We start from the raw sequence: 115,343 nt of genomic DNA on the forward strand, positions 1-115,343 counted from the left end.
ACCTCCCGCTGCACGCTGCCCATGGAGAGGATCGCCTCTTATGCGGTTACGGCTTCACCGACACCTTCACGACGGCATCCTTGCGGTTGCCGGCCTTATCCGTGGCCGTATACGTAATCGTGTAGACTCGCTCGCCGTAACGCTCTGCGCGGAGCTGGAATTCGGTATCGTTCGTGCCGTAAGCGGCGCCCTGGATGTCCTTCGGCAGGTCATCCGCGGCCAGTCCCGCATCCGCTTCGCTGCTCGTGATCGACTTCAGCACGATGGAGGCGAGGCCCGAACCCGAATCCGTGCCCTTGGCGGTCACACGGATCGGCACCATGCGGTGGTTCGGCGGCCAGAGCTTCGGCGTATTGACACTGAGCGTCAGCGCCGGCGCCGTCTTGTCGATCACGCGGACCGTCGCGGTGGCCGAGCCCTGGTTGCCCGCCGCATCCACGAAGGTGAAGGTGAACGAACCGTTGGCCTCAAAGGTATAGCTGAGGGACCCGTTATTGTTCGTGACGGTCACCGGCTCGCTCGGCACGATCGTGGCCGTCACCGGCCCGTTCGTCGGACCGTAAGCGCTGTAGGTGACCGTGGCCGTAGGCGGCACGGTGTCCACCGGCTTTTCCACCGTGAAATGAACCTGGTACGTACCGGCGGTTCCGTCCTGGGCGGTCACCTTCACGGAAGCCGTTCCCGGAAGAGCCGCAGCCTGTTCGATCTGCACCGCGGAGCCTGCCGCGTAGACAGATGCGGTAACGGTCGGCGCGGCCGTGGTTCCCGCCGGCAGGAGCACTTCATACGCCGTGACCTCCGGACGGAAGCCCGCTACGGGAACCCCATCCGCCTGCAAGGAAGCAAGCTGGGTGCTGCCGCCGAGCAGCGGAGTGCGCTTCAGCGGATTCCAGCCGTCCGTGCCGGGAAGCGTGACTTCCGGCAGCAGGGCAGCCGCTTCCTCTGCGGTCAGCTGCTTCGACCAGCGGTAACGGTCCTGCGGCCTCGCCCCCGGGCCGTAGCTGGCGTATTCGTTATAGCTCGCCGTCAGCTCGTTGGCGGTATTGCCCCAGTTGTCCCAGCCGGTCGGCCGGATATGGTCATCCATATACGTGTTGACATAGCTGACCTTGGCATAAGGTCTCCAAGGGCGGCCGAGTGCGACGGTGCCGGTGAGTCCGGGCTCTGCCGTCAGCCGGCTGTTCAGGAACAGGTAGCCCTTGCCGCCTTGGGGTGTGGAGGCTGCCGTTACGTAGCCGCCGGCCAGGCTGTGGATCACGCAGTTCTCGAAGACGAGAGCGGCGGAGCCGAAAATGTAGTCGACGGTGCCTTCAATATGACTGTCGACGAACACCTGACGGCCGTCATTCGCGTAGAACGTATCCTGGAAGGCCGTCAGCTTGACGCCCCGGAAGAACATCCGGTCACCCTTGGTCAAGAGCGCTACCGCCTGGCCGGCGAACTGGCCGGCATCGTTGGCGACCGTCAGGTTCTCTGCGGTGAAGTCATTCGCCGATACCGTGAACGAGGCGCTGCCGGTGGTGCCGAGCTCGCGGCCGCCCGCATCCAGCGTCTTCGCGCTGTCGCCGTAGATCAGCACGGTGCCTTCCCGGCTCTGGCCGATCATGCGGACCTTCACTTTGGTGGAAGGCATATTCAGCTTCTCGCGGTATACGCCGTCCTTGATCTTGATGACCGTCGTGACCGGGCTGTTGTCCGGCACGGCGTTAATCGCCTCCTGCACCTTGGCGTACATGCCGCTGCCGTCCGCCGCCACCGTCAGTACGGCAGCCGGCGTTTCCTGTACGGGGGCGGTCGAACCGCTCTCCCCTGCGGCATTAACGGCGCTGACCAGGTAGTAGTAGGTCTTCCCGTTCACCAATCCGGCATCCTTATAGGTCGTGCCGGGCACCTGCGATGCGATCGTTACGAATCCGCCGTCCGGGCGTTCGCTCCGCTTGACGGTATAAGCGTCGGCACCCGCCGCAGCCTTCCAGAAGAGCACGGCTTCCCCGCTGCCCGGCTCCGCCCGCAGTCCCTGCGGCACGGCCGGCACGCCCTCAGCCCCAGCCGGACGCACGGCGGCCGGTGCGGAGGCAAGCCCGTGTACCGCATCGTTGCGTGCCGTCACGGTGTAGTAATACGGCACGCCTTGCGGCAGCCCTTCCTCCAGGTACGTGAGACCGGCCGTATCCGCCAGAGCCGTATAAGGCCCTTCCGGCGATGCGGCGCGCTTCACTTCATAGGAGGACGCGCCCTCCACCGCATTCCAGCTCAGCGTGACGCTGCCCGCGCCGGCGGTTCCCGTCACGGCAGGCGTTCCGAGCGCCGCCGCCGGCAGTACGGTGACGGCCGGAGCGTCCGGCCCTTCCCCGCCCACACTGGAGGCCGACACGGTGTAATAGTAGGTTCTGCCGTTGACGAGGCCCCCGTCACGGAAGGCCGTGCCGGTTACCTTGGCCGCCGCCACGGTGAACGGACCTGCTGCATTCTCGGCACGTTTGACGCTGTAGTAAGAGGCGCCTTCCGCAGGCTGCCATGTGAGGTCCGCCTGCGTGCTGCGGGCCTGGGCCGTCAGCCCTGCCGGAGCCTGCGGCTTCACGGCAGCCTCGGACGGCGTCACCGCCACCTGCCCGGACGGTCCGCTCTCGCCGGTCGGCCCGGTGGCCGTCACGACATAGTAGTATGTCGTCCCGTTCGCAAGCCCTTCATCGATATACTGCGTGGCCGTTACCCCGGATGCCACAGCCGTATAAGGGCCTCCGCTGACGGTGGACCGCTTCACCGTATAGGATGCGGCTCCTGCCGCTGCCGTCCAGTTCAGCTGGACTTTGCCGTATCCCGGCACGGCCGTGAGGCCCTGCGGGGTGGCGATCGGCTCCACGTACACTTTGAGGTTATCGTAATACAGCGTACCCTTGCCTGTTCCAGGCGTCTTCGCCAGAATCCGGCCGATGCCCGCGCCGGCCATGTCGGCCTGGAAATCTACGCCGAGGGCTGCCGGAGCGCCGTCAATATAGATATCCGCCTTCTTCCCGGGCACGTCCGCGACAATCTTCAGATTGTACCAGCGGTTGTTCACCGGCGGCTCGCTGATCTTGTAGTCGGCGCCGCTCTTCTTGTAGACGAATGTATTGGCCGATTCGGCGACCGGCTGGGTCGGCTTCCGCAGCTCGATCGACAGCGGCGTCTTCGTTCCCGCTTCGTCCTGCAGCTGCAGCAGCACCGAGGTGCCCGGCCACGCGGCGGATGTCAGATCCGTCTCGATCACTACGGCACCGGTCTGTGGTGCGAACTTGCGGATGAACTGCGTATTGCCCACTCCATTGTCGTACACGACCATCGCCACCGAAGAGGCGTTGCCTGTCGTGCCCGCCGGCACAGGCACAGCGCCTACCTTATGGTCGGCATCCTGCGGATCCGGGGTAATCGTGTAGCCCGCCGGCAGCGTTCCTTCCGCCAGCCCTTCGTAGCTGTCGTTCACCAGGTGGATCGTACCCGTGGCTCCGGTCGGCTCCGCGCTGGCCTCCGCCGAGTTGAAGCTCTCACCCTGCGCATTGACTGCGGTCACCACATAATAATACTTCAGACCCGCGCTCAGCCCCGTGTCCGTGTAGCCCGGCTGCGTCAGCCCCTGCGTCACGACGGTGTAAGGGCCGCCGGGCAGCTCGCTGCGCTTCACCGTGTAACTCTGTGCCATGCTGACCGGATTCCAGTTCAAGGTCACCTGCTTATCGCCTGCAGCGGCCTGCACCCCTTGGGGTGCGGTCGGGTAATCCGCCGGCAACGCGCGCACGGCTGCTCCGGAGAAGACCGACGTATTGTACTTCTGGACATCGTCGTCGGCATCGGCGGCGTCCGCCGCGAGACCGAAGTAAGCCGTCTCGCCCATCGGAATCGAGGCCGTGCCCGTTACCGTCCAGTTCACCCCGTCCTTCGACACGAGGGTTGTGAACTGGCTGCCGAGACGGACCGCCTTCACCCAATACGGCACCGAGATGAAGTCTTCCGGCTCGGTCTTTGCCGCCTGGGCTCCGGCCGTTGTACGGGTGAGGGTCACGGCTTTGCGGCCCATTTTGACATACGGAATGTACAGAGCCGCCATGCGGGAGCCCGCAGTCAGGTCCTCGCGGATCATCACGCCCGCTTCCGCCCCGTCGTCTGTTGCCGTTACGCTCTCCACCCGGGCGACGATCTCCCCGTTGCCTGTAAGCGGCTGATAAGCGAAGTGGACTGCGTCCGCCGTTCCGCCCATGAGTCCGGCGGCTTTGACCGTCACGTCCGCCGGTGTGGCTCCAAGCTGCGTATGCCCGGCTATGCCCGGCGTACCGATGTCCTTCGCCTCCCATGGAGCGGTGCCCCCGCTCGTGTTGGCATGTACGGTGACACGATCCGACTGCACCGCAGTGCCCGTGTTATCCACTGCTCTGACGGACAGAGAGTGGGTCCCGTCCTTCACGCCCGGCCATGCCAGCGAATACGGGGCGGAGGTATCTTCGCCCAGCAGCACATCGCCGAGGTAGAACTGCACCTTGGCTACCGTGCCGTCCGGATCGGAAGCCTCGGCCTGCACCGTGATATCCGACCCCGCCTCCACGATCGTATTATGGGCCGGCGCTGTGATCGAAGCGGCCGGGCTAGCCGAGCCGTTCCCTGCCAGGGAGTTCAGGTAGACCTCCAGGTTCGTATACCCTTCGGCATTCACCAGATTACCGTCCGCACTCTCTGCCGGATTCAGCCCGTGCTGCGCTTCCCAGCTGTCCGGCATGCCGTCATGGTCACCGTCCGCAAGAGGGGACACCGCCTGCTCGAATTCCAAATAGCCGCCGACTTCCTTCTGGGAATTGATGTGCTCTCCCGTCCGGTTCCTCACGTCGCTGATGACTCTCGCGTCGATCGCATCGCGGCGCGGCAGTACGGCGCCGGCGCCGGCCAGCACGCTGGCATAAGCCTCTTCGGCGGTCTGCGGCTGCACCGGCTCGAGCATGGCTACCGGCTCGGCAAGCTTGGCGTCGGGGCTGGCCAGTGAGCCTACACCCTTCCAGTTGTCCGCGGTGACTTCGGGATTGCCGTCCATGTAGTTCCCGCCGATGTACATGCGGGAGTCCGCGGCCACACCGACGAAGATCATGCTGCGCGCATTCTTATACGTGCTCGGCCCGTATTTGAAATAGTTGTTGCGGAGGTTGAAGCTTCCCTTCTCCCCGCCGTAAGCGGAGAAAAAGCCCCAGTTATAGATGACGTTGTTGTACGCGTCCGTCTTGTCCTCCACCGAAGTTGCCGCGAACCGCGGGTTCCGGGAGACGTTGTGGGCGACAAGGTTGTGGTGGAACGTCGTATTGCGTCCGCCCCAGATCCCTCCGTAGCCGTGCCTTCCTTTGAAGTGGGTGGTCATCAGCATGCTCTCGGACATGATCGACCACTGCACCGTCGTATTCTCATTCTCGTACATGCTCATCACTTCATCGACGGACCAGGAGAACGAGCAGTGGTCGATGATAATGTTCTTGTGATACCGGCCTCCGAATGCGTCATCCTCGCTCATCACCCGGTCCCCGAGCCGGAAGCGCAGATAGCGGATCACGAGGTTGTCCCCGTCGATCGAGGTCGTATAATCCGCGACCGTGATCCCTTCGCCCGGTGCCGTCTGGCCGGCAATCGTCAGATTCGACCCGGTGATTTTCAGCGGGGACTGCAGATGAATCGTGCCGCCCACCTTGAAGATAATCGTCCGGTTGCTGCCGGCTACCGCGTCCCGCAGCGAGCCCGGTCCCGAATCGGCGAGCGTCGTCACCTCATAGACGCTGCCTCCCCGGCCGCCGGTCGTATACTTGCCTCCGCCTTCCGCTCCCGGAAAGGCGGGCACGCCAGCTCCCGCCGTTTCGGCCGATGCCGCCCCGGGCAGCAGGCTTCCCAGCATGGCCATAATGAGTACCGATGCCACTGTCTTTTTCACAACCTTGCCTCCCTTTGCACTCTCGTATTGAACTGCCGCTCTGTTCTGTTCTGACTGCCTAAGTCCCTTCGAACTTGTCCCTTCCAACTTGTCCCTTCTTTCCCTGCCGGCCCCGGTACGCCCGTACTCGCGCCATGCTCAAGACCGGCGGATCTGTCATCCCTCCTCGCGCCTCCTTCCATCCGGCAGCAGTGAAGGGAACGGCCGGAGAGATCGTCTCCCATCGCCGTTCCCCTCGGCCTCTCCATTATGGGCGGCAGCCTTGTGGCAGGCTATGCATCCTGGATAACCTCTTGGCTGCAGCCGGGGCCCCGGCGCGGTGCAGCAGGGATTGCACGCCCTTTCGCAGCAGCCCCGCAGCGCTTCAAGTTGCCTCCGGCACAATGGTTATTTGGGGCACACCCTTCCCCGCGCACAAAAAAAAGAAGCTGCCGCCCCAAGAGAGCGAAGCTTCATTCCGAATCAACATTCACGAGTCAACATTCCCGAGTCAACATTCCCGAGTCAACATTCCCGAGTCCAAAACCCCAATCAAAAACCGATCAATAGCCGACTTCTACTGATGCAATCACGACATAAGCCAGATCATTGACATCGTCCTTCTCGGGGAGGACCACCCCGGTGCCGGTCAGCATCCCGCCGTCCGTGACCTCAAAGGTGACCTGGCCATAAGGCAGCTCGGCCCGGACCGTTTCGAGGTCAAGCTTCTCCTTGTCGGCGGGGACCGCCAGCCTCACGTTCACCTTCATGTTGTGCAGGGAGCCCCCCGGCAGCACCGAACGAAGCCCCGGCATCGAGTTGTGATGGATCGCGTTCTGCACCGCCCGCACGGCTGCTTTCGTTACGTTCTGGCCGTGAAGATCGATGCCCATACCGATTTCGATAAACATGATTTTGTCCATAGTTCCATCTCCTATACGTTCATTAGTATGTATCATGCGCTAGTGTGCCGGCCCCTTGAGATTGATCAGCACAACGCCCGCGATGATGAGCAGGATGCCGCCCGCCGTCGGCAGCGAGATCGATTCCTTCCAGATGAGCACTCCGATCGCCGCGGTCAGGGCCGTGCCGACTCCCGACCAGATCGCGTAAGCGACGCTGAGCGGAATCGACTGCAGGGACAGCGACAAAGAGTAGAAGGCGATCCCAAAGCCCATAAGAACTCCCAACGACGGCCAAAGCTTCGTAAAGCCGGCCGAGGCTTTGAGCATGGAGGTCCCGAAGAGCTCCGTGACGATGGCCAGCGCCAAAAAGAGATAAGCTTTCATCCGTATACCTGCCTCCCGGGTGCTGTATATCTTCACTGTATCACATGGGGCCGTCCCGATTCCATCCGTTCTGCGGCGGTCTGTCCCAACCCTCGGAATAAAAAAGACTCCCTTCGGAGTCTTGGGCCGCGATCCCGCTGCCTCAGTCTTTCTTCGCAGGAATCACGCTCTTCAGCCTGCCTTCCAGATAAGCCTGGTTAGCCAGCATCCTCGGGTCCTCCGGCAGGTAAGCCAGCGCCTGCTTGTTATGCTCGTAAGCCCTGGCGTATTCCCCCAGCCGGTCATAGCATACGCACAGCTGCAGATGCGGCAGCCAGGTCCAGCATGCTTCGTTCAGGATGGCCCAGCGGCTCGCGGGCCGCTCCAGCTGCGCCGCCGTCCCGTACCAGAACACCGCGGCATCCAGCCGCCCGCCTTCCAGGAAGTGATACCCGAGCCGGCAGCACATCTCCGCCCTGGGCGCGCCGTACCGGAACGATCGGAGAGCGCTGTCCGCGAACCGGTCCGGCTGCCGCAGCTCATGGTAGCAGTCCGCCAGCTTGCCGCACGCCTGAATACAGTCCTCTTCCCAGCCGAGGCCTTCGGACAGGAAGAGCTCATACTGCTCCGCCGCCTTCTCCCACCGCCCGTGATCCTTCAGCTCATTCGCGTAGTAATACCGGTCGCGCGGAGTAAAGGGCTGATCTGACGCCAGCTTCCTCTCATAGATGGAGAGATTGCGTCCCGAACGGCCCGGGCGTTCGACCGGCTGGTGGCGTACCGCAATGCCGCTGTGCAGAATGTTCCCCGACACTTCCAGGTATTCATGCACGCAGCCGATCCAACGGAACTGCCGGGCGCGCTTCACGAGCCGGTTCCGCCGCAGGCTCTGAACGGCATTCCCCTGCTCGTCGAAGCTGAGCAGATACGGCATGGTCACCGAATCAACGGAGAGATCCAGCCGCTGCTTCAGCTCCCGCAGCGCCTCCGCATCCTCCGGGGCCATAACGTCATCGGCATCTAGCCAGAGGATGTAGTCGCAGGAGGCATGCCGGAACGATTCGTTGCGGGCGGCGGCAAAATCATCGATCCACGGAAAGTGAATCATCTTATCCGTGTAGGCACCGATAATCTCCAGCGTGGCGTCCGTCGAACCCGTATCTACGATCACGATCTCGTCGACCGCGCTGCGGACCGAATCCAGGCACCTGGCGATGGTCGCTTGTTCGTTGCGGACTATCATACACACACTGATCGTAATCATCGAATTCAACCTCCGCCTCATCAGATGATCTAACCTCCGAAGCATTCAGCGCGCGTCCCTGCAGCAAGAAGCTTCGGACGAAAGAATCCATGGAATCTACTTAACCTGCTGCCCCCCAGGAAACCGTGGAATGACCCACTTCTCTCTGGACCATATTTCTTTGGACCATATTCCACTTTTTACCACAGCCCACCTGCAGCAGTATATGCTGTGGATTGGGAAAAAGGCTGGATATCCGCCCTGCCGGACACTGCCCTATTTGTCATGATAGCTGTTCCTGGGTGCCTGTACCTCTGACAACCGCCCCTTTCCTCCGAATAGCGTCATTCGCCCCGTCGCAACCCGCAGCAGCGGAGTATGATGTGCTGTACCCCAATTTCCGGAGGTGTTCAGGTTGTTCAGATGCAAAAAAGTCAAAGTGGTTTGCACCATCAAGAAAGGGTGCCACAAGCCGAGCAAGAAGAAAAAGCCTACTCACTGCCCAAGAAAAGTCATCAAGAAGAAACCGCGCAAAGTTCTCGTCTGCCCCCGCCCCAAAATCCGAGTCGACGCACCTGATGTCACCGTAGCCGCACCCCAGCCCGTTGTTATTCCCGCCCCCGTCGTTAATGTGGAAACGCCGCAGCCGGTCGTCATTCCGGCGCCGGTCGTCAACGTGACCGAAGCCGAGGATGTCTGCGTAACGGAGCTTCGCGCCGAACTCAGCCGGTTCATTGGAAGCGTCATAGAAGTCATCGACGCCGGAGGTGCAGGAGCAGGCGGGAATCCTCCGAACCGGATCGGTACACTGGAGGGTGTCGGCTTAGGCACCATTGTTATCCGCCCAACAACAGGCAACCCGACAGGTCAAGTCGTGTATTACTCAATCTGTGAAATCATCGGGTTCCGGCCTGCTGTGACCGTACCAGCGCCGGCGCCGATCGGTTAAGGGGGAATCGACTCATGGCAGAATATGTAGTGATGCGTTGCGATTTCGTGCCTTTGAACGGAATCATCGTCGTTACCGCCTACAGCGGATCGGTTGGCGCTCCCAGCATCGCCCTGGGAACAGACGCAGCCGTTGCCCTCCAGATCCTTGATAACAGCGGCTTCGAGATTGAGGATGCAACATCGGATGCAAATGGCTACTCCTACACCCTGTATACGGGAGACCAAGTAACCCCGCCGCCTTACCTGGTGGATAGGATCGGCGAATCGGTGACGATCGAAACGGATGCCGGCACGATCACCGGGGTTCTGCAGCTGGTAGGTACGGATGTCATCCAGGTGCTTGAACCGACGGGGGACATTCTGCTGATTCCAATCCCGAGCATCAATGCAGTCTACTAAGGAGGGTTGACGAAATGACTTTCTCAGAGCTTCTTGCCGGATACTTGGGCCGGACGATTGAAGTGTTCCAGCAGAACCAGTTCTTTACAGGCGTTCTTGTGCAGGTGGAGGCTTCCTTCTTTGTCATCAGCCAAAGCGACGGCACTTACAATACGCCGCCGGTGAATATCACGATCCTCAACGCCAACGTGGAATTCGTGCGTATTCTCGCCTAGGCTGTTGGAACCCTTCGGGCGGCCTATGATTCCTCCCGGCCGCCCCCGGGTCTCGCCTCCAGCCAGCGCTGATAGTCCGTCTCCCTCTGCCGCGTGACGCTGTCCTTGCGGATGCGCCGGTGGTAGAGCGGCTCCGGTACATAATGAAACGGGTAAGTCCGGCCCAAGGCCAGCAGCATCTCCATATCCTCGTACAGCCGGCCGCCGAAGAGGCCTCCTTCGGACCAGCCGCCGAGCTCCCGCAGCGCCGCCGTCCGGTAGATCCGCGGGGCGACCGGCTGCCCTTTGCGCACATAGGCCTCTATATCAAGCCCCGGGCCATACCGCCGGATGCCCTTCAGCAGAGGCTCCCTGCCCGGGACCTGCTGCCATTCATAATGATCTCCGTAGATCAGTGCGGCATGGGGCGATACCCCCTTCTCCGCTTGGGACAAGCCCGCCAGACAATCCGGAGCGAGCCAGTCATCCGCATCAAGCTCCACGATCCACCGCCCGCGGACATGGGCGAGCGCCGTATTCAGGGCCCGCGCTTTGCCGTAATTGCGGTCGTGCCGGAAGATACGCACCCGGGGAGCGGCCAGCAGGTCCCCCATATACTGCTCCGGGGGCACCGGTGAACCGTCATCGACCAGGATCAGCTCCCAATCCGGACGGGTCTGCGCCAACACGCTGCGGACCGCCCAGGGTACCAGGTCTTCATCGCGGTACAGGCAGAGTACGACCGAGCAGAGCGGTGCGTCCCCTTCTTCCGTGCCCCCCGCAAGTGCTCCCGGCTCCGTCTTCTTCCTCCCTTCGGGTCCCTGCACGGTACCTTCGAGCAGCGGGCCAAGGAGATCCCGGATGTCCCCCAGCCGGCGGGAACTCCGGCGCATACCCGTGAACGGCGAGATGGCCGCGGCCTTCGCCCATGGCCGTATCCGGGCAAGCGAACGGTATGCGGATTCCAGCACGAGCGAATCGAACGGCAGGCGGGCATAGGTCTCGAAGCCTCCTGCCGCGCGGACCGCTTCCGTGCTCCACAGGAACGGATAGGGTGCGAGCCGGCCGCGGCAGCCCCCGTACGCGTCCCGGATCGCCACGATGCCGGCCGTTTCGGATGGAAGAAGCCCCCATTCGCAAGCCTCCTGCAGCCAGTAGAGCGGATTGAGCCGCATGCCCGCCTCGACTACCGCAAAATAGGGAAGGCTGTAATCCCGCATCAGGGCGTTCATGCGCTCCGCAAAAGGCGGTCTTACGATGCGGATGTCGAAGGGCGCCGCTGCCGGAAGGCTCTGCAAGGTCAGCTTCGAAGCGGCTGTTTCCGGCTGCTCCAGAACGATCATGAGCATACGCCCCCCCTTCCCTTCCAATGTACTTCCACTTTATGCGGAGAAACGAATAAACGTGAGCCCGGCGGAATAGTTTTAGCATTCGAGATGTTCGAGCAAGGAGTGGTTCCCGTGCTGTTCGTATACCCTCCCACCATCGACTGGGGCTGGATGAAGCAGCGCCCGCAGCAGATCATGAGCGGGCTGGCCGCGAGAGGACATACCGTGTATTTCTGCAACAAGACACGCAGAGAGGCGGCCGTGGAGACGCTCGCCCCCGGTCTGCACCTGGTGCATGATCATGATGCCTGGCTGCAGGGTCAGTGGCCGGCGATCCGGGACCGCTCGGCTGAGCCGTCCGTGGTCTGGGTGACGCTTCCCGGGCTCGCTCCCACGATTCACAGGTACGGCGCGTCTCTCACCGTCTACGACTGCGTCGACGAATTCCCCGAGTGGCTCCGGGACGAGCACCCGCTGGCTGAGATGGCCGATGTTATCTTCTGCACCGCCGAGCGAATCCGGCAGCGCCTGAGGCGGCGGTATCCCGGGCGCCGGACGGAGCTTGTCCGCAATGCCTATGACACGGCTATGGGCCTGCACAGCCGGCCGTCTGCTCCTCTTGCCAAACCTCCGGATCTGCCCAATCATCCTGGACCCTGGATCGGCTATATCGGGGCGTGGGCCCCCTGGGTCGACGAAGCCCTCTTACGCCGCCTGGCCCGCAGCCTGCCCGAGGCGGACATCCTGATTGTGGGTCCGGAGTTCGGCCGCAAATATGCCCGCGACCCTAAGCTCCACTTCCTCGGATTGAAGCCTCACGCGGAGCTTCCTCTCTATATGGATTGGTGCAGTCTGTTCCTGATCCCCTTCCGGCCCAACGGCGTAACGCTGGCCACCAACCCGGTGAAGGCCTACGAATATTTGGCCACAGGAAAACCCGTGATTGCGACCGACCTTCCCGAATGCCGCCGAATGGCGCCCTTCGTGGATTGTGCCGGCAATCACGGGGAGTTCCTGCGCCTCACGGCCTCCCGTCTGCAGGATGCCGGAGACCGCGCAGCCCGTACCGCTTATGCGCTGCAGCATACATGGGCGCACCGCGCCAGCGAAGTGGAAGAGGTGCTTGCGGGAATCGCCGCCCGCCGCTAGGAGAGCGTGCTCTCGATGGAATCTTTGAGCTTCCCCAGCTGGAGCCCGGCGAGCTCCTCCGTCTGCCGGATCAGCGGAGCAGCCGCTGCCAGCCGCTGCTTTCCGCCCGCGAGGAAGTCGTCGAGCTTCCCCAGCAGCTGATCCTGCGGCAGGGTGTAGTCATGAACGAACTCCTCCAGTCCGAAGCTCTCCATCAGGCTGCGGACCTTGCTCATCTGGGTCAGGCAGAAGACAGGGACCCCGCTGCGGATGGCCGCCAGGGACGGATGAAGCTTGAAGGAGATAAGGCAGTCCAGCGAGCCGATGTAGCTGTATGTCACCTCCAGGTCATACTGCGGCCGGGGCACGACCACGACAGCGTTCGGGTGCTTCTTCAGAATGTCCTCCTTCAGCTCCGAGCACAGGGACGTATCGGCGAACGGATTATTGGACTGGTTCACGACCGGGATGAACACCAGATCGTACCCCTTGCCGATCAAGCGATCCGCGATGGCCATCAGCTTGTCTTTCGGGAACGAGTCGTAGGTAAAAATGCAAAGACCGGCTGTGGGGCGGGCGGAGAAGCGGCCCATCGGATAGCCCGGCGGTTCATAGCCGAACGCCACGTCGGGAACGACCTCCACGGCAGCGTTCAGGGACAGTCGGCGGGCAATGTCCGCCGACCGCTGGTCCCGCAGTGCCATGAGGTGGGCCTTGGCCGTCCGGACCCGGTACTGCTCCACTTCCTCTTTGGGCCAAGTGGATTCCGGATAGTAGTCGACGATACCGACACCATAGATCCAGGTCGGTTTGTTCTCCAGCTGCGGAGGGAAATAGAACGAATTGAAGGCGTAGGGGGTGATGAGGTCCCCCCCGCCGATGATGACCGCATCAACACGCTTCACGTCCACCTGGGCGACCCAAGGGAATACGCAGTGGCCCTTCAGCGTCTGGGCGAACGTCTTCAGGAACAGCTCGTCGCCGAAGTTTCCCATGCCGAGATAACCGCATACGCATATATTCATGACAGGACTCCTCCTTCGGAAGTGGGGACAAAGCAGGTCAACCGCGGGCGGCTGAGCCGGGTAACGACATACTGCGGACTCGACAATTCGAACGTTATGGACCGGCTCAGCTTCGCGTACGGCGTCACATCGAACGAGAACGTTTCCTGCAGACGGTCGTTCGCCTGCACGGATGCGGCGGGAGTAAATGCCGGCAGCCGATCGAAGCTGAGTGACGCGGCGGACCAGGACGCTCCGCTGACCCCGAGGTTCAGTACAATCCCGTCCTCCGCCCGGCAGGTGCCGTCCATCTCCAGGTACACCTTCTCGGCGGCGGCCGGGATAATGCTCGGATCGAGCTTCACCACGAACCGGTATTCGCCCGCCGGCATGTTGCCCACCCAGGGAGGCTCGCTGTGGAACACGGTCTGGGCATAATAGGAGTTCACGGTCTGGTGGGCCAGCGGGATCTCCTGCACGAAGGGCGGAGAGGCCGTTGGCAGCGGTGCGGAAGAAGCATGGAATGCAGGATACCACTGGGTGAGATGCTGCTGGATGGTCAGGTACCGGTTGCGCCAGCTGAAGGCCTGGGCGTAAAGGGAGCGCTGCTCCTGACGGCGTCCGGGCGAGGCGAGCTGGGCCTGGACCTGACGGACGAACTCGTCGGGATCGCCCGCGATCGACACATGCGGCACCATCTTGCGGACCTCGGGCAGATCGGTGGAGACGACGGGCTTGCCGGCGGCCAGGTATTCGTATACTTTGATCGGATTCGTGCTCTGCGTGATACGGTTGACATGAAACGGGATGATGCAGACATCCAGATGCGGGACAATCTCCGGCAGTTTGCTGTAATCCTGGTAGCCCATGAAATGGACGTTCGCCGGATAATACAGCGAATCTTCCCGAAGTCTCGGCCCGACGATGATCACCTGGGCTTCAGGAATCCTCTCTCCCAGCGCCTGGATGATCCGCTCATCCACCCAGGGTGCCCAGGCTCCGATATATCCGATCTTCGGGCCTCTCGAAGGCGGAATCCCGGGCAGCGGCACGCTCCGGTTCAGGAACATCGTCTTGCGGAAGAAATCCCAGTCACAGCCGTTCGGCACCTGGATCACCGGCTTCGAAGAGGCCAGAGCCGTCATCTTGGCTTCGAGTCCGTCCGCCGTACAGACGACGGCATCCGCCGTATGAATATACTGCCGCTCATCGGATTCCCAATCCGGAAAGTCATCCACGCAGTCGTAGATCACAAAGTCGGCGCCGTAATCGGAACGGCCGCGGGGAAGCTGCCTGCTCCAGGAGGTCCAATATACCGTCCCCTGCGCAGGCCTCATCTTCGGCCACAGCTCCTTGAGAAAATACTCCGCATGATGAACGAGATATAAATTCGGAGCAATCGGTTCGTACACCGGCTGCCCGGCGGCTCCTGTTTTATTAAAATAAAATACGGTATGTCCATGCTGTGCAAACTGGTCCATGAGGTGCTGGGGGCGCTGCTTCATCCAGGACCAATCGATTGTAGGCGGGTACAGGATGACTCCCATTGGCTTTCACTCCTCCTTACTTACCATCCTCTCTTAATAAATGTAAGCACGGCTTGTACTGTGATAGTACAATAGCAGTTCTGGGAACATTTAGTGATACGCGGAGCAGTATGGGGAAGAGAGGGGGGACACAGCAAGAAAAAGACCCCTTTCGGGGCCTTTTCAACGGTGAATGGATTTGTTGGTGCTTTTGGGAACAGATGAGAGTTCGGTTCTTTTACCTAGAAAACACTATGGCAGTTATTGCTGCGCTAACGTCTCTGCGGCACATCCCCTCACTTCATTACAGATTCCGTCTGGCCACCTTGTCAAGCGTTGAATCATTCAACGGATCGACACCTCGCTTTTCACCGTTGCTAATATAATGTCCGGAAGCTTCAACGGCTATACACCGGGTCAAGAAAACTATCGAAAGGGCTGTGCCGGACAGCCGTATGCATGGATAACCTCCCCCTTTTGGGAAATTCTAAAAGGCAAAGGAGGCTTCCAGACATGATGACAAGCGAGCAGCAAGAAATCCTGACTGAGCTGTCGAACCGTGCGTCTTCCCTGACCAATGACTGGTCGATGTATTGGAAGACCTACTCTCACCCGGGTACGTGGCAGTTCTGGGCTTACCTGCTAACCTTTGCAGTTCCCATGGTGGCTCTGGTGATTCGGATCGACCGGAAGCTTGCCTTCCGGCTCGGCTTCTACGGCTTGACCGTCCATCTCCTCTCCACCTATGTCGATACATATGCAACGACCCATCGCATGTGGCAGTATCCCTACCGGATTATACCGGCCATTCCGTTCAGCGTCGGGTTGGATGTTTCCCTGATTCCCGTTGTGTATATGCTGTTCTACCAGTGGACCCTGAAGCGCCGCAAAAATTACTATCTCTGGCTCCTTGTTGTGTCCGCCGCCTTCACGTATGGACTGAAGCCGCTGCTGGTGCTGGTAGGCCTGTTCCGCTTCTATGAAGGCACCTACTTCCAGCTGTTCCTTCTATATTTCGGGGGCGGTTTGGTTGCCAAGTGGTTAACGGATCTGTTCAAGTATGCCCAATCCCGGAGCCTGGACCGTGCGGATAACTCCGCTTGATCAGTCCGGCGCGGTCAAGGATAGCCTATATCGCCAAAAACAACCACTCCAGGCGCATGCCGGGAGTGGTTGTTTCCGTACGGCGGCCGCCTACGGTGTCGTGTAGATGCTCGGCTTGGCCGGCGTGCTCATGCCCGTGCCAAGGTAGTAGCTGGTGTGCGGCGGCTGGTTATACCCTACATTCTGCCAGGCTACGCCGAGGCGGTAGACCGGATCATGCATCAGGGTATGCAGCTTCGTCGTGGTCACCGCGTTCGTCGTATAGATCCGCAGGGCGGTGCTGTCCGACGTGCGCCAGATGACCTCCTCCCTCCAGTCGCCGATCAGGTCCGCCTGCAGGGAAGGATTGCCCTTGGTTGAATTGTTGGAGCTGGTGCCGGTCGCCGTCAGCAGTCGCGTCAGGGAGCCTGCGTTGTAATCCCACTTGTCGATCTTGCCGGTTCCTCCGGTGTGGTCGAGCAGCTCGCGGGAGAGATCGCCGTCCCACCAGATTGCAAAGTTGATCGAACCCGGCGCCGAGCTGCTGATCTGCGTGCCCGTGACCGTATGAAGGCCTACACCCGAAGCCCAGAGCTCCGCTCCCTTGTAGCGGGGATCAATATCGGCCGCCATGCCGCGGCCGGTATCCGCTCCGGTGTTCTTGCCCCACAGGACCGCTCCGGTCTTCGCGTCGTGAATCTCCGCCCCGTAGGCTGCGCTTGTGCTTTCATGCACCTGGAATACCTCCAGGCCGGCGCGGTCCGGGTTCAGGTCGCTGAGGTGCATCGCATCGCCGTGTCCGAGTCCCGTGACATACAGCTTCGCTCCGTTGTCATCAATGCCCAGCGATCCGTAAGCGATTTCATCTTTGCCGTCGCCATCGACATCCGCGATGCTCAGGTTATGGTTGCCCTGGCCGGCTGTCGCCGATCCGTTTGTCGAGCTGTTGCTGTCGAAGGTCCACTTGCGGGTCAGACTGCCGCTGCGCCAGTCGAAGGCGACGACCACCGTGCGGGTATAATAGCCCCGGGCCATGATAATGCTCGGCCTTACGCCGTCCAGATAAGCCACGCCGGCGAGGAAGCGGTCGACGCGGTTGCCGTAGCTGTCGCCCCAGCTTGATACGGTGCCCCGCGGCGGCACATAGTCAATGGTGGAGAGCGCCGCTCCGTTCGTTCCCGAGAAGACCGTGAGGTATTCGGGCCCGTCCAGGATATATCCGCTGGAGTTGCGGTAATCCGCCGTGGAGCTGCCGATCGTCACCCCGGCGCCGTCCTTCGTGCCGTCGGCGGTTTTGCAGACAACCTCGGCCTTCCCGTCTCCGTCAAAATCGTACACAAGGAACTGGGTGTAGTGCGCGCCCGCCCGGATATTTTTTCCGAGATCGATCCGCCATTTCCGCGTACCATCCAGCTCATAGGCATCGAGGTACACATTGCCGGTATATCCGCTCTGCGAATTGTCCTTGGAATTCGACGGGTCCCACTTCAGCACGATCTCGTAATCTCCGTCGCCGTCCAGGTCCCCTACGCTCGCGTCATTTGCGCTGTAAGTGTAAGCCACCCCGTCCGGTGTCGTCCCGCCGGCCGGCTTCTGGATCGGCACATCGAGATAACCGGAACCCCACACGCCCGCCGCCGGGGAGGCCGTCTGCTCCGTGCCGTTCACGACCGCCTTCACCGTATAGGTGGAGGATGTGGTGCCCCCGGGATCCTGGTAATTGGTGCTGTTCGTGATCGGCGTCGAATTCACCTTGGTTCCGTTCCGGTAGAGATTGAAGGACACGGTGCTGTCCTCCGTTCCCAGCAGGCGCCATGAAACGAACACACCGCTCGACATGGGGACGGCGACGACGCCGCGGTTCAGCTTCTCCGCCTGGCGGGCGGCCGCATGCGCCTCCGGCTGGGGAAGAGCCGGCGACACGGCCAGTGTGGCTGCAAAGAGGAGCGCTGCCGTAGAACGCAGCAGAAAACGCTTTCTTTTATCCATAAGGTTTGATTCCTCCGTTTACTTATCGATTAGTGGGCGAGCTCATCTTCCTCCGGCTGTGTCTGCCGGATGGCTCCTTTCATACCTGCGGTTGAAAAGCCGTGTCCTTGGATTCCCATAACTGCCCGAACTTCTTTCTTCCTAATCCCGATCCTCCGTTCTTTACTTCGCCGCCCACGTGCTTGATGAGCAGCCTGTGGATCATTCCACCTTTGGTAGTAAACGCTTACTTTTCGGTTTGTCACCTCACCTGCCCTTCTTCTCGTTGTCCAGGTTCGCTGTGAATGGGTCCCTGGTGTTTACATCCTAGACAATATTTGCAAGAAAAAAAACAAGAAAAATCAGTGATCCGTGTTCAAAAATCAGACAAATATAAACGTTTTAATTGAAAAGGGGACTTGGCGGAAGGGTTCCCCCTATCTCGTCAAGAAAGTAGAAGGGAAAGCAAAATAGTCGAACTCAAGGAGGCTCCCCATGGCTTGGCTGCATATTGAGTATTACTCCGAAACCCTCCGCATGCCGGTTCCCATGGAGGTGCTGCTGCCCCAGCACGGCGGTCCGCGCGGCACAGCTTCTCCCGGACCTTACGCTGCGCTCTATCTGCTGCACGGCCGGACCGATAACCAGACCGCCTGGCTGCGGCGCACCAGTGTGGAGCGGTATGTCGAGGGACTGCCCCTGGCGGTCGTGATGCCGGCGGCGCATCTCAGCTGGTACACGGACATGGCCTGCGGCCGCGATTATTTCCAGTTCATCACCCGGGAACTGCCTGCGATCTGCGAGCGGAACTTTCCTCTGGCCGCCGAACGGGAGCAGCGGTTCATCGCCGGTCTGTCCATGGGCGGATACGGTGCCCTGAAGGCCGGGCTGCTCGCCCCGGACCGATTCGGAGCTGCCGCCTCCTTCTCCGGCGCGCTGGATGCGGCCCAGGCCTTTGACCGCCTCGAGCCGAGGCAGGCAGCCGATATCTTCGGCAGCCGGGATACCGTGGAAGGCAGCGTGAACGACCTCTTCGCTGCAGCGGAGAAGCTGGCCCGCTCCGGGGAGCGCGTCCCGGATCTGTACCAGTGGTGCGGGACGGAGGACTTCCTGTACGACGCGAATGTGCGCTTCCGGGAGCACGCCGCGAAGCTCGGGCTGCCCTTGACTTACGAGGAAGGCCCCGGCGGGCACGAGTGGAAGTACTGGGACCGGTGCGTCGAGCGGCTGCTGCAGCGCCTGCCGCTGACAGCCTGCAGCACGCCCAAGGAGGAGGAATAGCCCATGCGGATCGAAACGAACATCCACTCGGAGATCCTGGCGTTGGACACCACCGTCAGCGTCATCCTCCCCCAGGAGAAACAGCCGTATTCGGGGGACGGCAAGCTGAAAGTTCTCTGGCTGCTTCACGGCGGCTCCGGCGACCATACCGCCTGGCTGCGGATGAGTGCGGCAGAGCGTTACGCGAACGAATACGGGATCGCGCTGGTCACCCCCGGCGGCCTGCAATCCTGCTTCACGGACATGGAGCACGGCGGCCGGTTCCACAGCTACCTGACGGAGGAGCTGCCTCCCCTGCTCCGCCACCTGTTCCCGCGCCTGTCGGCCGCCCGCGAAGACAACTATATCTCCGGCTACTCCAACGGCGGCTACGGCTGTCTGAAGGCCGGACTCGCTCGGCCCGATCTGTATGGAGCGATCGGCGCCTTCTCGGCCGGCGACAAGTCCGACGTTTCGTTCGTGAATGACGGCTCTCTCCGCTCGCGCGACCGGATCCAGCTGTTCGGCGAAGGGAGCCTGAAGGGCACGGACAACGACCTTCAGCATCTCGGGCGCAGGGCGCTTGCCGGCGGCTCCCCGCTGCCCAGGGTCTATCACGCCTGCGGCCATCTCGACCCGTGGCTCGATCTGAACCTGATCGTGCGGGATTTCTTCGAAGGGCTCGAAGGCAATCCTTACAATTACCGGTACCATCAGCCGGAAGGGATGGCCCACACGTGGGACTTCTGGGACCTGGAGCTGCTGCGGTTCTTCGACTATCTCGGTCTGGAGAAGGAGCCCGGCCGCTATGTTTCGGGGATGTAGAAGCCGGTTCGACGGATTCAGCATAGCCGGCTTGACCCATCTATATCGCAAAAGGAGCTTGCCGAGACGGCAGGCTCCTTTTGCTTTAAGCGCCCTATTTCTCCTGTTCTTGCAGTATCCTATGAAAAAACTTCTTCAGGTCCTTTTGGGAGAATTGATACTTGGATGTTAACTCCAAGCTGCCAAAGGCTCCTGAAGTACCGCCATACGGATCCTGATAGCATACCCAGATTTCGCCATGAGACCTTACCTGTATGGTGATTCGAAGGGGACAAAGCCGATCTGAGCCGCGGAACTCGCTTTCAAAGTGTTTCACACTGTTGATCCACTTAATAATCTGCTCCCGATCCTCGGGGGATGCCTCCCGATCCTCCATCGCATCTCCCGTTATCTTCATACCCGAAACATCTCCTGGTGAAATAGGAAGGTATGGAATCTCTTTTATTTTATTGTCAGATTCCTTGCAGCCGAGCAGCAGAAAGAAGCATGCCAATACGACCAACTTTTTCATCCAGAGACTGGCTCCCTCTCCCGATATGGGGTTCGATGGTTTTAGCTCTTATCCAGCGCAACCGATATCATCTTCGTCCTCCTCCCTCACTCATCTCATCAAAAAAGAGGAACCGCCCCGCGCGGCTCCCCTGCATCTTCCGTTTATTCGAACAGCTTCCAATCGGAATCGGTATAATTCCCCATGTACCACAGCGATACACCCTTGAGTCCGTAATACTTCGCGAGCCATAGCTTCTTCTCAATACTCTCGGTATCTTCGTAGTACATCTCATGGCTGCCCCGCTCGTCCTGAAAAGCCATCCGCTTCAGGAAATAAGGATAGCTCATGGACTGCGAGACTCCCGGCGCGCCCAGACGCTTCTCGACTTCCGCGATCTCCGGATTGAAGGAGTCGGTCCCCCCGTCCGGAGCGGTCACCCATTGGTTGGCCTGCTTGGAGATCCCGAGCACCAGCTTCTCCTTCGGGACGAGGGCCAGCGCCCGTTTCACCGAATCATTGACGAGCGGCAGCGGTGCCGAAGGCAGACGGCTCTCGTCGTGGGTGAAGTTATACGCCATGAGAATGACCGTATCCGCCAGGCCGCCGATTTCCTTGAGATCATAGCCCTTATAGTAATAGTCCGGCTGTACGGCAACGGTCAGCTTATAGTCAGGAATGCTCTTTTTCACACGGTGGAGAAACTGTACGTAATCCGCTGCGCTGGCCGGCTCCAGCAGCCCCTCCAAATCCATGCAGACCCCGCTGAACCCATACTTCTTATCCGTAAGAACAGCCTTCAGGGAGTCGATAAAAGCATTCTGAGCCCCTTCGTCCTTCAGGAAGTCCTTCAGGTTCTTGTCCCCGTAATACACCATGAGTTCTTTGCCGGCCTTGGCCGAACCGGCTGCGCCAAGCGCCTCTTCCCACCCGGACGGGATGCGGTATTCGGTCTTCTCCGTGTTCAGCCGGGCTGTTCCGGGGGAAGGATACTCCAGATGCGACCACCCGAAGGTGACTTGGCTCAGCAGCGGGATGCGTCCGATCGCAGGATAGGAGCGGATCGCATAGAAGCCCGTATGCTCCAGCTTCGCTCCGGCCGTCTCTGCGTCGATCAGTCTATAGAAGATCGCGGCGGCCTCTTTGCGGGTCAGCGGCTGCTGCGGATGGAAGCCGGTCTCGTCGCCTTCCATAATCCCGCGGTTCACCGCGTAATAGGCATACGGACGAAGCCCTTCGCCGATCGTGTCCCCGTCGGCATACTTCCGCCGCTCCCTCTCCTCCTGCCAGCCTTGGCTCATCCAGCGCTCCCGCGCCTCTTGCGGCTGGGCGTCCAGCAGGGCCCGGCCGGCCACAGCCGCCACCTCTCCCCGCGTGATCGTCCGCTGGGGATCCAGGGCACGCCGGGAATCGAGCAGCACATCGATCCATTTCCGTTCATAAGCCGCGGCGATGTAAGGGTAGGACCATCTCGATGGCTCCACATCCGCCGGAGCATCTCCTGAGGGCACAGCCGGATCAAGACTCTTCGACTGCACGAGCAGCTTCAGGAAGGCTTCCCGGGTCAGCATGCCGTCCGGCTGGAATGTGGCATCGGGATACCCGTCGATCAGGCCGATGGCAGAGAGCGAATAGACCTCCTCCTGGAACCAGTCCCCGTTCGATACGTCAGTGAACGGCTTTAAGGACACGTCATACGCCAGGGCGCTGCCTGTCGCAGCCAGCAGGAGCAGGGCTGCGGCCGGAATCGTTTTTTGAATCAAGGACAACAATGTCATCTCTCTCCCCTCAATATCTGTCTTCATTGACGTAATCCAGGGGAAATAGTTGCAGGGCAGGATGGGCTCATCCTCCAGCTCCCTGTTGATCGTACCCTTCTGCGCTGGTATACTTCGGGAAATAGCTGAGTTCGGAGACCGGTCTCCGGGATCAGCTGAACGCTGTCATGGAAGGAACCATCATGAACCTGAATCGACTCTTGCCCTGGGTCCCTCTCCTGACCCTCCTCTCGCTTGTCACCGCAGCCTGCCTGCTGCTCAGCAGCCGATTGGGCGAAGCGTATGACTTTCTCCGCTGGGATGTGACGCTCGCCTGGATTCCCGTGCCGATGGCCCTTCTGTTCATGCTGCTGGATGGACTGAAGGCCCGCTGGGTCCGCCGGCTGCTGAGAGCCCTTGTAGCCGCAGTCTGGCTCGCCTTCTTCCCCAACTCGGCTTACCTGGTCACGGAGCTGCTGCATGCTTTCCGCTTCTTCGAGATGCAGCCCGGCTTCTGGACCGGGATCGACTATTGGTACCGCGTCATGCCCATCTTCGGTGTGGCTTGTCTAGGGCTCGCGCTCTCCGCCAGCTCCCTGTATCTGCTGCACAGGTGGACCTCAGCCAGGCTTGGTGCCCTCACCGGGTGGTTCTTCGCAGCGGCCGCTTTGGCCCTCGCCAGCTTCGGCGTCTATATCGGGCGTATTCTGCGGTGGAACTCCTGGGATCTCGCCGCCCGCCCGCAGATGATCGTCACCGAGCTGGCTGCGCTGTACCAGGACACTTCCAGGTGGAGTCATGCCGTCAGCTTCGTGGAACTGTTTTTCGCCGTCCTCTTCCTCAGTTACGGCATCTTTTATACGGCCATCGTGCTTGGGGCCAAGGGCAGTCCAGCGCCGGCGTCACTCCAGTAGACAGGCAAGCCAAAAAGAGTCCGCCCATCGATCGGCGGACTCTTTCCTATGTGTTTCTCCTGCTTCCAATCCCGGTTGGCTCTTTGCGCGCTGATCGTACCTCTTATCGCTCGGACAACATTTTCCTTACACTGACGATCTAAACACACAGACATAGAATGTCGATGGCCGTCTCCAGCTCGGTAAGTGACGGATAGGTCGGAGCAATCCGTATGTTGCGGTTCCTCGGGTCTTTGCCGTAAGGAAAGGTCGCACCGGCCTTCGTCAAGGTCACGCCGGCTTCCGCCGCCATACGGACCACCTCATCGGCACAGCCGTCCAGGGTGTTCAGACTGATGAAGTAGCCTCCGTTCGGCTTATGCCACGAAGCGATCTGCTTGTCAGCCAGCTCTTCCTCAAGCTTACGCAGCACCAGGTCGAATTTGGGTTTGATAATGGCTGCGTGCCGCTCCATATGAGTCTTCAAATGATCCATGTCCCGTAGAAAACGCACGTGTCTATGCTGGTTGATCTTATCGGGCCCGATCGTCTGGACAGCGAGCTGCCGCCGGATCAAGCCGAGATTGTTCTCGCTGGATGCCAATACGGCCACTCCGGCACCGGGAAAGGTAATCTTGGAGGTGGAGCAGAACAGGAACACACGGTCCGGATTGCCTGCGGCCCTGCAAGCGGCAAGGATGTTCTTGAGCACATTCGGTTCCGGGGTCAGGTGATGGACGGTATACGCATCATCCCAAAAAATCCGAAAATCGGCCGCTGCCGTCTTCATCTGGGAGAGCCGGTCAACGACTGCATCCGAATAGGTGATGCCGTCAGGGTTGCTGTACTTGGGAACGCACCATATGCCCTTGATGGAATCATCTTCCCTTACGAGCCGTTCCACCTGATCCATATCCGGTCCGCTCGGCAGCATGTCAACCACGATCATCTCGATCTGGAGAAGTTCACATATGGCAAAATGCCGGTCGTACCCCGGGCTGGGGCATAGAAATTTCACCTTGGGCAGCCTGCCCCACGGCCGTTCGCTGCCGTATACGCCATGAAGCATCGCTCTCGTGAGCGCATCGTGCATCATCGTGAGGCTTGAATTCCCGCCGATGAGGATTTCCTTCGATTCTACCCCAAGCATCCGGGCGAACAAAGATTGGGCTTCCGGAATCCCGTCGATTCCCCCGTAATTGAGACAATCCGAGCCATCCGCCGCCCTGAGCGGGTCGTCCGCCGCCACAATGCCGAGCATTTCCCGGGAAAGCTCCAGCTGCTCCGGGCAGGGCTTGCCTCTCGACATATCCAAAGCCATCTTCTGGCTCCGGCAGGCCTCATATCGCTGCGTCAGCCTGCGGTGATGGTCCCTCAGTTCTTCAGACTCCCAATGAACGAATGCCGGTTGACTCTCCATCGCCCTGTCTCCCATCGCTTCATAAAGTAAACAAGAGGCTCCGATTCATGCCGGCAGCCTCCTGTTGTTTGTCCTGTGTTATGCTTCTATTTACTTACTTCGCCTGAATGTAGCCTTCCGCCTTCAGCAGCTCGGCGATCAGCACCGCGCCGCCCGCAGCGCCGCGCAGCGTATTGTGCGACAGCCCGACGAACTTGTAATCGTACACCGTGTCTTCCCGCAGACGTCCTACCGAAACGCCCATGCCGCCGTAGATGTCGCGGTCGAGCTTGGTTTGCGGTCTGTTGTCTTCCTCAAAATACGTGATGAACTGCTCCGGCGCGCTTGGCAGACCGAGCTCTTGCGGACGGCCCTTGAAGGTACGCCAGCGGTCGAGAATCTCATCCTTGGCAGGCTTCTTCTCGAAGGATGCGAATACGGTCGCCATGTGTCCGTCCGTTACCGGGACGCGGATACACTGCGTGGTAATCTAGAGGCGCGCTCGCTTTCACGATCTCGCCGCCCTGGATGCTTCCCCAGATGCGCAGCGGCTCCTGCTCGCTCTTTTCTTCCTCGCCGCCGATGTACGGGATCACGTTATCCAGCATGTCGGGCCAGTCCGTGAAGTTCTTGCCTGCACCGGAGATCGCCTGATAGGTCGAGGCCACCACAACCTTAGGCTGGTAATCGAGCAGCGCGTTGAGTGCCGGCACATAGCTCTGGATGGAGCAGTTCGGCTTTACGGCAATGAAGCCGGTCGAGGTGCCGAGACGCTTGCGCTGGGCCTCAATGATCTCGATATGGCCCGGGTTCACTTCAGGAATGACCATCGGGATGTCCGGGGTCCAGCGGTGCGCCGAGTTGTTGGAGATGACCGGGGTGCCCGTCTTCGCGTAGGCCTCTTCGAGCGCCTGAATCTCCGCTTTCTTCATGTCCACGGCGCAGAAAATGAAATCGACACCGGACGCTACCTCTTCCACTTTGGAAGCATCTTGAACCACGATGGACTTCACTTCCTCCGGGATCGGACCGTCCATCTTCCACCGGCCCTGCACGGACTCCTCATAGGTTTTGCCTGCCGAGCCTGCGCTCGCCGCGATCGCTGTTACCTCAAACCAAGGATGCTGGTCCAGCAGCTGCATAAACCGCTGACCGACCATACCTGTGCCACCGACAATACCGACTTTCAACTTTGCGCTCATGAACTTCCATTCCTTTCCGGGTCACTTGGATTGTGTATTTAAGTATTGGGAATGAAGGGAATCGATCTCCTTCATACAAACCTATTCAACCTGTCTGATTTCGTTACCCCAAGGATCAGGGTCAGCTGCACTTCCGCCGCATAATAAAAAAATCCCACCCCCAAGACGTCAATAGTCTCAGGGACGAGATTCGGATCCTCGTGGTACCACCCCAGATTCGCCGATATGTCACCATATCAGCCTCTTCGAGTACGGCTAAGGGCCTAACGCTGCCCTGCGTATACTCTAGCTCTGTAACAGGAGCTCCTGTCACACCATCCCCTCCGAAGGTTCCGGCGTGCTGCTCTGAGTCTTTTTTCGATACATCCCTCTTTGCTCCTTTTCAGCGGACGGAGCTCTCTGTAAAAGATTAAGATCTACCTACTCTTCTCTTCATCGCATTTGAATCGGATATCAATGCATTTCAATGTTGCGATTATCTTATCAAATAACGGGCATAACGTAAACAACAAATTTTTTGAAATTTCGATTTTTGAAATTTCGATACTGGTTCCGGCCCGCGGCGGCTTGTGCTACAATCGGGGACAGACATATCTTCGCAGGAGAGACGATCATGACCGAACGCACCGGGTTCAAATATACGATCGGGGACACCGCGTTTGCGATCCAGCAGCTGCAGCAGACCGGCGTAACCTCCATGCCCCGCCCTCATTCACACGAATTCTATGAGCTCTATTACCTCTTCCATGGGGAGCGGGTCTACTTCATCGGCGGCAAGGTCTATACGGCCCGCAAGGGAGATCTGATGGTGGTCGTACCGAACGACCTGCACTCCACCGCTTCCTCCGCCGTAGCCGAGTTCGAACGGATGCTCGTTCACTTCTCCCCAAGCTTCCTCGGGGAGGAGGGACCCGGCCTGATGGAGCTTCCTCCGTTCCGGGAATCGACGCTGCTCAGCATTCCCATGAAGGAACAGCCGGAGCTCGAGCACCTGCTTCTGCAGCTGCACACTGAATGCCGCGAACAGCAGCCGCTGTACGAAGCGTGCGTGCGGCACCTGCTCGGCGAGCTTCTTGTGCGCATTCACCGCAGGGGGCTGATCGAGCAGGAGCCCCCCGAGAGCGTCCATCCGATGCACCAGAAGGTGACGGAGATCGCCTCGTACATCCACGGACACTATCAGGAGGACCTGACGCTCGGCGGCGTGGCGAAGCAGTTCTTCATCTCCCCGGCCTACCTGAGCCGCGTGTTCCTGAAGCTGACGGGCTTTCATTTCAGCGAATATATCCGCGTTGTCCGGGTCCGTGAAGCCCAGAAGCTGCTGCGGACCACGCGTGAGAAGGTGCAGTCGATCTCCGAGCAGGTAGGCTTCGAGCATATCTCCCACTTCAACAAAACGTTCAAGCGCATCGCCGGCCTCTCCCCCCTGCAGTACCGCGACCAGCACAGGTAGGGACTCCTTTTTAAACGTACTTGGGATGCACCAACGAAGAAGAAGCAGCTTGCCGCGGCAGGTCTGCTTCTTTTTGCATTACGCCAGGTTAAGAGAAGAGGTATTCCCTGAGGTCCGCGGAAAAATCTCTTATGACTTAAACACCCCCTGGTGCCGGCCGCGGTAATGAGAATACAATTTAGATAACCATCGAATTCAATACTCATCCCAACCGTACCATCATAAAAAGGAGTGGATCCCGTGGCTGCGGAGTTGTATCTTGTCCGACATGCGAAGAAAGAAAAGGGGATCGGAGACGCGGCGATCTCCTCCGAAGGCATGCGGCAAGCTCAAGCGACGGCACGCCATTTTCGTGGCCTCCCGATCACCCAAATCCTGTGCAGCCCTCTGCAGAGGGCTAAGATGACAGCCGCCATCATAGCCAAGGGGACAGGGACCGTTCTCACGGAAGATCACCGCCTGCGGGAGCGCGCCAACTGGGGAGACATTCCCGGGCAGACGTTCGAGGACTTCGTGGAGATGTGGGACCGGTGCACCCTGGACCGGGACTTCTCCCCGCCGGCGGGTGACTCCGCCAGACAGGCAGGAGAGCGGCTGGCTTCCTGCCTGCTGGATCTCTCCGCCAGTCATCCGCAGGGCCCCCTCCTCGTAGTGACTCACGGCGGCCTGATCACCGACTTCCTGGTTCAGGTCATTCCGGAGGCGGAATTGAACAAGCTGCATCCCCGCTTCATAGCGGAGCAAAGCCGGTTGGTCGCCGAGTGTTCCATCACCACAGTGCGCTGCGAAGACGGCCGGTTCAGCTTGGTGGACTTTGCCGCTGTGGAGCATCTGCTGTAACCAACCCCAAACAAGGCCGCCGTAAACAATACGGCGGCCTTCTGTTCGCTCCTTCCCCCTCTTACGCATAGCGGTTGATGAAGGAGGTCACCATATCATGCTTCAGCTCTTCGAGCGGAAACCCGTTCGGGTAAGAGGAATACATCAGCATGATCCCATGCAGCATGGTCGAGAACTGAAGCGACTCCAGTTCGGGCCGGGCCGCGTTCAGATTACGGAAAATCTCCGCCTGCACCTCGGCTTGGCGGGCCATCTCGTCCTTCAGTGTCTGACTATAGGCAGACACGACCTCGTCCGCTTCCGGATGGGTCTGCAGATGGAGATAAAAGCGGTACACATGAGGCTGCCGCTCCACGCTGCGAAGCGCATGCTCTGCAATATAGAGCAGCTGTTCCTTGGGGGAGGCCTGCCTTACCGCTTCTTCCATGACCTGCACGATCTCCTCTTTGCGGGTGTGAACCAGCTCCGCCAGCAGGTCGGTTTTGCCCTTAAAATAATTGTACAGCAGGCCTTTGGAGATGCCGGCTTTCTTGGCGACATCGTCAATCGATGCCTTATGAAAGCCTTTTTCGATAAAAACTTCGATCGCTGCGGCACGAATTTTCTCTTTCGCCATCCCGCGGATCCGTTCATTTTCTTGGGGCGTTCTTGGCATACGCGGTCACCTTTTGGATACGATTGTCCATTTATCATATGCGAGCAGACAGCCGGCGTCAAATTTTATTGACTGAATGTTCGTTCAATGGTAAATTGGGGTAGAAACAGCGAAGTACGATGACGTAACAGCAAGCCAAGTCCACAAGGAGGCTGCAGAGATGCAAATGCAAATGCAGACACAGGTAAAGCAAGTTGAGTTGAACGGACTTCTCTTTCAATACCGGGAGACGGGGAAGATCTCCTCACCGCCGATCATCGCTCTTCATGCGATGGGTATGACGGCTGAAACCTGGGATGAAGCCGCGGCCGTCTTAGGGGAAACGCACCGGGTGCTGGCCCTGAACCAGCGCGGGCACGGCGGAAGTGCCAGAACGGGAAGCTACACCTTTGAGCTGATGTGTGAAGACATGCTCGCCTTTGCGGACCGCATGGGGCTGGAACGGTTCATACTGCTCGGGCATTCCATGGGCGGCACCGTATCCTACCTCTTCTCGCAAACCTATCCGTCGAGAGTGGAACGCCTCCTTGTGGAGGATACGCCCCCTCCCTTCGCGGGCAAAAGGTTCGACATTCCCCCGGAGCCGTCCGAACCTCTGCCCTTCGACTGGGCCGTGGTGCCTTCGATCATCGGGCAGCTGAATGAGCCGGATCCGCAGTGGTGGGCCCGTCTGCCCGCCATCCAGGCCCCGACGCTGATCATCGGAGGCGGAGTCAGCAGCCCCATTCCGCAAGACAAGCTGAAGGAGGTTTCCGGCCTCATTCCTATTTGTAAGCTGGTGACGGTCGACGGCGGCGGACACCATGTGCATTCCACCCGACTGCCGGCGTTTTTGGCCGCCGTTCAATCGTTTTTGAAGGATGAACCCGTCTGACTCTCCACACAACAAACAAGCCCCGGTCGGCCGCCATCTGGCTGCTGAACCGGGGCTGTTGTTTTAGCCGCGAATCGAATTCTTGTCTTCCACTTCCACCGCGATCTTAACGCCGCGGAGCTCTTCCGGAAGCCGAATGCCTCCGTATGCGATCTCCTTCGAACCGCGACCCGAGACCTGCAGCATATCGCTGCCCTCCGGCGCACTGCCGCCGAGCCCCTCGATCTTCACGTGCTGCGCATGGCGCAGGGAGACGACCGGCCCCTGCTCCACATGCAGCGTTACGTCCTTCAGCGTCAGGTTCTGCGCATTCGTGCAGACCCCCCCCCGCTTCGCTGAAGCGGTGAAGTTCTCGACGACCAGCCCGTCGAGCGGCATCTCCGGCAGCCCGTTGATGAGCAGGGCCGTCTCGGCGCCTGCACACTGGACATCGCGGATCGTGATCCCGCGGAAGATCGGTGTCTCCACTGAGACGGGAACGATGTTCTCGCCCGCTACCCCCGAGCCTTCCTTGCCTTCGTAGAACAGGTGGAAGGAGATCGCCTCGCCGACAATGCTGTTCATGCGGATGCGCTCGATCTCAATGTCCTCCACCAGACCGCCGCGGCCGCGGGTGCTCTTGAAGCGCAGCCCGATGTCCGTGCCCATGAACGTGCAGTCCTCGACGCGCAGCCTGCGTACGCCGCCGGACATCTCGCTGCCGATGACGAAGCCGCCGTGTCCGTGGTAAACCCGGCAGTTCCGGATGAGAATATCCTCGCACGGGATGCCGAGCGCCCGGCCGGCCTCATCCTTGCCGCTCTTGATGCAGATCGCATCGTCGCCGACATCGAACGAGCAGTCTTCGACCAGCCCGTAACGGCACGAGTCGAGATCCAGGCCGTCCCCGTTCTGGCCGTACCACGGGTTGCGCACGGTGACTCCGCGCAGCGTCACATGCTCGCACGCCCACGGATGCAGGTTCCAGGCCGGGGAGTTCTGGAAGGTTGCTCCCTCGAGCAGCACGTACTTGCAGCGGCGCAGGCTGAGCAGGTTCGGGCGCAGGTAATCCCGCGCGGCTTCATAATCCTTCGGATCCGTGCTGCCTTCCCGCTTCAGCTGTGCGACCTTCGCCGGCCCGTTCATTGCGGCTTCGGAGGGCCACCACATACCGGCGTCCTCATCCACTACCCCTCCGGAGGCGATGAGCTTCGCCCAGTGCTTCTCGGTCATCTTCCAGTCCTTGACCGGACGCCAGGCATCGCCTCCCCCGTCAAAGACGCCGGCTCCCGTGATGGCCACGTGCTCCAGCCCTTCGCCGTCCAGCGGCGACTGGCAGCGGATCGACGGCTGCCCTTCATACTGCGAGAAGATCATCGGATAATCCTCGAAGCGGCGGGAGAAAAGCACCAGCGCTCCGGCCTGCGCATGCAGGTCGAGACGGCTGGCCAGGGACAGCGGGCCGGTCAGCCAGACGCCGGCCGGAATAACTACCCGTCCGCCGCCGGCCTGAGAGCAGGCGGCGATGGCCTTATGGAAAGCTTCCGTATTGTCGGTTACGCCGTCTCCCACCGCGCCATAGTCGGTTACGGAGAAGGAACGATCCGGAATGGAAGGCTGGCCGACTTCGGACAGGGTCCACGAAGACCCCGAGACGATCGGTTCTATCGATGACATAAAAGGATGCACCTACTTTTCTGAAGTGGAATGGCATACTGCCGGTTTGTGTCCCATTATAGGTCATGGAACCGCTCGGTTTCTCCCCCCGCCCTTGTCCGTTTTGCCCGAAATTGAATCTTCTTGCTCTACCCCTCCCGGAGGAATCTTCCCATAGGCTCCCTGATCCCCGGCTTCTTATGCATTCTTCTGCTCTTCCGGCACGAAGGCTGCCGTCGATCCCCGTACGAGCAGCTCCGGCTGGAGCACGAAGCGCTGCTTGGCCCCGCCATCGCCGAGCTCCTGCAGCAGCGCGTCGACGACGAGCCGGCCCATCTCCTCCATCGGCTGGGCGATGGTGGTCATCGGCGGATCGCACACCTCCGAGAGAATCGTATTGTCGAAGCTGACGATCGAGATGTCCCGCGGCACCGCGAGTCCCCGGGCTTTGGCGGCGCGCAGCGCCCCGGTGGCGGACATATCGTTGCAGCAGAACAGGGCGGTCGGACGCGCCTCCAGCTCGAGCAGCTCGGCTGCGGCCCGCCCGCCGTCCTGAATCTGGTCATCGTCGCCGAAGATGCGGATGCCGCACGGCGAAAGCGCTTGACCGGAGCGCTCCACCGTCTCGCAGAAGCCGCGGATCCGCTCGCGGTTATGCTTCTCCGAGATGACCCCGAACCGGCGGTGGCCGAGCTCCAGCAGGTGCCGGGCGGCCAGCACGCCGCCGAGATAGTCGTCGATGACGACCTTATGCACGTCCGCCGACGGCAGATCTCTGGCGATCATGGCCACCGGGACCGACCGGGACGACAGCCGCTCGAGCAGCGACGCATCCGATATCCCCGTGCCGATGATGATGCCGTCCACGCTTTTCTGCTCGAGCAGGCTGATGTAGCGTTCGACCCGCTCGTCCTTGTTGTCCGTAGAGCAAATGATGACACTGTAGCCGAGCTGCTGCCCCCGCTCCTCCACCGCTCGGGCGATCTCGCCGAAGAACGGGTTCGAAATATCCGGAACGAGCAGTCCGAGTGTATAGGTTCTCTTGCCCGTCAGGGCCGAGGCGATCATGCTGGGCTGGTACTGCAGCCGTTCGACGATCTCCAGAATCTCTTCCCGCTTCTTGGGGCTGATCTTGCCCTTGCCCCGGATCGCATTGGAGACGGTTGCAATGGAGACGCCCGCTTCTCTGGCTACATCGTAGATGGTCGCTTTCATCCCATCCCTCCTTTTTATCCTATCCAGCATACCATATTTTGGGCCCCGAACGGGATAGGAAACCGCTTAAAAAGGGGGCATTGTGGTAAAGAATGACGGCTTGGCTTTCCTCTGCAAGAACCGCGTGTGGAGGACCGTGTCGGGTATGGGTGGTAACGAGCCGGATGCGGTGATGACTTCGATGGTGTAGAAAAACAGCAGAAGCACCGGCTTCAAGGGCCGGCGCATGATGTCTGCCCATTCAACGGGGCAAGGCCATCCCATAGGGAGGGTACGCGGTTATTAAAAACATTACGGGATCGAGCCTTGGCGAGATATAACAGCAACGAGCAGCGTTTTACTTTCTGGTCATTCAAAAAGTCTTCCGTCAAATGCATACCCACGATGCAGCAGATAGACTCGGGCAGAGCACCCATCGTAAGCCAAGGGTATCTCTGCCCGAAGAGGCGGGATCTGAACCAAGCCCCGGATGCATATACGGACTGCCCTCCCAGCCGTTATTTGAAATAGCGGAACTCCAGTGCCTTATCCGGTTATTTCCCGTTATTTCCCGGAGAATAACGGAACTCCAGTGCCTTATTGACCTCGGCTGCGTCCCAAAGCTGCCCCTGTCATCGAAATAGCGAACCTCAGTTCCGCTAACGTCCAAACCGCCCGCCCAATGAAGCATTTAGCGAACCTCAGTTCCGCTAAACTTGGATCGTCCATACCGGAGACCGGACTTTTAGCGGCAAGGTGTAAATAGGACAGACTCACCGTCCCGGTAGAACGCATGTCGGCACTTCACAAACCATGTCCCAGTCCAGCATTCCTCCGATTCCCCACGACTCTTATGGCTCAACGCCCCAGACCCTTGTGCCGTCCCGGTAGAGCGTCACCTTGCTCCAATCCGCGTACGAGGTCTTCCCCGGATCGTACGAGTAATCTCCAGACTCCTGGAAGCTCGACCAGTCGCTCTTGTGAATGCGGGTCTGGATCTCGCCCGTCTGGCCGCCGGCCGGGATGCTGCCGCCCGTGAAGCTCACCTCCAGGTATGTGTCCGCTCCGGCGCCCGAGGCGCTGCCGAACGTCCCCTTGACGTTCGGGCTGCCGACCTGCGCCCAGTCCACCGCGAAGCTCAGCGGCTGGATCCCGTCCTTCGTGAAGTAGTAGCGGAGCTTCACTCCGCTCAGATCCACAGGAGAAGCACCCGTATTGCGGATGTTAAAATGCGGCTTGATCGCGTTATCCCCCGCGTTCGTGTCGGCGGCGCGGTACTGCAGGACCAGGCTGCCCGGTACCGGCGTGCCGCCGCCTCCCTGGCCGGCTGCCGGCTGCACGCTCACCTGGGCCGAGACCGGACCGGTGCCCGCCGCGTTCTTCGCGCTGACGACATAATAGTAGGTCGTCCCGTTAGCCAGGCCCGTGTCCGTGTACGAGGTCCCCGTCAACTCGGCGACCGTGGTGTACGGACCGCCGCTGACCGCCGCCCGCTTCACGATATAGCCCGTCGCTCCGTTGACGGCATTCCAGCTCAGGGCGGCCTGCCCGCTGCCGGGGGCGGCCTTCAGTCCCGCAGGGGCGGCCGGCACGCTCACCAGGCTCTCGCGAAGCTTGCTCCGCACGAACTGGCCGGAGGCGCTGAGCTGCGAAGCCGGCCACCCGCCGGAGGGATTCGCTCCCGGCAGCAGCGCGGCGGAAGTCTCCTCCTTGTCGGCCAGTGACCAGTTCGCCCAGGAGATGCCTCGGCTGTTCATGAAGTCGATCCACTCCTGCGCCTCACGGAGGAACGGTCCGCCGTCCCCCGAAGCGTCGCTCGCCCCCCACTCGGTGACGAATACCGCCGCTCCCTTGCTCCGCGCATAGTCGATCTTGTCGCGCAGCCACTGGCCGTGCGTACCCGCGTAGAAATGGGCCGCATACATGATGTTGCCGTACGGCAGCGGGCTGTCCGCCGCCTGGTTCACATCCTGACTCCAGTTCGGCGTGCCGACGATTATGATATTGTCCGGGTCGATCGCCCGGATCGCCTGGGTGAGCTCCTGCGCGTAAGGCTTGATCTGGCCCGCCCAGGTCACGTTCCCGTTCGGCTCGTTGCACAGCTCATAGATGACATTCGGATACTGCCCGTACAGCGCGGCCATCTCCTGGAAGAACGCTCTGGCCTGCGTCTTGTAGGTGTTCGGGTCCCCGTCGGTCAGGATGTGCCAGTCGATGATGACATACAGCCCGAGGTCAATGGCAGCCTGCACTGCCTCCTTCACCTTCTCCTTCACCGAAGGGTCGGTGATATACCCCTTCTCCGCCGTGTACATCGCCACCCGGAACAGGTTGGAGTTCCAGTCTTCCTTGAGCCACTTGAGGCTGCCCGGGTTCACGAGATCCCCGTACCAGTGGATGCCGTGGGAGCTCATCCCCCTCAGTTGGACGCGCTGCCCGCTCTCGCCCAGCAGGTCGGCCCCCTGCACCTTCAGCTGGCCGTAAGGAACGGCCGCAGCCGCCTGGCTGTATGCTGCACCGAACGGCAGCATCAGGCCGAGGACCGCAACCGCGGTACTGAGCCATGCCCCCCATAAGCGGAATGGTTTCATGTGCTTTTTTCCCCTCTCCATGTTATGATGGCGTCTTCCCCTATCCCCATACAGCAAAGGAACCCGCCCCGGAAGGCGGATCCCCCGCAATACATCTGCTAACCTCAGAGGGTCTTCCCCCTAAGGCTCGATCCCCCAAACCAGCTTGCCGCCCTGGTACAGCGTGACTTTGTCCCAGTTCGCATACGCGGTCTTCGTCCCATCGAAGGAGTAGTCGCCCGTCTCGTTGAAATTCGACCAGTCGGTCTTCGCCATCCGCAGCTGGATGTCACCGGTCTGGCCGCCGGCCGGGATCGAACCCGCCGCCGCCGTGAAGCTGATCTCCACATACGTATCGGCTCCGGTCCCGGAGGCGCTGCCGAAGACGCGCTGCACGTTGGCACCGCCCACCTGCGCCCAGTCCACCCAGGAATCCAGACCCGCACTTCCGTCCTTCGTGAAGTAGTAGCGGATCTTAAGGTCGCTCAGGTTCACCGCCGCCGTCCCGTTGTTCTTGATGTTAAAATGAGGCGAGATCGCATTGTCGGCCGCATTCGTGTTGCCTGCACGGTACTGGACGGCGAGACTGCCGGCCGGCGGTGTCACGGAGCCCTCTGGAACTGCGGACACGGGAGCCGAATTCGCGCTCTCGCCGGCACTGTTCACCGCGCTGACCACGTAATAGTACGCCGTGCCGTTCGTCAGGCCCGTATTCGTGTAGCTCGTGGCCGCCAGGCCCGTCGCTACCGTCGTGTAAGGACCGCCGCTGACGGTCGCACGCTTCACCGTGTAGCTCGTCGCTCCTGCAGAAGCGCTCCACGTCAGCGTCACCTGCGCATTGCCCGCGGCGGCCGTCAGGCCGGCCGGTGCGGCAGGAACGCTCACGCCGCTGCTTGGCACGGCGCTCACCTGCACCGACGCCGCACTTTCGCCGGCAGCGTTCGAAGCCGTGACGATATAGTAGTAGACCGTACCGTTCGTCAGGCCCGTGTTCGTGAAGCTGGTGGCCGTCAGGCCTGCAGCTACCGTAGTGTAAGGTCCGCCGCTGACGGACGCACGCTTCACGGTATAGCTCGCGGCTCCCGCCGAAGCATCCCACGTCAGCGTGACCTGCGCGTTGCCTGCAGCTGCCTTCACGCCTGCCGGTGCAGCCGGTACCGCCGGTGTGCCGCCGCCCGAACCCGGGATCGCCGGATAGGCGTTCTGCACGAGCATCACGAACTGGTCATGGAACCAGTGGCCGGCCAGCGGCGCATCCGGCATCGCGCCGGTCAATACGCCGTCCGCGTTCGTGTAGGTCGGATCGCAGTTCGGGTCGGCGAGCTTGCCTTCGTCATTCGGGATGAACTTGCTCGCCCCGTCCGATTCGCCCGGCGGTTTGACCCAGACCAGCGCATCGATATGGGATGCGGCGTAGCCGGCCGGAGCGTTCTGCGGCGGCAGACCGATGCCGGCGCCGTTGTTATTGCACCACAGTCCGCGGTGAGCGCGGCGGTCGATCCGGCCGGAGTTCACATACGTGTCGATATCCGAACCGCTAGCTCCCGCCGGACGGTTCACGCCGCCCCAGCCGTTGCGGCCCGTGTCCACCAGGAACCCGAGCGTCGAAGGCCAGCCGGCGGCCGTGAAGTCCGCATAGAGGGCAGCCGTGAAATCCGTTTCGTCGAAATTCGGATTCCACTCATAGTACTTCGATGAGCGGATCGGCTGTCCGTTGATCGACAGGTTCGGATTCGTCAGATACGGCTCGACGAGCGGCGTCGTATTGGCCGTATTGGTGATAAAGCCGTCTACGCTCGCAAGGCCGGCCGTTGTCCCTTTGACCGCGTTGGTGTACAGCGTAACCGCGCCCCGGCGGTTATCGTCCCATCCGAGCCAGCCGGAGTGGCCGATGTCCAGGTAGTTGTAGACGTTCGGGATCGCATGCAGCTTGTTCAGGGCATATTGGAAGCCGGCAATATATATGCCGCTGGAGTTAGCCGCCGCACACTTGGGATCGCTCAGATTCGTGACCAGGTTCGGCAGGCCGTCCGGCTCAATCACGGTGACAATCCGGATATCCCGGTACTTCGGATTGGCGAAGATGCTCGCAATCGCATCGATATACTCCGTCTTGTAGCGCTGCAGACCCTCCTGGGTCAGCGGCAGCTCGCCGTTCGACGCCAGAGCGTGGCAGTCGCGTCCCGGCAGGTCGTAGATGACGAACGTTGCCGTGATCGGCGCGGTGCCCTTCTTCTGCGCCAGCGCCGCGTCGAGATGGCCCTCGAGACTCCGGCGTCCGCCGTTCGACGCCCCGCCGCCGATCGCCGCGATCCGGTCCAGCCATACCGCCGTCGGATAGCTCTTGAGCGTCTCCATCTTGGCCTGCAGTGCGGGGTCCGAGACCTTGGCGATCGACGTGTCGATCTGCGCCGCATAATCCGGGTTGACATAAGCCGTCGCCCCCGCAAAAGGATTGTCCACATGCGCTTCCGCCGCATAGGACGTTGCCGCACCTGCCGGCAGCAGTCCCCCCAGCAGCGCCGCCGCAGCGAGCACCAAGGACATTTTCCGCCATACGCTGTTCCTCAAATCATTCACCCATCCTCTCGTATGAAAACTGAATTGGATTCCACCTGCTTCGGTTATACCCGCGTTCCTCTCCGCATTTCATCTCAAGAACCGCTGTTTCGGCCGCCGGTGTGGATCTTCCGTTCTCCACCGTCTTCGTCTGCTCCACCGCCTCCTTCTCCTGTGCCCTGCTGCGCAGCCGCCTTGAGCCCTCTCCCGGACAGGTAACGCTTTCCTCCCCGCCTTGCAGGAGCCGGCAGGCAGGTCACCAGGTTCAACCCCGGTCGGTCCAGTTCCCTTCCGGGAGGGAGCCGCATCGAGGGGCCTTCTTGCTTTTTCAGTATAGTGGGGAATTCTGGTAAAAACTAACACTCCCGTAGCCTGATGAATAGCATTCTTGTGCGCACTTGGGGGAGGCCCCTTGGGTAAAAGCATGCCAGGCAGCCGGCCCGCAAGCCGGACTCGGATGCCGCCATGTCCTTGATCCGCCGACCTCCCGCTGTCTGCGCTATCCGTCCTCGGTCACAAGCAAAAGCTTTGCCGGGCACAGCAAAGAGGCCTGCCGTGAATCACGGCGGCCTCATTCCTCATTCTATGGGCAAATCAAGCCGGGGTTTGGCACTCCTGCGACTCCGTGGTGATCATCCACTGGACGCCGAATTTGTCCTCGAGCTGTCCGAACAGCGCCCCCCAGAACGCCGGCTCAAGCGGCTGGCTTACCGTCCCGCCCTCCGACAGCTTCTCGAACGCCTCGCGGGCTTCGGCTTCCGTCGCGAAGGTCAGGCACTGGGAGACCGCATTCCCGGAGCTGACCGGTCCGTATTCCGCATCAGCCAGGCAGAAGTTCACCCCCGCCGCAACCATGCTCAGGTGGATGACCTTATCCTTCGTTCCCTCCGCCGCTTCCGGCAGCTGCCCGTTCGTCATGACGGCCTGAATCTCGCCGCCCAGCGCCTGTACATAGAAATCCGCCTGCGCCCTTGCATCCTCCGAGAAAAAATACGTGTTATGCTTCGCCATGTTCATCCATCCTTTTCAGCCCTTGGCCCTTGTTTGCCTTTACTGTACCATGCTGCCGGTGTCCGGATTTCTTATGAATTGCGGTCCTTCCCCGCGTACATAATCTACTAACTTATGGTAGACTAGAGGGCAGTAATCGTACCTGTAATGAGAGCAGCATCAGTATTGTCATTCATGCCGGAGGTGCACGATGGAAACCACTTACAAGCAGTATGTAATCAGTGACGATCCGTCCAAAATTCAGGTGGAGACGGTGGTCGAATTCCTGGCGGGCAGCTATTGGGCGAACCTCAGGCAGCCGGAGCGGATCCGCGCTTCGATCCGCAGTTCAGTCTGCTACGGCGTGTACGACGGGGACCGGATGGTCGGCTTCGCCCGTGTCGTCACCGACGGCGCTACAGTCTACTATGTATGCGACGTCTTCGTCCTCGAAGCGTACCGGGGTCAAGGGATCTCCAAGAAGCTCGTGGAGCTCATCACGAATGCGCCGGAGTTCGAATGGATGACCGGGATTCTGGGAACCAGGGATGCGCACGGCCTGTATGAGCAGTTCGGCTTCCAGCGGGACGCCCAGGCCTATATGAAGCGCCTGCCGAAGGCCCGGCGGGGAGAAGGAGAGTAACCGCCGCAAGGTGACGAATAAGTACGGAAGAGGTATACGGTATGTTCAAAAAAATCGTCCTGACCTTTGCCGGCCTCGCCCTGTTCCTGGTGGTTGTCTTCGTGGTCTGGCTGCAGTATGGGACCCGGTATAATCAAATCGAGGTCTGGCAGGCGAACTGGGCTTTCGAGACGCCTCCGGAGCAGCGGACGACCACCGTGTTCGAGCATGTCGGCCGGGACCCGGATCAGTACGTCATTGTCGAGTACAGCGCAGAGGCTGTGGAAGAGCTCCGGGGACGCAATACATGGCATTCCGCCGGAGTCCCGGGTGCCGTACAGGCCCATGTCGCTTCCTTCCAATCCCTGATGAAGGAGCTGCATTCCCAGGAGTCGCAGGTGCTGGAGGAACAGTTCCGGAACCATCCGGTCCCCTCCCACGAACGCCTGCTGTATTTGACCCGGACCAAGGAGGATGGAAGCCGGATGCTGGCGGTGCTGGACGCAGAGAATCGCAGGCTTTATGTCATGGAAGTTTTTTTCTGAAGGACGACCCCGTTCACAAAATACTCCAGCGTCTCCAGCTCCTCCTCGGTCAGCCCTCTTCCCTTCCGCTTCTCGTACGCCTCCCGCATCCGGGCTGAATCCCCCGCGAACTCGTCCGTGAGCTGAGCCATCGTCCGGAGGAGCGCCGCCTCCTCCCGGAACTCCGCCTTCGACACCGGCTTCCAGTGGGACAGGACGTACGTCTCGGCATCGAAGGTCTCCAGGACTTCGAGCAGTGCGAGCGTCTTCCCCGGCGTATAGTTCCGTTTGGCGGAGAAGATGTCGGCATAGATGCAGTCGCCTAGGAACAGGATCCTCTCCTCGGGGATGTACACAACCACCGAATCCCCGGCATGGTCCCCGCCCACATGCTGCAGCACACAGGTTATTCCGCCAAGGTCCAGCTCCATCCGGTTCTCGAAGGTCATCACCGGCAGCGCAATCCGGATGTCCCGGTGGAGAGGGAACTCTTTCTTGATGGCGGAGGCACAGAACTCAATCTCCGTCCCTTCCTCCACCCGCCGGTCCAGCGCCTCATCGCTCCAGGAGAAGGGCACGAGCTTCTCCATGGCCTCCCTCGTCCCGCTGGACGCGATCGACACGGCATGCTGATGCAGCCATTCCAGGCCAAAAATATGATCCCAATGCCAATGGGTCAGCACCGCGAGATCCGGCGCCCCGATTCCCCGCTCCTCCAGCTCTTCGAGGAAATACCGGGCATGGGCTTCCGAGTTGCCCGCATCGATCATGAGCCTCCGCTCCCGCCCCACGACCATGCCGAGAATCGGCCGGTCCGTCTCGGACACGGGGGTTTGGTACCAGAATCGTTCGCCTACTTTTTCTATCGTTTGCATGGTGGTGCCTCCTTGTGGGGTCGTATTTATTTTTTCTTTAATCACGGATCTCCCATGTAACCTTGAAGCTCCCGCTGCCTCCTCCTCTGGCTTTAGCCACGATTCGATAGACGCCATCCTCCTCTGCTCTAATGGCGGTTTTATGATCAGTGGTTGTCTGCAGCACAGCATACCCGCCGTTTGGCTTCAGGGCATGATGACCCGTGGACGAACCTCCTTTTACATTCCATAAAAAACTGAAGACCAGCGTTTGTCCTTTGCGCAGCTCTACCGGAATCTCCCGGGCACCGTTAAACAAATCAAAAGCTGCCTCATAAGTTGAATTTGAAAAGGTTTCCTTCCATCCAATTTTCAGATCGTTCACAATCGTCATGGAGAGGAAAAGAACTCCGGGGATTACAATGCCCATCAAATAAGAGGTCCGTGGATGTTTGGACGCCAGTCTGCTGCCTGCCCAGAAGATCAACGCCGTAATCGCCCCCAGGGTACCGGTAACGAGCAGGGTGCCGAACAACTCCCCAGCGGATAGCGCAGCCCCTTTGCTGAGATAACCGGCGGCCGGAAAGTAACAATAACCGAAAAAAGCATAGAGCAGCCCCTCTTTAAGGGGTCGATAGGAAGGAAGGTATCGTACGAACATATCGATGATGATAGAACATGCAGCGCCGTAAAGATAAAGGATTCCCCATAAGTTTATTTCCTCCATCAGGCGAAAAGATAGATACCCTCCGCCCATGAGCAGGAATAAAGCCCAGAGACACAGCATGGCAAATCCAGCTGAAGCCATCTTCTGAAGCAAATACCGGAATACGGAACGGATAATTGTAACCTCCTTCGGAAAGCCCCCTCATTATACCTGCTTTCCATAAGAAAAACAGCCCGCCCCTTGGCAGACTGTTCTCCATCTTCCCTTACAGCAGGCCCGATGCCCGCAGCTCCTTCACCGGATAGAACACCGGCCGCTCGTTCGGCGTCCGGTTCGGTGCGTGGATCGTCAGCATCCACTCGCCCCCGAAGGCGCGGAACAGCATGCCGTGTCCGCCGTCCTCCTCGAGCAGCCGATCCGCGTCGTGAACCCAAGGGCCCTCTATGCGGCCCGACGCCGAACGGGCCAAGCCGATCGCATAGCCCTTGTCCCCGATGCTCGACCACAGCATGACGAGCTCACCGGACTCCGTGCGGTGCAGGAACGGCCCGTCCGTCACATAGTCCGTCTCCTCCCGGGCATGCCGCGTCCACGCAGCCTCCGAAGCGCAGAACAGCAGCAGGGGCTCGCCCTCGGTGCCCCGCAGATCACGTGTCAGGCGCACCGCATACATCTCGCCGTCATGCACCTGCAGCCACTCCCGGCAGAAGATCATCCAGGGAGCCCCTTCTTCATCGAGGTACAGCGTGCCGTCAAGACACTCCCATCCCGCAGGAGTTAGAGGCCCTCCGATCAGCGGCACGAACGGCCCGAGCGGCGAGTCGGCCGCCAGAATCTGCGTGCCCCGGCAGCGGTCCTCCGCCTTGAACGAAGCGAACATATAATAGCGGCCCTCGTAGAGATGCACCTCCGGCGCCCAGAAGTGGCGGTCCGCCCAGAAGCCCAGCTCCGGCCGGAAGGCAGGGAACGGCCTTCCCACGACTCCAGATCCCGGCTGCGGAACACGTCGAACCCGACGCCGGGGCCCTGCCATACATTTTCATCGGTGGTTCCGTAGAGGTAATACAGCCCCTCGTTCTGCACAGGCACCACGAACGGATCGCGAATCCGAATTTCATCCCTGCGAAGCATGGTTTCATCCTCCTGACATCTGTGCGGCATTGGGCGGCTGATCCGTCCGCCCCAATCTAACCCGACTATAACGAAGAGGCCGAGATTCGTCCATCCACAGAGCCGACTTCCTTGTTCAAAAAACGGTGTTTCCCATCCGCACGTGATTGACAGGGATTGCCTGTACCGCGTATCGTGGAACCCGGAAGCAGAACCTGAACCCTTACCAGAATAGAACCAGAGTTAGAACCACCATTAGAATCAGAACCATGACCAGACCATACGAATGACTATAACCTCTTGACCGAAAAAGGAGATGTGTACGCACAATGATCGTCCGACTCGCTCTAACCGACCCGGAAACCGCCTCGAATCTGCTGAAGGTGCAGACCCCGTCCTATCTCGTCGAAGCCGAGCTGATCGGGTTCCACGGCATTCCTGCTCTGAATGACACCGTAGAGTCCCTGGCCCAATCCGGGGAGACGTTCTACGGATACTTCGCCGGCGGGGAGCTTGCCGGAGCGGCAGCCTACGAGCTCGATGGAGGCACGATGGAGATTACGCGGCTGGTCGTGCATCCGATGTTTTTTCGCAGGGGCATTGGAGGCTCCCTCATCCGGTTTCTGCTCGAATTGAATCTTGGGGTGAAAGGATACCGGGTGAGCACCGGGGCGAAGAACGGGCCGGCCAAGCGGCTTTATACGAACTGCGGGTTCAAGGAGGCCGGGGAGCTGGAGGTCGCCCCGGAGGTGTTCCTTACGCTTCTGGAACGGGGGGTTGCAGGCCAGTAAAAAGACCTCCCGCATGCCGTCGCAGGAGGCCTTCTATAGTTACCGGGGACGGATCAGCCCGCCGGCCACATTTGGCCGTGATAGGCCATGTCCCAGAACATGTACTCATAGCGGGTCGTGTTCAGGAAAATCTCCTCGAGCCTCGCCAGTTCCGCTTCGGAGCGCCCTTCCGCCAGCTCGTCGAGCAGGCCGATGCACCACTGGGCCAGCGCCTCGAACTCCTCCGAGCTGTACATGCGGATCCACTCGCCGTAATCCTCGTGGTCGGCCGCACCCGGAATCCGGCTCAGCTCCTTGCCGATCTCCCAGTAGCTCCACATGCAGGGCAGCAGGGCGGCGACGAGCTCCGCAAGCGATCCGTTCTGCGCCGCATGAAGCATGTAGTGCGAATAGGCCAGCGTGATCGGCGACGGCTCCGCCGTCTCGAGCTCCTCCTCCGAGATGCCGAAGCGGGCCGCATAAGCACGGTGCAGCGCCATCTCCTCATGCAGCGTCGAATGCAGCAGGGCGGCGAACTTTTCCATCGTCGCCAGGTCATTCGCCTTCACCGCCCCCAGGGCGAAAAGCTTCGCGTAATCGATCAGATACAGGTAATCCTGGATCATGTAGAAGCGGAATTTGTCCCGGTCCAGCGTCCCTGCGCCCATCTCGCGGACGAAAGGATGCGAGTGATTTTGCCGCCAGACTCCCTCAAGCTTGCCAAGCAGCCTCTGCGTGAATGTCATCGTTAACCCTCTCCTTGACTCGTAGTATCGATGGTTACTCCTTGGGCGTATGGCCCCATTCGTAGATAAAACGCAGCATCACCTTCGTATAATCGACGAGCTGCCTGACGGATACGCTCTCGTTCACCGCGTGGGCGTTCTGCAGATCCCCCGGGCCGTAGATCGCGGCCGGTATGCCGGCATCGGCGAACCAGCCGCCGTCGGTCACGGTAGGCGACACATCCACCACAGCCGGTACGCCGAGCGCCCCCTCGTGCGAGCGCTGCAGCAGCCGGACGGCCTCATGGTCCGGATCGACCTCCAGGGACGGGAACACCTCGCCCCGGTCCTCGATCATCGAAGTGCCGCCCCAGCGGAACTCCAGCGGATTCTCGCGCAGCCACGGGTCCGCCGCAGCCACCCGCTGCAAGTGCTCCTCGATCTCCCGGGCAACCCCTTCATACGTTTCGTCCGGGTAGAAATGCACCGTGATCCACAGCCGGCACTCGTCGGCAATGAACGCTGCATGGCGGCCTCCTTCGATCACCGCCGGATTGATCGTGTTCGTGCCCGGCTCGAAGCCCGGATAGCTCTTCATAACGGCCCAGTGCCGCTCCAGTTCCTGGAGACCTGCGATGACCTTCATCATCTTCTCAATGGCACTGGCGCCGTGGAGTCCTCCGCCTGCATGGATCATCCGCTTGCGCGTAGCGTCGTGGTGGGTGCGGGCGCTGCGGACCGTCACCCAGCCGGTGATCACGCCGCCCTGGCCCTGGATGTGCAGGTCGCTGGTATCGACCACCACGGCGAAGTCCGCCGTGTATCCGCGCCGGCAGCACTGCAGCGTGCCCGCTTCGCCGACCTCCTCGCCGATCACCGACTGGAAGGTGACGTCGCCCGGCAGCCGGATCCCCGCCTCATGCAGCAGCCCGATGGCGAACAAGGCGCCGGCCAGCCCGCCTTTCATATCCGAGGCGCCCCGGCCGATCAGGCGGCCGTCCCGCACCGCCGGCGCGAACGGGTCCTGGTCCCAGGGCTCGTCCTCACTCACCTCCGCCACGTCGATATGTCCGTTGACGATGAGGCTCCGGAAGCGGTCCGGTTCGGTTCCCTTGAGCACCCCCACGACATTGGGATCGCCGGGATACACGTCCCAGCGGTCGACGGAGAATCCCCGTTCCTCCAGATAGGAGGCGACGAAGGCCTGAGCCTCCTCCGTATTGCGTGCCGGCGGAGCCGGCGTGCGGAAGGCAATCAGCTTCGAGGCCAGCGCCAGAAGCTCGTCCTGCCGCTGCTCCACCAGGCCGGTTAATCGCTCGAGCGTTTCGCTCAGGGCAGATTGGAGGCCCGATGCCGGAGATGTCTCCCCGCCCGGCAGCCCCTGAACCGTATGCTTCGGTGTGTTCTTCACTTCCCAGCTTCCCCCTCATGTACAGGTTGGGCAGCGCCTTGCCTGAACCATGACGCAGAGCTTGAACCATGTGCAGGATGGAAAAGCAAAAAACCGCTCTCCCGAAGGAAAGCGGTTCATACATCCATGGACACAGGTGCGTGCGGCGGACGGCAGACCACTTCCCTTCGCTGGCATTACCCAGATCAGGTTCAAGGGTTAAGACCTGCGTCTCTCTCAGCCTTGGCGGCACCCCTAGTGTTCCTATCAATATTCCATTACAAACTCTTTTCTTCCGTCATGGTAGCATACCCTACGCCCAGCCGGCAACCGCAAGAAGTCCCAGAACAAGGACTCCGGAAGCGGCCAGCAGCAGAATGTCCCCCCGGTCCCACCGGATCGGCTCCCTGCGTCGTACGGAAGGCCCCTCGATCCGGCAGCCTCTGGCCTCCAGCGCGAGCGCCAGATCCTCCGCATGCTTCATCATGGAGAGCAGCAGCGGGATCAGAAAAGGCGGCACGTCCCGCAGGCGGATCTGGCCGGGCTTCACCCGCGCGCGTCCCCGGGAGCGGACGATCAGCGACATCCGGCCCATCTCCTGCAGCAGCTGGGGGATCATCCGCAGTAGCAGAGCGGCGTACAGGCTGACCGTGCCGACAGGAATGCCGGCACGGGACAAGAGGCCAAATACCTGCTCGAGCCCTTGGCGCAGCCCGCGCTGCCCCGTCACCCGCACGAAGACAAAGCCGAGCATCATCACCAGCGCCAGATTCGTGAGCTGGCGGAACGTGACGGAGGCCTGCGCGGCTGAGAACACGCCCGCAGCCCCGCTCTCCGCCGCCCCCCACTGCATGCCCGCCAGCAGGCAGGAGAAGAACAGGAAGAGCAGGTACGGCCGCAGCGGCTTCAGCACAGCTCCGGACGGTACGCGGAAGCGCACCAGGCAGAAGAGCAGCAGCAGGGCTCCGGCTCCGAGGCCGGCCCAAGTGCCCTGGATCAGCATGCCTGCGGACAGCAGCAGATAGACGATCCACTTCGCCACCGGGTGGCGGTGGAGAATCCAGGGATGCACCGGGTCCGGGGGCTCCGCATCCGTCAGCGCCTCGTCGGCACCGTCTCCCCGCCCTGGAGGGAGGGGAACGGCTGCGGCCTGGGCGGGTGTGCCGTCCTGCCGAGCGGTAGCTGCGCTGTGCTCGTCAGCCCCGGGCGCAGGAGGCGCCAGCGGGAGGACGGAGCCGCCGCTTACCGCGGCTGGCTCCCGCGGGTGTGCCGGTGCTGCGGCGGCGCAGTCATGTCCGAGGCCAAGCGTCTCGGCCACAGCCGCTTCCGGGCGGCCCGGCCTTGCGGCGGAAGGCTCGGCCGGGCCGCCGGGCGCTGCGGCGGCAATCGGGCTGGACGCAGCCGCGCCAGGCGCCTCGGCCCCCACCGCCACGGCCGCCTCCAGGCTGCGCCGGAGCGCCGCCGCGGCCGCCGCCGGGTCCGCCGGCAGCACACCGGCGCTGCAGCCCCGGACTGCCAAAGCAGCGGCGAGCCGCACCGAGGCCGGCAGCCCGACCCCTGCCGCCAGCAGCGGCGCCGGGTCGGCGCACCACGCCTCCGGCGGCCGGTCGCCCGCGACGGCCCCGTCGCGGATGACGATCACGCGGTCGGCGACGGGGAAGAAGGTGTCGAGATCGTGGGAAGCGATCACGACACCGCCACCTCCCCGCTTGTGGGCCAGCACCGCGTCCAGCAGCGGCGGAATGCCGCCGGGATCGATGCCTGCGGTCGGCTCATCGAGCAGCAGCCAAGGCGGCTTGACGGCCAGCGTAACCGCGAGCGCCGCCCGGCGTTTCTGCCCCTCGGAGAGCGTCAGCACCGCCTCCTCGAGTAGAGCCTCGGGCAGCCCCGCAGCCCGCATGCCCTCTTCCGTTCGCCGCCGGATTTCCTCCTTGGACAAACGGAGCGGCCGCAGAGAATACGCGAACTCCCTGCGGAGGGTCTGCGCGAACATCTGCCTCTCGGGATATTGGAAGGAGATACCCATCAGCCCGGGAGCTTCCCTGTGCAGCTTCTCCCCTTCCCACAGCGGGATCTCCCCGTACCGGATCGTCCCCGACGTCAACGGAGCCAAGCCGGCCAGGGCCAGCAGAAGCGTGCTTTTCCCCGCCCCGGTTCTGCCGATAACAAGCGTAATTTCTCCGGGCCGCAGATCGGCATCCGTGGGGCGCAGCAGCGGCCGGCGTGAAGCATCCCCCTCCGGATACACGGCGGCTCCGCGCAGCGAGAGGGTCAGCATGGAGCCACCGCCTCCGCCAGTTCCTCCACCGTCAGCGGCAGACGCTGAAGCGGCAGGCCGAGGCGCTGCAGCTCCTGAGCGACCCGCACGGCATACGGCGGCTCGAAGCCGAGGCTCTCGCACGGTGTGCCGCCCGCAGCCGACCGTTCATAGAAAAAAGCGCCCGGCGTGCCGCAGAACACCAGCCGGCCTCCATCCACGGCGGCCACACGGTCTGCATAGGACAGCTCATCGAGCAGCTGCGTGACCCAGACCACGGTCGTCCCTTCCCGGTGCTTGCGCCGTGCCGTCTCCAGCAGCGCCTCCCGCGAAAGGGGGTCGAGCATCGAGGTCGCTTCGTCGAACAGCAGCAGCGGGGGCCGCAGAGCCAGACAGCCGGCAGCCGCCACCAGCTGCTTCTGCCCGCCGGAGAGCGAATCGACGCGGCGGCGGGCCAGTGGAAGAAGACCGGTATCCTGCAGCGCTTCCTCCGTGCGGGCATCCATTTCGGCGTCGCTCAATCCCATATACTCGAGGCCGAAGCGTACTTCTTCGTAGACCGTCTCGCCGAGCAGGTGGGTATCCGGATTCTGAAACACAAGCGGAATGGTGCTTCCCGCAAGCTCCGGAGCGGCGTCCGTATCGCGAAACCGTACCGTGCCCGAAGTGGGCTTATACAGTCCCGCCATCGTCCGCACCAGGGTGCTCTTCCCGCTGCCGTTCGTTCCGGCAATGGCGAGCCATTCCCCCTGCCTGACGGACAGGTTGATATCTTCAAGCAGCAGCCGGTTTCCATCGGCCGTAGGTAAGGTATATGTAAGGTTCTCCATCCGGAGCAGCACAAATGGGTCTGAGATCATAAGAAAAAACTCTTTTCCGGGTAAGATTCGTGTGATAGAATGCTCATTAATTACATATTGTTAACCAACATTCCATAATCCAAGGTTAACAAAACAAAGGGGAAAGATCAATGAAAACATCCTTGTCCATCCGGGGTCTCGTCTTCAGTACACTGTTCGGCGCGCTGTTTGTCGCGTCCAGCTTTTTCAACATTCATCTCGGCTTCTCCCCGGTGCCTATCACCTTCCAGAACCTGGTCGTGATGCTCGCCGGCCTCATCCTGGGTCCCGTCTACGGCTTCATCAGCATCGGCCTCGTGGTCCTGCTGACGGCGGCCGGACTTCCGCTGATGCACGGCAACGGCGGACTGACGCTCCTTCTCGGCAAGACGGGCGGCTTCATCTGGGCCTACCCGTTCGCTGCGCTGCTGATCGGCTGGGTGAGCGAGCGCGTTCAGGGACGCGGCGTCTGGGCATTTGTCCGCCTGTTCCTCGCAGCCGAGGTGTTCGGTTCCCTGATGCTCTACGTGACGGGCGTGCCTTGGCTCGCGCATGTGGCGAACCTTCCGATGCAGAAGGCCATGGTAGCCGCCTGCTACCCGTTCCTGCCCGGCGATACCGTCAAGGCGGTGCTGGCCGCACTGATCGCCCTGCAGATCCGGCAGGTATTCCCGGTCTCGCGGCTCCGGTAGCGTATCGACGGCACAGGCCCAGTCGCAGATTCCCTATTGTCGAAAAAAGCCATCCGGGAACGTCCGGATGGCTTTCGTTTTTAGCGCTTCTTTTGTAGGCACCGGCAGAAGCGGTGCATTGGCACAGCAGCCCCGGCAAGCACGGCAGCTTCGGCGGCCCCGGATCATTCGGACTTAGCCAGCCCTGCCTTGGACTGCCCCTTTTCCTCTGCGATGCTCCAGCCTTTCTTCCCCCCGCCGGCCGCCGCCTATTCCAGGCCCGGCCCTTCCCCGGGCTGCAGATTCAGCACAAAAGCTTCGTTCCGGTCACACGCCAGCACGCCGTCTTTTACATGGAGCCTCGCCGCTTGGATGGAGGATCTTCGGCTGTCATAGGCCTCCTCCGGCGTGCCGTCTTTTCTTCCCGGGTGGGTGAAATAGAAGATATACGCTTCCTCATTCTGTACGACCACATCGGCATGGAGGCCCATCGTTCCATCGTCTTCCCTTGTGCCTCCCTCGCCGAGGATAAGGCCGCTGCGTTCCCAGTTCTCCAGATCATCCGATCGATAGACACCTTGACCTCTCCATTCGTCGATCATCATCCAATACCAGCCTTTGAAACGGAACACGTTCGGTCCTTCATGCGCCCGGTGGGTCAGCACCGGCCCCACGACCTGCCACTGGAACAAATCCGGGCTGTCCGCCGCATACGTGTGGGAATGATGGGCCTCGTCCTTGTACCACATCCGGAACCGGCCGTCCGGCATACGGTAGATGCACGCGTCGATCACCCGGTCGCTCGAGAGCTCCAGCTGCGAGCGGAAGGTCCACTGCAGCAGGTCCGGCGAAGTATAGTGCAGCAGATGCCTCGGGTGGCCCGCCCACTCCTCCGGTACCCCTCGGATGTAGCTGACATACATGTGATACAGCCCGTCATGCCAGACGATCTCCGGCGCCCAAAACGTATGGCGCCCCCATTCGATATCCAGTCCGCTCAGCGTTCCCCGGTACACCCAGCTCTGTCCCCCGTCCGAGGAAGAGGCGACGCCGAGATCCGTTCCGTGCACCCACGCAACTCCGCGTCCCGGGGCTGTGGCCCTGCGGTTGGTATAGATCATCCACCATTCCTTGGCCTGGCGGTTCCATATCAATACGGGATCGGCAGCCCCGTCATAGACCGGATCCCGAAACAGCGGTGCTTTCATGGCGATGTAACCTCCTTGAATATGAGTTCCATGGAATCCAGTGCCTCCGCTGCGGTGTCCCCACAAGCTCCGTCCTGCACTGATTCTGTTCGTGTCCCCATCTTACCGCAGCCGTCCAGCCGCCGGAACCTAAAAATCAGACGCCTTTGTTCAAAACTCCGACATTAGCAGGAACGCAGCCGGAGATAGAGCAAGATTGGGGTTAGATTCGGTGATACCTCTATGGAGACGAGATCTGCCTTAAACCGCTAGAGGCTGAACAGCTGCCAGTAAGCCGCCCATGCGGCGAAAAGCACCACGCCTCCCAAAAGCAGCCCGTTGCACATACGCGTACCCGTCCCGCTCCCTTTACGCAAGCTGAAGGCATAGACCGCCGCCGCCCCGCAGGTAATCACGGCCAGCAGCTGCAGGAGCAGCCACACCAGCGGCCGGTCGCCCACGATCGGAGCCACATGTTTGGCTCCGCTGCTCATGAGCCAGCCGAAGTAGACGGTGAACCCCAGCACCGTCAGCAGTCCTGAGCCTGCCGCCAGCCCGCCGGTGCCGAACCGGGGCCCTGTACCGCGGGAAGCCGCCCCCTCCCGGCGAAGGCGTCTTGACCGCCGCAGGAAGGCCATCCAGCAGCCAAGGAACAAGACAACCAGCACCAGCATCGTGCCAAGCTGTGCCCACGCCGTTTGATACCAGGCGATGGTATGCAGTCCCGGCTTGGAAAGATGCCCCTGCTGCGGCACATCGCCGGCGGTCTGCGGTCCACTGGCCTGGCCGGAGGTGACATGCTTGACCCAGGAGGTCATGGTATCCGCATATCCGGCCGGAAATTCTTCCGTCTGCTGAACCCCGTCAGGGGCCGAGCGCAGATTATGACCGGCCCGATCGAAGAAGCGGTAGGAGGCGGATTCGGACTTCTTTTCCAGCGCCTGCTTCAGAAGACGGTAGCTTTCGAGCGGCGGTTCAATGCGGTCCTGCCTGCCCCAGATCGCGAGCACCGGCTGCTTCACTCCCTCGAAGGCCGGCAGGGGGTTATAGTCCGCTTCGGCGAACATGCCGGCGGAGACGGCCAGCCGGAGCGCGCGGTCGGAGAGGGCCTCCACGACGCCCGGACTGCTCACCCCCTGGCCCTGCAGCCGGTTGACGAGCTGCCAGGACTGCTGCCGGACCGGCGCAACGCCCGAGGCGCCTACGGTGATGAGGAAATCCGCCCGGTCCGAGCGTGATGCGGTCAGGGACGCAACCCACGCCCCCTCGCTGATCCCCCAGAGCCCGATGTGCTCCGGATTCAGTCTTGGATGTGTACGCAGCGCCTCCACGGCCGCCCCCGCATCCGCAGCAAGCAGATCATAGGAGCGTCCTCCGCTGCGGGATGAGGCGAAGCCGTCCTTGCGCTTATCGTAGATGAGAGCGGCAATACCCGCCCTTGCAAAAAGCTCCGCCTCTCCGCGGTACTTCTCCCTGTTCACCGAATTGGAGCCGTGTACCAGCACAACCGCCGGATGCGGCCCCGGCGTATCCGGCAGGAGCAGCGTACCGTTCAGCGTGAGGCCTTCGCTTGTGAACTGCACCGCCGCCTCCGTCCACTCCGATGGCTGTTCCGCTGCCTGCACACCGGGGAGCATCCAGACCAGTAGCATGACGGCCGCCATTATGCTTAGCATCGCCTTTTTGACGACGGATGAGATGCCGCTCCCCCTTGCGTGTGCCTGCGCTTTTTGCGCTGGATCCCTATAGATTGCCAATGTGTTCCCTTCCTCTCTGCACCGGGAAAGTTCCCGCTTCTTTCCTTCAGCATACAGGCAAGGAAGGCAGAGGGTAACGAACCTGCGGAGGGGAGACCCCCTGGACCCAAGTCGCGTGCGGCGCTGGACTTGGTTTTCGAGGAATCGATTCACCATGGACAGGGACAGATCATATGAAAGAGCCGTCATCTGATGAAAATCATCACTACATCAACCGGAAAGCCCTCATCGGCCTCATATGTGATGAATTCGATCAGATAACGCAGCACAACGCCTCCATCCAGGCATTTCACGCTTTTTTATGATGTTTTATATCAAAAACTCCGGGTTTCTGTTCATGTCCGCTGCTTATGCGATGATTTTCATCAGATACTCGGGTTCCAAGTAACTTGATCCTTACGGCAAACCTGCGGCAGCCTTTATCCGTTCAGCATATATAGCCCGTTTAAAAAAACACAAAACACCCTGCCCGACGCCATCTCCAGCGTACAAACAGGGTGCTTCGTTTTGGTCCAACCGCTCCACCCCGGCGCCTCGACGCCGGCTCCGCAGGAGTCCGTGTCTACCCGTCCGTCAAAAAAGCCTCCATATGCTCCAGGTGCAGCCGCATCTGCTGAACGGCGCGGTCCTGATCGCACGAAGCCACCGCCTCGTAGATCGCAGTATGCTCCTCCAGCAGCTGCCGCGAAATGCCTTCGCTGCTGCTGCGTTCCTGCACAGCCGGGCCGGCCGCCGGCTCCCGGCGCGTGCCCGCAATCGCCGCATGAAGCGGCATCGCGATCGACTCGAACACGCGCAGCAGCACCGGATTCTGTCCGGCGCGGGCCAGCGCCATGTGAAAGCGCAGGTCCGCCTCGTCCGCATCCGCGCCGCCGGCCGCCGCATGCTCCATGTCCGCCAGCGCCTCGCGCAGCCGCTCGAGGTCCGCGTCCGTCCGCTTCGCGGCGGCAAGCGCGGCGTTGGACACCTCGAGCATGCTGCGGGCCTCGAGCATATGCGCCAGCGCGCTTCGGTCCAGGGGCAGCGCAGCCGGGGAAAGCCCCTGCGTGCCTGACGCATCCGCCGCCGCCGCAGCTCCCGCCTCGCCCCTGCCGATCACCCGGCAGGCGCCGCCCTGGCGGATCTCGATCAGCCCCATCGCCTTCAGGGCGCTGAGCGCCTCACGGGTCACGGAGCGGGAGACGCCGAAGCGCTCGGACATCTCCTTTGTGGACGGCAGCCGGTCGCCGGCCTTCAGCCGTCCCTGCAGAATCTGCGCCTTGAGCTGCTCGGTCACTTCTTCGTAATGGCTGCGCCTCGGCACAGGCGTAACTGGAGTTCCGTTCATGCGCCCAGTCCTCCTCTAGCCGACGAGCAGGGCGTAGACGATCCCCGGTCCATGAACGCCGATCGTCAGGTCATTCTCGATATCCGCCGAGCGGCTCGGACCGGAGATAAAATGAATCCCCGCCGGCAGCGCTTCGCGCCCCGCCGCGTCGAAATTCACGAGAATCTCGCCCAGCCTCGTTTTCAGCCGCTCCACCGGGATGATCACGAACAGCACGGTGGGCAGCAGGCTGACGGAGCGGCCTTTTTGCTCCGCCGAAAGCACCGTAACCGAGCCCGTATAGGCCGCCGCATAGTCCGCCATCACCACGCCGAAGTCCGCTTCCGCCGCACGGGCCTTCCAGTTCTCCTCGGCATCCGTGTTCCAGACGGATACCTGCGCCTGCGGCAGGGCCGCCTCCAGGCCAAGCCCATCCAGCTCCGGCTGGTTCTGCCGGACGACATACCTCGCTCCGGTCTCGGCCGCTTTGTCCGAAATGAAGCGCGTCACGTCCTCCATGCCGGACAGCCGCTCGACATGCCCGCCGACGCCCCGGAAGTTCGCCGTGAACCGCTCGATCCGCTCTTCCTCCGGCCACTCGAACTCCCGCCAGAAATCCGGCGCCCCGATGACGGGGCGGACCGGCTTCTGCGTCACCTGCGGGCGCCCCAGCTTCTGGGCAATGCCCCCGATGAACCGCTTCTGCTTCGCCTTCGATTCCTCTTCCATCCGCTGCAGCCACTGTGCATGCGTCTCAGCCATGTCCGTGTCCTCCCTTGCCGCGCTGCTTCACGATCGCTTCCATCCGGCTCTTCACGGCCGGGTCCATCTCCTGCAGACCGCTGCGGATCTCCGCCTCCAGGGTGCCCCACTGCTCACGGAACGACTGCTTCGGCAGCGTCGGCGTGACGCGGTAGGTGTTCCAGCCCTTGAGCGGGCCGATCTTGATGCGGATCCCCCCGTCGCGGGCGACGAGCTTCTGGCCCAGCTTGCCGAGCTTCAGCGCGGTCTTCATCCGCAGCGAATCCCCGGCCAGGGCGGCGAAGCCCTTCATCCCGATCGTCTCCATCCGGTTGTCGTGGCCGGCCTCCACCTTGCGGCGGCGCAGGGAGACGAGCATGTCGTGCAGCGGGATCTTGACCGGGCAGGCCTCGTAGCAGGCTCCGCACAAGCTTGAGGCGTTGGCGATGTCGTCCCACTCCGCGACGTTCTTCTTCAGCGCCGGCGTGAGCACCGCACCGATCGGTCCGCTGTATGTGCCGCCGTAGGCATGGCCGCCGATATGGCGGTACACCGGGCAGGCGTTGAGGCAGGCCCCGCAGCGGATGCAGTTCAGCAGCTCCTGGAACTCGGGGTCCCCGAGCTGGAGGGAGCGGCCATTGTCGACGATGATGATGTGCATCTCTTCCGGTCCGTCCGCATCCTTGCTGCGGCGCGGGCCCGTGATGCCCGACATGTAGACCGTCAGTTTCTGTCCCGTCGCCGAGCGCGGGAGCAGCGTCGCCATGACTTCGAGGTCCGTCCACGAAGGAATGATGCGCTCCATCCCCATCAGCGTGATCTGTGTTTTCGGCACCGTGGACACCATCCGCGCGTTCCCTTCATTTTCGAAGAGCACCATGGACCCGGTCTCCGCGATCGCAAAGTTACAGCCCGTCATGCCGATGTCGGCTTCAAGGAACTTCTCACGCAGCTTCTTGCGCACGAACCCGGCCAAGATCGACGTATCCGGCGGCAGCGTCTCACCCGCTTCCTTCGAGAGGAGCTCCGCGATCTGGTGCCTGTTCTTGTGGATCGCGGGGATGATGATATGCGACGGCGTCTCGCCGGCGAGCTGGATGATGTACTCCCCGAGGTCCGTTTCGACGGCTTCCACGCCGATCCCTTCAAGCGCGTGATTCAGGTGCAGCTCCTCGGTAACCATCGATTTCGACTTCACGACCGACTTCGCCGATTTGTTCTCGGCGATCTGCAGCGCAATCTTGACGGCTTCCTCCCCCGTATCCGCAAAATGCACATGCACCCCGTTCGCCCGCGCATTGTCCGCGAACAGGTTCAGGTAATAATCCAAGTGCGCGATCGTATGCAGACGGATCTGCCGCCCGCGCTCCCGCCACTCGTCCCAGTTGCCGTGGTCCGCAGAAGCGTTCTTTTTGCCCAGTCTCAGCCGCTCCGTCGTGAACTTGACCGCCTTGCGCAGAAATTCATCGTTGAGCGCAAGCTCCGCTCTCTCCTTAACCGTTCCGTTCGCCTTGGCTGCACTCATGCGCCCTTCACCCCTTCATACAGCAGCTCCGCCAGGTGCATCACCCGCACGGGTTCTCCCCGGTACCGCAGGTTACCGGCAATGTTCATCAGGCAGGCCATGTCGAGCCCCACCAGCACTTCCGCTTCCGTTTCCTTGATGTGGTCCACCTTCTCGGTCACCATCGCGCCGGAGATGTCCGCCATCTTCACCGCGAACGTCCCGCCGAACCCGCAGCAGTCCTCGGCAAAAGGCAGCGGAACGAACTCCAGCCCCTTCACGTGCTCGAGCAGCACAAGCGGCTCCTCCTTCACGCCGAGCAGACGGCTGCCGTGACAGGACGGATGGTAGGTCACCTTGCGCGGGAAGTTCGCGCCGAGATCCTTCACGCCGAGCACCTGCACGAGGAACTGGGTGAACTCGTAGGTTTTCTGCTGCAGCTTCTCCGCCTTCTCGAGCAGCACCGGATCGTCCTTGAAGAGCTGCGAATAGTGGTGGATCATGTACGTGCAGGAACCCGAGGGCGCGATCACAAAATCGCTGTCCTCGAACGCCGCCAGGATCGTCTTGGCGGATGCGCGGGCCTCGTCCCAGTAGCCGCTGTTATAGGCAGGCTGTCCGCAGCAGGTCTGCACGGTCGGGAACTCCAGGCTGACGCCGTAACGGGCCAGCAGACGGACCATCGCCTCCCCCACGGGAGGGAATAAGGCATCGCTCAAGCATGTGATAAACAAGGAAACTTTCATCTTGCACCTCTCGCGCTTTAAGGATTTTGGAATAGGAGAACCTGTGTACAAAAGGGGGGCTGAGCCAATGCAGCCTATAGTTATCAGGTTATCAGATAAGTTGAATAAAAAACAGAGCCAATTGCAAAAAAAGTTCGGCTCTTCTCTGGGAAGAAGCCTTTCCTGGAGGAAGAAAAGGGAGAGCGGATCCGGCTTAGCGCGGTCCTTTCGGGTTGCGGTACGCTCCCTGAACGGTTTTCCCGTCTTACGGGACGCATAACGTTCATGGTCGGCGCGTGAGTTCCCCGTTAACGCGGATGTTCCTCCTTAACGCGGTCCCTTCCGCCGCCCTGCGCCTCAAGAACACGGTTGTTCCGTCTTCCGCCCACTACCCGCAGCCCGTCACAGCAGCTCTCGTCTTCGTCCCGCTTCCTCTACGCCTAGGTGAACCGGCTTCACGGCCAGCCACGGTCAGCGCCCAGGGGCCGATCTACACCCTTTTATCCTTCCGCTCCAGGAAAAGCTTCTTCCCAGCCCGCATCCCTGCCTATACGATCGTCACCGGCAGCCCCTTCTCCCGCAGCTGCGCCACCGCATCCTCGCCTAATCGGCGGTCGGTGATCATCGCGTGCACGCCGCTGAGCTCGGCCACCTGCGTGAACGCGCGGACGCCGAACTTGCTCGCATCGGCGAGGAGGATCACCTCGTCGGCGATGTCGATCATCCGCTGCTTCACGCGGGCCTGCAGCTCGTTCGACTCGGAGATGCCCCGCTCGAGATGCACTCCCTTGCAGGAGAGAAAGAGCTTGTCGACGTGATACGCCTCGAGGGACCGCTCGGCCAGCGGGCCGACATAGGACAGCGAGCGCTTGGCCAGCTGCCCCCCGGTGCAGATCACTTCGACCTTCTCTTTGGAGCTGAGCTCCGTGGCGACCCGGATCGAATTGGTCAGGACCGTCAGCGGAATGTCGGGCAGGTAAGAGGCCATATACCAGGCGGTCGTGCTGGCGTCGAGCAGAACGCGGTCATGGGGCTGGATCCGCAGCACGGCCTCCTGGGCGATGCGCCGCTTCTCTTCGGCGTGCATCACTTCCCGCTCGGCATAAGGAATCTCTCCCTGCTGCTCCTTGACGGAGACGGCGCCTCCGTGGGAGCGCCTCAGCCGCCCGGCCGCTTCGAGCCGGTCCAGATCACGGCGGATCGTCTCCTCCGTCACCTGGCACAGCTCGCTGAGCTCGGAGACCCGGATGCTTCCTCTTTCGTTGACCAACGCCACTATTTTCTCGTACCTCTCAGCCACCAGCATAAGCCGCCCTCTTTTCCTGTCCATATTGCAAACCTGCGTCAGTCCTCAGTCCGCCAGCCCGGCCAGTCTGCGGAAAGTGCCGTATGCCTCTTCCCACGCTTCGCCATCCTGCGGTTCGTACACCGTGACCGGGAACGAGTCGCGGATCACCCGGCGGGCTTCCCAGATGTCCGAGAACTCGCCGCGGGCGATCCACTGCACCGCCAGATTGCCGATCGCGCTGCCTTCCGCAGGGCCGGCCCAGACGGGCCTCTTGATCGCATTCGCGGACCACTGGCACAGCAGCGCATTCTGAATGCCGCCGCCGACCATGTGAAGCCCGCCGAACTGCTGCGCCGACAACGTCTCGGTCAGCTCCAGCACATAACGGTATTTTAACGCCAGACTCTCCAAAATACAACGAACAACCTCGCCCGGCCCCTCCGGTGCACGCTGTCCCGTCCGGGCGCAGTACTCGCGGATGCGCGGCGTCATGTCGCCGGGATGGAGGAACAAGCCGTCATCCGGATCGATGAACGCTCCGAAGGCCGGCGCCTCTCCGGCCAGCTTCACGAGCTCGGGGAAGGAGTATTCTCTGCCCGCCCGGTCCCACTCACGCTTCGTCTCCTGCAGAATCCACAGGCCCATGATGTTCTTGAGCAGCCGGTACGTCCGCCCCACGCCGCCTTCGTTGGTGAAGTTGTACTTCTGCGACAGCTCGTTAATAACCGGACGGTCCACTTCGGTGCCCATCAGCGACCAGGTGCCGCAGCTCAGATAGGCAAAAGACCGCTCCGTCGCCGGCACCGCCGCCACCGCCGAGCCCGTATCGTGCTCCGCCACCGCGATGACGGGAATGCGCGGAAGGCCCAGCGTCTCGCTCACCGAGGAGCGGAGCTGCCCGGCACTTGCCCCCGGATCGGCAATGGGGCCGAACCACGAAGACGGGATCCCGATGCCTACCAGCAGATCCGCATCCCATCCGCCGGTCAGCGGGTTGTAGAACTGGGTTGTCGTGGCGTTGGAGAACTCGTTCAGCGCCTCGCCCGTCAGGAAGTAGCGGAGCAGGTCGGGAATCATCAGGAAGCGCTCGGCGCTTGCGAGAAGCGGGGAGTCCGCTTCCTTCAGGGCCGCCAGCTGGTACAGCGTGTTGAACGGCAGGAACTGGATGCCGGTCTTCCCGAAGATCGTCTGCTCACCAAGCCGTGCAGCCACCCGTTCCATCACACCGTCGGTGTGATGATCCCGGTAATGGTACGGGTTACCGAGCAGCTCGCCATTACGGTCCAGCAGACCGAAGTCTACCGCCCAGGAGTCGATCCCGATGCTCTCCGGCGTCTCGCCCCGGTGCTTCGCTTTCAGCAGGCCCTGCTGAATCTCGTGGTACAGACGGAGAATATCCCACTGCAGCCGGGAGCAGGTGGCTACCGGGTCGTTGCCGAAGCGGTGGATCTCCTCTACCTCGATCTTCCCGCCGGTGAGGCGGCCGAGCAGCGCTCTGCCGCTGCTCGCCCCAAGGTCAAATGCGAGAATGCTCACCAGCTCGCACCGCCCTTGCCTCTCACCAGGATGTCCTTGCCGTAGGAGCTGCTCAGGTACGCTTTCATCGGATCGACGGGCAGCCCCTGCTCTTCCCGCAGCGCATGCAGCAGCGGAGTCACGTCGAATTCGAACGCGCGGCGTACCGCATCTTCCGCACCCAGCACGTCGCCGCGCAGCTGCGCCTCTTCCACTTCCGCGTGGTTGATGAGCAGCGCCTTGGCATACTGCGTCTGCACGTTGAGGACGGAGCGGAGCATCGCCGGGATTTTCTGCTCGATGTTGTGCGACTGGTCGATCATGTACGCGATGTTGTCCACGGTGCTGCGGATCTTCGCATCGTCGTCGTTCGCCGCGCTGAGGATCTGATAGAAGATCAGGAACAGCTCGTACGGGTTGACGGAGCCGACCACAAGATCGTCATCCGCATACTTGCGGGAGTTGAAGTGGAAGCCGCCGAGACGGTTCTCGTCGATCAGGTAAGCGACGATGTGCTCGATGTTCGCGCCCGGCAGATGGTGGCCGGTATCCACGAGCACTTCCGCCTGCGGTCCGAGCTTCAGCGCATAGTTGTACGCCATGCCCCAGTCTGCGATATCTGTGTGGTAGAATGCCGGCTCGAAGCACTTGTACTCGATCAGCATGCGCATCTCCGGCGTCATCGCCTTGTACATCTCGTTCAGCGCTTCAAACATCCATGCTTTGCGCTTGCGGATATCGCCCTGGCCCGGGTAGTTCGTGCCGTCGGCGAACCACAGGCTGAGGTCGCGCGAGCCGGTTTCCTTGGCAATATCCACGCACTCCAGCAGGTGGTCCGTCGCCTTGCGGCGCACGGCCGGGTCAGCATTCGTCACGCTGCCGAGCATATAGTCGTCCTCTTGGAACAGGTTCGGGTTCACGGCGCCGATCTTCAGCCCCAGGCTCTCGGCGTGGTTGCGGAGCTTGCCGTAGTCCTCGACCTTATCCCACGGGATATGGATCGCCACGGACGGACAGAGACCGGTCAGCCCATGCACCTGCGCGGCATCCTCGAACTTCTCGAACGGGTTGCGCGGCACGCCTTCCTTCTGGAACACCTTGAAGCGTGTGCCCGAATCCCCGTAGCCCCAGGACGGCGTCTCAATGTGGAGCGCTTTCAAACGGCTTTTGACTTCCTCCAGGTTAATGCCCCTGGCTTGCTGCTGCTCTTCAAATAATGCGTAGGCGCGGTCGGACACGTTCAACACCCTTTCTTCATCTCGTATGCGGTAGCCCTTTATTGGCAGGTTATCTTTCGGTTTCGGTTCTAAACATCGGACATTGACGCCAATAGAGGAACAGAGATGCGCTATGGTCCTCAGTTGGACCGCCTCCTTGAAAATAACGGAACTCAGATGCGTTATCTTAACCGAATACCGGCAAAACAGACCGTTTGCAGGGCGATAAGATACCTGAGTTCCGCTATCTCGCGGGAAGCGATAAAAAATCATCTTATAAGGAACTGTAGTTCCGCTATTTCGATTTCACAGGGCAAGTACGGCTTAACCTTCGATGTTCCGGGGCCAATCGAGTCGCCTGATTTGGCCCCGCCCCGCTTCTTAACGAACCGGATAAGCCATCGTGGACATCAGCGCATTCTCGGCCTGCGTCGAGTCGAGACGGCTGTACTGCACGATTACCGGCACGTCGCTCACGACTTCGATCGCATAAGGAACGCCCGCCGGAATCGACACGCCATCCTTGAGCAGCGAGCTCGTGCGGATATGTCTCGTTCTCCGGCCCGGAACCACAACCAGAATATCGGTCAGCGGGTCACGGTCTTCAAAAAAGTCGTAAAGCGGAGCAGCGCTTCCTCCGAGCCGGTGTTGAGCACGCACACGGATTCGTGGCTCGTGAGCTCGCCCGAGCTCTTCTCCGGAATGTAGGTGTCCGGGATCACCCAATGCTTCTCGCCTTTGGCCTGATAAAACATACGGTTCACCACTCCTAAGCTTAGCGGGTAAAGGCAGCCGGAACGCCGCCGTCGATCGTCAGCATGCAGCCCGTCGTCTTCTCGGACTTCGAGGAGGCGAAGAACGCGATGCCTTCAGCGATATCGCTCGGATAGATGTTCACGAGCAGCGTCGTGCGCTTGCGGTAGTACTCTTCAAGCTGATCCGGCTCGATGCCGTAAGCCGCAGCACGCTCGTTGCGCCACGAACCGTTCCAGATCGCGGAGCCCTGCAGGATCGCATCCGGCAGCACCGTGTTCACGCGGATGCCGAACTCGCCGCCTTCGGCCGCGATGCAGCGGGCCAGGTGCGCTTCGAGCGCTTTTGCCGCGCTGTAAGCCGTTGCGTTCTTGCCGGCATAGACGGAGTTCTTCGAACCGATGAACACCATGTTGCCGCCGATCGCCTGTTCTTTCATCTGCTTGAACGCTTCGCGCGCCACGAGGAAGTAGCCTGTGCCGAGCACGTTCATGTTCAGGTTCCATTCCTTGAGGCTCGTTTGGTCGAACGGGCTCGAGGTCGCCAGACCCGCGTTGTTGACAAGGATGTCCACGCCGCCGTAGGCCAGAGCCGTCTCGGCGAAGGCCGCCGCCACCTGCTCTTCGCTCGTTACGTCCATTTTAACCGCAATAGCCCGGTTCTCGCCAAACTTCTCGTTGATCTCGGCCGCCACATTCTGTGCGCCTTCGAGGTTGAGGTCCGCGAGCACCACGTGAGCGCCTTCGGAAACGAGTCTGCGCGCGGTTGCGCTGCCGATGCCGCCGGCGCCGCCCGTGATCAGGGCCACCTTGCGGGAGAACTCGGCTTCCGCCGGAGCCAGCGTCAGCTTGTAAAGCTCAAGCGGCCAGTACTCGACGTTGTAGGATTCGTTCTCGCTCAGGGAGACGAATTCGCCCAGCGCCGTGGCGCCGCGCATAACGGCAATCGCACGGTGGTACAGCGCGCCGCTGACCTGGGACATCGCCCAGCTCTTGCCGGTGTTGATCATACCCACGCCAGGGATGAGGATGACGCGCGGCGCCGCTTCGAACATCACGTCGCCTTCGTTCTTGTTGCGCTCGAAGTACGCTTTGTATTCTTCCTTGTAGCGGGCGATCCCTTCCTGCAGCTTCGCCTTCAGACCGTCAACGTCCTCCGCGTTCGGCTCCCAGTCGATGAGCAGCGGCACGACCTTCGTGTGCACAAGGTGGTCCGGGCAAGCGGCGCCGACCTGGGACAGCTTCGGAGCGTTCTCGCTGGAAGCGAACTGCAGTACATCCGCCTCGTCGTCGAAGGAGAGGATCATTTTCTTCACGTCGCTGACCGCACCGCGGATCGCAGGCATCACTTGAGCGGCGATGCTGCGGCGCACTTCCGGTGCGAGCACTTCGTACTTCGCGCCGCCGAACAGCTTGGCTTCGTCCACGCGGGCGTCGATGAAGCTTTCCGCTTCATTAATAATCTGTATCGTCTTAGCGTAGCACTCTTCGGAGGTTTCGCCCCATGTCACCAGACCGTGCTTCTCCATGAGGACCAGCTCGGCCTTCGGATTCGCGAGCACGCCTTCGGCGATCATCTTCGAGAGCGTGAAGCCGGGACGCACATAAGGAACCCAGACGAAACGCTCGCCGAAAATTTCCTTGGCGATCTCTTTGCCGTTATCCGCGCAGCACAGCGCGATGATTGCATCCGGGTGCGTGTGGTCGACGTGCTTGAAAGGCAGGAACGCGTGGAGCAGCGTCTCGATGGACATGCGCGGGTGCTTCGAGTCGATCATGCAGTGGGTCAGGTACGCGACCATCTCCTCGTCGGTCATCTCCGGCTTCTCGAACAGCGGACGGATATCCTCCATGCGCAGGCCGGTGAAGTTGCCGGCTTTCATCGTCGCGAGGTCGGAGCCGCTGCCCTTCACGAACATCACTTCGACGTCACGGCCGCGGAAATCCTTCACGGTTGTCTTCGCGGACGTGTTGCCTCCGCCCCAGTTACACACGCGGCGGTCCGCTCCGATAATGTTCGAGCGGTATACGAGCTCGTCGAGTCCGCCCTGCAGCTGCGATGCTTTCGTCTGATCCCACAAACTTTGTACCATGGTTTGGTTTCCCTCCGAATTTACGCTTGAATGGTTTTGTTTTTGCTTGTTTCGATCTTATCACCTTTATTTGTTTTTGTATAGTATAAAATCAAAAATAAACGGGCATACTTATTCCCTTTATCGGGAACAAAAGAAAGACCGGACTTCTGAAACGGTCCAGGGCTATCCGCCAAAGCCAAGCGTTCATCATTGACCCGGAGAAGGAGGCACGGCTGCAGAAGCTGTCGCGGTGGTTTATTTCCCAGAATAGACCCGGGGAACACTGGTATCAGCCGACGGCCATTGTCCCAGCGCATGTCACTTGAACCCTCCACTTGATACCTCCACTTAAAACTTCCTTGGTTATAAAAAAAAGACAGCCTTCATCTGAAGACGCTATCTATGCTGTCTGTACTATCTATGCTGTCTATGCTGTCTATGCTGTCTCTGCTGGCTCTGCTATCTATGCTGTCTGTACTATCTATGCTGTCTCTTCTGTACTCCAGCCGCCATCATGAAATCCATCCGCCAGTCCCGGGACCGCTCGCACTTCACGATTATGCGGATCGCTCCCGAGCTCCTGCGCCGCGATCATCGACTTGCCGCTGTATTCAATTCAGCCACCTCCAGCCGTTCGAACACATCAGGCGCCGGCTTCCGTCACTCTTACAATCCAAAAGCCTTCTCAAGCTCCCCGATCCGTTCTTCGTCCATATGCACTACAGCTCCCAGGCTCTGCGCCGCGATCATCGACCTGGCGCTGTATTCCGCCACCTCCAGCCGGTCGAACGCGCTCAGCAGGCTGTCTCCCGTTACAATGACAAAGTTATTGCGCACGATGGCGATCGGCGTATCCTTGGTGAAGACGGCCGCAGCCGTCTCCGGATCGTCATACACGGCGTGGAACGGAAGCTTCGGCATCCGGCGGAGCAGCAGATAGCTCTCGGGGATGGTCCGGGAATCGAAGTCCGCATCCGTGACGGCAAAAGCCATAATGCTCGGCGGATGGGCGATCAGCACGGAATTCACATGCGGGTGCGCCTCATAAATATGGCGGTGGAGCAGGTGCGAGCGGCTTGGTTTTTTGCCGGCCTCCGCCCTCCCGCCTTCGATCCGCACGAGGTCCTGGGGCTCGAGGTACTTGCGGTCCATCCCATGGGGCGTGATCAGAAAAGCATCCCCGCCGATCCGCTCCGAGTACGTTCCCTGCGTGCTGGTGAACAGCCGCTGGTCATAGGAGCGCCGGATGAGCCGGCACATCATCTCCCTCGCCTCCCGCTCCCGCGTCGGGTATCCGGCTGCGGTGAACGGCTCCAGCGGGAGCTCCCGGCAGGCCCGCGCCTTGGCGATGTCTTCTGCGGCCAGCCGGACCGGCGTTCCGATGCGGCTCGCCTCGATCTCCAGCCGCGCGCAGAATTCCAGTGTTTCGAACCGCTGGAATGCCTCGAACAGATCGCCGCCGCCGGCAACAACGCCGTGATTCTCCAGCATTACCGTGTCGATCCCCCGTGCGAAAACTTCCGCGATCCGTTCGCCGAGCTCGGCGCTGCCCGGAACCGCGTAAGCCGCCATGCCCACCTCTCCGCAGATCTCGTGCTCATCCGGGAGCAGCCTGGTGTCCGGGATGCGGCGCACGATGCTGAAGGCCACCAGCGCGGGCGGGTGCGCATGCACCACGGCCCGCAGGTCCGGCCGGTCCCGGTAGATCCGCTGGTGGAACGGGAATTCGCTGGACGGCCTGTGGGCGCCGACAACCTGTCCGTCCGGCTTCACGCAGACGATATCCTGGCGGGTCAGCGCGCCTTTGTCCACGCCCGCCGGAGTGATCCAGATGTCTCCGTTGTCGTCCCGGATGGAGAGATTGCCGCCGGAGGTCGTTGTCATCCCGTACCCGTAGATGCGCTCCATGAAGAGGACGATCTGGTCCGCAGGAGGAAGAAGTCCGAATTTCATTGTGGGTCACCCTTTCCGAATCTTTGTTTATGATTGTTTCTGTTTGTCTTCTTTTACTTTATCACACGCCCGGAAGGAAAGTATTGATCTGGATCACACCGATGCATTCTTTTCCAGCCGTCTGCCGCCCCTATTTAGTTGCTATACACATAATTGCTGTGGTAACATTATAAAAGTTATTTTGTGGAGATGCTTTGGAACAGGAAGGGGTAAGCCGGCCTTTACCGTGAACCGCCTCTTCTATTCACTTCCAACCTGCTGCGGCACGGCTGCAGCTGATCCATGCCCATTATGCTTTTATCCATCAGGAGGATTGCCCCTCATGCGCATTGACGATTCCATCGGCTTCATGATCAGCACGATCGGCCGCAAGCTGAACCAGAGCCTGACGCTCCGCTTCCAGACGTACGACATCACCTCGGAGCAGTGGTCCGTGCTCAACACGCTGACGCTCGGCGACGGGGTGAACCAGCGGGAGCTGTCCCAGCGGACGGAGAAGGACCCGACGAACGTGACCCGCATCCTCGATCAGCTCGAGCGCAAGGGATGGATCCGCCGGGCCCCCCACCCTGAAGACCGCCGGGCGTATCTGCTCTACGTCACCGAGAGCGGGCGCGAGCTCAACCGCATTCTCGCTCCGATGGAAGCGGAGCTGATCGCCTCCGTGCTCGCCTCCGTCGACCCGGAGTCCGAGCGCGTGCTGCGGGAGGCCCTGCTCTCCATCAACGATCATATCCAATAACCAAAGAAAGAAGAGATGGACCCATGCCCCACCAGACCTTACCCGATCAGCAGACACCGGTGCCGCTGTGGACGCGGGATTTTCTCGCGATCTGCTTCAGCTCTTTCTTCGTATTCATGACCTTCTATATGCTGGCTGTGACTCTGCCGGGCTATGTGCTCGATGAGCTTCACGGCAGCAAGGGCCAGATCGGGCTTGTGACGACCGTGTTCGTCATCGCCGCCGTCGTCTTCCGCCCGCTCACCGGCAAATGGCTCGATGAGGGCAGCCGCCGAAAGCTGCTGCTCACCGCGCTCGTACTCTATATGATCTGCAGTGCGCTGTACCTGACCGTCCACAGCCTGACCGCCCTGCTCGCACTCCGCGTGCTGCACGGCGTCTCCTTCGGGATCGCGGCTACAGCCACGTCGGCGATCGCGGTTGACCGGGTGCCCGCGGCACGCAAGGGCGAGGGCGTCGGCTACTTCAGCCTGTTCATGAGCCTTGCCATGGTCGTCGGCCCTTACCTCGGGCTGATGTTCACCGGCTCCTTCAGCTACACGGTGCTGTTCGCCGCCTGCGCGGTCCTGGCCCTGCTGGCGCTCGTCTGCGGCAGCACCGTACGCATCCCGCCGCACGTACCGAAGCCGGTCACCGGCCACCCTTGGCACTGGACGCGCTTCATCGAGCCGGCCGCGATTCCGATCTCCCTGGCGGGCAGCGTGCTCGCTTTCTCGTACGGGGCGATCTCGACCTTCATCTCCGTCTTCGCCAAGGAGATCGGACAGGGAGCCATCGCTTCCTACTTCTTCATCGTGTTCGCGGCGATGATCCTGATCTCGCGGCCGTTCACGGGCCGGATCTTCGACCGCCGCGGCGAGCACGTGCTCGTCTATCCCGGGCTCGTCCTGTTCGTGGTCGGCATGCTCCTGCTGAGCCAGGCACACACCGCCGCCTTCTTCCTCTTCACCGGGGCGGTGATCGGCCTCGGCTTCGGCGCCCTGCTGCCGAGCTTCCAGGCCATCGCGCTGAAGGCGGCCCCCGCCCACCGCAGCGGCCTGGCGACGGGAACCTACTTCGTCCTGTTCGACACCGGGTACGGCCTCGGTTCCTATATCCTCGGCATCGTCGCCGCGGGGACAAGCTACGGCACGATGTACCTGGTCGGCGCGGTCATCACCGCCTTCACCGTGGTGCTGTATTACCTGCTCCATCACCGCAAGCAGAACCGGGCGGCGGCAGGCCGGCAGGCGGCCTGAGCCGGGACTGTGCCTTACCTGGCGAAGCCCGGTGGCAGACATCCGACGACGCGATATCAATCCTAATAAGTTAAAAAAGACACGGCAGCCAACGGGGAAATCAAGCTCCTATTGCTGCTGTGTCTTTTTTTCTACCACTCCCTACTCAATTCGCGATAAACGGAGTCATCCCAACATGCGACGGATCCGTTACCTGGTCAACCAGAAAGGAGGCGATCGCCCCATTGGTGATCCGGTACCCCGGCATCGAGGTGTGGCTCACCTTGATCTTCCCTGCAGCGGCTCCCTCCGAGACAAAGGGCAGGCGCACCAGCGTCCACTTCGCCTCACTGCCGGCAATCACCCCGTATTCCTTTTCTTTCGCCGCAATCATCTCCGGGTACATCATCCGGAAAACCCCGGCCGCCGTCCGATTGAACAGGCCTCTGCGGTCATGTGGGAGAACCAGCGAACCTCCGGTCACCCCTATGTATCTCGGGATCCCGCCCTCTTTCATCAAAGCGAGAATCTCCCGCGTAACCTCGCTGTACAGCTGCTCTCCCTTGGGAGACTGCCCGTAGGCATTGATCACGGCATGGCGGCCGGCGAGCAGCATCCGGAGCGACTTCCGGTCCCTCGCATCGCCCCCAATCACTTCCATCCCCCCGGCCGCTTCCGCTCCCGGGCTCCGTCTCAGCAGGCGGACCCCGTATCCTTTTTGTACAGCCGTGGCAGCAATGTGTCGGCCCACCCGGCCTGTTCCACCGATCAGTGCAATCGTTTTGATATCGATCCTTACCTTCCCTATTTAGATATTCCATTTACGTTCAGTCGCAGGGACAGGTTTCCAATTCACACGGAGCCGGCCCTCTCCATGCCGCCCCTCTCTGCCGCACAAGGTACAAGGTCACGAAACCGCTACTCAAAAAGTCACGCCTGTGGAAGCCTGCACCCAGGGAATATTTTACAATGGGGACCATGAGACCTGCGTAACGCATCTCCATCCGAGCACCGGAAAGGAGGGCCGGCCTCTTCCGTTTTCCCACTCTATTCCCAGGAGGAATGCATGACATGACGAAGAAAAACACCGGGCTCTACCAGCGCCTCGGCAAACTGCTTCTCGCCTCATCCCTCTCCCTGCCACTGTTCTCCGTACTTGCCGTGACCTCCCCTGCCAACCTCGCCTATGCAGCCGAAGATACGACGAACAAAACCCGTTTTCTCACCTTGTACAACCAGATCAAGGATCCGGCGAACGGATACTTCTCACCGGAGGGCATCCCGTACCACGCGGTCGAGACGCTGCTCAGCGAGGCTCCGGACCACGGCCACATGACGACTTCCGAGGCATACAGCTACTGGCTGTGGCTGGAAGCGCTCTACGGACACCATACGGGCAACTGGACCCGGCTAGAGCAGGCATGGGACAACATGGAGCAATACATCATCCCGAACGCCTCCGAACAGCCTACGATGAGCGGCTATAACCCGGCCAGCCCCGCCACCTATGCGCCGGAGCACCGGCAGCCGGACCAGTATCCTTCGCAGCTCGGCAGCTCCGTAACCGCCGGCAAGGACCCGCTGGACGCCGAGCTCAAGGCGACCTACGGCAGCAACCAGACCTACCTCATGCACTGGCTTGTTGACGTCGACAACTGGTACGGCTTCGGCAATTCGCTGAACCCATCGCATACCGCGACCTACATCAATACGTTCCAGCGCGGCGAGCAGGAGTCCGTCTGGGAAGCGATCCCGCACCCGTCCCAGGAGACGTTCCAGTTCGGCAAGCCGGGCGAAGGCTTCGCCACCCTGTTCGTGAAGGACAGCGGCGCGCCTGCGAAGCAGTGGAGATACACCGACGCCACCGACGCGGATGCCCGTGTCGTGCAGGTCATGTACTGGGCGAAGAGCCTGGGCTACAGCAACCCGGTCTACATCGAAAAAGCCAAGAAAATGGGCGACTACCTCCGCTACGGGATGTACGACAAGTATTTCCAGCAGATCGGCAGTGCCGCGGACGGCACGCCGTCTCCCGGGACGGGCAAGGACTCCTCGCATTACCTCATGGCCTGGTACACGGCATGGGGCGGCGGGATCGGCTCGAACTGGGCGTGGCGGATCGGCGCGTCGCATAACCACCAGGCGTACCAGAACCCGATGGCCGCTTACGCCCTGTCCGAGGGCGGGCTCGCTCCCAAATCGCCGACCGCCAAGCAGGACTGGGAAACCTCGCTGAAGCGCCAGCTCGAATTCTACACGTGGCTGCAGTCCAGTGAAGGCGGGATCGGCGGCGGCGCCACCAACAGCAAGGGCGGCACGTATGCGCCTTACCCTGCCGGCGTCAGCACGTTCTACGGCATGGCTTATGAGGATGCGCCGGTCTATCACGATCCGCCGTCGAACACGTGGTTCGGCTTCCAGGCTTGGCCGGTGGAACGCATCGCGGAATACTACTACGCCATGGCTGCCAAGGGCGACACGGCCTCCGAGAACTTCAAGATGGCCAAACGCGTGATGGATCAATGGGTCAAATGGGCCCTCGCCTATACGTTCGTCGACAAGAAGCCGGTAACCGACGCCGACGGCTACTTCCTGAACAGCAGCGGCCAGAAAAGTTCTCGGCGGCGCCAATCCGCAGGTCGCCACCACGCCGGCCCCCGGCCAGTTCTACATTCTCGGCGGACAGGAATGGACCGGCCAGCCGGACTCCTGGAAGGGCTTCAGCAGCTTCACCGGCAACCCGAACTACCACGTGATCGCCAAAGGCACCTCCCAGGACACCGGCGTGCTCGGCTCCTACATCAAGCTGCTCACCTTCTATGCGGCGGGAACGCAGGCGGAGAACAACGGCACCTTGTCCGCCGCGGGTGCCCAGGCGAAGACCACGGCAGAGCAGCTCCTGAATGTCGCCTGGAACCACAACGACGGCATCGGCATCGCCGTTCCCGAGAAGCGCGGCGACTATTCCCGCTACTTCACGAAGGAGATCTACTTCCCGTCCGGCTGGAGCGGCACGTACGGCCAGGGCAATGCCCTGCCGGGCACCGGGGCGGTACCGTCCGATCCGGCCAAGGGAGGCAATGGCGTCTACCTCTCCTACTCCGAGCTGCGGCCGAAGATCAAGCAGGATCCGAAGTGGCCGTATCTCGAGAACCTGTACAAGAGCTCGTACGATCCCGTTACCAAAAAGTGGACCAACGGCGAGCCTACCTTCACCTACCACCGCTTCTGGGCGCAGGTGGATATGGCTACGGCTTACGCCGAGTACAGCCGCCTGTTCGGAAGCGGCAGCACGACGCCGTCGGTGCCGGGCGCGCCGGCTGGACTCACTGCGGCCGCCGGCGATGCCAAGGCCACGCTGACGTGGAGCGCCTCCGCCGGCGGCAGCGTCCTACAACGTGAAGCGCGCGACGACCGCCGGCGGACCGTACACGACGGTCTCCACGGGCGTAACGGCGGACTGGCTTCACGGATACGGCGGTGACCAACGGCACGACGTACTACTATGTGCTGAGCGCCGTCAACGCGGCGGGCGAGAGCGCAAACTCCGCGCAGGTCAGCGCCAAGCCGCAGGCTCCGGCCGGCACGGGCGCCGTGGCGCTGCAGTACCGGGCAGGCGACACGAACCCGGCGGATAACCAGTTCAAGCCGCATTTTAACCTGGTGAACAAGGGATCGGCCGCCGTGCCGCTGAGCTCCCTCACGATCCGCTACTGGTATACCGCGGACAGCGACCAGGCGCTGAACTTCAATGTGGACTACGCCGTGGTCGGCAGCTCCAATGTGACGGGCAAATTCGTCAAGCTGCCTGCCGCCCGCAGCGGCGCCGACAGCTACCTCGAAGTCGGCTTCGGCACCGGCGCCGGCTCCCTTGCTGCCGGCGGCAGCAGCGGCGAGATCCAAACGCGCATCAACCGCGCGAACTGGTCGAACCTGAGCGAGAGCAACGACTACTCGTTCGACCCGACGAAGACGGCCTTCGCCGACTGGAGCAAGGTCACCGTCTACAAGGACGGCGTGCTGATCTGGGGCGTCGAGCCGTAAGAGGCACGCTGCGGGGACCGCGCTGCTGGACTCGCGGAGCAGAGCCTGCTTGGCTGACTGCCGATGGATGTGCTCCTCGCGTCCGATACTCCGGCCCTACGCCTCTCCACCGTATTGCGAGACACGTCTTATTAGGAAATTCACCTAAAGTAACGCGCCTCACATCCCAAACACCGGAACCCTGCGCTCATGCGGGTTTCCGGTGTTTTCACCATATCGGTGTGTGAGTGCCTGGCACTCCGCGAACGCCAAGCGGACTGTTCCGCCCGGGAACAGCCCGCAGGATATTTCATCCGTCCAAGTTCTAAGGATGGACTGGCTCGGGACGAATTTCTCAAATAAAGGAACTCAGATGCCTTATTCGATTATCTCCCATGGTTTCCCGAGACATAGCGGAACTCAGGTATCTTATTTTCCCTGAAGACCAGGAAAGTTCATGCCTGCAATGGAAATAGCGAATCTCCGTTCCGCTATTTACAATCTTCCCCTCACAAGGAGGCACATAGCGCATCGTAGTTCCGTTATATGTCGCCCGACTCACAAGCGCTGCTCCTCTACTGCCGGCCAAGCCGTTAAGCACTCCCTCCAACTCCGTTCCTGCCTCCTCACATTCCTCATCTGCCTGCTTTCTTCATTTCCTGCCCTCACTCCCAACCCGGCCTCCGCTCCATACTGCCGGGGGATTCCTTTTTTCTAAGCCACTTCCTTTCCCTCTGACCTTCATCGACTCTTCGTATCCGAACCCTCATGTCCGGAGCCACCTGCCTAAAGCCGGGCCTCATCCCTCCTCGTCTTCCGGTAGTCCTGCGGTGTCTGGCCTGTCGCCTTCTTGAACAGCTTCGTAAAATGGGAAAAATTGCTGTACCCGACCGTCTGCGCGATGTCGCTCACCCGCAGCGTCGATTCGGCCAGCAGCCGCTTCGCCTTGTCCATCCGGCGCTCGAGAATGTAGCCGGTCAGGGAAAAACCCGTCGTCCGCTTGAAGAGCCGGGAGAGGTAGGACGGATGAAAATGCACGTAAGCGGCCAGCTCCTCCCGCGTCAGCTCCTCGGCGAGGTGGTCGTCAATGAACCGGCGAACCTTCTCGACGACCGGTCCTTCGATCTTTTTGGCCGCCTGCAGCCCGCTCATCCCTTCCGTAACGACGCGGACCGCCCAGGCCCGCAGGTCGCCGAGCGTCCGCGTGGCCGCGAGCATGTCGTGGAGCACCGGTGCCGCGTACACCTCATGAACGGACAAGCCGTTCTTGTGCAGCGTATGGTAGATCATCTGCAGGAAGGCGTGATAAAAAGCGCCTAGAGACTCCGGGGTCAGCGGCTGGGCTTCAAAGGCCGAGAACTGCTCCTCCAGTGCCCGCATAACCTCTTCGCACTGGCCCGATTCGAACAGCACGGACAGCTCCGTATACCAGGAGAGCGGCACGAGCACGGTCGGGGGCTGAGGAACGAGCGCTTCCACGAAAGCCACCGCAGGCGGTCGCGCCGCCTGGCTGCGCACGCTTCCCGTCAGCCGGGCATGCGCATCCGGAAGGTCGCGGATGGGTGCAGGCGTGCCGATGTAACAGGACAGCCTGCAGTAGAAGTATTCCGAGCAGGCGAGAATGTACCGCTCACACCGGGCGGCCAGTTCCTCCTTGTCGGCATAGGCTCCGCTCCCGTCGTAGACCAGGACGATATTGCTGCCGGACGGGTTCTGCAGCACGGTGCCTTCCCAGCTCCCCAGGATGAGCTCCGCAGCGGCATTGCGCAGCGCGTACTTCATGATCTCCTCATCCGAGGCGGACAGGGGGCGTTTCCACTGCTCAATGTTCAGCAGGATGGGCAGAATGCCGCCGGGCCGCTCCAGCGCAAGCCCATACGTTGACAGGATCTCCTGCAGCCGTTCGGAGGTCGGGAACTCGCGCCGCTTGAGCAGATCATACCAGAACCGCTCGACGAGCAGCCCCTTGCGCGACTCCCAGAGGTTCCGGTATTTCTCCGCGACCGCTTCCCTGTCCACGGACTCGCAGCGCATTCGGATCTTGTCCAGCTCCCGCGCCACCGCCTCGCGCAGCTTCTCGTGACCCACCGGCTTCAGCAGGTAATCGGCACAGCCGAGCTGCAGGGCCGCCTGGGCATACGAGAACTCCGCATGGCCGGTCAAAAAGATCGTCTGGGTATGAGGTGACGACCGGTTCACCCAGCGCAGCAGCTCCAGACCGTTGTCGCCGGGCATCTCGATATCGCAGATGATGAGGTCGATACCGGTTTCCTGAAGCACCTCCTTCGCTTCCTGAACCCCATACGCCCGGAAGATTCCCCCGATCTCAAGATCCGCTGCCCGGATGGTACGGATGATCCCGGCTACAGCATACTGTTCGTCATCGACCACCAGCAAGTTATACAATCACCCAGCCTCCCTTCGTGACTAAGCTCTTTTGAGATCCTTTGGACACCCGGATGAACCGCTTACAATTCTCTCGCCCCCCCTCCTTCATAGATCAATTATACCTTTTATGGCAAATAAAGGGTTACCATAAAGATTATAGATTGTACCTCAAAAATTAAATCCGACTCCCGTCACAGGTTTCCTGGCTTTGATGGCATGGTCAACCCATATTGGTAAGCGTTTACATATTTTATTATAAGGGATTGCAATTGGAAAAATACCCCAAAAGTTAGTGGTCGTATCATATCATAATTACAGCACAAAGCAGACCCCCATCATCTGGGAAGTCTGCTTCAGCCTTTATAAACATGATGATTTCGCCTCAAGGGAGCTGCTGCAGGACCGCCAACGCCTCACGCCCTGCACGGCCGCCGGCTCGCCCAAGCCCGCCAAACGCCAGCAACTGCAGGCCGCTCCCCGCTTCACACCCGCGGGCGGCATTCACCGCGGTCGCCTCGCCCAAGGCAGCACGTCCGCGCCCACAATCGGCGCGCCGGTTTCCCGCTCCTGCGGCACGCCCCGTGCGCCACCTTCTACCCCGCCTCGGCTACCGCCTGCTGCCAGCGGGTGCCCGCCGGATTCGGGCAGTCGTTGGCCCTGAGCTTCGCCCGCACCTGCACGAAGCAGCCGCATACCTTGCACGTCATGCTGCTCTCGATGAGCTGCGGGCAGGTGCCGCATGCGGCCAGCCGCCGTTCATATACGTCGTCCGGCACCGCAGCCTCGGAGCGGAACACGGGTGCGGCGAGCACCCGTGCGATCCCCTCCTGCGTCACCTTGTACGCATCCGAGCAGCTGCGGCAGCCTTTTGGCGTACTCACAGCCCTTCCTCCCTCAGCTCGAGCACCACCAGGGACATCGGAGGCAGCACGGCCGTCAGGCCGCCTTCGTTTTTCTCAGCCCCATGGTAGGCCTGCGGTGCGACTTTGTCCGGCTCATCGAACGAATTGTGGTCCTGCATGCCGGAGGAAGCGAGCACGGTCCCGCTGACGGCATAGCCGCCGGCCAGCCCGCGAAGATCGAGCTCGACCTTCGCTTCCGAGCCCGGGTCGAGATTGCAGAGCGAGATATGAATCCGGCCCTGCGCATCCCTCGAAGCGGACACCGACACCTGCTCCAGCGCCTCACCGCCCTGCGCATACGAAGCGAACGTGCCGTGGGTCTCCAGCCTCTCCGCTCCCTGGTGAACCTTGTACATATCGAACACATGGTAGGTAGGTGTCAGCACCATCTTGGCGCCCTCGGTCAGGATCACCGATTGCAGCACGTTAACCGTCTGGGCGATGTTCGCCATCTGGACGCGGTCATTGTGGTTATGGAACAGATGCAGGTTCAGCCCCGCCACCAGCGCATCGCGCATCGTATTCTGCTGGTAGAGGAAGCCGGGGTTCGTGCCCGGCTCGACGTCGAACCAGGTGCCCCATTCGTCGACGATGAGCGCCACGCGCTTGTCCGGATCGTGGCGGTCCATGATCGCCTTGTGCTTCGTGAGCAGCTCGTCCATATGCAGCGTTTTCTTCATGGTGACGAACCAGTCTTCTGCCGTAAACTCCGTCGCAGAGCCTTTTTCCTTCCAGGTGCCCGGTACCGTATAGTAATGCAGGGAGATGGCGTCCATGTACCGGCCCGCCTCCCGCATCACGACCTCCATCCAGTTGTAGTCATCCGAGTTCGGACCGCAGGCGATCTTGTAGATCTTGTTCTCCCCGTAATTGCGCACGTAGGTCTGGTACTGCCGGTACAGATCCGCATAATATTCCGGACGCATGTTCCCGCCGCAGCCCCAGTTCTCGTTCCCCACGCCAAAATATTTCAGCGCCCAAGGCTCCTCCCGCCCGTTCTCCTTACGCAGCTTCGACATCGGGGAAACGCCCTCGAAGGTCATGTACTCGACCCACTCGGACATCTCCTGGACCGTGCCGCTTCCCACATTGCCCGAGATGTACGGCTCGCAGCCGAGCGTCTCGCAGAGCAAGAGGAATTCGTGCGTGCCGAAGTGGTTGTTCTCGACCACGCCGCCCCAGTGGGTGTTGATCATCTCCTTGCGCTGTTCGCGCGGACCGATGCCGTCCTTCCAGTGGTACTCGTCGGCAAAGCAGCCGCCCGGCCAGCGGAGCACGGGGATGTTCAGTTTTCGAAGCGCTTCCACGACGTCATTGCGGATGCCTTTCGTATTCGGTATGGGCGAGTCTTCGCCTACCCAGAATCCCTCATAGATGCAGCGTCCGAGATGCTCTGCAAAATGCCCGTAAATGTTGGGGTTAATGGTCCCTCTGCCGATGTCCGTCTGGATGATGACCCGATTGGCTGAAGCGCTCACAAGGTTTCCTCCTGTCCCTGGCGGGAATTAGATTAATGTAATTATTAAGTCATTCACATTTTCATTAACATATTATCAAGCCCGCTCGGCAGTGTCAATAAGGAATACAGGAACCCTTTTCCACCCGAATCATGATATAATCGAGCCAGGCTTTACTCCGTTTTGAGCAATATGATGAACAGAAGAGGTGACTCCCGTTGGCTTACGATTTTGACCGACTTATTGACCGCCGCAACACCCGCTCTTACAAATGGGACCAAGGTGCCAAGCTGTTCGGCGATCCGGATATTCTCCCGCTGTGGGTAGCGGACATGGATTTCCTTGCCCCGCCCGCGGTCCGCGAAGTGCTTGAGAAGCGTGCCGCGCTCGGCGTCTACGGGTATGCCGTCCGGACGGAGAGCTATCTTGCAAGCATCGTGAACTGGTACCGCCGGCGTCACGGCTGGACGGTCGAGCCCGGATGGATCACGGATTCCCCAAGCATCGTGACATCCCTGAGCCTGGCCGTCGAGCTGTTCACCGAGCCCGGCGGCGAGGTCGTCCTGCAGTCGCCGGTTTATTATCCGTTCTATGACGTCATCCTGGGCAACGGCCGCAAGGTCGCCAAGAACCCGCTCGTCATCCGGAACAACCGCTTCGAGATGGACTACGAGCATCTCGAGTCCCTGTTCCAGGGGGGAGCCAAGCTCCTGCTGCTGTGCTCCCCGCATAATCCCGGCGGGCGTGTCTGGGAGCGCGAGGAGCTGCTGCGCCTTGGCGAGCTGTGCCTGAGATACGGCGTGACCGTGGTTTCCGACGAGATCCACTGCGACCTGGCCCTCTCCGGTCACAAGCATATCCCATTCGCCTCCCTCTCGCCCGAGCTTGCGGACATTACGATGACTTGTCTGGCGGCAACGAAGACGTTCAACCTGCCGGGCCTGCACACATCCTACGTCGTAACCTCGAACGCGTCCCTGCGCCGCCGGCTCGAGCACCGCATCAAGACGCTGAGCATCCACATGGCGAGCCATTTCGCCCAGGACGCGGTGGAAGCGGCCTACAACGAAGGCGAGCCGTGGCTCGACGAGATGCTCGCCTATGTCGAGGGCAACCTCGATTACGCGATCGGCTTCCTGGCCGAGCACCTGCCGGAAGTGAAGCCGCTGCGCCCGGATGGCACGTACCTGCTGTGGGTCGACTGCCGCGGGCTGAACCTGGACATCAAGGGCCTCAAGGACCTGATGTTCAACCGGGCCAAGGTGGCCTTCAGCGAAGGTTCGGTGTTCGGCACCGAAGGCGAAGGCTGGCTGCGCATCAACCTGGCCTGCCCGCGCTCCATCCTCGAAGAGGCGCTGCAGCGCTTCTGCGGAGCGGCCGTACCGCAGTAAGCTGAACTGCCGCCATATACGACAACAAGCCGTAAGAAAAGCAGAATCTTTCTGCTTTCTTACGGCTTGTTTGTGCTTGGCCAAGCGGCCTTGTGCGCCTGAGCCCTGCCCTGTCGGACGGCAGGCCGGTCTCTGTTCAGGCAGGCACGGCACGTGCATGGGTATGGCGGCGGGAATCCATGGGCCTTCCGCACGCCGCCCGTACCAAGGGCCGCGGTGTCCAAACTGCTTCCGGCTGCCCTAACCGCCCGGCGAGCCTATCTCCCGCCTCAGCCCGCGGCTCCCGCCTTCAGATACCCGGCAAGCGGGCTGCCTGAGGCGGCCAGCGCTTCCGCCACCAGCCCCGCGACCTTCTGCGCGCCGAGCTCATTGAAGTGCGTATCGTCCCGCTCCCCTTCGGGATAGTTCGGATGCTCGCCCGGTTCCAGCCAGACGAACCAAGCCTTGGACGCCTCCGCGCCCAGCTTCCGGTACGCCTCCTGCGTCCGGCTGCACAGATCGAGCAGCGGCACCTCCAGCTTCTCCGCCAGCCGCTGTACCGCAGCAGGGTAGTCCCCGTGGGACGGGACGAGCTCTCCCACCTCATTGAACTTCCGCCGCTCCACAGAAGTGAGCAGCAGCGGGTGCGCCCCTTTGCTCCGCGCCATCTCGATGTACCGGGTCAGATGCTCCTCGTACGTGGAGCCGGGGTCCGTATGGCGTTTCTCGTCCGGCTTCTCGTCGTTATGCCCGAACTGGACCAGGAGGTAATCCCCCTCCCCGATCGAAGAAGCGATCCGGTCGAAATGCCCTTCGGCAATGAAGCTCTTCGAGCTGCGCCCGTTGCGCGCCCGGTTGCTGACCCGCACCTCCTCCGCCAGGTAAGATGCGATCCACTCGCCCCAGCCCGACATCGGCCGCTTGTCCTCCGGATAATTCGCGGCGGTCGAATCGCCGGCTATGTATACCGTGACGCGTCTATCTTCTCTCATCTGTTGCCTGCTCCCCTCATAACCCGGCGTATGCCGGTCTTTAGCTGTGTTTCTATTTTTGATTCCCTAGACTCTTTTCATTGTAGTACAAATATCAGAAAATTAATTTGATCTTTCTGCTCTTTTTCGTTCATTCTTTCATTTATTTGTCGTCTATCCCGAGCGCCATCCAAGGAGGCCGTCCCCGTGAACGATGTCTACTCTCAGAAGTACACCCTGGAGAACGAAGCGTTCGCCATCCAATACATGAACTACAGGGGGTATTTCAAAATGCCCCGCGACCACCTGCACTCCTATTACGAAATTTTTTATCTGCTCGAAGGCGAGCGGGTTTATTTTATTAACGACACGGTCTATACGGCGCAAAAAGGCGATCTCGTCATCGTCAATCCGTACGACCTGCATCATACGTCATCCTCCGACGTGCCGGGCTTTGAGCGGATGCTGATCAATTTTACACCGGAGTTCGCGCTTCCGCTGTTCGCCGGCTCCCCTCTGGAGCTCCTCCCCTTCGCCCAGGGCTCGAAGCTGCTGCGTCTCCCGCTGAAAGAGCAGGCTGCCGCCGAGGGGCTGATCCGGCAGATGTATTCGGAATGCGCCGAAGCCCATCCCGGCTATGAGACCTGCGTCAAAGCCGCGCTGGCGCAGCTGCTCGTCCGCATCTACCGGGAATTCCTGCGGGAGAGCCGCAGCCCGGCGCCGACCGAATATACACATCCTATGCATGAGAAGATCTCGGAAATCGCCGCCTACCTCACCCGTCACTATGCAGAGGAGCTCACCTTGGAGGGCGTCGCCGCGCAGTTCTTCATCAGCCCGTCCTACCTGAGCCGGGTATTCAAAAAAATCACCGGCTATCACTTCCGCGAGTACCTCCTGCAGATCCGGGTCAAGGAGGCGCAGCGCCGGCTCAGGGAAACGCGCGACAAAACGATTTCCATAGCAGAGCAGACGGGCTTCCGGCATATTTCCCACTTCAATACGACCTTCAAAAAAATACGTCGGCCTGCCTCCCCTGCAGTACCGCAAGCAGCAGCAAGAGCTGCACCAGAAGAGACTTCCCTAAGGCGGCAGCCGGTTTTCATCCAGTCTGCAGGGCCATAAAAAAACGGAGCGGGACACCAAAGTGACCCTGCTCCGCTTTTTTTAACTTGACAGATAAACAGAATAAAGATACATAATAATTTATTATTATACAAATTCATTCATTCAGGAGGCTGCACGCATGTCCCTTCTTATCCGCTGCGCCGAACCGCAGGATCTCCTCCCGCTGTCCGGGCTGATGCACGATTATATCGTCGGTTTCTACGGCAATCCCTGGCCTGGGGACGATCGGATTCATAACCTGATCCGCTCCCTGCTGGAGCGGCAGGCCGGCGTTCAGTTCGTGGCCGAAAGAGAGGACGCCCTCATTGGCTTTGCCACCCTGTATTTTACATACAGTACGATGAAGGCGAACCCGATTACCATCATGAACGATTTCTTCCTGCTGGAGCCCTACCGGGGAACCGAGGCGGAAACCCGGCTGTTCACCCACTGCCGCAGCTTCTCGCTCGACAACGGATTCTCTTACATGTCCTGGATCACAGGTACGGGCAACGAACGGGCCCAGCGTTTCTTCGATGAAGCCGGGGCCTTGCGGGGCAGCTGGGTGAACTACTCCATTATCTGAACGGCCAGGACACCGCCGCCGCATGCTTAACAGGATTGGCCCGGCTGTACCCTGCGGTAGCTTGCCGAGAGGAACGCCAGATACTTCTTGAGCACCCCTCCGCTGACATACCCGATCCACCCGGTTACGACGCCTCCGATCAGGGTGGCCGCCATGCTGTACTCCGCGGGAATGGCAAGCCCCGGCCCCAGGTTCAGCGGAATCCAGGGAACACCGAAGGTGCGGAGCAGGCCCGCTGCAAAAATGAGGATGGAACTGATCCCAAAGCCGTACGCCAGGGCAGCCAGGAACGGAACGACAATCGCCGTGAGCAGGCCCGTTGTGCAGCAGAACCCGATGAGACGCAGGACGCCCTTGAAGGATCGGGCCCCTCTTTTCGACTCCCTGGCCTGCCCCCGGTATTCCTCGGCTATGACCTTCGGATCTCCAAGCCGGATGAGGGCGGCTTGCTCTGTCAGCCCGCTTCGTACCGCGTGGTCAATCTGTCTATCCGCCTTCCGTACCGCCTCCGAGCGCTCGCCCTCCGGCAGGCCGCTCAGATGCAGGGAGATTAATGATAAGAATTGTTTTCTTTCCGGACTCATGGCCTTTCACCTCTGTTACAATATCCAACTCTTTTCCACTCCCCTATCATACTATAGAAAGAAAACCAAATAAAGGAAACCTGCCCCTCCCCTAGCTTTACTCATTCACGATTGCGAACAACTTTAACTTGCAACTTATATTTAATTTTACTATATTTGTAATTTAATCTAAGACTATTTATACTTAATGTATCGTCCTTACTTCATCAGCCGCGCTAACCAAGGAGGGATTGTCCTTGTCCGATTCCGGTCAGACCTCCGGAACTCCCCCGGAAGAGCCCATGTCGTTCAAAGAGAAGACGCTGGCCGTTTCTGCCTTCGCCCTGTTTCTTGTCTTTGTGCTGATCTTTGTGCTTGCCGCCGTATTCTTCCTGTTTACCGGTACGTTTCATCTTCTCGGCATTGAGTATGATTCCTGGCGGTCGGTCTTCGTTTTTATCGGTGCAGGCTTTGTGGCGGATCTCGCGCTGGGGTTTCTCCTCCTGTTTCCCAAGGTGCTCTGTACCCTGTATTTCGCGAGGAGCCCGCGGTGGCAGCTGTTCCTTTTCCTCCTGCTGCTCCAATTCACCTTTGATCTCATCTCCGTGCATTATATCGACGAGTGGATGGATGGAGTGTCGATCGGCAGCGGAGCGGAAGCCGCCTTTGTTCTGATCATGCTGGCCCTAGACAAGCTGCTCCCGGACAGGAAGAAGGAGAAGTGGGCTCAGGGGCCTCCCCAGGGCATGAGCTGACAGCCGGAAGGCAGCAGGAGAGCGCCCGCGCCCTTTTCCAGGATGCGGCTGAAACGTCTCTCCCTCGCGGCACGTAGAGTCGTGTATCAACGAAGCGAGGTGTTCATGATGTATCTGCTTGCCATTCTGCTGCCGCCCGTCGCCGTCCTTCTCTCCGGCAAACCGTTCCAAGCGTTCCTGAATCTCATTCTTACGCTCTGTTTTTGGCTGCCGGGCGCGATTCATGCCTGTATGGTCGTTCACGAGAAAAAGCAGGACCGCCGCATGGAGCGCCTGCAGCGGGGCTTATATAAGTAAGGGGGCCCCACGCCCGATTGACCCGAACAAGAAAAGGCCGGCTGCAGCGCAGTCCGGCCCTTTCTTGTTCCTCCCGCTTACCCGTCCGCTTCTCCATACAGCTCCACTGCATCCTCCGGCAGCGCTCTGACATAGTGGAGATGGGCCGTCACCCTTCGGTCATCCTCCTCCGGATAGGCATAGCCGAAATGCGAAGCCACGTCCTGCGCCGTCTCCCGGAACAGCCCGCCCATCGCGAACAGCGCCTCCCAGATCCGTTCGTAATCCCCGTCCGCGTAGGTCCCGACATAGGCCTCCCACAGCTTCGGCGCGAGATGCTTCTCGAGATGCTTGCCGGCCTTGCCGGTTGCAGCCGTGAATCCGCTGTGGATACCGACATGCCACTCCAGCATGCGCACGAGCATGCTCCGGACCGGCCCTTCCATCATCGTCTTGGCGTAAGGAAGCTCGCGGCGCCAGAGTCCTTTGGCGACGTACGTGCTTACCCACCAGAATTCATTGCAGCAGGCGGCGAAGGACTGCGGGGCCGGCGGCTGCGTCAGATAATCCCGGTCACTGGGCGGCGGATACGGTTCCAAGGTCCCGGCCTTATCGAGCAGCAGAACGCTCAGGCTGTCCCCCGGCAGCTTGTCCCTCCGCTCATAAGGGATCAAAGTCAGGTCGATCCGGTTCCCGTCGGCGAACTGCATCAGAAACGCAAAACGGCTGTATTCCCCTGTCACATCGGGCTCCGTCTCCATCTCGTCGGGTGTCTGCATGATCATCATCCCGCCAAAGCGCCGGATCCATGACCGGTCCCGGACGAACGGGCCGACCTGCCTGACGAAGAACACAATGTCATAATCCTGAAAAGGATCGCGGCGTGCCTTCGGATTAACCCGTGAGCCGTTCATGATCACGGCCCGGATGCCCTCCTCCTCGTTCGCGAAGCTGAGGATGGTGTCCATCATTTCCCGTTCGCTGCGCATGTTCAGGCCCCCTCATCTTATTCGGTTGGTTCGGTTCAATCGTATGCTGCCTGGCCGATATACTCGAGCTCGCCTGCCGCCGTCCCGCTTCGCAAGTGCTCCGCATCATACGCCAGGTTGTACACGAGGATTACTGTATTGAACGAGCGGCTCAAGGGCCCGATCTCCTCCATGAAAGCCGGAATGATCTCCTCGTCGTAAGAATGCCCTTGAAGCAGGCTCTCCCAATCGGCAGCCGGCGTTTCCTTGAAATTCAGCTCGATGAAGTCCGGATCGTACCGGAACGCAAAGTCTCGCTCAAACGGGGAAGGCACATAGTCCCCGTCTTCCGTATAGCTTCCTTCGACATAGGCCTTCGCCGCCTCCTCCGAGCTCCATGAGCCCAGCCAGAGGGAAACGCGGCTCCCGTCCGTCAGGTCCTTGTCCATGCTCTTCGTCCTCCTTTGTCCACTGAGATGCCATCACGGGTCCACTCCCGCCGAACCCACATCCTGGATCTCCCTGGGGGCTTCAGCGGCAAACGCACCGTCCTTCCACCTCCGGATGACCTCCATATAGGCCCCCCTCGTCTGATCATAATAAATGTTCCGGAAGGCCAGCTTCCCCGTCCTGCGGTACCGGATCGATTCCCGGTGGTCCGCCGAGTAAATCTCCTTCGCCAATACCTGGAAGCCCTCCGGGCCAATGGTCAGCAGCACATAGAAATTCCCATTGCTCCCGCCCCATTGGCCGACCGTGAAGTCGGGCCGCCCGTCGTCATTGTAATCGTCAAAGAGCAGCCGGAACGGCTCCCCCTTGCGGAAGATCATCTCCCCGCCGCCAAAAGCCCCGTTCAGAGGAAACCGGCTGAGCTCCCGGCCATCGGATGTCTCCGCCACCGCCTCGAAGGTGCCGTGAAGGTGCGTCCCCTCGAAGGCGCCCGGGTTCGGGTCTGTCCGCTCCTCGCCTTCCGTCATCCGGATGCGGACCGTGTCCGTCCGGCCGTCCCCATCCGCATCCGCCTTCCCTTCGCCGACGACCGTGCCGGCGGCAATCCCGGGAGCTGCGGGTTCTAGCAGCGGAAGGGCTTCATGTCCGGCAGCTGCGGGCTCCGACGAAAGGGCCTCTTGGCCTGGAACAGCAGTCTCCGGCGGCACGGCCTCTTGGCTCGGGCCAGCAGGTTCCGACGGACCGGCTTCCCCTCCCGTCTCCCGGGTCGGGCGGCCCCCGGCGGTGTCGAGGACCACCGTCTGCCCCTCCGCAATCTGCGTGATTACCAACCCCGGCTTGGAGGCGGGTCCCCCGTCATGTTCCGGGGAATGGGCCTCCGTCCCCAGGGCCGGTGAAGCGGAGCCTGGGGTCGGGGCAAGCTCCTCACGAGCGCTCCCCAGCAGGGAGAGCCCGGCCGCAGCGGCAATGCCCCCGACTAGCACGATAATCCAGGTTCGATGCACGGTGTTCTCTCCATTCCAGTCAGAAGTGCTTACCGAGTCAGACGGCGCCATACAGTAAAAAGTTGCTGATTGTCCCCGAAGCATTCTTTGCACACCGGGCTGGGCTGTCACGAAATGCCCTCAGCTGCCGAAACAACCCGGAAGCCGAAGCTGCCGGGCTGTGAGTCCCTGCCATATGGATTACGTGTCCGCGCGGGGTACCCTCGTGCCCCCTCGCTCAGTTCAGCTTGCGGACCGGCTCCCCGGCCAAAAACGCTCGGATATCCTCCACGGCATCCCCGTAGAAGGTGCGGTAGTTCCGCTCGGTCACATATCCGAGATGCGGGGTGGTCAGCACATTCGGCAGCGTCCGGAACACGTCGTCCGCCGGGAGCGGCTCCCGGTCGTACACGTCAACCCCCGCGCCGGCAATCCAGCCCTCCTGCAGCGCTTCGACCAGGGCCTCCCGGTCGACGATCGGTGCGCGGGAGGTATTGATGAGATAAGCGGTGGGCCGCATCCGCTTCAGCTCCTCCCTGCCGAGCAGCCCTCGCGAACGGTCGCCGAGCACGAGGTGGACCGAGACGAAGTCGCTGCTCTCGAGCAGCTCTTCCTTCGAGGCGGCAAGCTGCACGCCGACCTCTGCGGCCCGCTCCGCCGTGAGGTTCGGGCTCCAGGCTGCGACCTCCATGCCGAAGGCCAGGCCGACGCGGGCCACGCGGGAACCCACGGTGCCAAGGCCCAGCAGGCCGAGCCGCTTGCCGTACAGGTCGATGCCGAGCGTGCTCTGCCAGGGCCCGTTCGACCGCAGGGCCTGATGCTCCGGCACCAGGCGGCGGGCCAGCCCGAGGATGAGCGCCCAGGTCAGCTCCGGCGTCGGCTCCGGGTTGCCCCGGGTTCCGCAGACGGCGACCCCTTGCCCAGCCGCGGCCGCCAGATCGACCGAGGCGTTGCGCATGCCCGTCGTCACGAGCAGCTTCAGCCGGGGCAGCCGCCCGAGAAGCGAAGCGCGAAACGGCGTCCGTTCCCGCATGATCACGATAATCTCGAAGCGCTCAAGGGCGGCCGCGAGCTTGTCCTCATCGTCCTCGTGTTCATGGAAGAATTCCACCTCCACCCGGTCCTCCAGGGAAGACCAGTCCGCAAGCGAGGCTGCAGCCCGCTGGTAATCATCCAATACAGCGCAGCGAAGTTTCATAGTGAGGCACCCTCCCCATCAGATCCAATGCATGCCATTACCAACCCTTACCTGTGAAGGGTTCGCCGGATGGCCGGCTTTTTCCTTCCGTGCATGGAATAGAGGGCTCTTTCTGTTTCCTTGGCAGGTTCACAACCTTGTAATCCGGCAAGCTCAGCTTCCTCCCGCTCCGTGTTCGTTCCCATGCAGGCTGCAGGATCAACCGATTCCGGCGGCCTGCCTAAATAGCGGAACGGAGATATCTTATTTCGATTTTTCCTGCCCTGCTCAGGGGAATAACGGAACTCAGGTATCTTATAGTTACCGATTGTACTGCAAAATCCTGATTTCGCCTGAAATAGCGAACCTCAGTTCCGCTATCTCCTGAATAGGTCCTTCGAGCGGCAGAATAGCGAACCTCAGTTCCGCTATTCGCTTCCCTCACCCATCGGCACGCGAACACCAAACAAGCCCGCCTTTCCCTCCAAAGGAAAAGCGGGCTTGTTCTATACACACAGGGCCGCGTCCTTACGTGCCGAACTGCGCCTGATGCAGCCGGCTGTACATGCCGCCGGCGGCGACGAGCTCCTGGTGCGCGCCCTCTTCGGCGACGCCGTCCTCCGTAACGACGATGATCCGGTCGGCGTTCTTGATCGTCGCGAGCCGGTGGGCGATGACGAGCGTGGTGCGGCCGGCCGACAGCTCGGCGAGCGACTGCTGGATCGCCAGCTCCGTAGCCGTGTCGAGCGCGGAAGTCGCCTCGTCGAGGATGAGGATCGGCGGGTTCTTGAGGAACATGCGCGCGATGGCCAGGCGCTGTTTCTGCCCGCCGGAGAGCTTCACGCCGCGCTCGCCGATCTGCGTCTGCATGCCGTCCGGCTGCTTGCGGATGAACTCCTCGAGCTGGGCCCGACGCGCGGCTTCCCAGATCTCTTCGTCGCCGGCGTCCAGCTTGCCGTAGGCGATGTTCTGGCGGATCGTGCCCTCGAAGAGGTACACCTCCTGCTGCACGATGCCGATCTGGCTGCGCAGCGACTGCAGGGTCATGCGGCGGATATCCATGCCGTCGATGGTGATGCTGCCCTCGCTGCACTCGTAGAAGCGCGGCAGCAGGGAGCAGATCGTCGTCTTGCCCGCGCCAGAAGGACCGACGAACGCGACCGTTTCCCCGGCCCGGATGGACAGGTTCAGTCCCTTGAGGATCTGCTTGCTTCCGTCATAGCCGAAGGACACCGAGCGGAAAACGATGTCCCCGTTCAGCGGACCGGCAGCCACCGCATCCGGCGCGTCGGCCACATCCGGCTCGGTGTCGAGGATGGCGCAGTAGCGTTTGAACCCGGCAATGCCCTTCGGGTAGCTCTCAATGACGGCATTGATCTTCTCGATCGGCCGGAAGAATACGTTCGAGAGCAGCAGGAACCCTACGAATTCCCCGTAGGACAGCTCCCCCCGGATGACGAACCAGGTGCCGGCGATCATGACGAACACGGAGACGAGCCGCATCATCATATAGGTGATCGACATGCTCTTGGCCATGAGCTTGTAGGCCAGGAGCTTCGTCAGCCGGTACTGCTGGTTGTTGACCTTGAAGAGCTCCTTCTCGTACTCTTCGTTCGCGAACGCCTGAACGACGCGGATGCCGCCTATATTGTTCTCGACGCGCGTGTTGAATTCACCCACATCGCCGAACAGCCGCTCGTAGGTACGCGTCATCCGCGAGCTGAAGTGAAGGGCGAACCAGGCCATCAGCGGAATGATCACGAACGTCAGCACGGCCAGCTTCCAGTTGATCGTCAGCATAAGACCGAAGGCGCCGAGAAGCGTCATCACCGCAATGAAAATATCCTCCGGACCATGGTGCGCAATCTCCCCGATCTCATTCAGGTCATTCGTGATCCGCGTCATGAGATGCCCGGTCTTATTGTTATCGAAGAAGCGGAATGAGAGCTTCTGGATATGATCGAAGAGCTTTCGGCGCATATCCGTCTCAATGTTGATCCCGAGCATATGGCCCCAATAGGTGACCACATACTGCAGCGCGGTATTCAGGACATAGATGAAGAGCAGTGCGGCGCACGCCCACAGGATGAGCGGCCAGTTCTGGCCCGGCAGCAGCTTGTCCACGAACTGGTTGACGGCCAGCGGAAAGCCCAGCTCAAGCAGGCCCGCCACGACCGCGCAGCCGAAATCGAGCAGGAACAGCCCCCGGTAAGGCCGGTAGTAGGAGAAAAAACGGCGAAGCAAGGCATATCCCTCTTTTCCACGTGTGTTGTATGCACTTCCCATCTTCCTTCATCCTACCTTCTCGAGGCGCTATTTGGCAATGCGCCCCTTGCCCGCGGCGGGCGGATTTTTCTATTTTAATGAAAAAAGGTACACGAAAAAACGGGCCCCCGCCGATCCGGAAAGCCCGCTGGCTTTTCTATACTTGTTTTCTGCACACCGTCAACCGTCAAACCGAATACAGCCGGTCCCTTCCGTCCCGCTTCGCCTTGTAGAGCTGCTCATCCGCCGCCGCATACAGCTCCCCGGGTTCGGCGTACGCTCCGGAGTAAGCGGCAAGCCCGGCCGAGACCGTCAGCTTCAGGGGACCCTTCTCGTGCCCTTCGAGGAACACATGCGCCCGGACCAGCTCATGGAACCGTTTGGAGGCTTCGAGCGCCTGCTCCCTGTTGACATTGGCGAACATGACCGAAAATTCCTCACCGCCGTTGCGCGTGATAATCTCCGTACCCCTGAAGTTGTCCCGGAGCAGGCCCGCATATTCGACCAGCACCTGGTCTCCGGCCGGATGACCGAGCGTATCGTTGATCTTTTTAAAAAATCGATATCCGTCACGAGCAGGCTCAGCCCGATCTTCCCCCGCTGCGCGGCACTGAAGAGCTTCGGGAACACTTCCTGGAAGAAGCGGACGTTGGAGATGCCCGTCAGACCGTCCGTCAGCGCGTAACGCTCGAGCTGCTTCTGGGTAACATGGGCCTGGTGCATATAGGAGACAAAATAATAGATCAGAGCCCCGCAGCCCAGCTCGATCGCCATCCGGTACACCGCAAAGGAAGTAGAAGCGGAATTCGGCGTCAGGAAATGCAGCAGTACATAAAAAACAAAATTCAAGAGCAGCCAGATCTGCCAGCGCCGCCACTTCAGGAAGCGGAAGGCCAGCACCACCACAGCCACGGTCACCCAGATGAAGACCAGGAACCCCGGCATGAAAGGACGCCCTTCCGGATCGATAAGCCGGACCGCCAGCCCGATCAGGTCCGGAAAGCAGCCCGCAATGAATGCGGCGATGCCTCCGCCGAAGACGGCCGCCGTAATGAAGGTCGCGCCGCCAATGATGATCGGCTCCCGGTATCCTTCGATAAAGATAGGAAAGCTGCGGTATAAAAACTGGGCCAGCCCGAAGCCGACGCCCAGGATGATATGCCGGACGGTCTCCGAACGGACGTACACTTTATACCGGAAATACAGCTGAAAAAAGACGAACATCGTCAAAAAGTTCATGGATAGATTCAAAAACACGTCCTGCGGCATTCCTCGGTCACCACCAGTAGAAGCATCTATGTTGTACAGCATTATTCGACATTTTTCAACAAAATCCTCCCGCTTTTTCTCCCCTTCTCATCTTTTTACTTTCCTTAGCTTGCCCAGCCCCCCAAAAATTTCAAACCTTTCCCTTAAAATAATCCACTAACCGGAACGGGACGGGGGTCAGTCCATAAATTCCGCAACAAACCCGAATGATTTTATATACAAATCTAAAAGAAAGCGTTTTATAATTGGATGATGTTAAAGTAAACCACTTACTGAAGGAGGCTGCGTATGAAAAAATGGGCGTCCACGCTTGTGCTCGCCGTGCTGCTATCGTCTGCCGGCACGCCTGCCGCCTATGCGGACAACCCGGTCATCAAGGACGTGTTCACCGGCGATCCGGCGGCATTCGTGCATGGCGACAAGGTTTATCTCTACACCGGACATGACGAAGCGGCTCCGAACGGCAATTTTTTTGTGATGAAAGACTGGCTGATCTTCTCTTCCTCCGACCTCGTCAACTGGACCAGGGAAGGCTCGCTTGACCTGAGCACCTTCGCCTGGGCCCAGCCGAACTCCGCCTGGGCCAGCCAGCTCACCGAGAGGGACGGCACCTTCTACTGGTACGTGACCGTGCTCAATCAGGACGGCACCGGCTACTCCATCGGTGTAGCCACCTCGGACAACCCGATATCCGGCTTCAAGGATGCGCTCGGCAAGCCGCTCGTAAGCAGCCCCATGACCCAGGCTCCCGAGAGCATGGGCACCGCACCGTGGGACGATATCGACCCCAGCGTGTTCATCGACGATGACGGGCAGGCGTATCTCTACTGGGGGAACACCCACTGTTACTATGCCAAGCTCAAGCCGAATATGACCGAGCTGGACGGCGAGATTCACCGGGTGACCATTAACAACATGGAAGGCACCTACACCGAAGCGCCCTGGATCCATAAGCACAACGGCACTTATTATCTGTCCTTCGCCCACAATTACCCCGAAGAGCTCGCCTATGCAACAAGCAGTTCTCCTGCCGGTCCCTGGGAGTATCAAGGCCTCCTGCTCGATGCGCTGACGAAGGACGGCAGCGACCCGGCGGCCAGCAATACGAGCCACCAGTCCATCATTGAATTCAAGGGCAAGTCGTATCTCGTGTACCACAACAGCGCCCTGCCTACAGGCGGGCAGTACCGGCGTTCGGTCGCCATCGACCGTCTCCACTACAATGAAGACGGTACGATCCGCAAGGTGATTCCGACCTCTACAGGCCTCGATGGCACGGCCCACAAGCTTCAGTCTTACACTAACCCGGCCAAGTACGTCAGGCACCTTGACGGCGATGTCCGGCTCGATCCGGTCGACAGCTCCGTCTTCGACTCCAAATGGCACATCGTTCCCGGCCTTGCCGATTCGGGCGCCGGGTATGTCTCGCTGCAGTCCGTGGACCGGCCGGGCTATTACCTGCGTTACAGCGGCTCCGATGCATCGCTCGGCAAGCATGACGGCACGCCGGCCTTCGCCGAAAGCGCCACCTTCAAGGTGAATCCGGGGCTTGCGAATGCCTCGCTGTCATCCTTCGAGGCCTACAGCCAGCCAGGGCATTACCTGCGCCACGCCGGCTCCCAGCTGAAGGTAGAGGCTGTGAGCGGCGAGGCGGCCGAAGCGGATGCCACCTTCCGCACGGCGGAAGCGGATGTCCGCGGGCTCACGCTCGACCAGCAGTCGCTTCTGCTCCAGAAGGGCACCCAGACGGTGCTGACGGCCTCCGTGCAGCCCGCTTCCGCACTGAATCCGAAGGTGATCTTCACCTCCAGCGATCCGAATGTCGCTGCCGTCGGCGCACCGAACGTCCATCCGGAGAACGGAACGATGACGGTCACGGTACAGGCCAAATCGCCGGGGACCGCGACCCTCACGGCACGGACCGAGGAAGGCCAGTATACGTCGTCCGCGGATGTCACGGTGGAAGCCGCCGGGACGGCCGGAGCCATCACGAACGTGAAGATCGGCGTAAGCGCCGAAGCGAAGAAAGTGACGATCGAAGGGCAGTCGACTTACGGGGCGGGCAATGAGATTGCCGTCCGTGTCCGCAAGCCCGACGGGACGGTCGACTTCCTCGACCAGACGACGAGCGGCGACGGCGGCAGCTTCACGTTCGGCATTCCCCTCGCAAACCCGGTGAAGGGCGAATACCAGGTCAGCCTCGGGGCTGCCGATGTGTCCGAGCCCTTTACGGCGAAGTTCGAGTACACGCCGGCGGCCGCGGGCGGAAATCCAGGCGGCGGCCATTCCGGCAGCGATTCGGGCGGTGGATCCGACAGCGGCAGCGGGAACAGCAGTGACGACGATGATGACGACAACGGTTCCGGCAGCGGCACGGTCGGCAATTCTGCTCCGGCAGCCGGAAGCGGTACGGCAAGCCCCGGACAGAGCGGCGGCTCCGCCCATGGCGGCAGTCATGCCTCCGGCCCGAAGCCCGGCTCCGCCAAGCCAGCCGCTCCCGTCTTCCGCGATGTCCAGGAAGGCTACTCCTGGGCTCAGGAAGCCATTGAAGCCCTGGCCGCCCAAGGGATCATCCAAGGCACCTCCGAGTCCACCTTCGAGCCCGGCCGACCGGTTTCCCGTGCGGATTTCATCACGCTGCTCGTGAGGGCTTTCGGGCTGAAAGGAACCCTACAGGGGGGCAGCTTCGCGGACGTACAGCCGGGCGACTACTACTATGAAGCGGTCAGTCTGGCCAGGTCGCTGGGCCTCGCGGACGGCGTCGACGGCAGCCGCTTCGATCCGCAGGCCGAGATCTCGCGCCAGGACATGATGGTCCTGATCGCCCGCGCCCTGAAGCTGACGAACAAAGCGGAGCTGGGCGGAAGCCCGGACGGCTTGAAGGCATTCGCTGACGCGGCTGACGTCGCGGACTATGCTGCCGAGAGCACGGCGGCCCTGATCCAGGCCGGCGTCATCCAAGGTGACGGCGGCGCACTCCACCCGCGCAGCAGCGCCACGCGGGCCGAGACGGCCGTCATGCTGCACCGGATCTGGAATACATTTCTGAAAGAAGGGGGACCGTCCCAATGAGACTCGCCAAACCAATCGTCTCATGCATTACGGCGCTCACGCTGCTGGCCGCCCCGTTCACTTCCCTGCCGCTTCAGAGGGTATCCGCCGCGTCCGTGGACGACGGGCTGCTGCTCCGCTATGCCTTCGACGACGGGACGGATTCCCGGACAGCTGCGGACAGCTCGGGCGGAGGACATACCGGCGAACTCGTCGGTGATGCGACGATCACCGACACGGACAAAGGCGGAGCCGTCGATCTCAGCGGCTCCGGGGCTTACGTCCGGATGCCGGCCGGCATTCTGGACGGGTTGACCGACCTTACCGTCTCCGCTTGGGTATACATGGATACGGCCAAGCCCTGGGCCTCCCTGTACAGCTTCGGCAACTACAGGGACAGCACGAACGAAGCGTTCTCCGGGCTGAACTTCGCCCCGGTGAACGACGCATCGAAGAGCTCTCTGGAGCTGTTCAAGACAGGCTTCGGCAGCAACCAGTTCCTGAACCTGGACCCCGTACCGGCCAAGTCGTGGAAGCACGTCACGACCGTCATCTCGGGCACCCGGAAGACGAACTCCCTCTACGTGGACGGCGTGCTCCAAGGCACGCTGACCGGGATGAACGCGCTGCCCGGAGATATCGCAAGCACGTATAACTACATCGGCTATGCCCAGTTTCCTTGGGAACAGGGAACCGGCAAGGGCCTGGACGGCAGGGTCGCGGACTTCCGCCTCTACGGCCGCGCGCTCGGCTGGCAGGAGATCCGGACACTGGCCGGAGCACAGGCGGATGTCGTATCCGTGGAAACGGCCGAGGTCAGCACCACCGCGGGAGTCGCCCCTGCTCTTCCATCGACGGTGAACCTGAGGTTCGGCGATGGAAGCACCGAGCCGGCAGCCGTTACGTGGGACAGCATCCCTGCCGGGGCCTATGCCGCCGAAGGCAAGTTCACGGTGAACGGCACCGCAGAGGGCTCCCCGCTTCCGGCGGCGGCTAACGTAACGGTACTGGCTGAGCTGCAGATCGTCTCGGCCGAGCCCGTCGAGGCCATTACGGCTGCAGGCTCCGCGCCATCCCTCCCTTCCGTGGTCACCGCCGTCTATAACAACGGCACGAAATCCGAGGTGCCTGTTACGTGGGCGGAGATCGACCCGTCCCTGTATGCGGAGCCGGGCAGCCGGTTCACGGTGAAGGGCAGCATCGCCGGTACGGCTGCCCAGGCCGAAGCGGTGGTTACGGTGTCCGGCGGCATCCCGGAAGGACTGGTCACCTGGTACAGGTTCGATGCGCTGAACGGCACGACGGTCCCGGATGCCTCGGGTCATGGACGGAATGCGACCGCCGTGAACGGCCCGCTCCTCATGAACGTGAAAGAGAAGACGGCCATCGACTTCGACAACACGAAGAAGCAGTATGTGCAGCTTCCGGCCGGGATCATGAGCTCGCTGGATGATTTTACACTGGCGACCTGGATCTACATTGACTCCAAGACCGGCGACTGGACGCGGATCTTCGACTTCGGCACCGGCGTCAGCGCCGGGAAGATGTTCCTTACGACGAACCTCCGCTATGACATGGAGGGCAGCATCGCCGACGCGACGCCAAGCGCTCCGAAGGTCGAGCAGTGGACTCACGTGGCCGTGACCAAATCGGGCACCGTCTATACGATCTACGTCAACGGCAAGCAGGCGGCAGTCGGCACCTCCACCAAGAAGCCGTCGGATTACGGCGAGACGGCCTACAACTATATCGCCAAATCGAACTGGACCGCCGACCCTTACCTGGACGGCAAGCTGAGGGATTTCCGGATCTACAGCAAGGCCCTCCCGCAGCAGGAAGTGGCAGGGATCGTCACCAGCTCCTACTCCGACCGGGAAGCGGTCGCTGCAGCGAAGGAAGTCCTGACGCTCGGCGATACGACCCAGGTCGTCTCCGACCTGGAGCTGCCGCTTCAGGGAGGAAACGGCGTCAGCATCACCTGGACCTCCGACAAGCCTGCGGTCGTCCCTTCCACCGGCAAAGTCACGCGGCCGGCCAAGGAAGAGCAGGATGCGGCCGTTACCCTGACGGCCGAGCTGAGCCGCGGGGAGTACAAGGAAACCCGGGCCTTCCAGGTTACCGTCCTCGCGGACAGCATTGTCTCGGTCGATGAGGTCCGGGTCACGACCGGCAGGGACTTCCCTCCGGCCCTGCCGGACAACGTCACGGTCCGCCATTATGACGGCCATACGGCCGAAGTCCCGGTTACGTGGGAGCGGCTCCCGCTCGAGAAGCTGTCCGCTCCCGGCACGTTCACACTGAACGGGACCGTCTTCAGCACGGCACTTCCTGCCGCGGCGCAGATCAGCGTGGCGGAGCTTGTGAGCATCGATGAGGTGAAGGCAGAGACCGCGGCCGGACAGGCGCCGGAGCTCCCGGATACGGTGAACGCCCGGTACAGCGACGGCACGGTCAAGGCGCTTCCGGTCACGTGGTCCGAAGTGCCGGTCTCCGCTTATGACAAGCCCGGCACCTTCGCCGTGCAGGGCTCGGCTGCCACGGAATCCTACGACAACCCGCTGATCGAGCGGCGGGCCGATCCGCACATCATGAAGCACACGGACGGCTACTACTATTTCACCGCCTCCGTACCGGAGTATGACCGCATTATCCTGCGCCGCGCGAAATCCATTCAGGGCCTCGCCGAAGCGGAGGAAGTCACCGTCTGGCAGAAGCATGCGTCCGGCGAGATGGGCGCGCATATCTGGGCGCCTGAGATTCACTTCATCGACGGGAAGTGGTACATCTACTTCGCCGCGGGTACGAAGGAAGACATCTGGAAGATCCGTCCGTATGTACTGGAATCCTCGGATGCGAACCCGCTCACCGGAATGTGGACCGAGAAAGGCATGATCGGCAAGCCGGCGGGCAATACTGCCTCCTTCTCCGACTTCTCGCTCGATACCACGACCTTCGAGCATAACGGACAGCGCTACCTGGTCTGGGCCCAGAAGGAGAACGGCCCTTCCAACCTGTACATCGCGCCGATGAGCAATCCGTGGACGATCTCGGGCGATCAGGTGCTGATCTCCACCCCGGATTATGCCTGGGAGCGCCAGACCTACTGGGTGAATGAGGCACCGAGCGTGCTCAAGCGGGGCGGCCAAATCTTCATCTCCTTCTCGGCCAGCGCCACCGACCACAGCTATGCGCTGGGGCTGCTGACGGCATCCGACACGGCGGATCTCCTTGATCCGAAATCCTGGACGAAATCGCCGGAGCCTGTACTGGTAAGCAGCGAAGAAGCGGGCCAATACGGTCCCGGCCATAACTCCTTCACAGTCGCGGAGGACGGGACGACGGATCTGCTCGTCTACCACGCCCGCCCGTACAAGAAGATCGAAGGCGATCCGCTCTACGATCCGAACCGCCACACGCGCGTGAAGCGGCTGACCTGGAACGCCGACGGCACGCCGAACTTCGGCCCGCTCGTCTCCGGCAGGCAGCCGGGTCCGGCCGCTGCCGTCACGGCAGCGGTGACGGTTACGCGGGACGCCGCCTACACGGCGGAGACCGTGTTCAGCTCCGAACGCCCCGGCACGGGCGGGAAGCTGGAGGCGGCTGTGACGCTCACGAACCGCAAGCAGGCCGCCGGGCAGCTCGTGGTGGTGATGGTGCGTACGACAGCACGGGCGCGATGGCCGAGTCCCGGTACGTCACCGTGGATATGACCGGCAAAGCGCAGGAGACCGCGAAGCTCAGCCTGACGTTCCCGGCCGCTGCGGCGGGACACAAGGTGAAGGTGTTCGTCTGGGAGGGCGGCAGTCCCGACGGCTCCAACCTGAAGCCTGCCGCACCACCGGCTGTCTTCGAGTAGGCCAGAACCGCAGCGTTTGGACCCTCTTCAAGGAACCGCTTCTCCTTGGGCCTGTCCTACTGTCCTCCCACATGCAAACAAGCCTGATCACGCGGCACCGCCGCGTGATCAGGCTTTTCCTTTTTACCATACTTTAGAACGCCTTCTTGAGATTCAAGCCATGCAGCGAGGGCAGCACAACGACCTTCTCCTTGCCGGATACCAGCCCGAACACGCCTCTGTGCTTATACTTCTCCCGGTAGGTGTACACCCACATTTTCTTCGCTTCGTCGAAACCGAGATACTGCATGTACTGTATTCTCTGCCGCAAATCATGGACTGTCATGTCCTGTTCTCCCCCTTGGCTCGCTGTCTTGTTTGGCAGTCAAGTTAGCCTAACTCTATGAAGCTTGTCTTCTCTCCAATTTGATCTGGTACTACAAGATACGGGGCACCCTGCAGGTTTGTGGGGGCACGGAGGCGCTTTCTTTTTTTCCATTATTGCGCAGCCTTCGGCGGCCGATCCCAAGGCCTCTGCAATTAACCAGCGTACTTTCATGAGATCCTGCCCTGCCGCCCCCTTTCCTTTTCTATCCAGACCGGCCTCCCGCGAGGTGCCATTCTATTTGGAATTATTTTTCTTTTTGCGGGAGCCTCGACACAATTTGCTAGATTATGATATTATGGGATTCTTGATAAAGTGGTAACGCACTAAAGCAACGTTCAACAGGACAATTCATAAAAGGTGGTTTTTGTTGTGAAGAAACGTTTGGCAGCCATAGGACTCGTATTAACAGCCGCTTTCACCATTCTGACCGGATGCTCGGGGGACACCGGTGCCGCAGGCGGGGACAAGAAGCTTGTGGTCGGCATCGATGACAAGTTCGCTCCGATGGGCTTCCGCGATGAGAAGAACGAGATTGTCGGATTCGATATCGACTACGCGAAAGCGGCGGCCGAGAAGATGGGCACGGAGGTGGAATTCCAGCCGATCGACTGGAAGACGAAGGAATCCGAGCTGAACAGCGGACGGATCGACCTGATCTGGAACGGGTACACGATCACCGAGGAGCGCAAAGGCAAGGTTCTTTTCACGAAGCCTTACCTGAAGAACGCCCAGGTCGTGGTCACGCTGGCGAAGTCGAACCTGTCGAAGCTGGATGAACTCGAAGGCAAGACCGTCGGTCTGCAGTCCCTCTCTTCGGCAGCAGACGCGCTCAATGCCAGCCCGGTGAAGTCGAAGATCAAGACGGTCACCGAATATGCGGACAACGTTCTCGCCCTCAGCGACCTCAAGATCGGCCGCGTGGATGCAGTCGTCATCGACGAAGTCGTCGTGAAGTACTACATGGCGAAGGAGAAGGATACGTTCAAGCTGATGAGCGAATCCCTCGCTCCGGAAGAGTACGGCGTAGGCGTGAAGAAAGGCAACGAAGAGCTGCTTCAGAAGCTGCAGAAGGCGCTCGACGAGCTGAACCAGGACGGTACGGCCGCCAAGATTTCGCAGAAGTGGTTCGGCGAAGACAAGGTCCTGAAGTAGGACCGTAATTGAATCAAGTTCCGCAGAACGGATTTCTTCCCGGAAATCCGGTTTTGCGTTTTGGGGGAATTCTTTCATGTCCGCAGGAGATTATATCTCGATGATCAAGCCCATGCTCGAAGGGGCGCAGATGACGGTGCTGCTCTTCCTCATCGCCATCGCCGCTTCCATCCCGCTGGGCTTCGTACTCACTCTCGCTGTCAAAAGCAGCATCAAGCCGATATCCTGGCTTGCCCACAGCTACATCTATGTCATGCGCGGCACGCCGCTGCTGCTGCAGCTGCTCTTCATCTGCTTCGGGCTCCCGATGATTCCCGGGATCGGCGAATTCCTGGTGCTCGACCGTTTTGCCGCAGCGTGCCTCGGCTTCATCCTGAACTACGCGGCTTACTTCGCCGAGATCTTCCGCGGCGGCCTGCTCGCCATCGACAAGGGCCAGTATGAAGCCTCGCAGGTGCTGGGCTTAAGCAAATGGCAGACGACGACGCGTATCATTCTGCCGCAGATGTTCCGTGTTGCGCTGCCCTCGGTATCGAACGAATCGATCACGCTCGTCAAGGATACGGCCCTGCTCTACGCCGTCGCCGTTCCGGAGCTGCTGCACTACGCCCAGACGGTGGTCAACCGCGACTTTACGATCGTTCCGTTCTTCTTCGCCGGCGTGATCTATCTGATCATGACGCTTGCCCTGACCGCCTTCTTCAAGTGGCTGGAGCAGCGTTTCAAATTTGAATAAAAGGAATGGCGCACGTGGCTATCATTGAAGTATCCGGCCTCAAAAAATCATACGGCACGCTCGACGTGCTGAAGAGAATCACCTTCGACGTCAGCAAGAACGATGTCGTTGCGGTTATCGGTCCCTCCGGCTCCGGCAAGAGCACGATGCTGCGCTCGCTAGTGCACCTGGAGGAGGTCAACGGCGGCACGATCCGTGTAGCCGGCGAGGATCTCGTCCGGGACGGCGTCTACTCGAAGCCGCAGGAGATCAAGCGGATCACCGCCAAGATGGGCATGGTGTTCCAGCACTTCAACCTCTTCCCGCACCTGACCGTGCAGGAGAACCTCGAGCTCGCCCCGCGTCTGGTGAAGGGCGAGTCTTCCGAGGCCCTGCGCCGGCGCAGCAGCGAGCTGCTCGAGAAGGTGGGCCTCACCGGCCGCGCCGCGGCCTACCCGGCCAAGCTCTCCGGCGGCCAGAAGCAGCGCGTCGCCATCGCCCGCGCGCTGATGATGAACCCGGAGATCCTGCTGTTCGACGAGCCGACCTCGGCCCTCGACCCCGAGCTCACGGGCGAAGTGCTCCAGGTCATGAAGAGCCTCGCTGAGGAGCACATGACGATGATCGTCGTCACGCACGAGATGGGCTTCGCCCGGGAGGTCGCCAGCCGCGTCCTCTTCATGGACAACGGCGAGATCATCGAGTCCGGCCCGCCCGAGCAGCTCTTCGGCAGCCCGCAGCACGAGCGGACAAAGGCTTTCCTGGGCCGCAGCTATCAGTAGAACGACAAAAACCGCAGCCCCTTCTCTTCCGAGAGAGGCTGCGGTTTTTTGTGTCTGTCCGGGTGAGTGCGCTACTTCCAGAGAAGGGCGCGGCAGAGTCTCACTGCTCGCCCATCTTCTCCCCCAGCCCTTCGCGGAGCCAGGCTGTCGCAAGGGCGATCGCTCCGCGGGCAGCCGCGGTGTCCGCCAGGGCGTTCAGCATGACGAAGTCATGGATCGTGCCCTGGAAGCGGGCGGCCGTGACGCGCACACCGGCTTCGCGCAGCTTGTTCGCATAGGCTTCGCCTTCGTCGCGCAGCACATCGGCCTCCGCCGTAATGACCAGCGCGGGAGGCAGGCCCTCCAGCTGCTCGGTGGTCGCGCGCAGCGGGGACGCCGTAATCTCGGCGCGCTGCGCTTCGCTTTCCGTATACTGGTCCCAGAACCACTGCATCGCATCCCGGCGTAGGAAGTAGCCCTCGGCGAATTCGCGGTACGACTCCGTATCGAACGAGGCATCGGTGACGGGGTAGAACAGCAGCTGCTGGCGGATCGCCGGGCCTCCGCGCTCCTTGGCCATCAGGGTCACGGCGGCCGTCATGTTGCCTCCTACGCTGTCGCCCCCCACGCCAGTCGGTTGGGGTCAAGGCCCAGATCGCGCCCGTTCTTCGCCACCCAGTCGACGACGGCATAGACCTCCTCGATCGCCGTAGGATACTTCGCTTCCGGCGACAGGCTGTAGTTCGGGAACACGACGGCGGCCTGGGCGCCGACCGCCAGCTCACGGATCAGCCGGTCATGCGTGTGGGCATTGCCGAACACCCAGCCGGCTCCGTGAATGTACACGATGACCGGCAGCTGCTCAGGCGCGTTCACCGGCCTCAGGATATTCACGGACACCGTACCGCCGGGTCCCCCTTCGATCGTCCGCTCTTCGATATCGACCGGCAGCTTCGTGACTTCGCCGGACTGCACCTCGTCCACCTTGGCCCGTCCCTTCTCGGGCCCGAGATCAAACAAATACGGAGGCTTCGCCGTATCCTCTGCGAACTTCTGCGCTTTTGGTTCCAGCCGAACGTGCTTTGCCATGGTTATCTCTCCTTCACGGTTGGGTTCCCCTGCCATTTTTGCTTGGACGTAATGACATTACCCGCAAGCGGACAGGCTCTAATCAGCCGTGACGACGCATGGCCTCTCTTAACTCTTACAGCTGCTCACGAATTCCTCGAACAATCTGAAGTTATACGGGTCCGAAGTATAGCTGAATTCCGGATGCCACTGCACGGCCAAGACAAACTTCTTGTCCGGCATCCTCACCGCTTCGATCATGCCGTCCTCCGCTTTCGCTGCGGCAACCAATTGGGAGGACAACTGCTTGATGCCCTGATGGTGGTAGCTGTTCACTTCCATGGAGTCCGTTTGAAGCATCTCGTGAAGCGGGTCTCCCTTTTCTATGTATACTCTATGGACCGGTTGATCGTAGGGCGGCTGCTGCTGGTGATTGACCTGGATGTCCGATCCGAACTGCGTCGGAATATCCTGATAGAGCGTGCCGCCGAGCAAGGCATTGAACAACTGCAGTTCCCGGCAGATGCCGAAAGCGGGCTTGTCCATTGCCGTGACTTCCCGGAACAGCATTCTCTCCATTTCATCCCGCTCCCTGCACGGCTCGCCGCAGACCGGCTCGACCCGCTCTCCGTACAGCTCGGGATGCACATCATGCCCCCCTGTAAAAAGAAACCCGTCAAACGTATGGGCCATCGCCGTAATGACTTCCGGATCTGCCGTCAAAGGAAGCATGACAGGAATTCCCCCTGCAGCCTCAATGCCTTTCATGTAGCCTGGCAGCATCCAATAGCTCTCTTTTTCCTCATCGTATAACGGCAATACTCCGATCATGGGCTTTTTCATGCTGAGCGCCTCCCCCGAACTGCGGTATATTCTAGTGAATTTTTTATATCCCATTATATCCGATCTCCGGAGAATGGGGGGAATTTTGTTATAAAATTAAGAGGGAAAGACGGCTCCAGCGCCATACACATACGCCAAAAAGCCGCCCCCTGTTCATCATCGATGGATAGGGGACAGCCCGGAATCTGTATCGTCTTGCTACACGAATATATATTCGTATGTTATAGATATATTTTCCCTATCCTTGTGGAACCCGCAGAGCAGAATTTCCTTATCCGGTTAAGGGGCTTCGCTCGTGCGCTTAATACATTTCACCTTCATCTCCCTGCACGATAGCATGGAGTTCTGCCGCAATGGACTTCATTTTCATGATCACTTCATCCTCGCCATAAGAGCAGGAAAGTTTGCCTCTGGAATACATGAACGGGATCTCCTGATCCTCGGTTCTCCAGATAAAGAAGTCTCCTTTCAAGGTGACAGTGAAAGGCCCTGTTACGGTAACCTCATCTGAATATCGAAAGTCGCTTTGAGTAGAAAAATACGTCTTAAGCTCATCCAGTAAAATCGGCTGCTGCTTGCTGTCCGCCCAATGAGATGCTCTTGTTATATGGAGTTCATAGCTCATAGAATTCCTCCCCTTCGTCGTCATGGTACTAGTGTATTCTAGTACTGTTCAACTCGGCAAGCAGCAGGCTATGCTTAAAGCGTTAGATGCTGATCTGCACTTCAGACTTCATGGAAAAGGGGATTTTCTATGAGAATATTTTTTATTGGATTCATTCCAACTTTTCTACTAGCCGCAATCCTTTTTCTTGTGCTCATTATTCTCTTTGGAGATCCCAGTATAGGACCGGGTATGCGGGCCAGCACGCCCTCGGTAACCTCATTAAACAATAGGCTGCTCATCCTTAGCGTTCTAGTCTCAGCAATAGCGGTTTATACTAAACTGATAACGCATAGTAAACGTAAGCAAAATAGATAGGCTAATATGATCAAGTTCACTTTATACCTGCCCTTTCCTTACCACTTGCCCTCTACCCTCCTTGCGGCATAAACGGCGGCACCCAGCATCCCGGATCTGCCGCCCAATGCAGCCTGGACCACCTGACACGCTTCAGACGAAAGCTTTAACGCATGCTTCCGAATGGTATCGCGGACCGTACCGAGCAGTCGATCCCCCGCAGCTGACATCCCCCCGCCAATAATGACGAGTTCGGGATTCAAAAGGTTGATGAAGGTTGCAAGCCCAAAACCAAGCAGTCTGCCCGTCTCATGCATCACCTCGATGGCCAATGGATCTCCCAGATCGTACGCATCGGAAATCATTTTCGCAGTGATTTGCTGGGAATCGTTTTTTACCCAGCTGCGGATAAGACTCTCCCTGCCTTGATCAAGCTCCTCCGTGAACGTCCTGACCATGCCTGTGGCGGAGACATACCTGCCAAGACAGCCCGAGCTGCCGCAGCGGCACGGACGGCCCTCCCGGACCATGTTCATATGGCCGATCTCCCCGGCTGATGAAGTTTGGCCGTACAGCACTCTTCCGTCAGCCAAGATGCCCGAACCCAGCCCCGTCCCAAGTGTCAGCAGGACGATGTTCCTGCGGCCGACCCCAGCCCCGTGCAGCCATTCCCCGTAGAGATTGAGCCGGACATCATTATCGATAAATACCGGAAACGGGAACTCGCGCTGCATCTCCTTCACCACATGGATGTTCTCCCAATGCGGGAAATTCGGTGAAAAGATGGATATTCCCTCTCTCGGATCTAGCAGGCCCGGAATCCCCATTCCCATGCACAGCACCGAGTGCCGATCGATCCCCGACTCCAGCAGCATCGTTTTAATGATGATTTTGATTTTACCCAGCACATGAGCCGGTCCCAACCCGGCGTCTGTAGAATCACTTCGTTCGAGAATCGGTTCGAACTCCGAAGTAAAAACAGCCGATTTGATATTCGTCCCGCCCAAGTCGATCCCGATGATATATTTATCCATCCCGGTGTTCCCCCTCATCCCTTATCCCTGCACAGGTAGTGTACTTGATAGGCCCTGTGCCATTAATGGAATTATGGGTTGAGAACATGGAAATTTGTTAGATTGGATTACAATCGTTCGATTGGAAACAGGAATAGACCTTTTTCGGCAAAAAACGAAACCTAAGGAATGATTTGGGAGTATATTGGTACATACTCCCAAGCTGCTGCTGAAGAAAGGAAGTGCGCATCATGGAATCCCTTGCCACCGGATTCAAATTCATACTGCGCGGCATTGCGTTTCTGTTTTATTTTCCAGTCCACCTGTTCGTTAGTCTGCTCCGGTTCGTCTGGAAGAGGGTGCTGGCTCCGCCGCTGGCCCGGACCTGGAGACATATCGTCGTGCCGGCAACGGTCTTTATCGAAAACTATGTGCTGTCCCCGTTATGGCGGTATGCCCTGCTTTACCCGGCCCGGTGGATCTACGTGGAGCTGCTTGCCCCCTTCCTCCGTTTCATGTGGGATCGTGTACTGGTGCCGTTCCTCATCTTCCTGTGGGCCGGCATCGTGTTTCCGGTCTTCTACTTTATCGTTCATTATGTTCTTAAGTTCGTCTGGATCGTTGTCCTTGCCCCGCTGTACCGGCATGTCCTGATTCCTGTGCTGTTGTTCAGTGAAAAGGCGGCCAAATGGCTGTTCCGGGGAATCACCTGGCTTTGGATGCACGCCGTCTATCTCCCGGCCCGCCGGGTAGGGACTCGGCTTCTGCTTCCGCCAATCCGCTGGGTGCACACTGAATTGATCGTACCGGTGATTTGCTGGTTCCGCGTTTTATTTACATAGGTTCCAGTCCGTGGGGACCAATTACATAGCCTTACATAAAAAAAGATGAGCAGCTGCCGCGCAGTCTGCTCATTTTTCAGCTGCAGCCGAAATCTTTGCTTGATGATCCGGGGAATTTCACAAGCCCCTGCTGACAAAAAAGGACCCGCCTGCGGCGAGTCCTCTCCTGGTGTCCAGGCAAATGAAATTATAGATATAAGTGCTTCAACCAATGAAACTACACGCGCTTCGCTCCCACGTACCTTTTGCCCCAATAGCCCGTGGTGATGCTGGCTACGGAGACGCCCGAGGAGCTCGCTGCGGAAATAAACTGACCGTTGCCCACATAGATGCCTACATGCGATACTCGTCCGCTCTCTGCAAAGAAGACCAGATCGCCTGTCTGCAGGTCTGTCACTGCCGTGCCGGCCGATTGGTACATCTCGAGCGAGGTGCGCGGAAGCTGGGTGCCGAACTGTGCAAAGACGTAGCTTACATATCCGGAGCAGTCAAAGCCGCCGGGCGAGCTGCCGCCCCACACATAAGGCGTGCCCAAATATTTGTAGGCCGTTTGGATGATGGACGATTGCAGAGACTGCGTTTGCTGCGCCGGCTGTGCCTGGCTTTGGGCCGCTATCTGCGGCTTGTACCAGGCCGGGGCATGATACTGGCCGTCCTGGTTAATGATGGCGATGCGGTTAGCGGCATCCCACTGGATGCGGTAGCCGAAAGTTTCGGAGACGAAACGCAGAGGCAGGTACACGCTGCCGTTCAAGAATTGGACCGGCGATTCGAGCCGGACGGATTTGCCGTCCACTTCAGCCTTACTGCTGCCCGTCTGGAGGGCAATCGTTTGTTTGTTGTTCGTAAGGGTGACTTTGACGATCTCCCCATCTTTTTCCCACCCGATCTGATAACCGAGCTTCTCCGTCAGCGCACGCAGCGGAATCTGCATCTGGTTGGCGTCATCGATGAATGGCTGGGCCTCCGGGAAGGGGACGAGCGAGTCGTTAATTTGAACTTTGACATTGGCGGCCGCTTCGGCCGTCTGGGCATGAAGCATCCCCAGCACGCCTGCAGCTGAAAAAGCGCACGACAAAACAAGCTTGCGGTAAAAAACTACGATTCAACCTGAATTCCTCCTGCGGCCTCCGAGGTTAGTTGACGGATTCGGAAGAGGCTGCTCCCTAGTTCGATAAGACGAACATTCACCCCAAGTAAAGAATCCCCCGTACCAGATCTTTTGCTGAACTGGATTCGGCCTGTTTTTTTTATAAGACTAGCACAGCCTTTTTGCGATGATCAAACCATGAAACAGGGTTTTTCCTAATATCTTCCTTATATCGGCAAGTGTTTTGATTTCCGCCACAACTTTTACAAAAAATTCAAAAATTGAAATAGACCGCCTGCTCGAAGCTGGCGATCTATCTAACAGCTGAGATGGAACAAAAATCCGCTACGGTGTCGCGCCCGTGCCGGTACCTGCCGCCGTGCCTGCGGCTGCCTCCGGCGCCGGCGCATCCGCTTCGTCACCGCCCGGCTGCGTGCTGCTGCCGGCTCCGGTACCGCCGCCGGCCGTCTGCGGCGGCGGCTCGCTTCCGGCGGTGCTGCCGCTGCCGGCTGGAGGCGCGGTGCCCTCCGCCGTGCCGCCGCCCGTCCCGGCAGCCGGCCCGGCCTCGCCGGCGCCCGTGCCGTCGGCGCCCGTGCCGTCGGCGCCTGCACCCGCGGCCGTGTCCCCGCCGGCCGGAGGCGAAGCGCCCCCGGCTGCCGCCCCCTCCTTGGCAGCGGCAGTCCCTTCCGCCCCCGGCTGGCCGCCGGCCGGCTCCTTCGCCGCACCGCCTGCGGCCGCCGGCCGGGCTTCGCCTTTGGCCCCCGCCGCCTCAGGCGTCTGGGCCTGCGCACCGGCCGCAGCCGCAGCCGCGGCCTCCTGCGGCGCGGGAGCCGCTGCCGGAGCCGCCGGCGTCCCGGCGGCCTTGGCCGTCCCGCTCTCCCCGGTCCGCTCGGCATACTTCGGCGCGTTCTCGCCGTTAATCCGCTTGCGGCCTCCGGCGTAGGCGCGGTACTTTTCCGGCCTGGAGAAAGCCGTCACCGGAACATCCTTCAGCGCTCGGCTCACGACCTCCTTGAACAAGGATGCCGGATATTTGCCCCCCGTCGTGGTCAGGTAGTGGTCCTTGTTCGTCTTCTCGTAGCCGAGCCACACAGCCGCCACGAGCTCCGGCGTATAGCCGACGAACCAGGCATCCTTGGACCCGTCGATCTGGTTGCCCCAGCGGTCCTTGAATTCCGGCGTATCCGGCAGTTGGGTCGTCCCTGTCTTGCCGGCCACCGGCCTGTCCATCCTCGCACTGCGCCCGGTCCCTTCCGTGACGACCTTCTCGAGCATCTTCGTCATCGTGTAAGCCGCCCCCGGCTCCAGCATCGGCTCGAGCACCGGCTGCGTTTCCCGGCCGACCAGGTTGCCCTGGGCATCCGTGATCTTGCGGATCGCATACGCCTTAGCCAGATTGCCGTTGTTGGCAAACATGGTATAAGCCTGCGCCATCTGCAGCGGGGAGGTTCCTTTACTCATCCCGCCCAGCGCAATCCCGAGCGTACGGTCCGCTTCCTGCAGCGGCAGTCCGGCCTTCCGGCCGAACTCGAGCCCCTGGTCGATCCCGATCTCCTTCAGCAGGGCGACGGCCGGAATATTGTACGATTCGACCAGCGCCTCCTCCAGCGTAACCCAGCCGTGGAACTGCTTGCGGTAGTTCATCGGGGTATACCCGCCTCCAAAATCCGTCTCGGTATCGTAGATCTGGTCCCTCGGCCCAAACCCCGCAGCCAAGGCGGGAGCATAGACAAGCAGCGGCTTGAGGGTCGATCCCGGCTGGCGTTCATTCTGTGTGGCGTAGTTGAACTCCCGGAACTTCGGGTCCGGGTTGCGGGAGCCCACGATGCCCAGCACCGCGCCCGTCTGCGGTTCCATGAGCACAATCCCGCTCTGCAGCCCCCCTTTGTCCTCGGGGAAAAAGTCAGGGTTCCGGTACACCTCTTCCGCCGCTTGTTGCACCTTAGGATCGAGGTTCGTATGGATGTGGAGGCCGGAAGACAAAATCTGCTGCTCGGTCAGTCCATACTTCTGGGAGGCTTCGTTAATCACATGATCGATATAGGAGGGATAAATCTTGGCGGTCTGCTGGGCGGCGGGAGCAGCCAACCGGATCTCTTCTTTCATCGCCTCATCCCGCTGTGCCGGCGTGATTCTCCCCTGCTCGGCCATCAGCGACAGCACCAGATTGCGCCTCTCCTTAGACGCTTCGGGCTTCTTCACGGGCGAATAATTCGTCGGAGACTTCGGAATGCCGGCAAGCAGCGCGCTCTCCGCGAGGGTCAGCTGGGAAGCATCCTTGCCGAAATAGGTCTCGGCCGCACGCTGCAGCCCCCACGCCCCTTCCCCGAAATAAATGTAGTTAAGATACTTTTCGAGAATTTGGTCCTTGCTGTATGTATCTTCGATTTTCAGTGAGGCTACAGCCTCCTTCAGCTTCCTCCGGTACGTCTGCTCCGGGGTGAGCAGCATCGTTTTGGCCAGCTGCTGGGTGATCGTGCTGCCGCCCTCCACCGTATACCCGGACTTCAGGTTCTGGTAGAACGCGCGCGCAATCCCCTGGTAATCGAGCCCGTGATGCTCGTAGAACCGCGCATCCTCGACAGCCGTCACCGCATCGAGCATGATTTTCGGAAAATGGTTCAGCAGCATATATTCCATTCTGGCATTCGTCAGCTCGGTGATCACCGCGCCGCTGCGGTCATAGAAAAAGGTCGAACGGGCCGGCTCCTTGTCCAGCAGCGAAATGTCCGTACCTGCATACATCTGGCGGTAAGTCTGAATCCCCCAGCCAAGTCCGCCCAATCCGACAACAGCAAGCACCGATCCGAGCAGCAGCAGGATGATTTTGAAAGGAGACGCTTTTTTCTTAGGCTGCTGCTGTGTTTCATGTGAAGGCTCCATGCAATGATCCCCGCCCTTACCTTTTTTTCAGAGTTATTACCCCAAGATCGGCCAAGATAAACAAGCAGACGGGATCCGGGCCTGCACCGCCGCTTCTCTTCAAGTTATGGTAAAATGGTAGGCAAAACGGTGTCGGCCCCTCCAAGGGGACCGATTCTTCAGGCGGGGGGCCGCAGGGATGATTCAGGGACAGAACGGCTGGCCGGACCGGTGGGTCCGCAGCGAGAGGGAGGCGGCGATCGCCTCAAGATCGGAGCGCTTGGCGGCTGTATTCGCGGAGCGGGCGCCGAAGCATGACGAGGAAGGGAGCTTCCCTTTCGATAACTTCGCCGATCTCCGGGCGGACGGGTATCTCGCCCTTACGGTGCCCAGGGAATTCGGCGGCGAGGAAGCTTCCTTGTATGAGCTGGTGCTCGGCCAGGAGAGGCTGGCCCGGGGAGACGGCTCCACGGCGCTGGCGGTCGGCTGGCATCTCGTCCAGCTGTTTCATCTGCGCTATACGGGGTCCTGGCCCGAAGCGCTGTTCGCCTCCTTCTGCCGGGAGGTGGTCGAGCACGGCGCGCTCACCAACCTGCTGGCGACGGAGCCGTCGACCGGGTCGCCGAGCCGCGGAGGCAGACCCGCTACCACGGCGAGACGGACCGATGGCGGCTGGCTCCTTCACGGGCGCAAAACGTTCAGCACGTTAAGCCCCATCCTCCAGCAGTTTACCGTGACGGCTGCGGTGGAGGGCACGGAGGACACGGGCGAATTTTTCGTACGCCGCACGGCCGCCGTACGGGTGGAAGAGACATGGAACACGCTCGGCATGCGGGCCACCGGCAGTCACGATGTGGTCCTCGAGGGAGCCTTCGTCCCGGACGACGAAGTGATCCGCCTCACGTCCGGGGTGAGGCATCCGGCGGAAGAAGACACCGGCTGGCTCCTCCATATTCCGGCCTGCTATCTCGGGATCGCCTGGGCGGCCCGGGACTGGGCGCTGGATTATGCGCTCACCTATGCTCCGAACAGCCTGAACGGGCCGATCTCCGAGCTGCCGCATATCCGGCGCCAGATCGGAGAGATGGAGGCCGAATGGATGACCGCGCGCACGCTTCTCTACACGGCCGCCGACCGCTGGGACGCCGATCCGGACGGGCGGCTTTCGATGAAGGGCGAAATCGCGCTCGCCAAGTACACGGCCGTGAACGCCGCGCAGCGGATCGTCGACCTGGCGATGCGGATCGTCGGCGGAGCCAGCCTCTCGCGCCGCTGCCCGCTCGAGCGGCTCTACCGCGACGTCCGCGCCGGGCTGCACAACCCGCCGATGGACGATATCGTCATCGCGGGGCTGGCCGCCCGGGCTCTCGCGGAGCGGGAGCAGCGCGTGCGGCAGCCGGGCGGGGCGCAGGCGGCGGGTCCGCTGAGCTGACCGCCGGGACGCCGGTCCGGACGCATGCCAAAAAAGCCCCTCATTCCGATTCACTGGAATGAGGGGCTTCTTCATGCCGAGGCGGGGAGTCTGAGGCCGATGTTTGAAGGAACTCGATCGGCGCCCATCCGAATAGAGGAACTACGATGCGTTATTTGCCTATTTTCCACCGCCCCGCAGCAAATAACGGAACTCAGATGCCTTATCTGGCCCCTTGACTTGGAATCGAGTCCCGATTCCGGCGAATAGCGCATCTGAGTTCCTCTATCTTGCTTAGGCGCATGAATTATGAGCAAATAACGAACCTCAGTTCCTTTATTTCTCGCTGCGTCGCCAAGGAGGCTGCTGCCCATGCGCTGCACGGTTGTACTCCGGCAAAGAACGAAGGTTCGGGATGCTGCAAAGGTACCGTGACATCCAGCTCCCCTTCTGGCAGTTCCGCGCAGTCCACTGCCGCACCTCTGCCGCTGCCGGGCCTCCACCTGTCGTGCCCACAGTGAACACCCAACACGCCCGCAGCACGCCGCTCCTTCTTACTGCCGCGACTCCTGCACCGCCGCCGGGTTCCACCCGTCGTGCCCACCGTGCACACCCAGCGCGCACGCAGCACACCGCTCCCGCCTGCTGCCCCTCTTGCTCCGCCACCGGGTTCTACCCGCCGCGCACACCCAACACGCCGCTCCTGCTTACTGCCGCGACTCCTGCGCCGCCGCCGGGTTCCACCCGTCGTGCCCGCCCAGCACGCGCTGCACATCAAGCGCCCGCGCCTGCGCCTCCGGCAGGGCTGCGGCCCAGGGCACCCGCGCTGCTGGAGCCGCTCCCGGTCCGGTGCTGCCGTACTCCCCATAGCGGGAGGTCCGCTCATTGTCCGGATTGCTCCAGTTGTCCCATCCGGCCGGATGAATATGCGGCCCCATCCAGGTATCGATGAAGACCGTATGCGCCGCAGGGCGCCACGGCCGGCCCAGGTAGACGGAGGCTTCTTCGGCAGCGCCGGTCAGTCTGCAGCCGCGGAACACATAGCCAAGCTCGGTGCGCTCTGCCGTTGAAGCCGCGGTGACATAGCCTGCGCGCAGGCTGTGGATCTCACACGACTCGAAGAAGACCGTCGCCGAGCCGAATATATAATCGACATGCCCCTCGATGTAGCAGTCCTCAAAATACTGCCGCCCCCGGCTCGTATAGAGCGTATCCTGGTGGCCGATCAGACGGACCCTCCGGTACACCTGCCGGTCGCCAGCCGTGTACAGGGCAACCGCCTGGCCGATCTCCGGCCCGTACCCTGCGGTATTCTGTACCGTCAGGTTTTCCATGCGGAAGTCATCCGCCTCCACTTTGAGCGTGGCCGTACGGAAGGTCGCAATCTCCCGGCCGCGCTCATCCGTCATCTTCGCATAGTCGCCCCAGGCGATGACCGTCCCCTCCGCACTTTCCCCGATCAGTGTAATATCGGGCTTGTTATCGGGCACCACGAGCTTCTCCCGATAGATCCCGTTCTTCACATAGATCGTCACCGGCTCCAGCGGAAGCACGCGGACCGCTTCGATGGCGTCCCCAATGCTGCGGTAATCCCCCTGCCCATCCTGCGATACGGTAATCTGCCTCATCTCTTCTCCATCTCCCTTTCCTCCACGCCTTCTGTCCTCCATTATAAACCTGCGACCGCTCCGGCTTCTCCCCCATCTCTTGTCCCGTTCGGCCGGAATTGAATCTGCTTGTCTGCTGACACTGTATTATAATATTCATCTCATAAACTCATTTATTTGTTGTATTTTTATATAATATATAATACAATATGTTCAATCCAATAACTGTACTATTATATTCCTAAAAACCAAGGAGGCCATCCCTATGCACCCTCGTATCAAAGAAAATCAACCTTCCTTTAGCCTTAATTCATCCAAGTCCTGCACCCAATGCGGCGAGGCGATGGAAGAGCTGTTCGACTGTCATATCAGCACGTGTTCTACTTGCAGAGGGTACACCTTCTATGACATCAAGCCGTCCGGTTTCGCCCCTCTGAAGCCGCCGGTCTCCTCCTAAGACACGGGCGTACTGCCACTGCCTTCCCGGCTGCCGGGGTATGACAGCCACTTGAACCCCTATCGATCTTGAGCAAAAAAAACAGCATGCGCCGCGAAGAACAATCCCCTTCGCACGCTTGCTGTTTTTATGTGCTTCCCCCATGGAGCAGGTCGGCGGCAAAGCCCGGCGGCTCTTGCTCCCGGCAGCCGTACCCACCTGACCGCTCCCCGGCTTAAGGCTGCGCCGCCGGCGTTACCTTGGCCGCACCGGCCGCAGCCTCTTTCTTCCGGAACACCCGCGCCTTGACGCGCTCGATAATCTCATACACGACCGGCACGACCAGCAGCGTAAGCAGCGTCGAGGTCGTGAGGCCGCCGATGACGACGACGGCAAGGCCCTTGGAGATGATCGTGCCCTTGGACAGGCCGAGGGCCAGCGGCATCAGGGCGATGACCGTCGCTCCCGCGGTCATGATGATCGGACGCAGGCGGGTGTGAGCCGCCGTGATGAGCGCTTCGCGTACCGGCATGCCCGCCTCCCGCAGCTGCTGCACCCGGTCGATCAGCACGATCGCATTGGTGACGACGACCCCGATCAGCATCATGAACCCGATGAGCGACGTCAGGTTGAGCGACTCGCCCGTCAGCAGCAGCCCGAGCATCCCGCCGATCGCCGCAAGCGGCAGGGAGAAAAGAATCGCGAACGGGGCGCTGGCATTCCCGAACGCAAGGACCATGACCAGGTAGACGATGAAGACGGAGGCCCCCATGGCCATGAACATGTTCTTGAATTCCCGGTCGATATCTTCGGCGACGCCCTTCACTTCCGGATTCACGCCCGGAGGCAGCTCCAGGGCGCCGAGCATCTCCGTCGCTTTGGCGGTAACCCCCGCCTTATCCTTGGACTCGATCTTCGCGGTTACCCGGACGTACTGCTCCTGGTTGTCGCGCGGGATCGAAGCGGGTCCTTCGGTCTGGCGGAGCTTCGCCACCTCGTTCAGCCGGATGGTCTGCCCTGTCGGGGTCGGGATGAGCAGCGAGCCGATCTTTTCTACCGAATTCTTGAAGTCGTTATCGAGCGAGATCTTCGTGGTCAGCGTGATGTTGTCGAACTTGAGATCCCCGATCTCCTCTTCGCCCAGCCAGGAGTACAGGTTCTCGATGATCTCTCCGGAGGAGAGGTCGTACATCCGGGCTTTGTTCTGGTCGACGGCAATCTCCACTTCCTTCTTGGACTCCTCCAGGCTGTCCTTCACATCCTGGAATTCCGGAATCTCCTTCATCTTCGCCTTCACCATCTCCGCGCCCTGGATCAGCGTGTTCACATCATCGCCGCGCAGCATATAAGAGAAGTCGGTTCCGCTTCCCCCTCCTCCGCCGCCTACGCTGACAATGCTTCCTCCCACCTCCGACCCCTGCGGCAGCATCGCCGTCACTTGGGTCTTCATGTCCTCAAGCAGCGACTTGGCGTTCGTGCCCGCGGAGGCTTCGGCGTTGATCTGGCTGCGGTAAGCCACCCGGTCATTGCCCCCGCCGTAGCCGATAAGCGACTGGACATAGGTGAAGGCGGGCTGCCCGGCAGCGTTCTTCGCTTCCCGCATCATCGCCTCGATCTCCAGCATCTTCTGATCGTTCGAGCCGATCGAGGTTTCCCGCGGCATCTTGAGCCACAGCGAGATCTTCCGGTCCGAATCGCTCGACGGCATGAACTCGAACGGCACGAAAGGAACCGTGCCGCCCATCGCCGCCACGAAGACGAGCAGCGCCAGGAGCATCGTCTTGATGCGGTGCTTCAGCGACCATCTCAGCATCCGCAGGTAGGCTCCGGCCATCGGGCCGACATGGGTTTCATCATGGACCTTGAGGTTCTTGGAACGCAGCACGAGCAGCTTCGCCAGCATCGGAATGACGGTGACCGCCACGAGCAGCGACGAGAGCAGCGCGGCGGACAGCGTAATGGCGAACGGGCGGAACATGTCGCCGAGCTGTCCGCCGACGAAGGCGATCGGCGCGAATACGCCTACCGTCGTCAGCGTTGACGAGGTGATGGCCGAGGCCACCTGGGCGGTCGCCATACGGATGACCGATTCGCCGCGCTCGTGCGTTTTGACCAGCTCGCTGTAGATATTCTCGATGACGACGATACTGTCGTCGACCACCCGGCCGACCGCGATCGCCATGCCCCCGAGGGTCATGATGTTCAGCGAGATATCCAGCGGCGCCATGATCAGCAGCGTCACGAGGATCGATAAGGGGATCGAGACCAGGACGATGAAGGTCATGCGGACATTCCGCAGGAAAATGAGGATCATGACGGAAGCGAGGATGGCGCCGAGCCCCCCTTCCTTGACCATGCCGTTGATGGATTCCTTGACGGTGTCCGAGTTCTTCTCGACGGAGGTGAATTCGATGTTCGGGTACTTCGCCTTCCAGGAAGCGATCAGGGCATCCGCCTCCGCCGTGAACTCCACCGAGTTCGTGCCCGTCGTCTTATACAGGATGACGCCGATCGCCGGCTGGCCGTTCATCCGGGAGAAGAACTTGGATTCCGTGACCGCCTCCACCTTCACGAGGTTCTTGAGGAGCAGCGACTCCCCCGTCGACGTCTTGATTTTCATATTCTCCAGGCTGTAGATCGAGTTCAGGTCGCTCTTCACGCGCACCATCTGGTCGATGCCCTGAATGTCGGCCGAGCCCACCGGGCTCGTCAGAATGGCCGACTGGATGCGCCGGGACACCTCCGCCGGCGTCAGGCCGTATGCGTTGATCGCACTGCCGTCCAGCTTCAGGTCCAGCACCGCTTCCTGGTTCCCGATCGAGTCGATATGGTCGATCCCCTGGATCGAATTGAAGCCAGGCAGGATGACGTCCTTGTAGATTTTGTCGAGCTCCTGCTGGTTCATGCCGTTCTCTCCGTACACGGCCAGGGTGTATTCGGGAATCGCCGACATGCCGAAGGTCGATACCTTGGGCTTCTCGACCCCCTTCGGAAGCTTGACGTTCGCGATCAGTCCCTCGACGTCCCGCTTGGCGTCATCGGTGTTGCTGCCGTGCTCGAGCTCAATCTCCAGAGAGGAGTACCCGTCAGCGGACACGGATTTGAGCGACTTGATCTTCTCGAGACCGGCCACCGCTTTCTCCAGCGGCTTCGTAATGCTGTCGAGAATGTCCTTCGGCGGTGCATTATATTGGGTGGTGACGACGACGTACGGAATCGACACCTCCGGGTAGAGTTCCGCCTTCAGCATCGTTGCCGCATAAGTGCCGCCGCCGAACAGCAGCACGATAATGATCAATACCGCAGCTACGTTTTTCATCGAAAAATGAGTTAAAAAGTTCATTGCTACGCTCCTTTGGTGGGTGTGCTAAAGTGTTAGACGACACCCGCCGCATTTCCCCTCCACTTTTCCATGGAATTTACTGTATCTTTATATTTATTTTTCCTCCCGAACAGGAAGCCTTATAATCCTGAGTTGACTTTGCCCTTAGGGCAAGGTGTATACAAGAATAGAACCAAGCTTGGTTCCCTGCATAGGCATGTTCGTTCATAGGCAGTTCATTAACAAAGTGAATGGAGGGACATCTTGCTCTCGATTGGGGAATTCTCGAAGATCTGCGGAGTCTCTGCTAAGACACTTCGGTATTACGATGAAATGGGATTGATTCATCCGGATGAGATTAACCCGGAGAACGGGTACCGGTACTATGCGATCGGACAGCTGAAAAAGATGCTCTTCATCAACCGTCTGAAATCCTATCAGTTCTCTCTGGAAGAAATTAAAAGCGTGCTGGAGCGGGAAGAGGTTCAAGCGGAAGAGCAGCTCTATTATGCGCTTACCCGCAAGAGAAAGGAGCTCCGGGAGAAGCTGAACGGCTTGGAATGCACCCTCCATCAGATCAGCAGGGATATTGGCCGTATGGAGGAGAACATCCCTCTGATGTCCTACCTGGACCATATCGAAGTGCAGCTTGTTGCGGCGAAGCCGGTCCGTATGCTTTCTACGCGCCGGATGATGAGCAGGGAGGACTATGCAGGGGGATATGAAACGTTCTTCAGCAGGCTGTATGAAAGAATTGCCGTGGAAAAGCTCACGCTGGCGGGTACGCCCTTGACGATGTATCACAGCCCTGAATACGATCCGGCCGGCAATGACACTGAGTTTGCCATCCCGATTGAGGAGCATGTTCAGGGGACGAGAGTGCTGCCCGGCGGCCTCTGTGCACAGGCCGTTCACAAAGGCGCCTATTCCGGATTAACGTCGGTGTATGCCAGGCTGAGGGAATGGGTCGAACTGGAAGGCTATGAAATGGCGGACTCGCCGTATGAAGTCTATGTCACCGCCCCCCATCAAACCGCCGCTCCGGAGGATCTGGTTACCGAGGTGTATTTTCCGGTGAAGAAAACGTCCATCTGAACATGTCCAATGGGAGGTTCATCACAATGGGAGGTTTATCATAATGAGAGGTTCGATCACAATGGGAGGTTCGATCATGAACAGAAACGATGCACACGCGGCGGAGTGGCAGGCCGCGGATCCGGCAGCCTTGAATATGGACCCCGACAAGCTCGCCGGGCTTGATCTTCTGATCCCCTCCGAGTACGGCAATATCCATGGCATAGTGATTGTAAAAAATGGATATATAGCTTATGAACGGTATGATCACGGCTGTGGCCCGGAGGATGCGCATCATATGACATCAGTGACCAAGAGCATCCTGTCCGCCCTCATCGGTATGGCCATCGATGACGGATCGATCCAACATGTGGACCAGAAGGTGCTGGATT

At 60.6% G+C, this 115,343-nt stretch carries 87 protein-coding genes, 6 pseudogenes, 2 riboswitches and 1 other annotated feature (1 of these 96 running past the window's edge); of the genes and pseudogenes, 33 read left to right on the top strand and 60 right to left on the bottom strand.

The window, feature by feature from the left end; genetic code table 11:
• Nucleotides 1-46: 46 nt before the first annotated feature.
• The 4 genes from PM3016_RS28045 to PM3016_RS28060 form a co-directional block, all read right to left on the bottom strand.
• Nucleotides 47-5,935, bottom strand: a complete 5,889-nt coding sequence (locus PM3016_RS28045; protein ID WP_014371766.1) for a pectinesterase family protein — start codon at nt 5,933-5,935, stop codon at nt 47-49.
• A gap of 542 nt (nt 5,936-6,477) precedes the next feature.
• Nucleotides 6,478-6,837 carry a Lin0512 family protein gene (locus tag PM3016_RS28050; RefSeq protein ID WP_013919789.1) on the bottom strand — a complete coding sequence of 120 codons (360 nt, stop codon included), beginning with the start codon at nt 6,835-6,837 and terminating at the stop codon, nt 6,478-6,480.
• Between the two features lie 39 nt (nt 6,838-6,876).
• On the bottom strand, nt 6,877-7,203 hold the full coding sequence (locus PM3016_RS28055) for a DMT family transporter (RefSeq protein WP_013919790.1): 327 nt from the start codon (nt 7,201-7,203) through the stop codon (nt 6,877-6,879).
• Between the two features lie 142 nt (nt 7,204-7,345).
• Complete coding sequence (locus PM3016_RS28060) at nt 7,346-8,446, bottom strand: glycosyltransferase (RefSeq protein WP_014371767.1); 1,101 nt, start codon at nt 8,444-8,446, stop codon at nt 7,346-7,348.
• 385 nt (nt 8,447-8,831) lie between these two features.
• Between PM3016_RS28060 and PM3016_RS28065 the strand changes: the two genes are divergently transcribed.
• The 3 genes from PM3016_RS28065 to PM3016_RS28075 are packed head-to-tail and all read left to right on the top strand — an operon-like array spanning nt 8,832 to nt 9,990.
• Nucleotides 8,832-9,374 carry a hypothetical protein gene (locus tag PM3016_RS28065; RefSeq protein WP_238540334.1) on the top strand — a complete coding sequence of 181 codons (543 nt, stop codon included), beginning with the start codon at nt 8,832-8,834 and terminating at the stop codon, nt 9,372-9,374.
• 14 nt (nt 9,375-9,388) lie between these two features.
• Nucleotides 9,389-9,775, top strand: a complete 387-nt coding sequence (locus PM3016_RS28070) for a hypothetical protein (protein ID WP_013919794.1) — start codon at nt 9,389-9,391, stop codon at nt 9,773-9,775.
• A 14-nt stretch (nt 9,776-9,789) separates the two neighbouring features.
• On the top strand, nt 9,790-9,990 hold the full coding sequence (locus PM3016_RS28075) for a hypothetical protein (RefSeq protein ID WP_013919795.1): 201 nt from the start codon (nt 9,790-9,792) through the stop codon (nt 9,988-9,990).
• Nucleotides 9,991-10,013: 23 nt separating this feature from the next.
• Here the strand turns inward: PM3016_RS28075 and PM3016_RS28080 are convergent, their stop codons facing one another.
• Nucleotides 10,014-11,318: a glycosyltransferase family 2 protein gene (locus PM3016_RS28080; protein ID WP_014371769.1), complete on the bottom strand. Its 1,305-nt coding sequence runs from the start codon at nt 11,316-11,318 to the stop codon at nt 10,014-10,016.
• A 111-nt stretch (nt 11,319-11,429) separates the two neighbouring features.
• Here PM3016_RS28080 and PM3016_RS28085 point away from each other — a divergent pair, with 111 nt between their 5' ends.
• Nucleotides 11,430-12,446, top strand: coding sequence for a glycosyltransferase (locus PM3016_RS28085; RefSeq protein WP_014371770.1), 1,017 nt, complete (start codon nt 11,430-11,432; stop codon nt 12,444-12,446).
• Here the strand turns inward: PM3016_RS28085 and PM3016_RS28090 are convergent.
• Nucleotides 12,443-13,450 (bottom strand): polysaccharide pyruvyl transferase family protein, encoded by a 1,008-nt coding sequence (locus PM3016_RS28090; protein ID WP_013919798.1) that lies wholly within the window; start codon nt 13,448-13,450, stop codon nt 12,443-12,445. The genes PM3016_RS28085 and PM3016_RS28090 overlap by 4 nt on opposite strands.
• Complete coding sequence (locus tag PM3016_RS28095; protein ID WP_013919799.1) at nt 13,447-14,976, bottom strand: glycosyltransferase; 1,530 nt, start codon at nt 14,974-14,976, stop codon at nt 13,447-13,449. Before PM3016_RS28095 ends, PM3016_RS28090 begins: the two co-directional genes overlap by 4 nt.
• A 492-nt stretch (nt 14,977-15,468) precedes the next feature.
• On the opposite strand from PM3016_RS28095, the gene PM3016_RS28100 reads away from it, so the two are divergent.
• Complete coding sequence (locus PM3016_RS28100; protein WP_014371771.1) at nt 15,469-16,059, top strand: CBO0543 family protein; 591 nt, start codon at nt 15,469-15,471, stop codon at nt 16,057-16,059.
• Between the two features lie 90 nt (nt 16,060-16,149).
• Here PM3016_RS28100 and PM3016_RS28105 read toward each other — a convergent pair whose 3' ends face one another.
• Nucleotides 16,150-18,027, bottom strand: a complete 1,878-nt coding sequence (locus PM3016_RS28105; RefSeq protein WP_013919802.1) for a rhamnogalacturonan lyase — start codon at nt 18,025-18,027, stop codon at nt 16,150-16,152.
• Nucleotides 18,028-18,501: 474 nt separating this feature from the next.
• Here PM3016_RS28105 and PM3016_RS28110 point away from each other — a divergent pair, with 474 nt between their 5' ends.
• Together PM3016_RS28110 and PM3016_RS28115 are read left to right on the top strand one after the other, a co-directional pair.
• Nucleotides 18,502-19,287, top strand: coding sequence for an alpha/beta hydrolase (locus PM3016_RS28110; RefSeq protein ID WP_014371772.1), 786 nt, complete (start codon nt 18,502-18,504; stop codon nt 19,285-19,287).
• Nucleotides 19,288-19,290: 3 nt separating this feature from the next.
• On the top strand, nt 19,291-20,091 hold the full coding sequence (locus PM3016_RS28115; RefSeq protein WP_014371773.1) for an alpha/beta hydrolase: 801 nt from the start codon (nt 19,291-19,293) through the stop codon (nt 20,089-20,091).
• Between the two features lie 94 nt (nt 20,092-20,185).
• Here PM3016_RS28115 and PM3016_RS28120 read toward each other — a convergent pair whose 3' ends face one another.
• The gene (locus PM3016_RS28120) at nt 20,186-20,602 is read right to left on the bottom strand and encodes a hypothetical protein (RefSeq protein ID WP_013919805.1); all 417 of its coding nucleotides are present in this window, start codon (nt 20,600-20,602) and stop codon (nt 20,186-20,188) included.
• Nucleotides 20,603-20,745: 143 nt separating this feature from the next.
• Nucleotides 20,746-22,359 (bottom strand): S-layer homology domain-containing protein, encoded by a 1,614-nt coding sequence (locus PM3016_RS28125; protein ID WP_014371775.1) that lies wholly within the window; start codon nt 22,357-22,359, stop codon nt 20,746-20,748.
• Between the two features lie 182 nt (nt 22,360-22,541).
• On the opposite strand from PM3016_RS28125, the gene PM3016_RS28130 reads away from it, so the two are divergent.
• Nucleotides 22,542-23,252 carry a DUF1361 domain-containing protein gene (locus PM3016_RS28130; RefSeq protein WP_014371776.1) on the top strand — a complete coding sequence of 237 codons (711 nt, stop codon included), beginning with the start codon at nt 22,542-22,544 and terminating at the stop codon, nt 23,250-23,252.
• Between the two features lie 139 nt (nt 23,253-23,391).
• Here PM3016_RS28130 and PM3016_RS28135 read toward each other — a convergent pair whose 3' ends face one another.
• Complete coding sequence (locus PM3016_RS28135; RefSeq protein WP_014371777.1) at nt 23,392-24,651, bottom strand: aspartate aminotransferase type Ic; 1,260 nt, start codon at nt 24,649-24,651, stop codon at nt 23,392-23,394.
• Nucleotides 24,652-24,745: 94 nt separating this feature from the next.
• Nucleotides 24,746-25,832 (bottom strand): annotated as a pseudogene (gene asd, locus PM3016_RS28140) (aspartate-semialdehyde dehydrogenase).
• Nucleotides 25,833-26,008: 176 nt separating this feature from the next.
• Nucleotides 26,009-26,277: a binding site (T-box leader), on the bottom strand.
• 168 nt (nt 26,278-26,445) lie between these two features.
• Here asd and PM3016_RS28145 point away from each other — a divergent pair.
• On the top strand, nt 26,446-27,285 hold the full coding sequence (locus tag PM3016_RS28145) for a helix-turn-helix transcriptional regulator (protein ID WP_013919810.1): 840 nt from the start codon (nt 26,446-26,448) through the stop codon (nt 27,283-27,285).
• Nucleotides 27,286-27,525: 240 nt separating this feature from the next.
• Nucleotides 27,526-28,125: a histidine phosphatase family protein gene (locus PM3016_RS28150; protein ID WP_014371778.1), complete on the top strand. Its 600-nt coding sequence runs from the start codon at nt 27,526-27,528 to the stop codon at nt 28,123-28,125.
• A gap of 61 nt (nt 28,126-28,186) precedes the next feature.
• Here the strand turns inward: PM3016_RS28150 and PM3016_RS28155 are convergent, their stop codons facing one another.
• Nucleotides 28,187-28,780, bottom strand: a complete 594-nt coding sequence (locus PM3016_RS28155) for a TetR/AcrR family transcriptional regulator (protein WP_013919812.1) — start codon at nt 28,778-28,780, stop codon at nt 28,187-28,189.
• Between the two features lie 160 nt (nt 28,781-28,940).
• Between PM3016_RS28155 and PM3016_RS28160 the strand changes: the two genes are divergently transcribed.
• Complete coding sequence (locus PM3016_RS28160) at nt 28,941-29,654, top strand: alpha/beta fold hydrolase (RefSeq protein ID WP_014371780.1); 714 nt, start codon at nt 28,941-28,943, stop codon at nt 29,652-29,654.
• 63 nt (nt 29,655-29,717) lie between these two features.
• On the opposite strand, the gene PM3016_RS28165 is transcribed toward PM3016_RS28160, so the two are convergent.
• The 6 genes from PM3016_RS28165 to PM3016_RS28185 form a co-directional block, all read right to left on the bottom strand.
• Nucleotides 29,718-31,310 carry a glycoside hydrolase family 28 protein gene (locus PM3016_RS28165; protein ID WP_014371781.1) on the bottom strand — a complete coding sequence of 531 codons (1,593 nt, stop codon included), beginning with the start codon at nt 31,308-31,310 and terminating at the stop codon, nt 29,718-29,720.
• 177 nt (nt 31,311-31,487) lie between these two features.
• On the bottom strand, nt 31,488-32,504 hold the full coding sequence (locus PM3016_RS28170; RefSeq protein ID WP_013919815.1) for a LacI family DNA-binding transcriptional regulator: 1,017 nt from the start codon (nt 32,502-32,504) through the stop codon (nt 31,488-31,490).
• Between the two features lie 830 nt (nt 32,505-33,334).
• Nucleotides 33,335-35,074 (bottom strand): cellulase family glycosylhydrolase, encoded by a 1,740-nt coding sequence (locus PM3016_RS28175; RefSeq protein ID WP_014371782.1) that lies wholly within the window; start codon nt 35,072-35,074, stop codon nt 33,335-33,337.
• Between the two features lie 120 nt (nt 35,075-35,194).
• Entirely contained in the window at nt 35,195-37,600 is a 2,406-nt protein-coding gene (locus PM3016_RS28180) for a glycoside hydrolase family 6 protein (RefSeq protein ID WP_420798977.1), read from the bottom strand.
• A gap of 25 nt (nt 37,601-37,625) precedes the next feature.
• Entirely contained in the window at nt 37,626-37,772 is a 147-nt protein-coding gene (locus PM3016_RS38915; protein WP_013919818.1) for a hypothetical protein, read from the bottom strand.
• Between the two features lie 434 nt (nt 37,773-38,206).
• Nucleotides 38,207-38,623 (bottom strand): VOC family protein, encoded by a 417-nt coding sequence (locus PM3016_RS28185; RefSeq protein WP_013919819.1) that lies wholly within the window; start codon nt 38,621-38,623, stop codon nt 38,207-38,209.
• Nucleotides 38,624-38,813: 190 nt separating this feature from the next.
• Here PM3016_RS28185 and PM3016_RS28190 point away from each other — a divergent pair, with 190 nt between their 5' ends.
• Nucleotides 38,814-39,245, top strand: a complete 432-nt coding sequence (locus PM3016_RS28190) for a GNAT family N-acetyltransferase (RefSeq protein WP_014371784.1) — start codon at nt 38,814-38,816, stop codon at nt 39,243-39,245.
• A 41-nt stretch (nt 39,246-39,286) separates the two neighbouring features.
• The gene (locus PM3016_RS28195) at nt 39,287-39,769 is read left to right on the top strand and encodes a hypothetical protein (protein ID WP_014371785.1); all 483 of its coding nucleotides are present in this window, start codon (nt 39,287-39,289) and stop codon (nt 39,767-39,769) included.
• On the opposite strand, the gene PM3016_RS28200 is transcribed toward PM3016_RS28195, so the two are convergent.
• The 3 genes and pseudogenes from PM3016_RS28200 to PM3016_RS28210 all read right to left on the bottom strand — a co-directional run bounded on the left by PM3016_RS28200 (nt 39,745) and on the right by PM3016_RS28210 (nt 42,400).
• Nucleotides 39,745-40,623 carry an MBL fold metallo-hydrolase gene (locus PM3016_RS28200; RefSeq protein WP_014371786.1) on the bottom strand — a complete coding sequence of 293 codons (879 nt, stop codon included), beginning with the start codon at nt 40,621-40,623 and terminating at the stop codon, nt 39,745-39,747. The genes PM3016_RS28195 and PM3016_RS28200 overlap by 25 nt on opposite strands.
• A gap of 37 nt (nt 40,624-40,660) precedes the next feature.
• Nucleotides 40,661-41,389: a hypothetical protein gene (locus tag PM3016_RS28205; RefSeq protein WP_014371787.1), complete on the bottom strand. Its 729-nt coding sequence runs from the start codon at nt 41,387-41,389 to the stop codon at nt 40,661-40,663.
• A gap of 145 nt (nt 41,390-41,534) precedes the next feature.
• Nucleotides 41,535-42,400 (bottom strand): annotated as a pseudogene (locus PM3016_RS28210) (glycoside hydrolase family 43 protein).
• A gap of 308 nt (nt 42,401-42,708) precedes the next feature.
• Between PM3016_RS28210 and PM3016_RS28215 the strand changes: the two are divergent.
• A complete protein-coding gene (locus PM3016_RS28215) occupies nt 42,709-43,170 on the top strand; it encodes a GNAT family N-acetyltransferase (protein ID WP_014371789.1) in 462 nt (153 codons plus the stop codon).
• Between the two features lie 53 nt (nt 43,171-43,223).
• Here PM3016_RS28215 and tenA read toward each other — a convergent pair whose 3' ends face one another.
• The 4 genes from tenA to PM3016_RS28235 form a co-directional block, all read right to left on the bottom strand.
• Nucleotides 43,224-43,895: a thiaminase II gene (gene tenA / locus PM3016_RS28220; RefSeq protein WP_014371790.1), complete on the bottom strand. Its 672-nt coding sequence runs from the start codon at nt 43,893-43,895 to the stop codon at nt 43,224-43,226.
• A gap of 34 nt (nt 43,896-43,929) precedes the next feature.
• The gene (locus PM3016_RS28225; RefSeq protein WP_187298040.1) at nt 43,930-45,207 is read right to left on the bottom strand and encodes an acetylornithine deacetylase; all 1,278 of its coding nucleotides are present in this window, start codon (nt 45,205-45,207) and stop codon (nt 43,930-43,932) included.
• Nucleotides 45,208-45,430: 223 nt separating this feature from the next.
• A riboswitch (TPP riboswitch) is annotated at nt 45,431-45,531 on the bottom strand.
• 46 nt (nt 45,532-45,577) lie between these two features.
• Nucleotides 45,578-47,542 (bottom strand): ATP-binding cassette domain-containing protein, encoded by a 1,965-nt coding sequence (locus tag PM3016_RS28230; protein WP_014371792.1) that lies wholly within the window; start codon nt 47,540-47,542, stop codon nt 45,578-45,580.
• Nucleotides 47,536-48,381, bottom strand: a complete 846-nt coding sequence (locus tag PM3016_RS28235) for an ATP-binding cassette domain-containing protein (protein WP_013919832.1) — start codon at nt 48,379-48,381, stop codon at nt 47,536-47,538. The genes PM3016_RS28230 and PM3016_RS28235 overlap by 7 nt, the downstream gene beginning before the upstream one ends.
• A gap of 110 nt (nt 48,382-48,491) precedes the next feature.
• Between PM3016_RS28235 and PM3016_RS28240 the strand changes: the two genes are divergently transcribed.
• Nucleotides 48,492-49,052: a biotin transporter BioY gene (locus PM3016_RS28240; protein ID WP_014371793.1), complete on the top strand. Its 561-nt coding sequence runs from the start codon at nt 48,492-48,494 to the stop codon at nt 49,050-49,052.
• A 248-nt stretch (nt 49,053-49,300) separates the two neighbouring features.
• Here PM3016_RS28240 and PM3016_RS28245 read toward each other — a convergent pair whose 3' ends face one another.
• The 13 genes and pseudogenes from PM3016_RS28245 to PM3016_RS28305 form a co-directional block, all read right to left on the bottom strand.
• Nucleotides 49,301-50,239: a family 43 glycosylhydrolase gene (locus tag PM3016_RS28245; RefSeq protein WP_014371794.1), complete on the bottom strand. Its 939-nt coding sequence runs from the start codon at nt 50,237-50,239 to the stop codon at nt 49,301-49,303.
• 248 nt (nt 50,240-50,487) lie between these two features.
• Nucleotides 50,488-51,975 (bottom strand): alpha/beta hydrolase, encoded by a 1,488-nt coding sequence (locus PM3016_RS28250; protein ID WP_238540335.1) that lies wholly within the window; start codon nt 51,973-51,975, stop codon nt 50,488-50,490.
• A gap of 562 nt (nt 51,976-52,537) precedes the next feature.
• A complete protein-coding gene (locus PM3016_RS28255) occupies nt 52,538-53,302 on the bottom strand; it encodes a FadR/GntR family transcriptional regulator (RefSeq protein WP_014371796.1) in 765 nt (254 codons plus the stop codon).
• A gap of 15 nt (nt 53,303-53,317) precedes the next feature.
• A complete protein-coding gene (locus PM3016_RS28260; RefSeq protein WP_014371797.1) occupies nt 53,318-54,043 on the bottom strand; it encodes a LutC/YkgG family protein in 726 nt (241 codons plus the stop codon).
• Nucleotides 54,036-55,547, bottom strand: coding sequence for a LutB/LldF family L-lactate oxidation iron-sulfur protein (locus tag PM3016_RS28265; protein ID WP_013919839.1), 1,512 nt, complete (start codon nt 55,545-55,547; stop codon nt 54,036-54,038). The genes PM3016_RS28260 and PM3016_RS28265 overlap by 8 nt, the downstream gene beginning before the upstream one ends.
• Nucleotides 55,544-56,272 (bottom strand): (Fe-S)-binding protein, encoded by a 729-nt coding sequence (locus PM3016_RS28270; protein ID WP_014371798.1) that lies wholly within the window; start codon nt 56,270-56,272, stop codon nt 55,544-55,546. The genes PM3016_RS28265 and PM3016_RS28270 overlap by 4 nt, the downstream gene beginning before the upstream one ends.
• Before the next feature lie 526 nt (nt 56,273-56,798).
• Entirely contained in the window at nt 56,799-57,557 is a 759-nt protein-coding gene (locus PM3016_RS28280) for a DeoR/GlpR family DNA-binding transcription regulator (RefSeq protein ID WP_014371799.1), read from the bottom strand.
• Between the two features lie 45 nt (nt 57,558-57,602).
• Nucleotides 57,603-59,075 carry a rhamnulokinase gene (locus PM3016_RS28285; RefSeq protein ID WP_014371800.1) on the bottom strand — a complete coding sequence of 491 codons (1,473 nt, stop codon included), beginning with the start codon at nt 59,073-59,075 and terminating at the stop codon, nt 57,603-57,605.
• Nucleotides 59,072-60,292, bottom strand: coding sequence for an L-rhamnose isomerase (gene rhaI, locus PM3016_RS28290; RefSeq protein ID WP_014371801.1), 1,221 nt, complete (start codon nt 60,290-60,292; stop codon nt 59,072-59,074). Before rhaI ends, PM3016_RS28285 begins: the two co-directional genes overlap by 4 nt.
• A 360-nt stretch (nt 60,293-60,652) precedes the next feature.
• Nucleotides 60,653-61,026 (bottom strand): annotated as a pseudogene (locus PM3016_RS28295) (sensory rhodopsin transducer).
• 20 nt (nt 61,027-61,046) lie between these two features.
• Nucleotides 61,047-63,116 carry a bifunctional rhamnulose-1-phosphate aldolase/short-chain dehydrogenase gene (locus PM3016_RS28300; RefSeq protein WP_013919845.1) on the bottom strand — a complete coding sequence of 690 codons (2,070 nt, stop codon included), beginning with the start codon at nt 63,114-63,116 and terminating at the stop codon, nt 61,047-61,049.
• Between the two features lie 20 nt (nt 63,117-63,136).
• A complete protein-coding gene (locus tag PM3016_RS37645; RefSeq protein ID WP_014371803.1) occupies nt 63,137-63,415 on the bottom strand; it encodes a hypothetical protein in 279 nt (92 codons plus the stop codon).
• 349 nt (nt 63,416-63,764) lie between these two features.
• Complete coding sequence (locus PM3016_RS28305; protein ID WP_014371804.1) at nt 63,765-65,051, bottom strand: class II aldolase/adducin family protein; 1,287 nt, start codon at nt 65,049-65,051, stop codon at nt 63,765-63,767.
• A 322-nt stretch (nt 65,052-65,373) separates the two neighbouring features.
• On the opposite strand from PM3016_RS28305, the gene PM3016_RS28310 reads away from it, so the two are divergent.
• Entirely contained in the window at nt 65,374-65,793 is a 420-nt protein-coding gene (locus tag PM3016_RS28310; RefSeq protein WP_014371805.1) for a MarR family winged helix-turn-helix transcriptional regulator, read from the top strand.
• 23 nt (nt 65,794-65,816) lie between these two features.
• On the top strand, nt 65,817-67,031 hold the full coding sequence (locus PM3016_RS28315) for an MFS transporter (RefSeq protein WP_014371806.1): 1,215 nt from the start codon (nt 65,817-65,819) through the stop codon (nt 67,029-67,031).
• Between the two features lie 145 nt (nt 67,032-67,176).
• Here PM3016_RS28315 and PM3016_RS28320 read toward each other — a convergent pair whose 3' ends face one another.
• Nucleotides 67,177-67,818 (bottom strand): NAD(P)-dependent oxidoreductase, encoded by a 642-nt coding sequence (locus PM3016_RS28320; protein ID WP_337999643.1) that lies wholly within the window; start codon nt 67,816-67,818, stop codon nt 67,177-67,179.
• Between the two features lie 263 nt (nt 67,819-68,081).
• On the opposite strand from PM3016_RS28320, the pseudogene PM3016_RS28325 reads away from it, so the two are divergent.
• Nucleotides 68,082-71,054 (top strand): annotated as a pseudogene (locus PM3016_RS28325) (glycoside hydrolase family 48 protein).
• A gap of 765 nt (nt 71,055-71,819) precedes the next feature.
• Here PM3016_RS28325 and PM3016_RS28335 read toward each other — a convergent pair.
• The 3 genes from PM3016_RS28335 to PM3016_RS28345 all read right to left on the bottom strand — a co-directional run bounded on the left by PM3016_RS28335 (nt 71,820) and on the right by PM3016_RS28345 (nt 75,801).
• Entirely contained in the window at nt 71,820-73,439 is a 1,620-nt protein-coding gene (locus PM3016_RS28335) for a response regulator transcription factor (protein ID WP_014371808.1), read from the bottom strand.
• A gap of 575 nt (nt 73,440-74,014) precedes the next feature.
• Nucleotides 74,015-74,302: a DUF6171 family protein gene (locus PM3016_RS28340; protein WP_013919855.1), complete on the bottom strand. Its 288-nt coding sequence runs from the start codon at nt 74,300-74,302 to the stop codon at nt 74,015-74,017.
• The gene (locus tag PM3016_RS28345) at nt 74,299-75,801 is read right to left on the bottom strand and encodes an alpha-N-arabinofuranosidase (RefSeq protein ID WP_014371809.1); all 1,503 of its coding nucleotides are present in this window, start codon (nt 75,799-75,801) and stop codon (nt 74,299-74,301) included. Before PM3016_RS28345 ends, PM3016_RS28340 begins: the two co-directional genes overlap by 4 nt.
• A gap of 197 nt (nt 75,802-75,998) precedes the next feature.
• On the opposite strand from PM3016_RS28345, the gene PM3016_RS28350 reads away from it, so the two are divergent.
• A complete protein-coding gene (locus PM3016_RS28350) occupies nt 75,999-77,171 on the top strand; it encodes a MalY/PatB family protein (RefSeq protein ID WP_014371810.1) in 1,173 nt (390 codons plus the stop codon).
• Nucleotides 77,172-77,440: 269 nt separating this feature from the next.
• Here the strand turns inward: PM3016_RS28350 and PM3016_RS28355 are convergent, their stop codons facing one another.
• Entirely contained in the window at nt 77,441-78,142 is a 702-nt protein-coding gene (locus tag PM3016_RS28355; protein ID WP_014371811.1) for a rhamnogalacturonan acetylesterase, read from the bottom strand.
• A gap of 186 nt (nt 78,143-78,328) precedes the next feature.
• On the opposite strand from PM3016_RS28355, the pseudogene PM3016_RS28360 reads away from it, so the two are divergent.
• Together PM3016_RS28360 and PM3016_RS28365 are read left to right on the top strand one after the other, a co-directional pair.
• Nucleotides 78,329-79,208, top strand: a pseudogene (locus PM3016_RS28360) (helix-turn-helix transcriptional regulator).
• A gap of 159 nt (nt 79,209-79,367) precedes the next feature.
• A complete protein-coding gene (locus PM3016_RS28365; protein ID WP_014371813.1) occupies nt 79,368-79,814 on the top strand; it encodes a GNAT family N-acetyltransferase in 447 nt (148 codons plus the stop codon).
• Nucleotides 79,815-79,840: 26 nt separating this feature from the next.
• Here the strand turns inward: PM3016_RS28365 and PM3016_RS28370 are convergent, their stop codons facing one another.
• Nucleotides 79,841-80,398: a DUF1700 domain-containing protein gene (locus PM3016_RS28370; RefSeq protein ID WP_014371814.1), complete on the bottom strand. Its 558-nt coding sequence runs from the start codon at nt 80,396-80,398 to the stop codon at nt 79,841-79,843.
• 236 nt (nt 80,399-80,634) lie between these two features.
• Between PM3016_RS28370 and PM3016_RS28375 the strand changes: the two genes are divergently transcribed.
• Both PM3016_RS28375 and PM3016_RS28380 read left to right on the top strand, forming a co-directional pair.
• On the top strand, nt 80,635-81,132 hold the full coding sequence (locus PM3016_RS28375; protein ID WP_014371815.1) for a regulatory YrvL family protein: 498 nt from the start codon (nt 80,635-80,637) through the stop codon (nt 81,130-81,132).
• A 105-nt stretch (nt 81,133-81,237) separates the two neighbouring features.
• Entirely contained in the window at nt 81,238-81,429 is a 192-nt protein-coding gene (locus tag PM3016_RS28380; RefSeq protein ID WP_014371816.1) for a YqaE/Pmp3 family membrane protein, read from the top strand.
• Nucleotides 81,430-81,506: 77 nt separating this feature from the next.
• Here the strand turns inward: PM3016_RS28380 and PM3016_RS28385 are convergent, their stop codons facing one another.
• The 6 genes from PM3016_RS28385 to PM3016_RS41190 all read right to left on the bottom strand — a co-directional run bounded on the left by PM3016_RS28385 (nt 81,507) and on the right by PM3016_RS41190 (nt 88,128).
• Complete coding sequence (locus PM3016_RS28385; protein ID WP_014371817.1) at nt 81,507-82,397, bottom strand: aminoglycoside 6-adenylyltransferase; 891 nt, start codon at nt 82,395-82,397, stop codon at nt 81,507-81,509.
• Nucleotides 82,398-82,432: 35 nt separating this feature from the next.
• On the bottom strand, nt 82,433-82,825 hold the full coding sequence (locus tag PM3016_RS28390) for an immunity 22 family protein (protein ID WP_013919867.1): 393 nt from the start codon (nt 82,823-82,825) through the stop codon (nt 82,433-82,435).
• A 33-nt stretch (nt 82,826-82,858) separates the two neighbouring features.
• Nucleotides 82,859-83,830 carry a hypothetical protein gene (locus PM3016_RS28395; protein ID WP_013919868.1) on the bottom strand — a complete coding sequence of 324 codons (972 nt, stop codon included), beginning with the start codon at nt 83,828-83,830 and terminating at the stop codon, nt 82,859-82,861.
• A 217-nt stretch (nt 83,831-84,047) separates the two neighbouring features.
• Nucleotides 84,048-85,007, bottom strand: a complete 960-nt coding sequence (locus PM3016_RS28400) for a D-2-hydroxyacid dehydrogenase family protein (RefSeq protein ID WP_013919869.1) — start codon at nt 85,005-85,007, stop codon at nt 84,048-84,050.
• A gap of 507 nt (nt 85,008-85,514) precedes the next feature.
• Nucleotides 85,515-87,230, bottom strand: coding sequence for an ABC transporter ATP-binding protein (locus PM3016_RS28405; RefSeq protein WP_014371818.1), 1,716 nt, complete (start codon nt 87,228-87,230; stop codon nt 85,515-85,517).
• 208 nt (nt 87,231-87,438) lie between these two features.
• The gene (locus tag PM3016_RS41190; RefSeq protein ID WP_337999610.1) at nt 87,439-88,128 is read right to left on the bottom strand and encodes a GGDEF domain-containing protein; all 690 of its coding nucleotides are present in this window, start codon (nt 88,126-88,128) and stop codon (nt 87,439-87,441) included.
• Between the two features lie 680 nt (nt 88,129-88,808).
• On the opposite strand from PM3016_RS41190, the gene PM3016_RS28415 reads away from it, so the two are divergent.
• Genes PM3016_RS28415 through PM3016_RS40325 form a run of 3 tightly spaced genes read left to right on the top strand, consistent with a single transcriptional unit; the run spans nt 88,809 to nt 95,427 of the window.
• Nucleotides 88,809-91,592, top strand: coding sequence for a family 43 glycosylhydrolase (locus PM3016_RS28415; protein ID WP_014371820.1), 2,784 nt, complete (start codon nt 88,809-88,811; stop codon nt 91,590-91,592).
• On the top strand, nt 91,589-95,281 hold the full coding sequence (locus PM3016_RS41195) for a family 43 glycosylhydrolase (RefSeq protein ID WP_337999611.1): 3,693 nt from the start codon (nt 91,589-91,591) through the stop codon (nt 95,279-95,281). The genes PM3016_RS28415 and PM3016_RS41195 overlap by 4 nt, the downstream gene beginning before the upstream one ends.
• Entirely contained in the window at nt 95,248-95,427 is a 180-nt protein-coding gene (locus PM3016_RS40325; RefSeq protein ID WP_041619275.1) for a hypothetical protein, read from the top strand. The genes PM3016_RS41195 and PM3016_RS40325 overlap by 34 nt, the downstream gene beginning before the upstream one ends.
• A 133-nt stretch (nt 95,428-95,560) precedes the next feature.
• Here the strand turns inward: PM3016_RS40325 and PM3016_RS28430 are convergent, their stop codons facing one another.
• Nucleotides 95,561-95,752: a hypothetical protein gene (locus PM3016_RS28430; RefSeq protein ID WP_014371821.1), complete on the bottom strand. Its 192-nt coding sequence runs from the start codon at nt 95,750-95,752 to the stop codon at nt 95,561-95,563.
• A 411-nt stretch (nt 95,753-96,163) separates the two neighbouring features.
• Here PM3016_RS28430 and PM3016_RS28435 point away from each other — a divergent pair, with 411 nt between their 5' ends.
• From PM3016_RS28435 to PM3016_RS28445, 3 genes are all read left to right on the top strand, one after another.
• A complete protein-coding gene (locus PM3016_RS28435) occupies nt 96,164-96,946 on the top strand; it encodes an amino acid ABC transporter substrate-binding protein (protein WP_013919876.1) in 783 nt (260 codons plus the stop codon).
• A 76-nt stretch (nt 96,947-97,022) separates the two neighbouring features.
• Nucleotides 97,023-97,682: an amino acid ABC transporter permease gene (locus PM3016_RS28440; protein ID WP_013919877.1), complete on the top strand. Its 660-nt coding sequence runs from the start codon at nt 97,023-97,025 to the stop codon at nt 97,680-97,682.
• Nucleotides 97,683-97,696: 14 nt separating this feature from the next.
• Nucleotides 97,697-98,443 carry an amino acid ABC transporter ATP-binding protein gene (locus tag PM3016_RS28445; protein WP_013919878.1) on the top strand — a complete coding sequence of 249 codons (747 nt, stop codon included), beginning with the start codon at nt 97,697-97,699 and terminating at the stop codon, nt 98,441-98,443.
• Between the two features lie 100 nt (nt 98,444-98,543).
• On the opposite strand, the pseudogene PM3016_RS28450 reads toward PM3016_RS28445, so the two are convergent.
• The 4 genes and pseudogenes from PM3016_RS28450 to PM3016_RS28465 form a co-directional block, all read right to left on the bottom strand.
• A pseudogene (locus PM3016_RS28450) lies at nt 98,544-99,511 on the bottom strand (alpha/beta hydrolase).
• Nucleotides 99,512-99,619: 108 nt separating this feature from the next.
• Nucleotides 99,620-100,333: a gamma-glutamyl-gamma-aminobutyrate hydrolase family protein gene (locus tag PM3016_RS28455; RefSeq protein ID WP_014371823.1), complete on the bottom strand. Its 714-nt coding sequence runs from the start codon at nt 100,331-100,333 to the stop codon at nt 99,620-99,622.
• Between the two features lie 301 nt (nt 100,334-100,634).
• Entirely contained in the window at nt 100,635-100,958 is a 324-nt protein-coding gene (locus PM3016_RS28460; protein ID WP_014371824.1) for a hypothetical protein, read from the bottom strand.
• Between the two features lie 395 nt (nt 100,959-101,353).
• Nucleotides 101,354-102,328 carry an ROK family protein gene (locus PM3016_RS28465; RefSeq protein WP_014371825.1) on the bottom strand — a complete coding sequence of 325 codons (975 nt, stop codon included), beginning with the start codon at nt 102,326-102,328 and terminating at the stop codon, nt 101,354-101,356.
• Between the two features lie 230 nt (nt 102,329-102,558).
• On the opposite strand from PM3016_RS28465, the gene PM3016_RS28470 reads away from it, so the two are divergent.
• Nucleotides 102,559-103,149, top strand: a complete 591-nt coding sequence (locus PM3016_RS28470) for a hypothetical protein (protein ID WP_014371826.1) — start codon at nt 102,559-102,561, stop codon at nt 103,147-103,149.
• A 217-nt stretch (nt 103,150-103,366) separates the two neighbouring features.
• On the opposite strand, the gene PM3016_RS28475 is transcribed toward PM3016_RS28470, so the two are convergent.
• Entirely contained in the window at nt 103,367-104,191 is an 825-nt protein-coding gene (locus PM3016_RS28475) for a C40 family peptidase (RefSeq protein WP_014371827.1), read from the bottom strand.
• A 68-nt stretch (nt 104,192-104,259) separates the two neighbouring features.
• A riboswitch (cyclic di-AMP (ydaO/yuaA leader) is annotated at nt 104,260-104,401 on the bottom strand.
• Nucleotides 104,402-104,584: 183 nt separating this feature from the next.
• Nucleotides 104,585-107,122 (bottom strand): transglycosylase domain-containing protein, encoded by a 2,538-nt coding sequence (locus PM3016_RS28480; protein WP_014371828.1) that lies wholly within the window; start codon nt 107,120-107,122, stop codon nt 104,585-104,587.
• Nucleotides 107,123-107,300: 178 nt separating this feature from the next.
• Here PM3016_RS28480 and PM3016_RS28485 point away from each other — a divergent pair, with 178 nt between their 5' ends.
• Complete coding sequence (locus tag PM3016_RS28485) at nt 107,301-108,533, top strand: acyl-CoA dehydrogenase family protein (protein WP_014371829.1); 1,233 nt, start codon at nt 107,301-107,303, stop codon at nt 108,531-108,533.
• A 686-nt stretch (nt 108,534-109,219) separates the two neighbouring features.
• Here the strand turns inward: PM3016_RS28485 and PM3016_RS28490 are convergent.
• Nucleotides 109,220-110,140 (bottom strand): pectinesterase family protein, encoded by a 921-nt coding sequence (locus tag PM3016_RS28490; protein WP_014371830.1) that lies wholly within the window; start codon nt 110,138-110,140, stop codon nt 109,220-109,222.
• 650 nt (nt 110,141-110,790) lie between these two features.
• Nucleotides 110,791-113,898 (bottom strand): efflux RND transporter permease subunit, encoded by a 3,108-nt coding sequence (locus PM3016_RS28500; protein WP_014371832.1) that lies wholly within the window; start codon nt 113,896-113,898, stop codon nt 110,791-110,793.
• Nucleotides 113,899-114,141: 243 nt separating this feature from the next.
• On the opposite strand from PM3016_RS28500, the gene PM3016_RS28505 reads away from it, so the two are divergent.
• Nucleotides 114,142-114,972 carry a MerR family transcriptional regulator gene (locus tag PM3016_RS28505; protein ID WP_014371833.1) on the top strand — a complete coding sequence of 277 codons (831 nt, stop codon included), beginning with the start codon at nt 114,142-114,144 and terminating at the stop codon, nt 114,970-114,972.
• Nucleotides 114,973-115,048: 76 nt separating this feature from the next.
• Nucleotides 115,049-115,343 carry the beginning of a serine hydrolase domain-containing protein gene (locus PM3016_RS28510; RefSeq protein WP_014371834.1) on the top strand. It continues 728 nt past the right edge of the window, so the window shows 295 of its 1,023 coding nt (coding positions 1-295); it begins with the start codon at nt 115,049-115,051; the stop codon falls past the right edge of the window.

The organism is Paenibacillus mucilaginosus 3016 (genome assembly GCF_000250655.1).
Lineage (GTDB): Bacteria > Bacillota > Bacilli > Paenibacillales > NBRC-103111 > Paenibacillus_G > Paenibacillus_G mucilaginosus.

Coding starts and splice junctions, on each gene's coding strand:
- PM3016_RS28050 (WP_013919789.1), bottom strand. CDS start 6,837: ATGGACAAAATCATGTTTATCGAAATCGGTATGGGCATCGATCTTCAC.
- PM3016_RS28055 (WP_013919790.1), bottom strand. CDS start 7,203: ATGAAAGCTTATCTCTTTTTGGCGCTGGCCATCGTCACGGAGCTCTTC.
- PM3016_RS28060 (WP_014371767.1), bottom strand. CDS start 8,446: ATGATTACGATCAGTGTGTGTATGATAGTCCGCAACGAACAAGCGACC.
- PM3016_RS28070 (WP_013919794.1), top strand. CDS start 9,389: ATGGCAGAATATGTAGTGATGCGTTGCGATTTCGTGCCTTTGAACGGA.
- PM3016_RS28075 (WP_013919795.1), top strand. CDS start 9,790: ATGACTTTCTCAGAGCTTCTTGCCGGATACTTGGGCCGGACGATTGAA.
- PM3016_RS28080 (WP_014371769.1), bottom strand. CDS start 11,318: ATGCTCATGATCGTTCTGGAGCAGCCGGAAACAGCCGCTTCGAAGCTG.
- PM3016_RS28090 (WP_013919798.1), bottom strand. CDS start 13,450: ATGAATATATGCGTATGCGGTTATCTCGGCATGGGAAACTTCGGCGAC.
- PM3016_RS28095 (WP_013919799.1), bottom strand. CDS start 14,976: ATGGGAGTCATCCTGTACCCGCCTACAATCGATTGGTCCTGGATGAAG.
- PM3016_RS28100 (WP_014371771.1), top strand. CDS start 15,469: ATGATGACAAGCGAGCAGCAAGAAATCCTGACTGAGCTGTCGAACCGT.
- PM3016_RS28105 (WP_013919802.1), bottom strand. CDS start 18,027: ATGGATAAAAGAAAGCGTTTTCTGCTGCGTTCTACGGCAGCGCTCCTC.
- PM3016_RS28110 (WP_014371772.1), top strand. CDS start 18,502: ATGGCTTGGCTGCATATTGAGTATTACTCCGAAACCCTCCGCATGCCG.
- PM3016_RS28115 (WP_014371773.1), top strand. CDS start 19,291: ATGCGGATCGAAACGAACATCCACTCGGAGATCCTGGCGTTGGACACC.
- PM3016_RS28120 (WP_013919805.1), bottom strand. CDS start 20,602: ATGAAAAAGTTGGTCGTATTGGCATGCTTCTTTCTGCTGCTCGGCTGC.
- PM3016_RS28125 (WP_014371775.1), bottom strand. CDS start 22,359: ATGACATTGTTGTCCTTGATTCAAAAAACGATTCCGGCCGCAGCCCTG.
- PM3016_RS28130 (WP_014371776.1), top strand. CDS start 22,542: ATGAACCTGAATCGACTCTTGCCCTGGGTCCCTCTCCTGACCCTCCTC.
- PM3016_RS28135 (WP_014371777.1), bottom strand. CDS start 24,651: ATGGAGAGTCAACCGGCATTCGTTCATTGGGAGTCTGAAGAACTGAGG.
- PM3016_RS28145 (WP_013919810.1), top strand. CDS start 26,446: ATGACCGAACGCACCGGGTTCAAATATACGATCGGGGACACCGCGTTT.
- PM3016_RS28155 (WP_013919812.1), bottom strand. CDS start 28,780: ATGCCAAGAACGCCCCAAGAAAATGAACGGATCCGCGGGATGGCGAAA.
- PM3016_RS28160 (WP_014371780.1), top strand. CDS start 28,941: ATGCAAATGCAAATGCAGACACAGGTAAAGCAAGTTGAGTTGAACGGA.
- PM3016_RS28165 (WP_014371781.1), bottom strand. CDS start 31,310: ATGTCATCGATAGAACCGATCGTCTCGGGGTCTTCGTGGACCCTGTCC.
- PM3016_RS28170 (WP_013919815.1), bottom strand. CDS start 32,504: ATGAAAGCGACCATCTACGATGTAGCCAGAGAAGCGGGCGTCTCCATT.
- PM3016_RS28175 (WP_014371782.1), bottom strand. CDS start 35,074: ATGAAACCATTCCGCTTATGGGGGGCATGGCTCAGTACCGCGGTTGCG.
- PM3016_RS28180 (WP_420798977.1), bottom strand. CDS start 37,600: ATGTCCTTGGTGCTCGCTGCGGCGGCGCTGCTGGGGGGACTGCTGCCG.
- PM3016_RS28185 (WP_013919819.1), bottom strand. CDS start 38,623: ATGGCGAAGCATAACACGTATTTTTTCTCGGAGGATGCAAGGGCGCAG.
- PM3016_RS28190 (WP_014371784.1), top strand. CDS start 38,814: ATGGAAACCACTTACAAGCAGTATGTAATCAGTGACGATCCGTCCAAA.
- PM3016_RS28195 (WP_014371785.1), top strand. CDS start 39,287: ATGTTCAAAAAAATCGTCCTGACCTTTGCCGGCCTCGCCCTGTTCCTG.
- PM3016_RS28200 (WP_014371786.1), bottom strand. CDS start 40,623: ATGCAAACGATAGAAAAAGTAGGCGAACGATTCTGGTACCAAACCCCC.
- PM3016_RS28205 (WP_014371787.1), bottom strand. CDS start 41,389: ATGCTGTGTCTCTGGGCTTTATTCCTGCTCATGGGCGGAGGGTATCTA.
- PM3016_RS28215 (WP_014371789.1), top strand. CDS start 42,709: ATGATCGTCCGACTCGCTCTAACCGACCCGGAAACCGCCTCGAATCTG.
- tenA (WP_014371790.1), bottom strand. CDS start 43,895: ATGACATTCACGCAGAGGCTGCTTGGCAAGCTTGAGGGAGTCTGGCGG.
- PM3016_RS28230 (WP_014371792.1), bottom strand. CDS start 47,542: ATGCTGACCCTCTCGCTGCGCGGAGCCGCCGTGTATCCGGAGGGGGAT.
- PM3016_RS28235 (WP_013919832.1), bottom strand. CDS start 48,381: ATGATCTCAGACCCATTTGTGCTGCTCCGGATGGAGAACCTTACATAT.
- PM3016_RS28240 (WP_014371793.1), top strand. CDS start 48,492: ATGAAAACATCCTTGTCCATCCGGGGTCTCGTCTTCAGTACACTGTTC.
- PM3016_RS28245 (WP_014371794.1), bottom strand. CDS start 50,239: ATGAAAGCACCGCTGTTTCGGGATCCGGTCTATGACGGGGCTGCCGAT.
- PM3016_RS28255 (WP_014371796.1), bottom strand. CDS start 53,302: ATGAACGGAACTCCAGTTACGCCTGTGCCGAGGCGCAGCCATTACGAA.
- PM3016_RS28260 (WP_014371797.1), bottom strand. CDS start 54,043: ATGGCTGAGACGCATGCACAGTGGCTGCAGCGGATGGAAGAGGAATCG.
- PM3016_RS28265 (WP_013919839.1), bottom strand. CDS start 55,547: ATGAGTGCAGCCAAGGCGAACGGAACGGTTAAGGAGAGAGCGGAGCTT.
- PM3016_RS28270 (WP_014371798.1), bottom strand. CDS start 56,272: ATGAAAGTTTCCTTGTTTATCACATGCTTGAGCGATGCCTTATTCCCT.
- PM3016_RS28280 (WP_014371799.1), bottom strand. CDS start 57,557: ATGCTGGTGGCTGAGAGGTACGAGAAAATAGTGGCGTTGGTCAACGAA.
- PM3016_RS28300 (WP_013919845.1), bottom strand. CDS start 63,116: ATGGTACAAAGTTTGTGGGATCAGACGAAAGCATCGCAGCTGCAGGGC.
- PM3016_RS37645 (WP_014371803.1), bottom strand. CDS start 63,415: ATGCGCTGGGACAATGGCCGTCGGCTGATACCAGTGTTCCCCGGGTCT.
- PM3016_RS28305 (WP_014371804.1), bottom strand. CDS start 65,051: ATGAAATTCGGACTTCTTCCTCCTGCGGACCAGATCGTCCTCTTCATG.
- PM3016_RS28310 (WP_014371805.1), top strand. CDS start 65,374: ATGCGCATTGACGATTCCATCGGCTTCATGATCAGCACGATCGGCCGC.
- PM3016_RS28315 (WP_014371806.1), top strand. CDS start 65,817: ATGCCCCACCAGACCTTACCCGATCAGCAGACACCGGTGCCGCTGTGG.
- PM3016_RS28355 (WP_014371811.1), bottom strand. CDS start 78,142: ATGAGAGAAGATAGACGCGTCACGGTATACATAGCCGGCGATTCGACC.
- PM3016_RS28365 (WP_014371813.1), top strand. CDS start 79,368: ATGTCCCTTCTTATCCGCTGCGCCGAACCGCAGGATCTCCTCCCGCTG.
- PM3016_RS28370 (WP_014371814.1), bottom strand. CDS start 80,398: ATGAGTCCGGAAAGAAAACAATTCTTATCATTAATCTCCCTGCATCTG.
- PM3016_RS28380 (WP_014371816.1), top strand. CDS start 81,238: ATGATGTATCTGCTTGCCATTCTGCTGCCGCCCGTCGCCGTCCTTCTC.
- PM3016_RS28385 (WP_014371817.1), bottom strand. CDS start 82,397: ATGCGCAGCGAACGGGAAATGATGGACACCATCCTCAGCTTCGCGAAC.
- PM3016_RS28390 (WP_013919867.1), bottom strand. CDS start 82,825: ATGGACAAGGACCTGACGGACGGGAGCCGCGTTTCCCTCTGGCTGGGC.
- PM3016_RS28400 (WP_013919869.1), bottom strand. CDS start 85,007: ATGAAACTTCGCTGCGCTGTATTGGATGATTACCAGCGGGCTGCAGCC.
- PM3016_RS28415 (WP_014371820.1), top strand. CDS start 88,809: ATGAAAAAATGGGCGTCCACGCTTGTGCTCGCCGTGCTGCTATCGTCT.
- PM3016_RS41195 (WP_337999611.1), top strand. CDS start 91,589: ATGAGACTCGCCAAACCAATCGTCTCATGCATTACGGCGCTCACGCTG.
- PM3016_RS40325 (WP_041619275.1), top strand. CDS start 95,248: ATGGCCGAGTCCCGGTACGTCACCGTGGATATGACCGGCAAAGCGCAG.
- PM3016_RS28430 (WP_014371821.1), bottom strand. CDS start 95,752: ATGACAGTCCATGATTTGCGGCAGAGAATACAGTACATGCAGTATCTC.
- PM3016_RS28440 (WP_013919877.1), top strand. CDS start 97,023: ATGTCCGCAGGAGATTATATCTCGATGATCAAGCCCATGCTCGAAGGG.
- PM3016_RS28455 (WP_014371823.1), bottom strand. CDS start 100,333: ATGAAAAAGCCCATGATCGGAGTATTGCCGTTATACGATGAGGAAAAA.
- PM3016_RS28460 (WP_014371824.1), bottom strand. CDS start 100,958: ATGAGCTATGAACTCCATATAACAAGAGCATCTCATTGGGCGGACAGC.
- PM3016_RS28465 (WP_014371825.1), bottom strand. CDS start 102,328: ATGGATAAATATATCATCGGGATCGACTTGGGCGGGACGAATATCAAA.
- PM3016_RS28470 (WP_014371826.1), top strand. CDS start 102,559: ATGGAATCCCTTGCCACCGGATTCAAATTCATACTGCGCGGCATTGCG.
- PM3016_RS28475 (WP_014371827.1), bottom strand. CDS start 104,191: ATGCTTCATGCCCAGACGGCCGAAGCGGCCGCCAATGTCAAAGTTCAA.
- PM3016_RS28480 (WP_014371828.1), bottom strand. CDS start 107,122: ATGGAGCCTTCACATGAAACACAGCAGCAGCCTAAGAAAAAAGCGTCT.
- PM3016_RS28485 (WP_014371829.1), top strand. CDS start 107,301: ATGATTCAGGGACAGAACGGCTGGCCGGACCGGTGGGTCCGCAGCGAG.
- PM3016_RS28490 (WP_014371830.1), bottom strand. CDS start 110,140: ATGAGGCAGATTACCGTATCGCAGGATGGGCAGGGGGATTACCGCAGC.
- PM3016_RS28500 (WP_014371832.1), bottom strand. CDS start 113,898: ATGAACTTTTTAACTCATTTTTCGATGAAAAACGTAGCTGCGGTATTG.